Consider the following 115,343-nt stretch of genomic DNA (forward strand, 5'->3'; position numbering starts at 1 on the left):
CTATCGCTACGACCTCGCGCCGTACACCTGGCAGCTCGTGCAGCAGATGAAGGGCGGCACCGCCCTCTTCAGCCAGCCCGGCATGCCGATCAAGTGCGCAGGCGCGCCGCAAAAAGCCATGTATCTCGCCTGCGACCACTGGCGCCGCCAGGGCGTGCTTGGCAAGGTCAACGTCGAATTCAATCTCGCGGGCGCCGTGCTGTTCGGTGTGGCGACCTTCGTGCCGCCGCTCATGGAGTACGTGAAGCGCTACAACGCGAATCTCGCGTTCTCGTCGAACCTTGTCGCCGTGGACGGCCCGGCGCGTCTCGCCACGTTCGAAGTGAAGGATGCGAACGGCAACGTCACGCGTGTGGAGAAGCGCTTCGACATGCTGCACGCCGTGCCGCCGCAGGTCGCGCCCGACTTTATCCGCGACAGCCAGCTCGCGGACGAGGCCGGCTGGTGCGAAGTGGATCACGCCACGCTCCAGCATCCGCGCTATCCGAACGTGTTCTCGCTCGGCGACGTGTGCTCCGCACCGAACGCCAAGACCGGCGCGGCCGCACGCAAGCAGGCCGTGATCGTGGCCGAGAATCTGCTCGCCGCGCGCGCAGGCGCGCCGCTCGCCTACCGCTACGATGGCTACGGCTCGTGCCCGCTCACCGTGGAAAAGGGCAAGGTCGTGCTGGCCGAGTTCGGTTATGGCGGGCGCCTCTTGCCCACCTTCCCGCTCGACCCCACGCGGCCGCGCCGCCTCATGTGGCTGCTCAAGGCGAGCGTGCTGCCGAGCTTCTACTGGTGGGGCATGCTCAAAGGCCGCGAATGGCTCACGCGGGCGGCGCGCGGTTGACGAGAACGATGGGCACAGAGGGCTGCTGAATCAGCCCTCGAAATCGAGCCCGCCAAGCAGCACTTCCGGCTCGCCCTGCGTGCGCGATGCGAAATCGACAGGGCGAGCCGACTCCCATGACGCCAGCTTGCGCCCGGTCGCCTCGAGGTAGTGCTCGAAGCGCGCCTCGCCGCCAGGCTCCATGAGGCGCTCGATCTCCTCGATGTCCCAGGTGAGCGAGACATTCAACGGATACCCATAAGGATGCCAGTGCTCGTTCGCGACGCCGCGCAGGCGCACGCGTGTGGGATGGCCGTGCCCTGCGTTGGGCACGACGTCGACATGCACCGAAGGTCCGAACTGTTTCGCCAGCTTCGCCGCAATGCGCGGTGCGAACTCTTCCTCGAACCGGCGAACGGCTTCGATACTCATGCGCGGGGCACTCCACGGAGGATTGACTGCGGGTTAGGACACAGCGGGTCGCCGCCGAAATCGCGCAACTGAATCATACAAATCGTCACGCGATTAACCGCGACCGTGCGGCGCTTATATTGGCATCCTACCGCGCCTTGAAATCCACCTCCCCGCGAACGGGAAGGATTCCTACCGTGGCGTTGATGGTATCAGCCATCGCACGTCACCTCAGTGGGTTCCTGCTTCATCGAGCGGCCTGACTGCACCCTCTCTCCACAGGCTATCCGGGCTAGTTCCAGCCCTTCACTGCTCAGTCTTGCCTCGCCACGGCGAAGCACGTTGATTGCGCCGACCAGGTCGGCATTCGCCGCGTATCCGCACGCCACGCACAGAAATCGCGCCTGCGTCGTGCGATTGGAGCCAGCGACGTGGCCACAGCACGGACAGGTTCGGCTCGTGTTGTGGGGCGGCACGGCAACAACCCAGCCACCGGCCCACTCGACCTTGTACTCCAGCTGACGCCGGAACTCTCCCCAGCCCTGATCGAGAATCGCCTTGTTCAGGCCTGTCTTGGCCCGTACATTCGTGCCGGGACTGTCGGTCGTACCCGCCGCTGAGCGCGACATGTTGCGCACCTTCAGGTCTTCTATACACACGAGCGCGTGGTTTTTGCTGATCGTGGTCGAGGCCTTGTGAAGGAAATCGCGGCGCACATTGGCGATGCGGGCATGAATGCGCTGGACGCGGGCTTTCGCCTTCTTCCAGTTATTGCTGAACTTCACCTTGCGGCTCATTGCCCGCTGGGCCTGACGCAGCCGTGCTTCATGCAGCCTGAAGCTGTTGAGCGGCGCCAGACAGGTGCCATCGCTCATCGTGGCGAAGCGGGCCACGCCTACGTCGATGCCAACAGCCGAAGTTGCGGCCGTAACCGGTATCTCAACCTCACGGGCAGTCTGGATCGACACGAACCACTTGCCGCCTGAGCACGAGATCGTGGCATTACGCACTTCACCTGACAGATCACGGCTGTTGCGATAGCGCAGCCAGCCAAGCTTGGGCAGAAGGATACGGCTGTTTCCCTGATCGAGCTTGATCTGCTTCGGATCGGGGTAGCGGAAACTGTCGAACTGATCGCGCTTTGCGAAGCGCGGGAACCCTGCCCGCCGGGCGAAGAAGTTCGCATAGGCGCGCTCCAGATCCTTCAACGCCTGCTGCAGGGGATGGACCGGAGCATCGGACAGCCACGGTGTATCCGTGCCATTGCGCCACGCGGTGAGTTCCTTGCACAGCCCGGCGTAACCGAGCTTTTTGTCGCCGCGCTCGTAGCGTTCCTTCTGCAACGCCAGCGCCTTGTTGAAGACGAACCGGCACGAGCCGGCGAAGCGGCGCATATTGCGCTGCTGTTCGCCAGTCGGCATGAGTTCGTATTTGAAGCCCTGGAGTCGTTGCATACGCGAAAGCTTACCAGCACTCACGTGTTGTCAAGGACGCCTTCGGCGTCCGCGCTATCCTTCCGCGCCCTGAAGGACGGAGCTTGCCTCGCATCTCGGTCAGCAAGTCAGCCAATGCCCGACAGCGCATCGCCGCTCAACCCCCTCACGCCGCCCGGCGCCCACGTGCAGCCACAAGGCTGCGCACGCCTTCGAGCGAATACACGCCGAGCGCGACCCAGATCGCGCCGTACCCCACGGCGCGCACCGCGCCGAACGGCTCCCCGTAGATGAGCACGCCAGTGAGCAACTGCAGCGTGGGCGTGACGTACTGGATAAGACCGAGCATCGACAGCGGAATGCGCCGCGCGGCCGCACCGAAGAGGAGCAGCGGGATCGCCGTGATCGGGCCGGAGGCCGCGAGCAGCAGTTGCAGACCGCGCGAGGCATGCGTGAAGTGGCTCTCGCCCGCGAGGCCCACGATCGTCAGATAAACGATCGCAACCGGAAAGAGCAAGACCGTTTCGAGCGCGAGGCCTTCGAGCGCGCCGAGCTTCGCGGTCTTGCGCAGGAGGCCATAGCCGCCGAAGGTCACGGCGAGCGCGAGACTGATCCAGGGCGGCGCGCCGTTCTGCCAGGTGAGCCATACGACGCCCGCGGTGGCCAGCGCCACGGCGGCCCATTGCAGCGCGCGCAAACGCTCGCGCAGGAACGCATAGCCGAACAGCACGTTGATGAGCGGATTGATGAAGTAGCCGAGGCTCGCCTCGACGATGTGCCCGGCATTGACGGCCCAGATATAGATGCCCCAGTTGGCCGAAAGCAGCACGGCGCTCGCGACGAAGCGCGCGAGCAGGCGGCGGTCGCGCAGCGTGGGCCCGAGCCAGCGCCAGTGGTGGCGCACGACGAGCACGGCGATCACGAACAGCAGCGACCACGCCATGCGGTGCGCGAGCATTTCGAGTGCGGGGATCTGGTGCAGCGTCTTGAAGTAGATGGGGAAGAGCCCCCAGAGAACGAATGCAGCGAACGCGTAGAGGATGCCGGGATTCATGTTCGATTCTGGTTATGGAGACGCCAGTCCTACGCGGCGCTGTTCGGCGCGTGCTTGCAAAAGGTCAGGGCCCGTGCGAAGGCAATTGAAAGCCAGGCGGTGCGCGCCCAATTTCGCTTAACCCTGCGCCAAGCCGCCGGTTTTGCGACAATAGCGGATTTTCGCCGCCAGCCTTGGCCGTTGTCCAGCCTGACGCGCCGCTTACGGCGCGCGCTGTTCTCAACGCGGCAGGCGGCGCCGCCCCCTGAACCGGCTTCCTCGCGCGCGATGTCCTTCCCCCATATCGATCTGCTGTATTCGCTGTCCGGCCTGTTCGTCGGATTTCTGGTCGGCCTGACCGGCGTGGGTGGCGGCTCGCTCATGACGCCGCTCCTCGTCCTCGTGTTCCACGTGCACCCCGCCACGGCAGTGGGCACCGACCTGCTCTATGCGGCGGCGACCAAGTCGACGGGCACGCTCGTGCACGGGCTCAAGGGTTCGGTGGACTGGCGTGTGACGCTGCGGCTCGCAACCGGCAGCGTGCCTGCCGCGACGATCACGCTGATTCTGCTGCACCGCTATGGCATGGACACGCCGCGCGCAGGGCATCTGATCCAGGCCGTGCTGGGCGTGGCGCTCCTTATCACGGCCGTGGCGCTCATTTTCCGCCCGCAGCTCGCTGCATTCGCTTCGCGCCACCGCCACGAGCCCGGCGAAGCGCGCACGCTGTTTTTCACGATCTTCACGGGCGCGGTGCTCGGCGTGCTCGTCTCGCTGACCTCGGTGGGCGCGGGCGCCATCGGCGTGACGGTGCTGCTGCTGCTCTACCCGGCACTGCCCACGGTGCGCATCGTCGGCTCCGATGTCGCGCACGCCGTGCCGCTCACGCTCCTCGCGGGCGCGGGCCACTGGCTGCTCGGCTCGATCGACTGGCACATGCTGCTTTCGCTCTTGTGCGGCTCGTTGCCCGGCATCGCGATCGGCAGCCTGCTTTCTTCGAAAGCGCCTGAAAAGCTGCTGCGCGTGCTGCTCGCCGCGACGCTCACGCTCGTGGGCGTGCGGCTCGTGCTCTCCTGAGCGCCGCGCACGTCATACACATCCCGCGCGGCACGGGCGCGCTCAGGCGTGAGGCGCCTGGCGGAAGAACCTGCCATTGAGATCGACCTCGAACTGGCGCAGCCACTGGCCGCGCGCGTCGAGGCGGTAAGCCTGCGCCCAGGCGCCGCGCCGCACGATCAGCATGTCGCCGTGGTCCGGATCGTTGGGATCGGCTTCGCCGCGAATATCGAACTGCATGGGCGCAAAGCCGTGCCGCGCACAGGCGAGTTCGAAGGCCGCCCGGTCGACGAGCGGCAAGTCGGTGTAGGTATGAATGGTCATGGCGATTTCCTGCTTTCCAGCGATGAGGCCGCGCTCGACCTCGGGGAAGACGCGCGATATCCACGGTATACCCCCAACCGCGGGAAAACTGTGTGTCAAACTACACTTTGGCGGCTGCAGTGCAGCATGACGAAATTGCATGCCAGACACACGCGCATAAAAAAAGCCCGGCCTGCAGAGGCCGGGCTTTTTCTTCGGACTTTTTCCTGCTACGTGCCGCAAGCACCCTGTTTCCAGGGCGCGTGACAGCGTTTATTGCTGCATGACCGTCAGCTTGTTCGACACCGACTTCACGCCTGCCACGCCTTGCGCAACCTCGCCAGCCTTGTCGATCTGGCCCTGATCCGGCACCGTGCCCTCCAGGGTGACCGCGCCGCCGTGCGAGCGCACGCTGATGTTCGAAACGTCGACGCCCTGGGTCTTCGAGAGCGCCTTGCGCACCGTGTAGCCCAGCTTGCGGTCGGCCTTCTTGGCCGACGTCGCCGGAGCGGCCGAGGTCGTAGCCGCGGGTGCGTTCGCCGAGTTGTCTTGCGCATAGGACGCGCTGCATGCCACCGACAGGCACAGTGCCGCGCCCAGCGTCTTCAGAATAGCGACCGATTTCATGTTTTCTCCTTGTGTCTTCGCGTTGTTGCGCGTTGTTGCGGTGTGTTGCCTGGAATAGGACCGCCTCCCTTGCCTGCGGACGGCCCGAAGGCCGCTCGTCAGCCACGGTCTGACGGCTTGGTTACCACTACCGATGACCGCGTACAGCACGCAATGCGCGCGTGCACGGCCAGGGTCTGGACGCGATGCGAGAGGCAAGGATGAAAGGACGTCGAATGACTTTGGTTATTACGCCCGCCCGGACAGGTCTGCGCCCGTTTCCTGTTTGTTATGCATGGATGATGCGTCGATGCCCGCGCGAGCCAGATGCTTCGGCCAGACTTCCGGTCCCCGGCGCGCCATGCCAGGCGCGGCAGGCGAATCACAATTTAGCCTGGCTGTGCCGCAAGCGCAAAGAGTTTAGCGCAGGCGCCTGTGGCATGCGCTCAAGGTGTTCGGCAAGGCACGCGGCATGCCGCCGCAACGCCGATTCTCATGTACCATCGGCTCCACAGAGCCCGCGCGGCGCGCGTGCCTGAGCCCACCCGGCGCCAGCGCCGGACCCAACGCGGACCCGACCCGCACGCTCCCGAACCACCCGAGGCCCGCTCCACCCCGATGAAGTCCCGTACCGGCCGCAAACCTCCTCCCCGTCTCGTCGCGCGTTTCGTGGCGATCTCGTGGCGCGACCTGGCAGTCACGTTCGGCCCCATCCTGCTCGTGAGCGCGGCAGCCATCTGGCTCGCGGTGCGCCTCATCCAGCCCGCGCCGCCCAACACGCTCACCATGAGCGCCGGGCCCAAGGGCAGCACCTACTGGAACGCCGCGCAAAAGTACAAGGACATCCTCGCGCGCAACAAGATCACGCTGAACGTGCTCGAATCGGAAGGCTCGGTGCAGAACCTGCAGCGTCTCGCCGATCCGAAGTCGAACGTCGACGTGGCGTTCGTGCAGGACGGCATCGCGAGCAAGGTGCCGGACGGCCTCGTCTCGCTCGGCAGCGTGGCTTATGTGCCGCTCGTGGTGTTCTATCACGGCCCAGTGGCCACCCGGCTTTCGCAGTTCGAAGGCCAGCGCATCGCCATTGGCGCCGAGGGCAGCGGCACGCGCGAACTCGCGCTCACGCTGCTCAAGGCGAACGGCATCCAGCCCGGCGGCGCGACGAAACTGCTGCCGCTCTCGGGCGACGACGCCGCGCGCGAACTTGTGGCAGGCAAGATCGACGTCGCGTTTCTCGCAGGCGATTCCGCGCAGCCGGCCGTCATGGGCCACCTCATGCGCACGCCGGGTGTGCGCTTTTTCGACTTCGTGCAGGCCGACGCCTTCGCGCGCCGCTACCCGTATCTCACGGCCATCACGATTCCGATGGGCGCGTTCGATCTCGGCAAAAATCTGCCCGCCACGCCGCTGCAGATCATCGCGCCCACGGCCGTACTGGTCGCGCGCGACTCGCTCCACCCGGCACTCTCAGACCTGCTGATCGAAGCGGCCAAGGAGGTGCACGGCCGCTCCTCGCTCCTGCAGCACGCAGGCGAGTTCCCCGCGCCGCGCGCCCAGGATTTCCCGATCAGCGGCGACGCCGCGCGCTACTACAAGTCGGGCAAGAGCTTCCTCTACCGCGTGCTGCCCTTCTGGGTGGCGAGCCTCGCCGACCGGCTCGTGGTGCTGCTCGTGCCGATCATCGTCGTGCTGATTCCGGGCCTGCGGATCGTCCCTTCGCTCTACGCCTGGCGGGTAAAATCGCGGATCTACCGCTGGTATGGCTCGCTCATCGCACTCGAGCGCGCCGCGATGGCCGACAACTCGCCCACCGAGCGCAGCGCGCTGATCCGCCAGCTCGACAAGATCGAGGAGTCGGTCAACGGCATGAAAATGCCGCTCGCGTATGCCGAGCAGTTCTACGTGCTGCGCGAACATATCGGCTTCGTGCGCGCGCGGCTCTCCGGCACGCGCGAAGCGCCGGACGCAAGCGTTGTTGCGCAAGAGGAGCAGGCAGCGCAAAGCGCCGAAGAGGCAGAGACGCCGGAAGGCGCCAGCAAAGAAGCAGGCACAGCGGGTACAGAGGCGAGCCATGCAGACGAAAGCGGCGGCAACGAAACAGGCGAGCGCACGCATTAGCGCCGCTGCACGCATTTTGAACCGAACAATCGGCCATGCAATCAATGGCCCGGAAATCGCCCAAGAGCGGAGGAACAGCATGATCGACGGCATCGACGCCAGCCAGCCGGCCTGGTTCTACGACTTCGTGTCGCCGTTTTCGTATCTGTTGCTGGAACAGCACGAGAAGTGGCCCGGCTTCGACTTCGTGCCGACGCCCGTGCTGCTGTCCGAGCTATATCGCCACTGGGGCCAGCCGTTCGGCTCCGCGGTCCCGGCCAAGCGCATCTTCACCTACCGGCACGCGCTCTTTCGCGCCGAGCAACTCGGCATTCCGTTCAAGATGCCGCCCGCTCACCCGTTCGACTCGGTCAGGCCGATGCTGCTCGCCATCGCCGCGGGCGGCGATCTCGCGTGCGTGCGCGAGATTTTTCGTTTCATCTGGCGCGAGGGGCGGGACCCGTCGAGCGACGAGGGCTTTGAACAGCTTTGCGAGCGCGTGGGCATTGCGCACGGCGAGTCGCTGATCGAGGAAGAATCCGTGCGCGCGCAGTTGCGCCGCAACACCAACGACGCCATCGCCATGGGCGTGTTCGGCGTGCCGACGTTCTGGATGAACAAGCAGCTCTTCTGGGGCGAAGACGCCTTGCCGATGGTGCTCTACTGCGCGCGCAGCCCGAACTGGCTCGACTCGCGCGAGGTCAAGCGCATCACCACGCTGCCTTCGGGACTCACAAAGACCGTGGCCGAGTGAGCGGCAACGCCTCCGAAGCATCCTTCTGATCTCCGTCATGCCGCGCACCCTATGGCGGCGGCGCGCGAGGCGGCTTATGGTTATGGCTGAACGCGTGCGCGCGCAGGTTTCTCTGGCGCACGCGCCCTTGCCCGCCACGCCCCATGGACGACGATAACGCCCTCACCCTCGATATCTGGCTGGTGCGAGTCCTGCGCACGCTGCTGGTCGAGCGCAGCGTCACGCAGGCCGCGCTGCGCCTGAACCAGACCCAGCCCGCCATCAGCACGGCGCTGCGCCGTCTGCGCGAGATCCTGGGCGATCCCATCCTCGTGCGCGGCAAGGCCGGCATGGTGCCGACCGAGTACGGCGAGTCGCTGTTGCAGCACGCGCAGCGCGTGCTGCGCGACGTGGAATTCGTCGCCACGCCGCACGGCGACTTCGACCCGGAGCGCTCGAAGCGCACATTTCGCCTCGCCGCCCCCGACTACCTCAACGACTTCTTCATGCCGACGCTGATCGCCCGCTTTCGCGAGACGGCGCCGGCGGCGCGGCTGGAGATCCTCTCGCTCTCGCCCACGCTCGACCATCACGGCGCGCTGGACGCGGGCGAACTCGACATCGTGATCGGCAACTGGCCGAAGCCCGAGCCTCGTTTCGCGCGCAGCGACCTGTTCTCCGACAAGGTCGTCTGCATGATGCGTGCGGATCATCCGCTCGCGCGCCGCGAACTCACGCGCGAGGCGTATCTCGCGGCGCCCCATCTCGCGCCCACGCCCTATACGGGCGCGCATGCCAGTGCGATCGATCTGGGATTCGCGAAGGCGAAGGCCGAGCGGCGCATCGTCGCGACGCTGCCCTACTTCGGGCTCGTGCCGCAGGTTTTGCTGCAATCGGATCTGATCTTCACGACGACACGGCGCTTCGCACAGCATTACGCGAAGCTCATGCCGCTTGCCGTGGTCGACACGCCGATCGCGTTTCCGCGCATTCACTGCTATCAGATGTGGCATCCGCAGCCAGACCGGCCGAGCGACGTGGGATGGCTGCGCGGCTTGATCGACGAGGTATCGGGAACGCTCACCGCCGAGCGCGGCACGAAGCGCGCGAGCGCGAAGAAGGCTGCGAGCGTGGCTAGCGAGGCGCTTTGAAATGCAAACGGGCGCCTCATCGTCGAGGCGCCCGTTTTATTTGCACGATGCGTCGGATCAGACGAGCGCGGCCGCTCTCACCACAGCCGGGCGCTGCGCCACCCGCATCTGCATGAGCTGCGCGGCGACTGCCACCGCAATCGACGAAGGCGCCTTGTCGACGATGCCCGTCACGCCGATCGGGCAGGTGATCTCCTCCATACGCTCTTCTTCCACGCCGCGCTCCATGAGCCGCCGCTCGAACTTCACGCGCTTCGTTTTCGAGCCGATCAGGCCAAACCACGCGAAATCGCGCCGGCGCATGATGCGCTCGGAAAGCTCGAAGTCGAGCGCGTGATTGTGCGTCATCACGAGGAAGTACGCGCCCGCCGGCGCTTCGTCGACGATGGCCGCCGGCGTGTCCGTCGCTTCGATCTGCACGTTGGCGGGCACTTCGTCGGGGAACAGCTCGTCGCGCTCGTCCACCCATTGCACGACGCACGGCAGCATGCCGAGCAGCGTGACGAGCGCGTGCCCCACGTGGCCCGCGCCGAACAGCACGATGTGCATCGGCCCGTAATGCGGCACCGGCGTGCTGCGGCGGCCAATGATTACGCGCCCGGTTTCGTCGACGCGCACGCAATGTTCAGGATGGCGACTCATTTTGCGGACCCCTTGCGCGCCATCGCCCGCGCCGCGCGCACGCCCTTCAAGATTTCCTCGGCGGTGGCCGGCGCATTCATCGGCGGATTGAAGCGGTAGTCGGCCACGCTCGCCACGGCGTCGCGAATCGCGAAGAACACCGAGAACGGCAGCAACAGCGGCGGCTCGCCCACAGCCTTCGAGCGGTGGATGCTGTCCTCCGCGTTGCGGTTCTTGAAGAGCCGCACGTTGAATTCGGGAGGCGTGTCGTTCACGGTCGGGATCTTGTAGGTGGATGGCGCGTGCGTCATAAGCTTGCCGTCCGGCTTCCACCACAGTTCTTCCGTGGTGAGCCAGCCCATGCCCTGGATGAAGCCGCCTTCCACCTGCCCCACATCGAGCGCCGGGTTCAGCGACGCGCCCACGTCGTGCAGCGCATCGGCGCGCAGCACGCGCATTTCGCCCGTGAGCGTGTCGATCACGACTTCCGATACCGCCGCGCCATACGAGTAGTAGTAGAACGGCCGGCCGCGCAGCGTAGCCTGGTCCCAGTACAGCTTGGGCGTGGTGTAGAAACCATCGGACCAGAGCTGGACGCGCGCGAGATAGGCCTTCGAAACCAGCGTTTCGAACGGCACGATCGTCTCGCCCACGATCACGGATTCGTTGGCAAAGCGCACGTCGGCGGCGTTGACCTCGCCCTTGCCGTACGTCGTCGCGGCCAGCGCGGCGAGGCGCTCGCGCAACTGGCGCGCGGCGTCCTGTGCCGCCTTGCCGTTCAGGTCCGTGCCAGTCGATGCGGCCGTGGCGGACGTGTTCGCCACCTTGCTCGTATCCGTGGCGGTCACGCGCACGCGGCCGAACTCGATGCCAAGCTCCTGCGCCACGACCTGCGCGACCTTCGTGTTCAGGCCCTGGCCCATTTCGGTGCCGCCGTGGTTCACGAGCACCGAGCCGTCGGTATAAATGTGGACGAGCGCGCCCGCCTGGTTGAAGTGCGTGACGTTGAACGCAATGCCGAACTTGACCGGCGTGAGCGCGATGCCCTTCTTGAGCACTTCGTTGTTCGCGTTGAATTCGCGAATCGCGGCGCGGCGCGCGCGATAGCCGCTCGTTTCCACGAGTTCGTCGATCAACTCGTGAATGACGTTGTCCTCGATGACCTGGCCGTAAGGCGTTTCGTTGTTCTGCGTCTTGCCGTAGAGATTGCGGCGACGCACGTCGAGCGAATCGAGGCCGAGCGAGCGCGCCACGTCGTCCATGATGTACTCGATCGCGAATGCGCCCTGCGGGCCGCCGAAGCCGCGAAACGCCGTGTTCGACTGCGTGTTGGTCTTGCCGCAGAAACCGGCGATCGACACATCGGGCAGCCAGTAGGCGTTGTCGAAGTGGCAGACCGCGCGCGTCATCACCGGGCCGGAAAGGTCTGCGGAAAAGCCGCAGCGCGAGGTCATGTCGACCGACACGCCTTCGATCGCGCCCTGGTCGTCGTAGCCCACTTCATACGTGTAGTGGAAATCGTGGCGCTTGCCCGTGACCATCATGTCGTCGTCGCGGTCGGGGCGCAGCTTCACGGGGCACAGCAGCTTCCATGCGGCGAGCGCCGCGCAGCACGCGAACAGGCCCGACTGCGATTCCTTGCCGCCGAAGCCGCCGCCCATGCGGCGGCATTCCACGAGCACGTTGTGCGAGGCCACGCCCAGCACGTGCGCAACGAGGTGCTGCATCTCGCTCGGGTGCTGGGTCGAGCACCACACGTGCATGCCGTCGTCGTCCTTCGGCACCGCGTAGGCGATCTGGCCTTCGAGGTAGAACTGCTCCTGGCCGCCCAGCAGCATCTCGCCTTCATGGCGATGCGCGGCGCGCGCGGCACGCGTGGACGCCTCGCCGCGCGCAAGCTTCATCGGCGGCAGCACCGACTGCTGCGCGGCGCGCGCCTGCTGCGCCGTGAGCACGGCGGGCAGCTCTTCGTACTGCACCTCAGCGCGGCGCGCGGCAAGGCGCGCCGTGTCGTGAGACGTCGCCACGACGATGAACATGGGCTGGCCCACGTACTGCACGACGCCGTCGGCGAGCACCGGATCGTCGTGGATGATCGGGCCGCAGTCGTTCACGCCGGGAATGTCCTCGGCCGTGAGCACGGCCACGACGCCGGGCGTTGCACGCACTTTGTCGAGGTTCATCGAGACGATGCGCGCGTGCGGCTTCTGCGAGAGGCCGAGCGCGGCGTGCAGCGTGCCGGCCACGACCGGAATGTCGTCGGTATAGGTGGCGCGGCCGCTCACATGCAGATGCGCGGATTCATGCGGGCGCGAGACATGCACTTGCGCGAAGGGCTCGCGTGCCTTGAGTTCGTCCAGGAACGGTTCGGCTTGCTGGTTCATTGTGTCGTTCTCCGTATCTCTTTTCCGATTCCTGAATGTCTCAAGCCGTTTCTGCTGCGACGTTGCGCACGTTGATCGCTTGCGGCGCAAGCGGGTTATGCGGACGCGTTTCGAGCCAGAAGCGGTACAGCGTGTTCTTCGCGGCTTCAAGGCGGTAGTCGCTCGTCGCGCGCATGTCGGAAAGCGGCGCGTAGTCGTTGCCAAGCGCGATCATCGCGGCCTGGGCCGTGGCTTCGTGCCATTGCGCGTCGGCGAGCACGCCTTCCGCGTGGGTCGCGCGCTTCGGCGTGGCGGCCATGCCGCCGAAGGCGATGCGCGGCTCGCGAATCACGTCGCCATCGGCGATATACGCGAAAGCGGCGCACACGGCCGAGATGTCCGAGTCGAAGCGCTTCGAGACCTTGTAGGTGCGAAAACGCAGGTTCGCACGCGCACCGGTGCGCGTGGGCACCTTGAGCGCAAGCACGAACTCGTGCTCGGCCATGTCCTTCTTTTGATAGGCGAGGTAAAGATCTTCGAGCGCCATCTCGCGCTCGACGTCGCCGCCGCGCAGCACCACACGCGCGCCGAGCGCGATGAGCCCCGGCATCGAGTCGCCGATGGGCGAGCCGTTCGCGACGTTGCCGCCTATCGTGCCCGCGTTGCGGATCGGCAGCGAGGCGAAGCGCTGCCACATCTCTTCGAGTTCCGGGTACGGCTTCGCGAGTTCGGCATACGCGCGCTCCACCGTCACGCCCGCGCCGATCTCGATCCACGCGTCACTCACGTCGATGCGGCGCATCGCGTCGACCTGGCCCACGTAGACGATGTCGCCAAGCTCGCGCATCTGCTTCGTGACCCACAGGCCGATGTCGGTGCTGCCCGCGAGGATGCGCGTGTTGGGACGCTCGGCCTTGATGGCGGCGAGCGCCTCGACGGTGCGCGGCGCGTCGTAGTGCTGGCCACGGCTCTCGTAGTGGAAAGTGTCCTTGCGCTCGAGCGTGGCGAGCGTTTGCGCGAGCGCCTTCACGTCGACAGGCTGCTTCGGCGCGCCGGCCTGGAACATCTGCTCGGCGGCGTCGAGGATCGGCCGGTAGCCCGTGCAGCGGCACAGGTTGCCCGTGAGCGCGTTGGCGATCTCGTCGCGCGAAGGCACGCTGCAGGCGCCCTTGCCCGCGCACGCGCCGAGGCCGGCGGGGTCCGCGTGCTCGTGGCCGTGCTTTTCATAGAGCGCCCACATCGACATCACGAAGCCGGGCGTGCAGAAGCCGCACTGCGAACCGTGGCAATCGACCATGGCCTGCTGCACGGGATGCAGCGAGCCGTCGGGCTGGCGCAGGTCTTCGACGGTGAAGAGCGCCTTTCCGTCGAGCGTGGGCAGGAACTGGATGCAGGCGTTGACGGCCTTGAAGCTCACGCCGCCCGCCTCGTTGCGCTCGCCCACCACGACCGTGCAGGCGCCGCAGTCGCCTTCGGCGCAACCTTCCTTGGTGCCGGTGCAGCGCGCGTCTTCGCGCAGGTACTGGAGAACGGTGCGGGTGACGCCCGCGTCGCTGACTTCGCGAATCGCGTTGCGGTGGTAAAAGCGGATCGGCTGGCTCATGGTTTCTGGCTCGTCGTTGGCTGCGGCTCGCAAAAGGCGTGTGCCGCTCGAGTGGACGGTTCGAAAACTATCACTGCCAATATTGGCAACCCATAGCTAGAGGAGCATGGGGGATATATCGTTGAATCGATAAATCGGTGTGCTGCGGGGTGGCTGTGCTTATGTTGACGTGTCTCGATTGCGCGATTTCGTTGTCTATTCGTGAATATCGGACATATTCGACTGAGCATTAACCCTTTCAAACACCGATATCTCCGCACGAACGGTCGGACAAAGCCACCGCGCTTGCGCGAATTGCGGGCAAAGTCGCGCAATATCGCGGGATCTCCGCGGCGGGGCGATCGGACGCAAACCGCTGTCATCGCCGCAGAAAACCCGTGTTCCGCCGGCCGGAACAGCTTTTCAATTTCTGCATAAAAACCGGTTCCATGGGACAATCACGCCTTTCCCGCCGTTTTCCATCCGCGTTTTCCCCATGTCTGCTGATTTGGCGCCCAGGCGCAACGCCGCATCGACGACCCTGCAGATCATTCCGGTCGTCTTTTTCACCTTCCTCTGCTATCTGACGATCGGCATTCCGCTCGCGGTGCTGCCGGGCTACGTGCATAACGACCTCGGTTTCAGCACCGTGGTGGCAGGCGCGGCGATCAGCGTGCAGTACATCGCCACGCTCTGCTCGCGCGCGCTCGCGGGCCGCTCGGCGGACACGCTCGGCCCCAAGAAGACCGTGACGATCGGCCTGACGATCTGCGGCGCGAGCGGCGTGCTGCTGCTCCTTGGCACGCTCGTCGATCACTGGCCCGGCCTCTCGCTCGCGCTGCTGGTGGTGAGCCGCCTGTTGCTCGGCTGCGGCGAAAGCTTGTGCGGCACCGGCGCGATCCTCTGGGGCATCGGCCGCGTGGGCACCGCTCACAACGCGAAGGTGATCTCGTGGAACGGCATCGCCACTTACGGCGCGCTCGCGATCGGTGCGCCGCTTGGCGTGGTGATGGCGCACGCCATCGGTTACTGGATGCTCGGCGTTTCGGTCATCGCGATGGCCGCGCTCGGTTTCTGGCTCGCGCGCCCGATCGCGCCGGTGCCGATCGTGCACGGCGAGCGCATGTCGTACCGCAGCGTATTCACGCGCGTGCTGCCACATGGCATCGGCCTCGCGCTCGGCTCGGCGGGCTTTGGCTCCATCGCGACCTTCATCACGCTGTTCTACGCCGCGCGCCACTGGCCCAACGCCGCCTTTACGCTCACGGTGTTCGGTCTGATGTTCATCGGCGCGCGCCTGTTGTTTGCAAACACGATCAAGCGTTTCGGCGGCTTCCGCGTGGCCATCGTCTCGTTCTCGTGCGAGTGCGCAGGCCTCTTGCTGCTGTGGCTCGCGCCCACGCCGCAAGTCGCGCTCGCGGGCGCCGCGCTCACCGGCTTCGGCTTCGCGCTCGTGTTCCCGGCGCTCGGCGTCGAGGCGGTCGGGCTCGTGCCGCCCGCAAGCCGCGGTGCGGCGCTCTCGGCGTACTCGGTGTTCCTCGACCTCTCGCTGGGCATTACCGGCCCGCTCGCCGGCTATGTGGCGAACCTGTTCGGGTATGGGTCGGTGTTTCTGTTCGCCGCCATCGCGGCGGCGGCGGCCGTGGCGCTTTCGGTTTCGCTTCATCGCAAGAGCGTGCGTTCGCATGCCGCGCAGAGCGCGCCGAGTGCGCAAAACGCAGGTGCCGCCAGCGCACCCGCCGGGCAACAAGCCGAATAAAAAAACCGCACCCGGCAAACTGCGCCGGATGCGGCCCGGACTTCAGACGACATCACCGCAGGCGGCTCTACGCCGCCTGCCATCACTTCTTCACCGCAGCCGTATCGAGCTTCTTGCCGGTCGCCTCGTTATAGCGCTTCACGTATTCCTCGGTGAGCTTGGCCACCGCACGGCCGATCTTGCGGTAGTCCGACTCGTTCAGGTTCGCGAGCGACACGCGGCCCGACGGATGCGCCGTGCCAAAACCCTTGCCCGGCAGCAGCACGACGCGCGCCTCGGCCGCCAGCTGGAACAGCAGTTCGTTGGGCTTCACCTGCTTGAGCAGCCAGTCGACGAAATCCCGTCCGAAGCGCTTCTCGCCCAGGTACTCCATGTCGAGAATCGTGTAGTAGTCGACCTGGTTCGGATCGTCCTCGTCGTAGGTCGTGCCCATTGCCTCGAACAGCGCGCGCTTGCGGCTGCGAATCAGGCGCTTGAGCGCGTTCTTGTACGCGTCAGGGGTATCCATCAACGAGAACAGCGAGAACAGCACCATCTGCACCTGTTGCGGCGTGGAGAGGCCCGCCGTGTGATTGAGCGCGACGGTGCGGCTGTCGGCCACAAGACGGTCGATGAACTTGAGCTTGTCCGGCTCCGTCGTGATCGACTCGTAGCGCTTGTGCAGTATCTTCTTCTCCTCCTTGGGCAGCTTCGCGAGCAGATGATCGAGGACGTTGTCGCGATGCGTTGCGATAGCGCCCAGACGCCAGCCCGTCGCCCCGAAGTACTTCGAGTAGGAGTACACGAGAATCGTGTTCTTCGGCGCGAGCGCGAAGAGCGAGACGAAGTTGTCGGCGAAGGTGCCGTACACGTCGTCGGTGAGGAAGATGAGGTCCGGGCGCTCCTTCACGATCTCGGCAATGTATTCGAGGCTTTCGTCGTCGAGCTTCACCGAAGGCGGGTTGCTCGGGTTCACGAGGAAGAACGCCTTCACCTTCGGGTCGCGCAGCTTGTCGAGTTCCTTCTTCGAGTACTGCCAGTTGTTCTCGACGGTGGCGTTCAGATGCACGACATCGAGCTCATAGTCGTTGAGCTCGGGAATCTCGATGTAGGGCGTGAAGATCGGCATGCCGAGCGCAATGGTGTCTCCCTTCTTGATCAGAAAGTTCTCGCGCATCGTGTTGAAGATGTACGTCATGGCCGCCGTGCCGCCTTCCACGGCGAACACGTCGAACTCGCCGACGAACGGATGCTTGCCGATCATCTCGCGGCGCAGATACTGGCCGACGATGATTTCCGAGAGCTTGAGCATGCGGTCCGGCACGGGATAGTTGCAGGCCAGAATGCCTTCGCACATCTCGTAGAGGAAGTCGCCCGCCGAGAGGCCCAGCTGGTCGCGCACGTACGAAACCGCCCCGCCGATGAAATCGATACCGGGCTGGCCCTTGTTTTCGCGCAGGAACTGATCGAAGCGTTCGACAATGCCCGCGCGCTGCGGGAAGCCGCCTACCCCTTCGGGCATGTACGAGAATGAGCGCTCCGACTCGCGCATCGCGAAGAGGCCTAGCTGCCAGAAGCCGTGGCGGGGAATGGTGGCGAGAAAGTTGGGGTTGCCGCGGCCGGCGTTGAGCATCGAGAAGTTGGCCGGGCGTTCGGTCGCGCCGCCGCCGGCCGCCTTGATCAGTTCGTCCTTCAGCTCGAACGGGCTCAGTGCCTCGAGGGCCGACTTTTCCTTCGCGCCGTTACTCTTCGCTTTCGTTGCCATGGTGTTCTCCATTGGAAGACGTTGCGCGCGCCGCGCGTCCATGCGCGGCACGCGTTGAGTTCATGTCACGCAAGACCGACCACGAGCGGCCCGAGCAGCGTGAGCAGCACGTTCGCGATCGCATAGGTAATGGCGAACGGCACGGTGGGCACCGCGCTTTCCGCCTTGTCGAGAATGCCGCCGAAGGCGGGGTTCGCACTACGGGCGCCGGACAGCGCACCCGCGAGAATCGCCGCGTTGTTGTACTTGAGCACGTAGCGGCCAAACAGCATCGTGAGGAAGAGCGGCACGAGCGTCACGACGACGCCCAGGAGGAAGATCGTGATGCCGCTTTGCTTGATCGTCACGACCGCCTGCAGGCCCGAGTTCAGCCCCACCACCGCCACGAACGCCGCAAGACCGAAGTCCTTGAGCAGTTGCGAAGCGGCAGGCGGCATCACGCCGTACATGGGGTGCTTGCCGCGCATCCAGCCGAACAGGAGACCCGCGAGCAGACAGCCGCCGCCCGAGCCGAGCGTGAGCGGAATGCCCGCCACATTCACGACGACGAGACCGATCAGCAAGCCGAGCACGAGGCCCACGCCCATGTAGATGAAGTCCGTCTTGTTGCTATAGGCAAGCTCGTAGCCAGCGGCCTGCACCGCGCGTTTGGTATCCGTGGCGGTGCCGTACACGGTCACGACGTCGCCGTGCTCCAGCTTCGTTTCCGGCAGGAGCGGCACGGGCTGGCCCACGCGCTCGATCTTCTCGATGTACACGCCGTGGCGCATATCGCGGTCCACGTTCTTGCGCACTTCGGCAATCGTCGTGTGATTCATGCCCTTCGCCGTGAACACGATCTGACGCGTCTGCATCACGAGGCTCATGCCGCCCGAGTCCGGCACTTCCGGCCCGATCAGCGCCCCCACTTCGACCATCTGCTCGCGGCGGCCCACGACGAGCACGAGGTCGTCGCGGCTCAGCACGAAGTCGGGGGTGGCGTCGATCACCTTGCCCGCGCGGCGGATCTTTTCGATCGCGACGAAATCGTGTTCGGCCAACTCGATTTGCTTGACGGTCTTGCCCGCACCCGCCTCGACGCGGAACACGCGGCCGAAGAGCTCGGGCAGCGCCGTGATCTGGCCCGGCCCCGCCACGGCTTCGCCGCCCGACATCTCGCGCTCGGCGTCCATGGAGGCGTCCTTGAGACTGCGGCCCATGAACTTTGGCAGGATGTTCACGCAGACGATGATCGCGCCCAGCGAGCCAAACACATAGGTCACGGCATAGCCGACGGCGACATCGGCCTGCATGGCTTTGACCTGGTCGGCCGGCAGACCGAGGCGTGCAATGGCGTCACCTGCCGTGCCGATGATGGCCGACTGCGTCATGCCGCCCGCGGCGAGACCGGCGGCGAGGCCCTTGTTGAGGTGAAAGAGCTTCGCGCACACGAGCACCGTGACGAGCCCCGCCAGCGCCATGAACACGGACATGGCGATCTCGCGCAGCGTCTTGCGGTTGAGCGAGTTGAAGAAGCCCGGCCCGGAGTCGTAGCCCACCGCGTAGATGAACACGGCGAACATCACCGCCTTCACGCCGTTGTCGACCGTCACGCCAACCTGGCTGATCACGACCGCAGCGATCAGCGACCCGCCCACGCCGCCTAACTGGAACTTGCCGAAGTTGATCTGGCCGATCCAGTAGCCGACGGCCAGGGAAAGAAATAGCGCGATTTCCGGCGATTTGTGAAAGATGTCATGTAGCCATTCCATCGTGTCCTCGCTTTGGGAAAGAACCACCCGTTGCTGCCGGAGATGGCCGTGAGGCGTGCATCAGCGCCGGCCAGATCCAGCAAAAAACGCCAGCCAAACTTGTCAGCCAAACTTCGCCGCGAGCCCCACCACCACGGGGCCCATGAGCGGCAAGAGGATGTTCGACAGCGCATAAGTGATCGTGTAGCCGATCACGGGAGTCGAGTTACCGGCTACGCCGACGAGCGCACTGATCGCCGGTGTGCTGCACTGCTGGCCTGCAATCGCGCCGAGCAGCATCGGCGCTTCGAGCTTGAGGAACATGCGACCGATCCAGAGTGAGAGAAGCCCCGGAATCAGCACCATCAGAATGCCCGCGAGCGGCAGCGCAAGACCGTACTCACGCACGAGCTTGATCGCGTCGGGACCGGCGGAGAGGCCCACAGCCGCGATGAAGGTGGCAAGGCCGAAGTCCTTGAGCACCTGCGCGGCAGCCGAGGGCAATGAGCCGACCACGGGAAAGTGCGAACGCAGCCAGCCGAAGAAGAGGCCCGAGAGCAGGCAGCCGCCGCCCGTGCCGAGCACGAGCGAGACACCGCCCACGTTCACGCCGAAACGCCCGATCATCATGCCGACCAGCACGCCGAGGCCGAGATAGACAAAGTCGGTTTTCTGGGTCTGCTGGATCACGTAGCCAAGCCGCTTCGCGCCGCGCGCCACGTCGTTGGGCGTACCGAGCAGCGTGAGCACGTCGCCGCGATGCACGACCGTGCCGGGCAATGCCGGCACCGTGGTGTCTTGCCGCGTAATCGCGCTCACATAGATGCCGCGACCCGCTTCCGGGGCGGCGCGCTCGCGCATCTGCGCAAGCGTGAGGCCGTTGACGTCGCGGCGCGTGACCATCACGTCCACCCGCTTCGCGAGCAGCTTGAACAAGCCCTCGCCCGGCAACTCTTCGCCGAGGCTGCCAGCGGCCTCGATCACCGCTTCGCGGCGCCCGGCGACGAGCACGACGTCGCCCGGTTGCAGCACGGTCTGCGCAGTGGCGTCGAGCTGCCTTCCTTCGCGCAGCACGTGCTCGATCGTGATGTTGTTGCCAAAGCGCGCCTCGAAGGCGGCGACCTCCGTGCCGGCGGCGGGGCCCACCTTGAACGCGCGCCCAACGAGCGGCGGCAGCGCTAAGCGTTGCCCGTCGTCGAGCACGCCGTCGCCGCCGAGCTTGCGATACAGTCGCGCAGCCTCTTCGCGCAGATTGATGCGCAGGATGAGCGGCGCGATCTGGCTCGTGAACAGCACGATGGTGATAAGGCCAAAGAGGTAGCTCACGCTGTACGCGGTCACGATATGCGCCTGCAGCGTGCTCGCCTGGGCGTCGGTCAAGCCGAGCCTCGTGATCGCTTCGGAAGCCGTGCCGATCACCGCCGATTCGGTCGCAGCGCCCGCGAGCAGGCCCGCCGCGGTGCCCGCATCGAGCTTCATCACCACGACGGCGATCATGATGAGCGCCATGACAGAGACGATCTCGATGATCGATAGGAGACCGTAGCGCCAGCCACGCCCGACGTTCGCGAAAAACTGCGGACCGCCCGTGAAGCCGAGCGCGAAGATGAAAAGTGCAAAGGCGATGTTCTTGAGGTCCGGCGCAATGCGCGCGCCGGTTTGCCCCAGCACGAGCGCGACGATCAGCGTGCCGCACACGCCCCCGAGGGAGATCGGCCCGAAGCGGATGGAACCAATCAGATAACCGAGCGCGAGGCTCACGAACAGGGCAATCTCGGGTTGCGACTTCAGCAATTCGACGATCATGTCTGGTCTGCCGATTTACGTTTTAGTTAGCCCGAAAGCATGCTCGAAATTGAGCGGCAATGCACATTAAATAACATGCAATGCCAATGCAGGTCGCTATTTTTCCCCATGTGCAACAATTCTTTCACACAGCAAAAGAATCAATGCGCGCTAATTTCCAGGTTGTGAATTACGATGTATTCACAGAGCGCAATGGCTCGCAATTTACCGCAGGCAAGGCGAGTCCGTCGTAAATCTGACAGATCTAATGGATAGCCGCTGCCTGCTCGAACGGCGCAAACACGTTATCCGCAATGCACAAATCGTTGATAGCGACAAAAACGTGCAACGCATTCCTCATTCAATACATGCCATTTGAGTACTGAATCTTTTACAGCTTCGAAATGCTGCCGTGTGTTGAGATAGATATTGTAATTCTCAGCGACTGTCAATATTATTTTTGTTAGATTGCCGCCCTCGTCCATTCGCGGCATATCGTTCAGAACAACGCAGCACATCGCTTTGTTCCCCAACTTCGCCAGCAGTCGCAGCGCCCCTCAACCGGTCCATGCATCGAGCATACGAGGCTACACATGAACCAGATACACGCCATGCGCGTCTTCGTCAGGGTTGCGGAAACCGAGAGCTTTCGTCGCGCCGCGCAGCAGCTCGACGTCTCCAACGCGCTCGTCACGCGCTCCGTCGCGATGCTCGAGGCGCACCTGAACACACGACTCATCAACCGCACCACGCGCAATCTCGCGCTTACCGAGGCAGGGCTGCGTTATCTCGAGGGCTGTCGTTGCGTGCTCGAGGAACTCGATCATCTGGAGCGCTCGCTGGCGCATACGGAAAGCGAGCCGAGCGGCACGCTGCGCGTGGTGGCCGCGGGCGCGCTCTCGCTCGCCACGCTCACACCGCTCATCGACGGTTACCGGCGTCTGTATCCGCGCGTGAACGTGCGCCTCACGCTCGCCGAGCGGCCCGTGGATCTCGTGGAAGATGGCTTCGACGTAGGCATTGTCGGCGCCACGCCCGCACGTAACGGCGAGTGTGTGGCGCGCGCGCTCGGCACCACGACGTTCGTGCCCTGCGCGGCTCCGGCATGGCTTGCCGAGCACGGCGAGCCGCATACGCCCGAGCAGCTCGCCCAGTGTGCGGCCGTCGCGCTGCCGCCCGAGGAGCGCAGCGCGACGTGGCAGTTCGCGAAGCCTGGCGAGCAGGCCCAGCAGGTCACGCTGCAGCCGGGCTACGCCGTCAACAACATGCTGATGGTGCGCCTCGCGGCGCTTGCCGGCATGGGCGTGGCGATCGTGCCCGCGCCGCTCGTTGCCGACGACTTCACCGCGGGCACCTTGCGGCGCCTGTTGCCCGACTACGATATCGACGACCCGGACGCGCGCATGTCCATCGTCTATCCGAGCCGCCAGTATCTGCCCGCGAAGACGCGCCGCTTCGTCGACTACACGGTCGAGCATTTCGAACACGCGCACAACGCAGCGCCCGCGACGACGGCAACGTCATCACCGGCGAATTCTCCTGGCGCGCCTGCCCGGCCGCTGAGCGTAGCGTGAACACACAACGGGCACGCGCCATGCGCGCGCCCGTGGTTTGGGAACATGTGTTCGAGAACAACCTTACGCGAAGAGCGGCGCCTCAGGGCCTGGGCGCATTGCCGTCGACCGGAACCAGCAGGCCCGGGTCGCCCGCGCCGCACAGTTCGTGCAGCAATGCCGCTTCGCGCTCGTGCACTTCCACCGGTAGCCACGACGCCCCCGCCCACGCGAGGTAGCGCGCACGATGCTGGCCGTTGCGAAACGCCACCACGCCCTCGTGCGCGAGTCCGAACCAACCCGCCAGCCCTGCCACGCGGCGTTTGCTGATCGTTACGTACGGCATCTGCGGCACGCGCTCGTTGTCGGGATCGAGAAACTCGCGAATGCCCCGCACCTTGCCGCTGTGCCAGTCGTCGACGGGCTTGAGCACGTAGTCGGTGTCGTCGCGGTCGGCGCAGAGAAGCAGCTTGTGCAAGTCGACGATCACGACGACATGGCGCGTGCCGTCGGTCGTGAAGACGCGCTTGAAGCGCACATGGTCATACGCGTCGTGGTTGGGCAACGGGACGGTCCAGAAGGGTCCACAAGCAGGATACGGGGAATCCGGAACGGAGGTGATGCTGGACATGGACGTCGATTGCATGCGTGCGCGGGAGAACGTGGTTCGGGCAATTAAAACCGGCCTAAGCTACGGATGGACCGTGAAATTTTTATGACGAATGCGGGGCGCATCGAGGAGCGGCACATGACCATCGAAACCTTCGGCGAACACGTGCGCATCGAAGCGCAAGAGCGTGTAGCAATTCTCGTGCTCGATCGGCCCGCGCAGCGCAACGCCATCGACAGACCTGTAGCGAATGCACTCGCCGCCGCGTTTACCCGCTTCGAGGAAAATCCCGCATGGCTCGCGGGCGTGCTGTATGGCGCGGGCGGCACGTTCTGCGCGGGCGCCGACCTCACCGCGCTCGCCGACCCCGAACGCCGCAATGAAATCCATGCGGACGGCAGTGGCAATGGCCCTCTCGGCCCCACGCGCATGTGGCTCACCAAGCCAGTGATCGCCGCGGTTTCAGGCTACGCCGTGGCCGGCGGGCTCGAACTCGCGCTGCTGTGCGACCTGCGCGTGGTCGAAGAAGATGCCGTGCTTGGGGTGTTCTGCCGCCGCGTGGGCGTGCCGCTCATCGACGGCGGCACGGTGCGTCTGCCGCGCCTGATCGGCCTTTCGCGCGCACTCGATCTGATCCTCACGGGGCGCGCCATCGATGCGCAGGAAGCCCTCGCGTTCGGACTCGCCAATCGCGTAGTCGCAAAAGGCCGCGCGCGCGAGGCCGCCGCGCAACTCGCCGCGCAACTGGCAGCGTTTCCGCAGGCCGCGTTGCTTGCGGACCGCCGCTCCGCGCTCGAACACAGCATGCTGCCCGATATTGCCGAAGCGTTGCTCCGCGAAGGTGCACACGGCTATCGCGCGGTGCTCGACGAAGGGCTCGCACTTGCCGCTCGCTTCGCGGCTGGCGAGGGCCGTCATGGCGAACCACTCGATCCGTAGACCGCTGATTGAAAACACGCACGCGTCCTTCCAGGCGGACGATTCACGCGTCAGTGACCAGCACACGCTGCGCTTGACGCTTGAAGGCGCGCGCGCGACCCGCTACATTGAAATTGATCCGCGCCGCTGCCCCCGCCCCTGCCGCCATGTCTCATGACGCTGAGCACGTCTGCGTCTAACGGCAATCTTCAGACGAACCGCCCCGGCGCCCCCTTCCCTGATCCCGCATCACGGGAGAGATCTCATGCCGACGGATCGAATCATCCGCTTTGCGGACTTCGAACTCGACGTCGAGCGGTACCAGCTACGCCGGGCAGGTGCGGAGGTCCGGCTGGAGCGGTTGCCGATGGATCTGCTGATCCTGCTGGCCTCCCGGCGCGGCGAGTTGCTCTCGCGCGCGGACATCGTGGACCGGCTGTGGGCCGGCAGTCCCTTTCGCGACACGGACAACGGGCTGAATACGGCGATCCGCAAGATCCGCATCGCGCTCACCGACGACCCGGCCAGCCCGCGCCACCTCATTACGGTGAAGGGCAAGGGCTACCGCTTCGACGGCATCCTGCCCGAGCGCTCCGAGCTTCACGATGCCTCGCCCCCCGCGCACGACGCGCACACGCCGCGCGAGAGCGAGTACGCGCCACCCGCCGTACGCATGCTGGTGCTGCCGTTCGACAACCACACGGGCGACGCGAGCCAGGAGAGCCTGTGCTACCAGCTCGCCGACGAAATCTCGGTCACGCTCGGCGCGCTCAACCCGGAGCGCCTGCTCACGATCGCACGCACCACGGCAGCGCGTTACCGCGCGACGCAAAAGAGCATTGGCGAGATCGCGCGCGAACTGAAGCTCGACTACGTGCTCGAAGGCTCGCTCACGCGCGCGGGGCAGCAAACGCGCATCCTCACGCGTCTTATCCGCTGTTCCGACGAAGCACAGATCTGGAGCCGCGCGCACGAGAGCGCCACGCAAGGCGCGCTCGACATCCTCAAGGAAGCGGTCGCGGCGCTCGCCGAGAATCTCGCGTCCACGCTTTCCGAGCAGCAGCGCACGCGCCTCGAGCGTCGCCTGCCCGTCGATCCCGCCGCACACGACGCGTATGTGCGCGGGCGTTTCTTCTGGTATCGCCGCGTGCATTTCGAAGCGGGCTTTTGCGCGCATCACGGCATCGACGGCGAAGACTTCGTGCGCAGCCGAACGTACTTCGAGTCCGCGCTCGAGCACGACCCGAGCTACGCGCTCGGCTATACGGGCCTTTCGAACTACTACGGATCGACGGTGGTGCACGGCTTCGTCGCCCCCGACGATGGCTGGCCGGTCGCGCGCTCGCTTGCCGAGAGCGCGCTCGAACTCGATCCGGATCTGCCCGAGGCACATCACGCACTCGCGGCCGTGCGCTACTTCTACGACTGGGACTGGGATCTCGCCGAGGCCGGCTTCAAGGACGCGCTGCGGCGCAATCCGAGTTACCCGGAGGCGCACAGGCTCTATGCGCGCATGCTCGTGGCGGCGGGCCGCCGCGCCGAGGGCGACGTAGCGATGGAGCGCGCCGAACGCATCGATCCGCTTGCGTTCCAGGGCTCGCGCGCGTTCGGCATGGTGATGTCGGGCAGGCATGCGGAAGTCGTGAGCGAATATCTCGCGCCGGGCCACATGGACCATCCGCCGCTCGTGTATCAGCTGCTCGCAACCGCGTTCGAAGTGAAGAAGCTGTATGCGCAGGCCGTGGACGCGACCGTGGAAGCACTCGAGCGCTGTAACCAGCAAGCGCGCGCTGGCATCATTCGCGCCCGCTGGGAAGCGGGCGGCTATGACGCGGTGCTGCGCTGGTATCTGGAAGATCTGCTCGCGCGGCGACGGGCCCGCTACACCTCGCCGCTTCTCATCGCCGAGGCCTATGCGCGCCTCGCGCAGCCCGACGAAATGTTCCGCTGGCTCGAAACGGCGCTCGCCGAGCGCAGTTCGCGGCTATGCGAGTTGCGCACGAATCCGTGGTTCGCGCCCTGGCGTCCAACGGGGCGCATGCGGCTCATCGAAAAACATATTGGCGGCGGCCCGACACGCTGAGCGGTTGGCGCAAGGCGCGAGAGCGCGTCGCGTCGCCGTCCTGCTACCCTGGTCTGCGTAGTCCCTTCAGTTCCCGTGATAGAGCCCTTCGCTCAGCGCCTTCTGCTGGCCCGACTTCTCGGAGCGTATGAGATCCTGATAGACCTGCGCGTGCGTGAGCGCCATCGGCGCGCCCGAGGCGCCTGTCGACATCGGCGAGCCGCCCACGTCCTGTGCCGCCGGCGGCGTCGCGGCCTGTTGGGTCTGGTCGTCGCTCTGCGACTGCGCCAACGCACTCGCTGCGAAGAAGGCGGCCGCTGCGGTCACTGCGATGCGTACTGTGTTCATCGTGTTCATGTCATCGCTCCAGCAAGGTTGCGCATGTTCGGTTCCGTCATGCGCGGGACGGACGAGGCGAGGACGCGCTCACCGGCAGGCGGGCCGGATGGGGAACGGTTTCGCTCGTGGGTTCGTGTTAGGTATCGTGCGGCCCGGGAGCGCGTTGCGCCATGCACGTAACCTGTAGAAATCGTCAAGAAATATGAAGGAACGGTGAACGAGGTCCGGCGCGCGCACCTGTTGTTTTCCCAACAGTGTCGAAAAGCGTGCCGTATGCGTTGTGTCAGGTTTCAGTACAATTCCGTGTTGACTTAAATAAAACGGCTTCGTGCTCAGCCCGTTGCCGAACCGCGCCGACCCCACGCCATGCCCCTGCCTCTGCTCGCCCTTGCCGTTGCCGCCTTTGGTATCGGTACCACCGAATTTGTGATCATGGGCCTGCTGCCCGACGTCGCGCGCGACCTGAGCGTCTCGATCCCGGCGGCGGGCATGCTCGTCTCGGCCTACGCGCTCGGCGTGACGATCGGCGCGCCCATCGTCGCCATCGCCATTGCCAACGTGCCGCGCAAGCAGGCGCTCATGCGCCTGATCGGCATCTTCATCGTCGGCAACCTGTTGTGTGCGCTCGCCCCGAACTACTCGATCCTGATGGCCGCGCGCATCGTCACCGCGTTCTGCCATGGTGCGTTCTTCGGTATCGGCTCGGTGGTCGCGGCAGGACTCGTCGCGCCGAACCGCCGCGCCCAGGCCATCGCGCTGATGTTCACGGGCTTGACGCTCGCCAATGTGCTGGGCGTGCCGCTCGGCACGGCGCTCGGACAGATCGCCGGCTGGCGCACGACGTTCTGGGCCGTGACGGCCATCGGCATTGTCGCGGCGGCGGCGCTGCAAGTGTGCCTGCCCGCGAAGATCGAAATGCAGAAGGCGAGCCTCGTGCATGAGTTCGGCGTGCTGAAGAACCCACAGGTGCTCATGGTGCTCGGCATGAGCGTGCTGGCCTCGGCCAGCCTCTTTGCGGTGTTCACCTACATCACGCCGATTCTCGAAGACGTGACGGGTTTCTCGCCGCATGAAGTCACGTTCGTTCTGCTGCTGTTCGGCCTCGGGCTCACGGTAGGCAGCACGCTCGGCGGCAAGCTCGCCGACTGGAAGCTCATGCGCTCGCTGCTCACGTTCCTCGCCATGATCGCCGTGGTGCTCGCCGTGTTCTCGTTGACGATGCACGACCCGATCGCGGCCATGGCGACGATCTTCGTGTGGGGCATTCTCGCGTTCGCGATCGTGCCGCCGCTGCAGATGCTGATCGTCAACCGCGCGAGCGACGCGCCCAACCTCGCCTCCACGCTCAACCAGGGCGCGTTCAATCTTGGCAACGCGGGTGGCGCCTGGATTGGGGGCGTCGCGATCAGCGCGGGCGCGCCGCTCACGGCGCTGCCGTGGGTGGGCGTGGTCACCGCGTTCGCGGCGCTTGCGCTCACGCTGGTCTCGGCGCAGATCGAGCGGCGCACGCGCCGCCGCGTGGCCGTTTCGGGGCCGACTTCCTGCGCGTGAGGTTTTTTTGCGATGCGGGCGTGCACGAACGTGCGTCGCGTTGCGTTCCGTTGAGGCGCGCATGCTCAACGTGAGGCACGACTGCGCCGCCTGGTACGAGCGCCCGTAATGGGGCCTGCTCGCGCGCCAATAACAGGCCCTTCTGGCGCCCAGCCCGTAGAATGCACATTTTCTTTTTTGGGGAACGTGCCTTTCCGGCCGCATTGCGGCGTCGCGCGTCGCTTGTTTGGCTCAGCCAAACGGCGCTCCTAACTCCTTGCACTGCGGCCGCAAAGGCACGTTCGCAAGCCGGTTATTAGCGCGAGCAGGCCCCAATCTCGCCCGATGAAAACCGTCCTCACCCGCGACTTTCTCGCGCTGATCCTGAGCGTAGCCGTGGTTGGCTTAGGCTCCGGCGCGACCCTCCCGCTCACCGCCCTCGCCCTCACCGACGCCGGCTACGGCACCGCCATCGTCGGCCTGCTCACGGCCGCCCAGGCGCTGGGCGGCCTCGCCGTCGTGCCGGTCACGGCATGGATCTCCACGCGCTTCGGCTCACGCCAGGTGATCGTCGGCTCGGTGCTGACCGTGGCCGTTGCGACTGCGCTCATGCAGACAAGCGCCAACCTGTGGCTCTGGGCCGTGCTGCGCATGCTGTGCGGCGCGGCGCTCATGCTGCTCTTCACGATCGGCGAGGCCTGGGTCAACGAACTCGCCGACGACTCGAACCGCGGCCGCGTGGTGGGCATCTACGCGACTACGTTCACACTGTTCCAGATGTCGGGCCCCGTGCTCGTGAGCCAGATCGCGGCGTACACGGCGTGGCGCTTCGCGATCTGCGGCGCGCTCTTTCTCATCGCGCTGCCGATGCTTGCGGCGATCCGCTCGAATCCGCAGCAAACCGACATGCACGAGCCGCACGGCAGCTGGCGCAACGTGATGCCGAAAATGCCCGCGCTCATCATCGCCACGGGCTTTTTCGCGCTGTTCGACACACTCGCGCTGTCGCTCTTGCCGCTCTTCGCGATGGGTCACGGCATCAACAGCGAAATGGCCGTGCTGTTCGCCTCGGTCGTGCTGCTCGGCGACACGATCATGCAGTTCCCGATCGGCTGGCTCGCCGACCGGCTAGGCCGCGAGCGCGTGCATGCGCTTATGGGCCTGATCGTCGCGGCGCTGCTGCCGCTCCTGCCCTTCGTGGTCGACACGCCCTGGCTGCGCTGGCCGCTCCTCTTCGTGCTGGGCGCGGCGGCGGGCTCCATTTACACGCTGGCTATCGTTGCGTGCGGCGAGCGCTTCGAGGGCGTCGCGCTCGTTTCCGCGAGTGCGCTCGTGAGTGCCGCGTGGAGCGCGGCGAGCTTCGGCGGCCCGATCATCACCGGCGCGCTGATGGAGCATGCGGGCCGCGACGCGATGCTGTGGGTACTGTTCGCGGGCGCGCTGGTGTTTCTCGGCGCGCTGCGTTGGGAACGCTCGCGGGGGCTCGCGCAAGCGCGGGCATAGCGCGAGCACAAGCGAAAAAAACGGCCGATGCGCTTTCGGAGCGCACCGGCCGTTTTGCTTGTCAGATTTTCAGACGAATGCGCCGTTACTTCAACGCCGGCAGGATCTTGCCAACGCAGGCGCCAAAGCCCACGCGATAGCCATCGCCCTGGCACCAGCCCGCGAGCGTGAGTTCGTCGCCGTCTTCGATGAAGCCGCGCGTGCCGCCGCTCTTCAGTTCGAGCGGGTTCTTCGCGTTCCACGTGAGTTCGAGCAGGCTGCCGAACGAGTCGGGCGTGGGGCCCGAGATCGTGCCGGAACCCATCAGGTCGCCCACACGCGTGTTGCAGCCGGCCACGGTGTGATGCGCGAGCTGCTGCGCCATCGACCAGTACATGTGGCGGAAATTCGTGCGCGCGATGGTCGTGACCTCCCGAGCGCCCTCGGGACGCATCAGCACTTCGAGCGAAATATCGAACGCATGGTCGCCTGCGTGACGCAGGTATTCGAGCGGTTGCGGCTCCTGCACCGGCTGCGCGACGCGAAACGGCTCGAGCGCATCAAGCGTGACGACCCACGGCGAAATCGTCGAAGCGAAGGTCTTCGCGTTGAACGGTCCGAGCGGCACGTATTCCCATTGCTGGATGTCGCGCGCGCTCCAGTCGTTGAGCAGCACCATGCCGAAGATGTGGTCCTCGGCATCTTCACAGGCGATCGGCTCGCCGAGCGCATTGCCGCGCCCAACGATGAAGCCCGTTTCCAGCTCGATATCGAGCTTGCGGCACGCGCCGAACACCGGACGCTCCTGATCGGGCAGCTTCAACTGGCCGTTCGGGCGGCGCACCGGCGTGCCGCTCACCACCACCGACGACGCGCGGCCGTTATAGCCGATCGGCATCTCGGACCAGTTCGGCAACAGCGCATTCTTCGGATCGCGAAACATCGAGCCGACGTTCGTCGCGTGTTCCTTCGACGAATAGAAGTCGGTGTAGCCGGGAATCTGCACGGGCAGATGCAGCTTCGCGTCGGCGAGCTTCACGAAGGCGCGCTCGCGCAACGCGGCGTCGTCGCGCAGCGTGGCCGTGTCAAGCGCGAGCAGCGACGAAAGCTGCACGCGCACGCTGCGCCACACGTCGCGGCCAAGCGCGATGAAGTCGTTCAGCGCGGGACGGGCGAACACGTCCTGCGGCGCGCTCGCGGGCAAGCGCAGCAGCCCGGTTTCGTGCAGCACCGCAAGGTCGGCCACGAGGTCGCCGATCGCCACGCCCACGCGCGTATTGGCATTGCCCGTCGTGCTAAACACGCCGAATGGCAGGTTCTGAATCGGGAAATCGCACTGCGCGTCGTTCGCGCTCTCGACCCAGCTCTTGCGCTTCGCGTCGAGCGTCGCCTTGAGGTCGTCCGTCATGGTGCTGTTCATTGCTGCTCCGGATTGAAGTGTTTCGTGAGGCCTTGCCAGCACTCGTAGTAATGCGCCTGCAGCTGGCTCGTTTCGAGCGCATAGCGCGTCGGGCGAATCAGCGTGCGGGTTTCGAACATGAAGGCCATCGTGTCGCCGACCTTGTGCGGCTTGGTCGTATCGGCGTTCGAGGCTTTTTCGAAGGTCTCGGCATCCGGGCCATGACCCGACATGCAGTTGTGCAGGCTCGCGCCGCCCGGCACGAAGCCTTCGGCCTTGGCGTCGTACACGCCGTGCACGAGGCCCATGAACTCGCTCGCCACGTTGCGGTGATACCAGGGCGGACGGAACGTGTTCTCGGCCGCGAGCCAGCGCGGCGGGAAGATCACGAAGTCGATCGAGTCGACGCCCGGCGTGTCCGTGGGTGCGTGCAGCACGAGGAAGATCGACGGGTCGGGATGGTCGTAGCTGATCGAACCGATGGTGTTGAAGTGGCGCAGGTCGTACTTGTAGGGCGCGTAGTTGCCGTGCCACGCCACCACGTCGAGCGGCGAATGGCCAATGTCGGCACGCCAGAGCTGGCCGTTGAGTTTCGTGACGAGTTCGAACTCGCCTTCGCGGTCTTCATACGCGGCGACGGGCGTGAGGAAGTCGCGCGGATTCGCGAGCCCATTCGAGCCGATCACGCCGAGGTCCGGCAGACGCAGGAGCGCGCCAAAGTTCTCACAGATATAGCCGCGCGCTTCGCCATCGGGCAAATCCACCGTGAAGCGCACGCCGCGCGGAATCACGACGATCTCGAACGGCTCGACGTCGAGGCGGCCCATTTCCGTGCGAATCGCAAGGCGCCCTTGCTGCGGGACGATCAGCAGCTCGCCGTCGGTGTTGTAGAAAAAGCGGTCCACCATCGGCCGGTTCGCCGCGTACAGGTGGATGGCGCAGCCGCTCATCGAGGCCGCCGAGCCGTTGCCCGACATCGTCACCCAGCCGTCGATGAAATCGGTGGGCTCCGTGGGCATGGGCAGCGCGTCCCAGCGCAGCTGGTTGGGCGGCGTGGGCGGCACCTCGCCGAAATCGGCGACGAGGCGCGGCGCGCCGTTCACGTTCAGGCGCGCGGTGACCAGCGCAAACGGCTGGTGCACGGCGCCCGGACGGATCCGGTAGAACCACGTGCGGCGGTTGTGCGAGCGCGGCGCGGTGAACGCGGTGCCCGATAGCTGCTCGGCGTACAGACCATAGGCACAGCGCTGCGGCGAGTTCTGGCCTTCCGGCAGCGCGCCCGCCAGCGCCTCGGTCGCGAACTCGTTGGCAAAGCCGCTCATGTAGCCGTGCTGGACTTCGGTTGGGTGCCGCAGGGGTGCGTTCATTGCTGTCTCTCCACGTTCTCGGGCCGTGACATCAGGTCACGCGATTTACGGATGGTAAAACGAATTACGTTTAGTGAAATTAAGCGTTAACCCCTGGAAGTCGTTCGTGGCCTGCAGAACGTGGATGAACGGCCGATAACGTTATGACCAAACAGTCCATCCGGCGCGGCTGCGGGCTGCTACCATCGGGTCATGCGACCCCGTGCCGGGCTCGCGCTTTTCACCCGCTCCCCGCTACATCACCATGATCGCTCCCACTATTCCCGAGCTCGTTGCCCGCGCCGCCGACCATCCGTTTCTCGGCGAGCATCTGGCGATGGGCACTGGCGCGCACGCCACCGAGGCCGTGGCGCGGCGGCGCGGCGTGGAGCTATTGAGCGCCTATGAGCCGATTTACGACATCAGCGTGCACAGCGGGGCGCAGTCGCTGACCGCGGATCTCGCGATGGCCTCGCGCTTTGGCGACGAACTCGGCTATCAGGCGGTCACGCTGCGCGAGCAGAACGGCCTGCTCGCGCCCTGCGACGCATTCAGCGACACGCTCGACGATCCCGACCTCGTCGCGGTCGACCGCATGGTGCGCGCGCTGCACGCCATCAATTTTCTGGGTGGCCAGCAGCACGGGCTGCTCTTTCTGCGCGTGCACGAGCGGCTCCTGAAGAGCGTGAAGTACGACCATGGGCGGCACTTCTCGAACGTGCTGGTGTCGTTCGGGCTCAATCCCGGGCGTATCGTGATCGAACTGCCGGCGGCGGCGGTGGCGCACCGCACGTTCCTCGGCTATCTCACGAAGAGCTATCAGCGGTACGGGTTCAAGGTGGCTGGCAATCTGCCCAATGCGGGGCAGATTCTTTCTGTGTCGGACGTGCCGCGGCCCGATTTCGTGAAGATGGATGCATCGTCCGCGCTGCGCGATTCGATGGTCAAGCCGCTCGTGAGCTATGCGGCGAGGCTGCGCATCCCGCTCATTTTCAACCGCGTGACCGATGCGGCGCAGTTCGAACAGTTGCAGCAGTACGACGTGCGCTTCGTGCAAGGGCCGGTGTTCGCGGCCCAGGACAAGGTCGTTTGAGGGGGAGGCAGGCGCGGCGAAGCGGCGCCTGAGGCCTTACAGGCTGATGGGTTCCTGCTCCAGCTCCACGCCGAAGCGCGCGAGCACGTCGCGCTGGATCGCCTCTGCGAGTTCGAGAATGTCCGCGCCGGTCGCGCCGCCCCGATTGACGAGGACGAGCGCCTGGCGCTCGTGCACGGCCGCGGAGCGCAGCGCACGGCCCTTCCAGCCGCACCGGTCGATCATCCAGCCCGCCGCGAGCTTCACGCGCCCGTCGGCCTGCTGATACGAAACGATCTGCGGTTCGCGCACGACGAGCATATCGAACTGCTGCGCTTCGATCACCGGGTTCTTGAAGAAACTACCTGCATTGCCGAGTTCGAGCGGGTCAGGCAGCTTCGCGCGCCGCACCGCGACCACGGCGTCGAACACGGCGCGCGCATGCGGCGTCTCGCCGGCGTGGTGCTGTGCCAGTTCGCGCGCGAGATCGGCATAGCCCGCGTTGGGCTGCCACATCTTCGGCAAGCGGAACGTGACCGAGGTAATGACGAAGCGCTCGCGCCCTTCTCGCTTGAAAAAGCTGTCGCGATAGCCGAAACGGCAGGCAGCCGCATCGAACTCCACGGCTTGTCCCGTCGCCATCTCGATGGCCCGCACCGAGACGCAGCGCTCGGCCATCTCGAGCCCGTAAGCGCCGATGTTCTGGATGGGCGCCGCGCCCACGGTGCCTGGAATCAGTGCCAGGTTCTCGAGGCCCGGCATGCCCGCCTCGAGCGTCCACGACACAAAATCGTGCCAGTTCTCGCCCGCGGCCGCTTCCACATACCAGGCTTGGCTGTCTTCGTGGGCTACGCGCTTGCCGGCCAGCGCCATGAGCAGCACGAGGCCGTCGAAGTCGCGCGTGAGTACGACGTTGCTGCCGCCGCCCAGCACGAGCGTGCGCAAGCCCTGCGCGCGCGGATCGCGCACGGCGGCGGCGAGATCGGCCTCGCTTTCGATCCGGCACGCGTAGCGCGCGCGCACGTCAAAGCCGAACGTGTTGTGCGCGCGCAGCGCAAAGCCGGCGGCGAACCACACTGGAGACGTAGCGACGGGCGTTTGGACGACAGGCATGGGGGAGAGCGGATTACGGACAGCAGACGGAAAAAGGCCGGAAAGGCCGCCGGCGGACACCCTTGCACCGCGCATGACCGCGGATCTCGCCAACTGGCGGCGGCAAGCCGCCTTGGGCAAACGCAATGGCGCCGGTAGAATGGCGTCGGTCCGTGATTATAGCGAGTGCGCGAACCGCTGCCTGAAAATGCGGCTGCGGGTCGCGGGCGCGTAGTTTGCATCGCGTTTGCCTAGCCGTTTGCGCACCTCGTACTTTTTGGAGAAAGCAATGCCATCGTTTGACGTCGTCAGCGAAGCCAACATGATCGAAGTAAAGAACGCCGTGGAGCAATCCAACAAGGAGATCTCCACGCGCTTCGACTTCAAGGGCTCGGATTCGCGCGTCGAGCAAAAAGAGCGCGAGCTGACCGCGTTCGCCGACGACGACTTCAAGCTCGGCCAGGTGAAGGACGTGCTGGTCTCGAAAATGGCCAAGCGCAATGTGGACGTCCGCTTCCTCGACTACGGCAAGATCGAGAAGATCGGCGGCGACAAGGTCAAGCAGGTCATCACCGTGAAGAAGGGTGTGTCGGGCGACCTCGCGAAGAAGATCGTGAGGCTCGTGAAGGACAGCAAGATCAAGGTCCAGGCCAGCATTCAGGGCGACGCCGTGCGCGTGACGGGCGCCAAGCGCGACGACCTGCAAAGCGTGATCGCCATGCTGCGCAAGGACGTGACCGACACGCCGCTCGACTTCAACAACTTCCGCGATTAAGGCGTATTCGCGCGGCTTAACCCGGATTAAAGCGGCAAGTCCATTGCATTGCGGGGCGGCTTCGGCCGCCCCGTTTTCGTTTCGCCCCTCCGTCTTTTCCCGCGCTCAGTCCGCCGTCACCACGAGCGGCATGAGCACCTCGCCGGTTTCTAGCAGCGTCTTGAGATTCGAGAGAATGCGCGGCCAGCCACCCGACACCTTCTCGATGAAGATCGATCCTGGCCGCGCCATGCTGTGCGTAATCGTGAGCTTGACCGCGTGCTCGACGGGCTCGATGTCGATCGTGCAGTGCGAATCGCCCTCGGCATGCAGTTCGGAGAGGAACATGTTGCGCCAGCGCAGCACGAGCCGGCGCGGCGGATCGGCCTCGACCACCGTGCCCGAGTCGGCGATACGGCCGTCGGCAAAGCGCAACGACCACGGCGAGCCCGTTTGCCAGTCGCATTCGTGATGCATGCCGAACCAGTAGCGCTCGGTGAACTCGCGGCTCGTGAGCGCCGCCCACAACGCTTGCGGCGTGGTGCGGATGAACGTGACGTAGACGAACGTCGAGTCGCCAGCGGCGCCAGCTTGCGCGTGCTTTTCGCTACTCATGACTGTCTCCTTCGAGTGAGCGTTTGAGGCCGACGAGCGCGCCTACGCGCTCGCGCTCGAACTTGCCGATCCACCGCGCCGCAATCTCGCCGATGGGCACCGGATTGATGAAATGCCGCTTCTCGCGTCCATGGCGCTGCGTCGCGACGAGATTCGCCTCCTCCAGCACCGCGAGATGCTTCGTGACCGCCTGGCGCGACATGGCCAGTCCCTGGCATAAATCGGTCAGCGTCTGCCCGTTTTTCGCGTGGAGGCGATCGAGCAGTTGACGGCGGCTCGCGTCCGCCAGCGCGCGGAATACGGCGTCGTCGTTCATGCATTGATTATGCAACCCCATGGTTGCATGTCAAGGTAAGAAAACGGCACCGCAGCGATGAAGGCGCGTCACGTCGCCGTAGCGCTTGCCTGAGCCTCTACCGGATCAGCCGTTTCATCGTCCGGTTCATCGTTCGCCTGATCGCCTGGCTGCTTGCGCGGGCGGCCACCCTTGCGCCCGTTCGCGCGCGCTGCGGCGGCCTTGGCCGGCGACGTGGACGAACCCATTGCGCGCGCGAGTTCGCGCATCCATTCCTGCGTGCCAAACACGCCTTGCAGCAGGCCGGGCGCCCACAGCAAAAGATCGAGCCGCGGAAAGTAAAGCGACTGACCGCCGCCCCAAATTTCGACCTCGGCAAGTTGCGCGGCCGTTGGCGCACGCTCGAGGCTTTGCAACTCCTGGATCAGCGCAACGGGCACGCCAATGGCCACGCCGTTGGCGAACTCGATTTCGAGCCGGGCGCGCACACGGCTATAGCGCGCGGATACAGCAACCGGACTCTGCGCGCCAGCCTCGCGCGCCGCGGCAATCTGCTTCTTGCTAATGGAAACCATGGATCCTCCACCACGCCATGCACAACATGTTGATTTCCGGCTCGAGCGCGCGTGTGAGGCGCGCAACCTGCTGCTCCGCGAGCTCGTAAAGCTCGCGCAATTCGAGCGGACCTTCAGGGCAATTCAGCTTGAACACACACGATCCTTGCGGACTGGCGACATGAACATGGGCGGGCCGATGGTCATGCGAAAAGATCGCCACGCGATATCCCGCTACGCGATGAACAGTGGGCATGGGTCGGATAATAACCTAACGTTGGGTTTCCAAAACCTCGATTTGAGGCGCACGCGCACGGCCTTTGTCTCACGACAAACTTTGGCGTTTGCGTGAACCCAGCTTATCAACGTGGCGTTTGGGGAAAAGTCATCCGTTAGGGATAGGCCGTTTCTGAACGGCCGAAGACAGGCGACTGGCGGGCTGAACATGCGAAAACGGCGCCGCAGCGCCGTTCTCTCACCCCATTGCGCTCGCGCGCCTCAGTCGAGCCGGAACTGGCCGACCGCATCCGCGAGACTGGCCGCCTGGCTGCGCAGCGCGGCCGCGGCAGCCGTCGACTGTTCGACGAGCGCCGCGTTCTGCTGAACCATCTCGTCGAGCTGGCTCACCGCGCGGTTCACTTCCTGGATGCCGCGCGTCTGCTCGCCGGTTGCGTTGGTGACTTCGGAGATGATCGTCGTCACGTTCGAGACATTCGCCACGATCTCATCCATCGTCGAGCCGGCGCGGCGCACGAGCTGCGAGCCCGAAGTCACGCTGGTTACGGTCGATTCGATCAGCCCCTTGATCTCGCGCGCCGCCTGCGCGCTGCGCTGCGCGAGGCTGCGCACCTCGCCCGCCACCACGGCGAAACCGCGGCCCTCCTCACCCGCCCGCGCCGCTTCGACCGCCGCATTCAGCGCGAGAATGTTGGTCTGAAACGCAATGCCGTCGATCACGCCGATGATGTCAGCGATCTTCACGGACGCCTTCTCGATGTCGCCCATCGTGTGCACCACGTCGCCGATCACCGAGCCGCCGCGCGAAGCTGCCTGCGAAGCGGTGGCCGCCGTCACGTCGGCCTGTTGCGCCGCGTTCGCCGACTGCGCGACCGTCGCCGTGATTTCCTCCATCGACGCCGCCGTCTCTTCGAGGCTCGCCGCCGCCGACTCGGTGCGGCCCGAAAGGTCGACGTTGCCCGCCGCGATCTCGTCGCTCGCCGTGCGCACCGATTCGCTCGCGTCGCGGATGTGGCGCATCACGTCGCGCAGCTTGTCCATGAACGCGTTGAACGAACGCGCGATCTGCGCCACTTCGTCGTCGCCCACGGCGGGCAGGCGCTTCGTGAGATCGCCTTCGCCAGCGCTGATCGCGTCCATCGCGTCGCGCACGCGCGAGAGGCGCTGGAACGACACGGCTGTCGCCGCCGCCACGATCGCCGCAGCGGCCAGCGCAACGACCACGAGCGCGATGAGCGAGGCCGTGAGAAGCGAGCGCATGGCCGCCGTCGCATCGGCGCGGTCGAAGGCGACGATCACGCGCCAGTCGGTGCCCGGAATCGTTTGCGCACGCATCAGCTTGATGTCGCCGTTCACGTCCACCTTCAACGGCGCGGTGGCCGTGAACAACGCGTTCAGGCGATCGCCTGCCAGATCAGGCGCGAGTTCCGAGACGGGCTTGAGCGTGAGCTTCGGGTCGGGGTGCGCAACGATCGCGCCGCTCGCGTCGACCAGCATGCCGAAGCTCGCCGGCGTGGGGTGAATCGAGCGGACGTTGTCGATCACGCTGTCCATCGCCACGTCGCCGGAAATCACGCCCTTCACCGCGCCGTCGCGAATCACGGGCTCGGCGAACGCCACCACGAGTTTGCCCGTGCCCACATCCACGTAAGGCGGCGTGACCACGGCCTTGCCCGCCGCGACGGCCTGCTTGTACCAGGGGCGCCCGGTCGGGTCATAGTCGGGCGGGATGCCGGTCGCGTCGGAAAATTTCGCCGTGCGGTCGGCATAACCGACGTAGACATTGGTGAAGCCGCCCGCCGCCGCGATCTGCTTGAGCGCCGGCACGGGGTCCGGCGCGAGCACGGCGTCCTGCAGCGAGTCGATCATCCGCACGTGCGTCGCGACCCAGTCGGCAACGCCTTGCGCGTGGCTCTCCTCGAGCGCCGTGAGCGTGCTGTCGATCGAATCCCGGTTGTGTGAGTTAGCGACGAAATAGTTGAGCGCCGTATTCGCGGCCAGCGCGGTCACGACGATAACAACGCATAGCGCGACGATGCGCGCGCGGATAGTGGAAAACATCGGGAGGGAATGCCGTGTGGGGAAGAAAGAGGAAAGCCGTCATACCTGATCTGGACCTATCGGGGATTACGGCAAACCACACGGCATTCTTGAGGGCGCAACGGTAGAAGATGCGCCTTGAATCGCCTATTTGTCAGAAGTTGGCGGAGGATAAGCGAAATTATCAGACAAATAGATAGCAACCGACTACTTGCCGGCGCCGGCAGCCTTTTTCTCGCCGATGCGGCTCTCCTTGCCCGCGATGAGCTTGGAGATGTTCGCGCGATGCCGCCAGAACAGCAGCACGCTCATGGCGAGGATGGCGAGCGCGACAATGCGCGGGCCGAACATGAACACGTAGTAAAGCGGCGCGAACACGGCGGCCGCCAACGCCGCGAGCGACGAATAGCGCGTGAAGAACGCGACGATGAGCCAGGTGGCGAGCGTGGCGACGCCGAGGATCGGATTCACGGCGAGCAACACGCCGGCCGCGGTGGCGACGCCCTTGCCGCCCTTGAAGCGGAAGAACACCGGGTACAGGTGGCCGAGGAACACGGCGATCGCGGCGAGCGCGACGGCTGTGTCGCCGAGACCGTAGCCCGGGCCGAAGCGCACGACGAGCCAGACGGCCAGCCAGCCCTTGAACGCGTCGCCGATCAGCGTGAGGATCGCGGCCTGCTTGTTGCCGCTGCGCAGCACGTTGGTCGCGCCGGGATTGCCGGAGCCGTAGGAGCGGGGATCGTCGAGGCCCATGAAGGCGCTCACGATCACGGCAAACGAAACCGAGCCGATCAGATAGGCAAGAACGGCGACGAACAGGTTGTACATGCACGAAACCCGGAGGAAGTGGAACGATGCGCGCCGGGCCGAAGTGATGATCGTCACCGCCCGGCAACGCGCGACGGCGCTCATTCTACCGAAGCGCGGGCACGCCCTGCCCGCGCCGACGGCACAACCGCGCACAAACCAGGGTAAATCAGGGAAGCAACGGGAACAGGCGGGAGGACGGTGAGCGAACGCCGCGCGTTAGTCGACGCTTGCGCACTGCACCGGCTTCGCGTTCAGGAGCGTCGTGAGCACCGTGGGAGCGAGGCTCACGAGATAACCGCGCCGGCCGCCGTTGAGCCAGATCTCGTCGAGTTCGAGTATGGTCGATTCGACATACACGGGCATGACTTTCTTCGTGCCGAAGGGCGAGGTGCCGCCCACCAGATAGCCCGAATGACGGTTCGCGACTTCGGGCTTGCACGGCTCGATGCGCTTCGCGCCGATCTGCCGCGCGAGATTCTTGGTCGACACCTTGCGGTCGCCGTGCATGAGGACGATGAGCGGCTTCGCGTGCTCGTCCTCCATCACGAGCGTCTTGACGACGCGATGCTCGTCCACGCCGAGCTGGCGCGCGGACTCTTCCGTGCCGCCATGCTCGACATACTCATAGGGATGCTCGCCGAACGCGACGCCCGCGCGGCGCAGCATCTGCGTGGCGGGCGTTTCGGACACATGTTTCGTTTTGCTCATCGGCGCATTGTAATCGGTGGACTCGCAAGGGCCGCACCGCCAGGTTTGCGAGGATCACCCGCGCGGATGATGCTTCGCGTGCAAGAGACGCAGCCGCTCGCGCGCCACGTGCGTATAGATCTGCGTCGTGGAGATGTCGCTGTGGCCGAGCAAAAGCTGCACGACCCGCAGGTCCGCGCCGTGATTGAGCAGGTGCGTGGCGAACGCGTGGCGCATCGTGTGCGGCGAGAGCGGCGCGTGCACGCCCGCCGCCGCCGCGTGGCGCTTGATGATGTGCCAGAACTGCTGGCGCGTCATGCCTTCGGCGCGCGCGGTCACGAAGAGCGCGTCGGTCGTGCGCGCGCCGAGCAACGCCGGCCGCGCCTCGCGCAGGTAGCGCTCGATCCACGCGTGCGCCTCTTCGCCGAACGGAATGAGCCGCTCCTTGGAGCCCTTGCCGAGCACGCGCACCACGCCTTCGTTCATGCCCACCTCGACGGTCTTGAGCGTGACGAGTTCGGTCACGCGCAGGCCGCTCGCGTACATCAGCTCGAGCATCGTGCGATCGCGCAGGCCAAGCGGCGTCTCGACATCGGGGGCGCCGAGCAGCGCCTCGACCTGCGCCTCGCTCAGCGTGGACGGAAAACGCGGCGCCTGCTTCGCCGAGCGGATGCGCACGGTCGGGTCCGAGTGCACGCGCTGCTCGCGCAGCGCCCAGCCGTAGTAGCGGCGAAACACCGAAAGGCGCCGGTTCGCCGAAGTCGATTTGTCGTCCTTGCGGCGCGCGCTGTAGGCGAGCAAATCGTCTTCGTGGGTCGTGTCGAGCGCGTTGGAGCGCTCGCGCGCGAGCCACTGCGCAAAGAGGCGCAAATCGCGCCGGTAGGCGTCGAGCGTGTTGCGCGAGAGGCCGTGTTCGAGCCACATGGCGTCGCAAAACGTGTCGATGGCGGTGAGGCTCGTGGCAAGCGCTTCGGCCGCGGCGGGGTCGAGCGCGTGTTCCGCTTCGTCGGCGGCATCGCTTACGGCAAGCGGCGGCGGATTCGTCGTCATCGTCATCGTGTCAGCGCAGTTGAAATCGGTTCGACGTGCATTCGTGAGCGAGCAGCCAGCGCTTCACGTCGCGAAAGAACCCTTCGCCGCCGTGATGCGCGAAACCGCCGAGACCGCTCGCCGACACCACGCGATGACACGGAATCACGAGCGGAAACGGATTGTCGCCGCACGCCTGGCCCACGGCGCGCGGGCTGAGGCCGCCAATACGCTTCGCGAGTTCGCCGTAGGTGAGGACTTCGCCTGCCTCGATTGCGCAGATGCCATCCCACACACGCCGCTGGAATTCGGTGCCAAGCGGGGCGAGCGGCAGGTCGAAGCCGGCGTCGGCGTTTTCGAAATACTGCGCGATCTGTTCGGCCGCGCGCGCGGCGAGTTCGCAATCGGGCTCGACGCTCGCCGTGTGACCCGGCAGATAGACGATCTCGCGCAGCGCCGGCCCGACGGTTCGGATGCCGACCTTGCCGAATGGCGCGTCGATCACTGCGTTGAACATCGTCGTCTCCTGTCGATTCGGAGTTAGCGCTTCAGCGCTTGCGCCGATCCCATGCAAAGCCGTGCGCGAACGTTGCACGCCATGGTGCCGCGATGGGCGCGCGATTTCCAGTGCGCCGTCGTTCAGTGTCATGTCCATGTCAGCCTCTGCCTTTTCCGCTCCCATCACGCTGCCTCCAGCGCCCAAAGCACATGCTCGCGCACGATTGCCGACTCGTCATGCTCGCGCTCGCGCAGCGCCTTCACGATCGCGGCGCGCGCGGCGTCGCGCTCGCTATCCGCGCCTTCATGCTGCGGCGCGCGCAGCGCATTGCCCATCGCCACCGCGAGATTGCGCGACCAGCTTTCATAGCCGATGCGCCGTATCGCGCTGCCCTGCATGCGTTCGTCGAACTGCGCCGCGCTCCATGCGAACAGATCGACGAGACTCGCTCGATCGAGCCCATGACGCACGTCGAAATCGGCGACGGGCGCCGCCTGCGCGAACTTGTTCCACGGGCACACGAGCTGGCAGTCGTCGCAGCCATACACACGATTGCCGATCAGCTCGCGCAGTTCCAGGGGAATGCTGCCCTTCAATTCGATCGTCAGATAGGAGATGCAACGGCGCGCGTCCACGCGATACGGCCCGGTGATCGCACCCGTGGGGCACGCGTCGATGCAGCGCGTGCAACTGCCGCAATGCGCGCCCGGCGTTTCCGGTGCGGCGCTGGCCGGGTCGTCTGCGTCGGTGGGCAGCGGCACGTCCACGTAGATCTCGCCGAGAAAGAAGAGCGAGCCCGCGTCGCGCTGCAGGAGCAGCGTGTGCTTGCCGCGCCAGCCCACGCCGGCCTTCTGCGCGAGTTCGACTTCGAGCACGGGCGCGGAGTCGGTAAACACGCGAAAACCGAACGGGCCAATCTCGGCCTCGATGCGTTCGGCAAGCTGCTGCAGCCGCGCGCGCAACACCTTGTGATAGTCGCGCCCGCGTGCGTAGATCGACACGACGGCGGCATACGGGTCGGCGAGCCGCGCGTGCTCGCGCAGTCGCCAGTCGGCGTGAATGCTCTCGTGGGCAACGTTCGTGCCAACTTGGGCGCCAGCGTCCTCGCTGCGATGCGAGCTGCCTTGCGAAGCACTTTCGCGCGTCTTTCCCGCCGCATTCGGCGCGAGCGTATCGAGGGGCAAATAGGCCATGCGTGCGGTGATCACGCGTCGCGTGCCGGCCACAAGGTCGGCTGGCCGCGCGCGTTTCATCCCATGTTTGGCCATATAATCCATCTCGCCGTGGCAGCCTGCTTCGAGCCACGCGGCGAGGCCCGCCTCGGCATGGGAAAGGTCGGTGTCACTGATACCGATCGCACCGAACCCCAGCTCGCGCCCCCACGTCCGGATGCGCGCCGCGAGCGCGGCGAGCGCCGCCTCATCGAGCAGCGTGGCCGGCTCGCCGGCCGGCGCAGACAAATCTCGCGCCGCCTGTGCCTGAGCACATGCCTGAGCGGACGTTGGGTCGAGCGCCTCCGAAGACGCGCGCGCATCCTGCGCGGAGTTCGAAGGGGAATGCGTGGGGTTCATTACGTCATTTTACGAGAATGCCCGACACGCCCGGTCACGACCACTCGCCGTTTTCGCTTGATCCCTCCGCCGACGTTCTCCTCGAGCGCCGTTTCGATCTCGCCGATGCCGACGCCACCGACGCCTTCGGCGCACGCTTTGCGCATGCGCTCGATTCGTTGCGCGCAAATACTGCACAAAGCGCCGCACAAAACGGCGCGCAAGATCCCAACGCACCGCCCTTTCATGGCCTGCACGTGCAGCTGCACGGCGACCTCGGCGCGGGCAAGACCTCGCTCGTGCGCGCCACGCTGCGCGCGCTCGGCCACACGGGCCGTGTGCGCAGCCCCACCTACACGCTCGTCGAACCGTACGCGGTCGCCACGCCGAATGGGGAACTCCAGCTCTATCACTTCGATCTGTACCGTTTCAGCGATCCGGCCGAATGGGCCGACTCGGGCTTTCGCGAATATTTTGCGCAAGGTGCGGTGTGTCTCGTCGAATGGCCGCAACGCGCGGGCGGCCTGCTTGGCGTACCCGATCTCGTGTTTTCGCTCGAGCCCGATGCAAGCGGCGAAGGCCGCGTGCTCACCGCGTACGCATACAGCGCATCAGGAAAGGCATGTCTAGAAAGATGTTAATCAAACCGTTCCGCTCGATCGAATCGGCCGCCACCGCCACGCACAACTGGCGTCGCCGGCAGATTCTGAAGGCGGGCGCCTCCACGCTCGTGCTCGGCCTTGCCGTGCCGCGTCTTGCGTGGGCGACTTCGGTCGTTGGCGTGCGTGTGTGGCCCGCGCGCGACTACACGCGCGTCACGATCGAATCGGACCAGCCGCTGCAGAACACACAGCAACTGCTGCAAGGCCCCGATCGTCTCGTCGTCGACCTCACCGGGCTCGATCTCGACGACGCGCTCAAGAACCTCGTCTCCAAGATCACGCCGAACGATCCGCAGATCCAGGCCGTGCGCGTGGGCCAGTACCAGCCGCACGTCGTGCGCATGGTGTTCGACCTCAAGGGGTCGGTCAAGCCGCAGGTGTTCGCGCTGCAGCCGGTGGGCTCGTACAAGTACCGGCTCGTGTTCGACCTCTATCCGGCGGTCGCGCCCGACCCGCTGATGGACCTGCTGGCCCAGACCGAGCGCAAGCAGCAACAGCTCGACGCGCACCAGGCGATGAAGGACAGCGCGCCGCCCTCCACGCTCGCGGGTCCCAATGCAGGAATCAGCGCACCGCCCGCGCACGACAACAGCGACGCGTTTTTCGAGCGCTACGCGCAGAGCGACTCGGGCGCCTCGCCGGGCGCGCCGCGTCCCGCGCCGCCGATCCCGCCTGCCACCGTTGTACCGCGTGCGGGCAAGCCTGCCGTGCCGAAGCCGCCCGTCGTCGCCCAGCGCAACAACAACGACGACAGCGCCAGCGCCGACGACAACTACGGCTTCACCGCGCCGAAGTCGACCAAGGGCGGCACCACGCGCCTGTTGACCGTCGCGATCGATCCGGGCCACGGCGGCGAGGACCCGGGCGCGATCGGCAGCGCGGGCACCTACGAAAAGCACGTGGCGCTCGACATCGCGAAGAAGCTGCGCGCGAAGATCGATGCCCAGCCCAACATGCGCGCGATGATGACGCGCGACGCCGACTTCTTCGTGCCGCTGAACGTGCGCGTGCAGAAGGCGCGCCGCGTGGGCGCGGACCTTTTCGTCTCGATTCATGCCGACGCGTTCACGACGCCCGCGGCGCGCGGCTCATCGGTGTTCGCGCTCTCGGAGCACGGCGCGACGAGCGCCGCGGCGCGCTGGATGGCGAACAAGGAGAACTCGTCGGACCAGATCGGCGGCATCAGCGTGCAAACAGCCGACGCCGCCGTGAACCGCGCGCTCTTCGACATGTCGACCACGGCGCAGATCCGCGACTCGCTGCGTTACGGCGGCTTCGTGCTCGACGAGGTCGGCGAGATCAACAAGCTGCACAAGGGCTCGGTCGAGCAGGCGGGCTTCGCGGTGCTCAAGGCGCCCGACATTCCGTCGATCCTCGTGGAGACGGCCTTCATCAGCAATCCCGAAGAAGAGTCGAGGCTCAACGACGACGCCTATCGCGACAAGATGGCGAACGCGATTCTCAAGGGCATCAAGCGCTATTTCGCGGCCAATCCGCCCCTTGCGAAAGGCCGTATGACCTGAGGCTCAGGCCCGCAAGCCGGGCCTCCTGTGCATCCAGGCAAGCGCCGCGCACGCCTTCGGGCTCGCGCGGCGCTTTCATTTGTAGCGGGAAATTTGCAGCGGGAAGACTACGAGCGCGCGGCCCCAATGCGCTGCTTGACCCAGCCTCCGAACACGTTCACAGCGAGCCCCCCCATCACGAGCACGGCGCCGCCGATCTCGGCCGCGCTCAACTGCTCGCCGAGCAGCAGCGACGCCGAGGCGAGCCCGACGATCGGCACGAGCAGCGAAAACGGCGCCACCTGGCTTGCGGGATACTTCGAGAGCAAGCGGCTCCAGAGGCTATAGCCGATGAGCGTCGCGACAAACGCGAGATAGACGATCGCGCCCACCGAAGTCATGCCGATGCCCGAGAGCGCGGCCACGATGCGCTGCGGACCTTCCATCCAGTACGAGAGCGCGAGAAACGGCAGCGGCGGCACGAGGCTCGCCCACACCACGAGGCCGACGAGATCCACCTTGCCCACCTTCTTCGTGACGATATTGCCGAGCGCCCACATGCATGCCGCGCACAGCGTGAGCACGAAACCGGCGATCGTCATGCCTTGTGCCCCGCCCGCCATCGACTGCACGCCGATCAGCGCGAGGCCGCCCGCGGCGATCAACAAGCCGACCACGTTCTGCGCGTGAAAGCGCTCATGCAGAAACACCGCCGCAAAGCCGAGCGTGAAGAACGCCTGCGCCTGCAGCACGACCGAAGCGAGGCCCGCGGGCATGCCCACGTACATGGCGGTGAAAAGGAACGCGAACTGACCGAGCGAGATGGTCGCGCCGTAGGCCAGCAGCCAGCGCAGCGGCATTTGCGGGCGCTTCACGAACAGCACGGCGGGAAAAGCCGCCAGCATGAAGCGCAGCGCGCCGAGCAGGAGCGGCGGCACGCCGTGCAGCCCCACCTTGATCACGACGAAATTCACGCCCCACGCGAGCACCACCACCAGCGCGAGCAACAAGTCCTTCGGCGACATCCCCTTTCTCCTGTTTTGCGTCATACCTTTTCTTCGAAGCGGCGATCTTACCCCCTCGCGCCCCCTCGCGCCGTGCCGCCAGCGCCACGCCCATGCGTTAGCCGCACGCCGGGAACACCGGCGTTAGAATGAGCGCCAGCCTCGCGCGCGGCCTGTCCCGCGCGCCGATTTCGCCCACCAGCTGGCCCAACACGGGCACCGTACGACTCATCCAGGAAGCATCATGTCCTCATCGATCAAAGCGGTTCTCAAGCCTCATCAACGCGACATCGGCAATCTCTATGTGCGGCGCGTGCTGCCCGCGCTCGCCGCACGCCTCGTCGGCCCGTTCATCTTCTTCGACCACATGGGCCCCGCCACGCTCGCTCCGGGCTCGGGCGTCGATGTGCGCCCGCATCCGCATATCGGGCTCGCCACGGTCACCTACCTGTTCGACGGCGCGCTCATGCATCGCGACAGCATCGGTTCGAGCCAGAAGATCGTGCCCGGCGACGTGAACTGGATGACGGCCGGACGCGGCATCGTCCACTCCGAGCGCACGCCCGACGAGGACCGCGCCACCGGCCTCACCATGCACGGCATCCAGACCTGGGTGGCGCTGCCGCTCGATCACGAAGACACCGAGCCGTCGTTCTTCCATCACGCCGCCGCCACACTGCCCGAAATCGAGCGCAACGGCGTGACGATGCGCGTGATCGCCGGCACGGCGTTCGGCGCGACCGCGCCGGTCGAGACTTTCTCCGGCACGCTTTACGTCGCCGCAGATTTCGCGCCGGGCAGCGCAATCGCGCTCGACGCGGAGCACGAAGAGCGCGGCGTCTATCTCGTGGAAGGCGATCTCGCGATCGACGGCACGCCGCTCGAACAGCACAGCATGGCCGTGCTGGTGCCAGGCGAAACCGTCACGCTCTCGAGCACGAATGGCGCCCGCGTGATGCTGCTCGGCGGGGAAAAGCTCGAAGGCGAGCGCTTTATCGAATGGAACTTCGTCGCAAGCTCGCGTGAGAAGATCGAAGCCGCGAAAGAAGCATGGACGCGCCAGGAAATGGGGCATGTTCCCGGCGAAACGGAATGGATTCCGCTGCCGGAAAAGAAGCCGCGCTGAGGCTCCGCTAAGGCTCCCGCTGGGGCCCAACACGGCTCGCCGCGTACAGAGGACGATTGAAACCTGCACGTTTCGTCCCCAACTAGCGGCATAACGGATTTCTCAACGAGGATGCAATGGACACCACTCTCGCCACTTTCGAAAAAGACGTGATCGAAGCGTCGGCGCTCGCGCCGGTGCTGGTCGACTTCTGGGCGCCCTGGTGCGGCCCTTGCAAGAGCCTCGGCCCGATGCTCGAAAAGCTCGAGGCCGACTATGCGGGCAAATGGAAGCTCGTGAAGGTGAACGTCGACGAAAACCAGGAGCTTGCCGCGCATTTCGGCGTGCGCAGCATTCCGCACGTCGTGGCATTCGCCGACCGCCAGGCGGTGGATCAGTTCGTTGGCGTGCTGCCCGAAGGCCAGCTGCGCCAGTTCCTCGACGGCCTGATCCCCGACGGCGCCGACGCCGCGCGCCGCGCCGCGCAGGAAGCACTGGCCGAAGGCCGCCGCGACGAAGCCTATGAAGCGCTGCAGGCCGCGCTCGCGTTCGATCCGGGCAACGACGAAGTGCGCATGGACCTGATCGAGATGCTGCTCGCCGACAACCGCGCCGACGAAGCGCAAAAGGAAGTCGAGCTGCTTTCGCCCAAGACCACGCAGGGTATCGACGCGCGCTTCAACGCGCTCAAGACGCGCCTCGATGCGCTCGACGCCGCCGCCGACCTGCCGCCCACCGACGCGCTCGAAGCCCAGGTCGCCGCCAACCCCGCCGACCTCGAAGCGCGCTTCGATCTGGCGAATGCGCTGATTGCCCGGCGCAAGTATGCGGGCGCGCTCGAGCATCTGCTGGAGATCGTGAAGCGCGACCGCGCGTTCCGCGACGACGCGGGCCGCAAGACCATGCTTTCCGTGTTCGATCTCGCGGCGCATCAGCCGCAGCTCGTAAGCGAGTGGCGGCGCAAGTTGAGCGCAACGCTGAACTGATCTCGCGCAGGGCGAGGACGCCCCGTGCGTCCTCGCACGACGTTCAGTCAGCTATGCCTGAACACGACCGTACTGGTCATCGAAGCGCACGATGTCGTCCTCTCCGAGATAGCAGCCCGACTGCACCTCGATGATCTCGAGCGCCGTCTTGCCGGGGTTCTCGAGCCGGTGGGTCATGCCGAGCGGAATATAGGTCGATTCGTTCTCTGAGAGCAGGAGCACCTCGTCGCCGCGTGTGACGCGGGCCGTACCGCGCACCACGGTCCAGTGCTCGGCGCGGTGGTGATGCATCTGCAGCGAGAGCCGACCACCCGGCTTCACGACAATGCGCTTGACCTGGAAGCGCTCGCCCTGATCGACCGAGTCGTACCAGCCCCACGGGCGCTCCACGCGCCGGTGCTGGCGCGCCACCTCGCTATGCTGCGCCTTGAGCTTCGCGACCACCGACTTGACGTCCTGAACGCGCTCTTTCGCGACAACGAGCACGGCGTCCGCCGTTTCGACCACCACCATGCCTCGCACGCCCACGCAGGCAACGAGCCGGCCGTCCGAATGCACGAAGGTATCCGTCGCATCCTCGAATAGCACGCGCCCGCGCGCGACGTTACCATTCTCATCCTTCTCCGAGACCTGCCACAGGGCATCCCACGCCCCGACGTCCGACCAGCCGGAGCGAAGCGGCACGACCACGCCCGCGAGCCGCGCATTCACGCCGACCGACTCCATCACCGCGTAATCGATCGAATCGGATGGACAGGCGGCGAGCGCGTCGCGGTTCAAGTGGACGGTGCCGTCGGCGTCGACGGCGGCGCTTTCAAATGCCGCCGAGCACTGCGCCGCAATGAGCGGCCGGCTATGCGCGATCGCCGCGAGCCAGACCGATGCGCGCACAACGAAAATCCCACTGTTCCATAGATAGTTGCCCGAGGCCACATAGCTCGCCGCGCGCTGCGCATCGGGCTTCTCGACAAAATGCTCGATGCTGCGCGCCCCGCTGCTGCCAAGCGGCAATCCCGCGCCGATGTAGCCATAGCCCGTTTCGGCACGTTGCGGCGGCACGCCGAGCGTGACGATGGCGCCACGCGCCGCATGCGTCACGGCTTCTTCGAGCGCGGCAGCGAACGCGGCGCCATCGGCGATCAGATGGTCTGCGGGCATTGCAACGAGCACGGGATCGCCGTCGCGGCTCGCGGCAAGGGCCACCGCCGTCAGTGCGGGCGCCGTGTTGCGTGCGAGCGGCTCCAGCACGAAGCGTGCTGCCATGCCACTGCGTCCGAGACGATCAGCGGTCAGATGGCGCAGGTCCTCGCTGCTCACGACGAACGGCGCAGCCTTGCGAACCGCAGTGTGCGATTCAGGCAGTGAGACGGCGCTGCGCAGAAACACGCCGTCGAGGCGCCGCACGGTCGCCTCTAGCAGCGACTCGCCATCGAGCAGATCGATCAGCTGCTTGGGACAGTATTCGCGCGAAAGCGGCCATAGCCGCGTGCCGGAACCGCCCGCCAGCACCACGGGCTGAACGACTAGCTCGGCTTCGCCTTCGTTGGCGGCGGCCATCAGGCCCGCAGATGTCACGTCATTGTTCATCTGGATCACTCCCCCGTAGCAATGCGCCTGGTCTCGTATGTATTCGCGTACGGGTGACATTTGAACAAGACACGCCGCGCGAATCTGTACGCGCAGCCACATTGATCGCCGGGGCCATCACGAAATTTTTCGGCGAGACGCAGGCGCAGCCGTCGTTATGTGCGGCAGCGCACGAAGCACAAAGATGGCTGCGCGACGTGATGTTTCACATCCGAACGTTTTTGCGAGAGTGTCAGTGCAGCACCAACAGAGTTGAATCAAAACCGCTTCGCTTCAGAGGCCGGTGCACAACGCCCTCCAGGCCTTGGCTCAACGATGTTTCAAGGAGGACTCATTTCCGTCCAGCCGCATACAGAACGACAATATCAAAATAAATCAATGAGTTAGCGACAATAAACTTCTGTTGATTGGCAAGTGGCGCCGCACGGATGCTGTACAGAACTGAAACAATAATGCGGCAATTGGTCGTCCCGGAAATTGCTCGCACCGCGCGAACCCGCAAGCGTTCTCACTTTTGCCGCTGCTGGCACAACCCCTGCTAAGTAGAGTTCGCCACCGAGGCGTAGATGCCGACAATCGAGATCGGAAAGCGCTATGGGGCTCATGGGGCCGGCGCAACGAACGTATAGCCGTACGGGTAACGGCGATAACAACAAGTTCGGAGACCGGAGTCAGAAAAAACAGGGGGCGGCACGCCGCTTCACGCGAGGACCAATCATGTTGACCCTTCAATCTGATCTGCACGGCAATCATCTGCTGGGCGCACTTCCGTCGCACGAGTGGCAGGCGCTCGCGCCCCACCTCGAACTTGTTCAGCTGCGCACTGAACAACTGCTCTGCGATTGTGGCCAGCGTATTCATCACGTGTACTTTCCGACGACGGCAGTCATCTCGATGCTCTCGACAATGGAGGATGGCAGCTCCGTCGAAATTGCAGCCGTGGGCCGCGAAGGCATGACCGGTGTGCCGGTGCTGACGGGGGGCGAAACCATGCCGAACCGCGTGCAGGTGCAAAGCTCTGGCTTCGCTTACCGTATTAGCGCACAGGCGCTCAAGCAGCAGTTCGCGCGCTCAGACCTCCTGCGCCGCGTCACGCTGCTTTACATGCATGCACTCCTCACGCAAGTCGCGCAGACGGCCGCGTGCAACCGTCACCACTCGCTCAGCAAGCAGCTGTGCCGGTGGCTGCTGATCGAAGTGGATCGCGTCGACTCGTACGATCTGAGCGTCACGCAACAACTGATCGCCGACATGCTCGGCGTGCGCCGCGAAGGCATCACCGAAGCGGCCGGCAAGCTGCACGACGAAGGCCTGATCCATCACAGCCGCGGCAAGATCCGCGTGCTGGACCGTGAGCGCCTCGAAGCGCGCGCCTGCGAGTGCTATGGTCTCGTACGCCGCGAGTTCGATCGTCTGCTGCCGCGCCTGCACGAGGCGGAAGCCGTCGAATAAGGCGGCCTACTCGCGGCTCGTTCGCTTTCCAGGGCTACAAAAAAAGCGTGCCTCACGAGGCACGCTTTCTTGCATTCGGGCGGCCCGGATTCAACGCCCGTTGGCCTGATGCGCCAACGTTCGCAGCACGTACGAAGCCGCTGCAAAGCCAAAGCTCGCCGTCACGCACACGCTCGAACCGAAACCCGCGCAGTTCAGCCCCACCGGACCGTGATGCCCCGGCGACGTGGTCACGTGCTCGGCCTCGGCGTCGATATCGCACACGGCGGCTTCGGGATAGATGAGCGGTTCGTCCGAATACACGGCGCTCACCTTGAACTTCGCCTTCGGACCGCGCGGAAAGCCGTGCTGCTTGCGCAACTGGCCGCGCACCTTGGACAGCAGCGGGTCCTGGATCGTGAGCGCGAGATCGTCGATGCGAATCCGCGTGGGGTCGAGCTGCCCGCCCGCGCCGCCCACCGTGATGAGCGGCACGCGGTGTTCGACGCACCAGGCGATCAGTGCGGTCTTGGTGCGCACGCTGTCGATGGCGTCGATCACGTAGTCGAAGCCGCCGCCCAGCAGCTCGGCGAAGTTCGACGGCTCGACGAAATCCTCGACGAGACGCACGTCGCAGGCCGGGTCGATGAGCTTGATGCGCTCGGCCATGGCCTCGACCTTCGGCTTGCCGTAGTTGCCGTCGAGCGCGTGGATCTGGCGGTTGGTGTTGCTCTCGGCCACGTTGTCGAGGTCGATCAGCGTGAGCTTGCCGATCGCGCTGCGCGCGAGCGCTTCGGCGGCCCATGAGCCCACGCCGCCAATGCCGATCACGGCAACGTGGGCGCGCTCGAACGCGTCGAGCGCGGGTGCGCCATAAAGCCGCGCGATTCCGCCGAATCGGCGGGCGCGGTCGGCAACATCGTCGGCAGGGCTCGCGGTAAGATCGACGGAGCCGGCGGCAGGGGAAATCGGGGTACTGGACATGACGGTAGGCAAACGTAAGCGGACCTCGGACCGGTCACACGCTGCTGTCGCGGTCCTCGCAAGACCCGTATTTTGCCTGATCGCGCCAAACGAGGCCGCGTGCCCCTTGCTTGCCCACCTGTTCGATAGACTTCTCCGCTTTGAAGCGTTTGCATAAAAAATGACATCCCTCGCCGATCTCCGCAAGACTTACTCGCTCGGCTCGCTCGACGCCGCCGACGTCGAGCCCGATCCGATCCGCCAGTTCCAGACCTGGTTCGCCCAGGCGCTCGACGCGAAGCTGCCCGAGCCCAACGCCATGACGGTCGCCACGGTCGACGCGCAAGGCCGCCCGGCCGCCCGCATCCTGCTCATCAAGGGCGTGGACGAGCGCGGCTTCGTGTTCTTCACGAACTACGAGAGCCGCAAGGGCCGCGAACTGAGCGCGAATCCGCATGCGGCGCTGCTCTTTCACTGGATCGAGCTGGAGCGCCAGGTGCGCATCGAGGGCACGGTCGAACTCACGAGCGCCGAGGAAAGCGACGCCTACTTCAACTCGCGCCCGCTCGGCTCGCGCATTGGCGCGTGGGCCTCGGAGCAGAGCACGGTGATCGCGAACCGCGAGACGCTCGAAGCACGCGAGCGCGAAATCGTCGCGCAGTACGGCGACGCGCCGCCGCGCCCGCCGCATTGGGGCGGCTACCGGCTCGTGCCGGAAGCGATCGAGTTCTGGCAGGGCCGGCCGTCGCGGCTGCACGACCGTATCCGCTACACGCGTGAGCGCGCGAGTGCTCCGTGGACGATCGAGCGCCTCGCCCCCTGATCTCATGTGCGCGGCGTGCTGCACTCGCGCCGCGCCCACCTTGTTTTCGTCTCACCGCTTTAGCTTCGCGTCATTCAGTTCCTCGCTGCCGACATACATCAAGCATCGCAATTCGCTTTTGTCATTGGGCTTCAATCGTTCATCTGACAGGGAGAGAAACGCATGTTCTGGGAGAAAAAACTCGCACAGTGGGCAGAAGAAGTGCGCAGCAAGGCCAACCTGCCCGCCCGCCTCGTGCTCTGGAGCGGGCAGCAATACGACTTCGGCCACTTCACCGCGCCTCGGGTCACGCTCAAGGTCAATAGCGCTTCTGCTCTGCCGCTCCTGCTCACGCCGAGCCTCGACAATCTCGGCGAGGCCTACGTGAAGGGCAAGATCGACATCGAAGGCAAGCTCGCCGACATCATCAACATTAGCTACTCGCTCGCACGCAACACCGTCACGAGCGCCGGCAAGCTCGCGCGCGTGCGCCGCTATTTCACGCATTCGAAGTCCACGGACAAACAGGCGATCCAGTACCACTACGACGTCTCGAACGAGTTCTACAAGCTCTGGCTCGACGAGAACATGGTCTATTCGTGCGCCTACTTCGAGAACGGCGATGAAGACCTCGCGACCGCCCAGCTCAAGAAAATCGACCACATCCTCACCAAGATCCAGGTGCAGGAAGGCCAGACGCTGCTCGATATCGGCTGCGGATGGGGCGCGCTCGTGCTGCGCGCGGCGCAGAAGTTCGGCGCGCGCTGCGTGGGCGTGACGCTCTCGCAGAACCAGTTCGATCTCGCCACCGCGCGCGTGAAGGCCGCGGGTCTGGAAAAGCGCATCGAGATCCGGCTGCAGGACTATCGCGATGTGCAGGGCCAGTTCGACCGCATCACGAGCGTGGGGATGTTCGAGCACGTCGGGCGCAAGAATCTGCCGGGCTATTTCCGCAAGGTCCACGACCTGCTCGCCGACGACGGCGTCGCCATGAATCACGGCATTACTTCGTCGGACGCCGACTCGGGCGAAACGGCGCTCGGCGCCGGCGAGTTCATCGACCGCTACGTGTTCCCCGACGGCGAGCTGCCGCACATCGGCCTCGCGCTCGAAGCGGCGCAGCGCGGCGGCCTCGAAGCGGTTGACGTGGAGAGCTTGCGCCGTCACTATGCGCACACGCTCGATTTGTGGGCGGAGAATTTCGAGGCGCGCGCCGAGGAAGCGAAACAGCTCGTCGACGACGAGAAGTTCCGCATCTGGCGCGTTTATCTGGCGGGTTGCGCGTACGCGTTCGAGCACGACGACGTGTCGATCTTCCAGATCGTCTGCCGCAAGGCCGGCCGCAGCGCGACAACGCTGCCGTGGTCGCGCCGGTATATGTACGAGAAGCCGCTCTGACGCGGGCGGCGGCGCGGTTCGCCGCGCCGCCGGCGCATCGACTGTCCCCGCAGTTGCGCCCGACTCAGGCGGCTTCGCCCCACGACCGCCATCAAGACGCCACTGCATGAACGATCGCGACGACGGCCACGACCTGTTTGGCGACATGAAGATTGGGTCGGCCAACGAACCCGGACTCGACGCCGCACGCCCGGCTGCGCGCCCGGTCGCACGCCACAACACGCCGAAAGCCGAAGCCCGCGCCGAGCCGCAACCCGACTTGTTCGGCTTTTCGGCGCCGGTGCCTGCGCCAAAGCCCGCCGCGAAATCCGCGAGCCAGCGCCCCGCCCGCGCCACGCGCGACGACGACGCCGCAGTCGAAGCGCGCGATGAAGGCGAGCCGCGCCCTAAACCTCTGAAGAAGCCTGCGCCCAGCAGCGACGCCCCCAAGCGCCGCGGCCACGGCGTGCTGCCCGCCGTGGCCACGCAAGACACGCTCGACGTCGCCGCCGCGCTGCCCGCGAGCGTGCGGCTCGGCACCTCGTCGTGGTCGTTTCCCGGCTGGCGCGGCATTGTCTACGGCGAGGACTACAGCCAGTCCAAGCTCGCCCGCGACGGCCTCTCGGCATACGGCGCGCATCCGCTGCTGCGCTCGGTCAGCATCGACCGCTCGTTTTACGCGCCGCTCACCGTCACCGATTACCTGCGCTACGCGCAGCAGGTGCCGGACCACTTCCGCTTCATCGTCAAGGCGCCGGCGCTCGTCACCGACGCCAGTGTGCGCGGCGAACGTGGCGAGCCCGTCTCGGCGAACCCGTGCTTTCTCAATGCGGAGCTGGCTGCGCGCGAATTCGTCGAGCCGTGCCTCGCAGGGCTTGGCAGCAAGGCAGGCGCGCTCGTGTTCCAGTTCCCGCCGCTGCCCGATCAGCTGCTGGCCGACCCGGCGGTGTTCGTCGAACGGCTGACCGCCTTCCTCGCCGCGCTGCCGCCCCTGCCCAAACCACCCGAGCCCTGCGCAGCCGGCGACGGTCCCTGCTACGCCGTCGAGATTCGCGACGCGATCCTGCTCACGCCGCGCTTCGTGCGCACGCTGCGCGCCGCGGGCGTGCGCTACTGCGTGGGCCTGCACGCCCGCATGCCGGACCCGCTGCGCCAGGCCGCCGCGCTCGCGCTGATGGACGGTGAAGCGCCGGCCGGCCCGCTGATCGTGCGCTGGAGCCTGCATAGCGGCTTCAAGTACGAACAGGCGAAGGCGCGCTACGAGCCGTTCGACAAGCTGGTGGACGAAGACCCGCACACGCGCGTTACGCTCGCGGAACTCGCCGCACGCTACGCGATGGCGGGCCAGCCCGTGCTGATCACGACGAACAATAAGGCGGAAGGATCGGCACCGCTCACGTGCGCGAAGCTCGCGCGGGCGATTGCGGAAGAGATGGAACGCTTACGCGGGGAAATGGCGCCGGAAGCCGCGCACGACGCGACGCCGGACGACGCATCGCCCGGCGCGCAGGAAGAAGAACAAAACGAAAACTGACGCGCGCGGCATCGAAACCTCGGTATCGAAACCTCGCGCGCCAGCTCGCGCTTATTCCGGCTTGAGCCGGTGCGCGAACTTCTGGCGGAATTTCGCGACCTTCGGCGCGACCACGAACGAGCAATAGCCCTGGTTCGGGTGTTGCGCGAAGTAGTTCTGGTGGTACGCCTCGGCGGGGAAATAGTTGCCGTCGAGCGGCAGCACCTGGGTGACGATCTTGCCGTCGTACACGCCCTCGGCGGCCAGTTCGCGAATCGCCTGCTCGGCCGTTTCGCGCTGCGCCTCGGAGTGCGTGAAGATCACCGAGCGGTATTGCGTGCCCACGTCGTTGCCTTGGCGGTTCAGCTGCGTGGGATCGTGAATCGCGAAAAAGATGTCGAGAATCTCACGATAGCTGATCTTCGCGGGATCGAAGTCCACCTTCACGACCTCGGCGTGACCGGTCTCGCCGTCGCAGACCTGCTCGTAGCTCGGGTTCGCCGCGTGGCCGCCCGCGTAGCCCGACTCCACGGCATTGACGCCCTCCACGCGCAGATACACCGCCTCCAGGCACCAGAAGCATCCGCCGCCCAGGGTGGCCGTTTCGACTGTCTGACTCATGCTGTTCGCTCCTTTGATCGTGATTGCGGACGCGGTTACGGGCCTCGCCTCGGACACCACAGCGCGGTGCCCCGCGCGACCCGCCATCCGCCGCTTCCGCTAAAATTGTGACAATTCGCCGAATTTCCACATGACGTTGATCCCGATTTCTGCTCCCGCCGCCGCGCGCGCGGCCCGTGAAGGCCTGCCCCGATGACCCGCCGCGCCAGCCCGCCCAACTTCGACGACGGCGCATTTCGCCGCGCGCTTGGCCAGTTCGCCACCGGCGTGACCGTGATCACGACGCGCGCGCCCGACGGCACGCTCATCGGCATTACGGCCAGCTCGTTCAACTCGGTCTCGCTCAATCCGCCGCTCGTGCTGTGGAGTCTCGCCACGCGCTCGGCTTCCATGCCCGTGTTCCGCTCGAACAGCCATTATGTGATCAATGTGCTCGCCGCGTCGCAGCTCGACCTGTGCAAGCGTTTTGCGACCGTGAAGGGCGACCGCTTCGAGGGTGTCTCGCACGCGGCCAGCGACACCGGCATGCCCGTGCTGGACGGCGCGATCGCGTGGTTCGAGTGCCACAACCGCAGCCGCTACGACGAAGGCGACCACGTGATTTTCGTCGGAGAAGTGGAGCGCTGCGGCGTGCGCGAGGACGGCACCGACGCTTCGCCGCTCGTGTTCCACGGCGGCGCGTTCCACCGGCTCCAGTCGCTCTGAAATATCCGATAAGGCGCTGAGCGCGCCTTGTCGCGCCTTGTCGCGCCTTGTTGTTTTACGCCGGCGCGCTCTTGGGCTCGCGCTGCGCGATCAGGTCCACCGGCACGCCCACTTCCACCTTGAGCGTCGTGAGCACGATGTTCGAGCGTATGTCCATCACCCCCGGCGCCTTGTACAGCTTGTTGAGCACGAAGTCCGAGTAGTGCTTGAGGTTGTGCGCGAGCACGCGCAGCAGGTAGTGCGTCTCGCCCGTCACCACATACGCCCCCACCACCTCCGGCCAGTCGCGCAGCGCCGTGACGAAACGCTCGTGCCAGCTCTCCTGGTCGTTGCGCATCGACACCTGCACGAAAGCCTCCATCTCGAAGCCGAGAATCTCCCGGTTCAGACTCGCGCGGTAACGCTCCACCACGCCCTGCTCCTCGAGCAGCCGCAAACGGCGCAGGCATGCCGATGGCGAGAGCGAAATGCGCTCCGCAAGGTCGAGATTGCTGATCCGCCCCTCGTTCTGTAGCACGGCGAGAATACGGCAATCGGTAGCATCAAGCGAGATTGCGTTCATATTTGGTCTCCATTCCCGTCTTAAGACAAATTATGTGCCAACAACGGGAGTTTGCGGCGTTTTTTTCGCAAGCACATTTCGCGCAGGGTTGCCTATCATTCGAAGCATCAGGAGAGACATCGTCACCGACATGACGCAGATCAAAGACATTTCCCCTCAGATTCGCCCCGAAACGCCCGTCTGGCCCGGCGATACGCCTGTGAGCGTCGAGCGCGTCTGGCGCATGGAGGCGGGCTCGCCGGTCAACGTCGCGCGCGTGACGCTGTCGCCGCACACCGGCGCGCACACCGACGCCCCGCTGCACTACGACGCCGAAGGCGCGCCGATCGGCGAAGTACCGCTCGACACGTATATCGGTGCGTGCCGCGTGATTCATTGCGTGGGCGCAGCGCCCCTCGTGCTGCCTGAACACGTGGAAGCCGCGCTGCCCGGCATCCCGCCGCGCGTGCTGCTGCGCACCTATGCGCACGCGCCGCAGGACCACTGGGACAGCAAGTTTTGCGCCGTCGCGCCGGAAACGATCGATCTGCTGGCCGCGCACGGCGTGCGTCTCATCGGCATCGACACGCCTTCGCTCGACCCGCAGGAATCGAAGACGATGGACGCGCATCACCGCATCCGCGCGCATGGCATGGCGATCCTCGAAGGCATCGTGCTCGACGACGTCACGCCCGGCGACTACGAACTGATCGCACTGCCGCTGAAGTTTGCGACGCTCGACGCAAGCCCCGTGCGCGCCGTGCTGCGCGCGTTGCCTTGAGCCGCCGCCGACCCAACCCCCGCTAAACCCGCCACATCACGAAACGCAGACATGAACGACCGCAACGAAGCCCTGGCAGCCGATCGCGCCGATCCGCTCGCCGCCCTGCGCGAGCAATTCACGCTCGCGGCCGGCACCATCTATCTCGACGGCAACTCGCTCGGCGTGCCGCCCTCGGCCTCGGCCGCGCGCGCGCAGGCCGTGATCGGCGGCGAATGGGGCGAAGGCCTCATCCGCAGCTGGAACACGGCGGGCTGGTTCGCCATGCCCAAGCGCCTTGGCAACAAGCTCGCGAAGCTGATCGGCGCGGCCGATGACGAAGTCGTCGTCACCGACACCATCTCGATCAATCTCTTCAAGGCGCTTTCCGCCGCGCTGCGCGTGCAGAACGCGCGCGACCCGAAGCGCCGTGTGATCGTGTCGGAGCGCTCGAACTTCCCGAGCGACCTGTACATCGCGCAAGGGCTCATCGAGCAGCTTGACCGCGGCTATGAACTGCGCCTCGTCGACGATCCTTCCGAGCTGCGCGCCGCCATCCGCGAAGACGTGGCGGTGGCAATGATCACGCACGTGAACTACCGCACGGGCGAGATGCACGACATGCGCGCGCTCACCGAGCATATTCACGCACAAGGCGCGCTCGCACTGTGGGATCTCGCGCATTCGGCGGGCGCGGTGCCCGTCGACCTGAACGGCGCGAACGCCGACTACGCCGTGGGCTGCACCTACAAGTACCTGAACGGCGGCCCCGGCTCGCCCGGCTTCGTGTGGGTGCCCAGGCGCCACCAGAGCGCGTTCTCGCAGCCGCTTTCGGGCTGGTGGGGGCATAAGTCGCCGTTCGAGATGAACCCCGTGTACCGCCCCGACGACGGCATCGCCCGCTACCTCTGCGGCACGCAGCCGATCATTTCGATGGCGCTCGTCGAATGCGGTCTCGACGTGTTCCTGCAAACCGACATGCAGGCCATTCGACGCAAGTCGCTCGCGCTCACGGACCGCTTCATCGAACTGGTCGAGACGCGCTGCAAGGAATACGGCCTCACGCTCGTCACGCCGCGCGCTCATACGCAGCGCGGCTCGCACGTGAGCTTCGAGCATCCGCACGGCTATGAGGTGATGCAGGCGTTGATCGCGCGCGGCGTGATCGGCGATTATCGCGAGCCGCGCGTGCTGCGCTTCGGCTTCACGCCGCTGTATCTGCGTTACGTCGATGTGTGGGACGCCGTGGAAACGCTGCGCGATGTGCTCGCCACCGAAGCCTGGCGCAAGCCCGAATTCGCCGAGCGCGGCGCGGTGACCTGAGGAGCGGCAGATGAACGATCACATGCAAGTCCCAGGCATGCCCGACGCCGGTGAAACCGCGGGTGCAACCACAGCCGCCGCACGCGGCGGCTGCCCGTTCGGACACGGCGCGGTCGCGCCGACGGCGCAAGCGCCCGAACAAGCGGCGCAAGGCGAAGGCTGGCACGACGCGCAACTCGACTTCTCGAAGTCGATGAGCTACGGCGACTACCTCGCGCTCGACGCCGTGCTCAATGCGCAGCACCCGCTTTCGCCCGACCACAACGAGATGCTGTTCATCGTGCAGCATCAAACGAGCGAGCTGTGGATGAAGCTCGCGCTCTACGAGCTGCGCGCGGCACTCGCCAACGTGCATCGCGACGCGCTGCCGCCCGCGTTCAAGCAGCTTGCGCGCGTCTCGCGCATCATGGAGCAGCTCGTGCAGGCGTGGAACGTCCTCTCGACGCTCACGCCCTCCGAGTACACGGCCATGCGGCCGTACCTGGGCGCGTCGTCGGGCTTCCAGTCGTACCAGTACCGGCAGATCGAATTCCTGCTCGGCAACAAGAACGCGCAGATGCTCAAGCCGCACGAGCATCGGGGCGAGATTTTCGAGCAGGTCAAAGCGACGCTCGAAGCGCCCTCGTTCTACGACGAAGTGATTCGCCTGCTCGCGCGGCGCGGCTTTGCCATCGCACCCGAGCGCCTGAACCGTGACTGGTCGCGGCCGACCGAACACGACCCCACGGTCGAGGCGGCGTGGCTCGAGGTGTATCGCAATCCTTCGGAGTACTGGGATTTGTACGAAATGGCCGAAGAACTCGTCGATCTCGAAGACGCGTTCCGTCAATGGCGCTTTCGCCACGTGACGACGGTCGAGCGCATCATCGGCTTCAAGCAAGGCACGGGCGGCACGAACGGCGCGCCGTATCTGCGCAAGATGCTCGACGTCGTGCTGTTCCCCGAGCTTTGGCACGTGCGCACGGTGCTGTAACGCATTTCGCTACGCCCAAACGAAAAATGCCCGCCATCGATGGCGGGCATTTTTTTGCGCGGCAACGCGTGAGGCTTAGACCACCACGGTCTGCGCTTCGCCTTCCTTGCTTTCGCGCACCACGCCGATCTTCCACACTTGCTCGCCCGCAGCGGCCAGCAGCGCAAGAGCCGCATCGGCTTGATCCGCCGCCACGATCACGGCCATGCCAATACCGCAGTTGAATACGCGGTGCATTTCCGCATCGGCCACGCCGCCGTGCTGTTGCAGCCACGTGAAGAGCGGCGGCAGCGGCCATGCCGCGTGATCCAGCTCAGCCGTGAGGCCTTCGCGCAGCACGCGCGGAATGTTCTCGACGAGGCCGCCGCCCGTGATGTGCGCCATGCCCTTCACGGTGATGGTTTCCATCAGCTTGAGCAGCGGCTTCACGTAGATGCGCGTGGGGGCCATCAGCGCGTCGGCGAGCGAGCGGCCGTCGAAGTCGGCGGCGAGGTCAGGCTGTGCGCGCTCAATGATCTTGCGCACGAGCGAGAAGCCGTTCGAGTGGATGCCGCTCGAAGCGAGACCGAGCACCACGTCGCCCGGGACGATCGTGCTGCCGTCGATGATCTTGCTCTTTTCGACCGCGCCCACCGCGAAACCGGCCAGATCGTATTCGCCGTCGGGGTACATGCCCGGCATTTCGGCCGTTTCGCCGCCGATCAGCGCGCAGCCCGACAGCTCGCAGCCTTGCGCGATGCCCTTCACGACGGTGGCCGCCGTATCGACGTCCAGCTTGCCGCAGGCAAAGTAGTCGAGGAAGAACAGCGGCTCGGCGCCCTGCACGAGGATGTCGTTCACGCTCATCGCGACGAGATCCTGGCCGACCGTGTCGTGTTTGTTCAGATGAAATGCGAGGCGCAGCTTGGTGCCCACGCCGTCGGTGCCCGAGACGAGCACGGGCTCCTTGTACTTCTTCGGCACTTCGAAGAGCGCGCCGAAACCGCCGATGCCGCCCATCACGCCTTCGCGCAGGGTCTTCTTCGCAAAGGGCTTGATGCGGTCGACGAGCGCGTCACCCGCGACCATGTCCACGCCCGCGTCGGCGTAAGAGAGGCCTTGGGGCTGATTAGCGGGGCCGGATTTCGGTTGATTCATGGGGAAGCGCCAGAAGGTCGGTAAAATGCGATTTTAACCGATTGACGGCGCCCCGCCGCCGCGGGTGGAGCGAGATTTGGAACGCGCCTCGCTTGACGCCCCACCACCGGAAACCGAGTTTTGCCGCAGAACACACTGTATTTCGCGCAGTACCCGCGTCGGGCCGCAATCTGGACCGGGATCGCGCTCGCCCTCGGCCACGTGCTGCGGCGCTCGCGGCTCAGTGATCTCCGCAGATCTCAGCGCAGTTCTCGCGAGAGCACGCTTTACTAGAACCGATTCCGTCCAGACACACCGTGCAGCGACAGTTAACGCTCGATCTCGGCACCCCGCCGCCATCGACCTTCGACAACTTCCATATCGGCGCCAACGCCGAGCTGGTCGCGCGCCTGCGCGGTCTGGACGCGGCGCTCACCGCGTGCCCGGTCGCCGATCGCACGTTCTACGTCTGGGGCGAACCGGGCAACGGGCGCAGCCATCTGCTGCACGCGCTCGCCGACGAGGCGCCGCCGGGCCACGTGCGCTATCTGGGCCCGCAAAGCGCGCTGGCCGCGTTCACGTTCGATCCGCGCGTGACGATCTACGCGGTGGACGACTGCGATTCGCTCTCGGGCGCGCAGCAGATCGCGCTCTTCAACCTGTTCAACGAGGTGCGCTCCTACCCGAGCTGCGCGCTCGTCGCGACGGGCAACGCGCCGCCCATGGGTCTCGCCGTGCGCGAGGACCTGCGCACGCGCCTCGGCTGGGGCCTCGTGTTCCACCTCGCGCCGCTCTCCGACGAAGGCAAGGCGGCGATCCTCAAGCTCGCCGCACGCGAGCGCGGCATTGCGCTCGCCGACGACGTGCCCGCCTACCTGCTCACGCACTTCCGGCGCGACATGCCGAGCCTCATGGGCCTGCTCGACGCGCTCGACCGCTTCTCGCTCGAACAGAAGCGCGCGGTGACGCTGCCCCTCTTGCGCACGATGCTCGCCAACGGCGTGGGCGATCTGGTGAGCGTAGCGAGCACGCCGGCGACAGACGATGCGCTTCCCGGTGAAGAACCGACGCCAACGAACGAAGCGGCACAAGCGGACGAAGCAGACGAAGCAGACGAACGCGACGCGGCTCCGGATGAAGAAATCGTGGCGCAGGCGCAACTCGCCGGTCTCGATGCGCCGACCGCGCCGCCTTCGCCCGCGGCAGAGCCCGACGACGACGCCCAGCCCTACGAAGCGCCGAAAGCACCGGCCCTGCAGGCACGCGCACAGGCGCCCGTGCCCTTCGACAAACCGACCGACAACGTCGAAGGCGAATTAGGGGCCAAATACCGTCACGTCGTCCACAAGGAACTGGGCACGGACCTCAAGGGCGAAGTCGAAGCCGACGTGAGCAACGAAATGACCGGCGAGCTGCGCGGCGATCTCGATCCGCCGGGCGGGAGCGCCGCCAGCGGGGCAAGCGTCGCCGTGAGCACCGGTGAAGCGCCGCAAGAAACATCGGCGCAAGCGCCGGCAACGCCCGATCCGTCCCACGTGCAAGACAGCGAATCGTCCGCCGCAAGCGAGACGCCTCCCGCACCCGAATCCCCCGCGGACCCCGCCGCGCCGACGCCGCCCGCCGGCGGCGGCAACGGCGTCCCCCGCTTCAAGTAAAATGAGCGCCCATGGCTAACCTTGCACTTTTTGACCTCGATCACACCCTGATCCCCACCGACAGCGACCACGAATGGGGCCGCTTCATGGTGAAGCTCGGCATTGTCGACGGCGAGCGCTTTGCGGAGCAAAACGACCGCTTCTATGCCGACTACAAGGCCGGCAAGCTCGACATCCACGCGTACCTCGTCGCCATGCTCACGCCGCTCGCGAAATATTCTCGCGCGCAGTTGAAGGAATGGCACGACCAGTACATGCACGAGGTGATCAAGCCGACCATCCTGCCGAGCGCGGTCGAACTCGTGAAGAAGCACAAGGAAGCGGGCGATCTTTGCTGCGTGGTCACGGCCACCAACGAGTTCATCACGGCGCCCATCGCCGAGGTGTTCGGCGTGGACAAGCTGATCGCGTGCGAAGTCGAAACCGTGGACGGCCATCCGGCATCGGCCTTCACCGGCCGCCCGACGGGCACGCCGAGCTACCGCGAAGGCAAGATCGTGCGTGTCGAAGCCTGGCTCGCGTCGCTTGGCAAAAGCTGGTCGGACTTCGAGCACAGCTACTTCTATAGCGACTCGCACAACGACATCCCGCTGCTCGAAAAAGTCACCGACCCGATCGCCACCAACCCCGACGACACCCTGCGCGCTCACGCGCAACAAGCGGGCTGGCGCATCCTCGATTTGTTCCAAGCCCAGTGATCAAGAAACTCATCCGCAAGCTGTTCGGCCAGGACGACGCCGAAGCGGCGCAAGACACCGAAGCCCCCGCCGCCGATCCGCACACGGCCTCGCATGAAGGCGCGGCCGCCGCTGCCGGCGCGACCCGCGCGCGCCGCAAACCGGCCAGCGCGCAGAAAACGTCGAAGCCGCGCGGCAGCAAAGGCGCGCCCGATCCGGCCACGCCCGTCATCCTTTCCGCCGACGTCCACGGCATCAACCCCGCGCTCATCTCGCGCAACGCCGTGCGCGTGACCGAAGGCCTGCAGCAAGCGGGCTTCCGTGCGTTCATCGTGGGCGGCGCGGTGCGCGACCTGCTGCTCGGCGTCGCGCCGAAGGACTTCGACGTGGCCACCGACGCCACGCCCGACCAGGTGCAGAAGCTGTTCCGTCGCGCGCGCATCATCGGCCGGCGCTTCCAGATCGTGCACGTGCAGTTCGGCCAGGAAATCATCGAGGTCTCGACGTTCCGCGCGCTGGTGGACGCCCCGCCCGCCGATGCCGCGCCCGCTCCGGCGCCCGCGAAGCGCATGCGCCGCGACGAGCTCGACCGCAAGACCCACGCCGTCGATGCGAGCGGCCGGGTGCTGCGCGACAACGTCTGGGGCGAGCAGCACGAAGACGCCACGCGCCGCGACTTCACGATCAACGCGATGTACTACGATCCGGCCACGCAGACGGTGCTCGACTATCACAACGGGATGGCCGACATGCGCGCGCGCCTGTTGCGCATGATCGGCGACCCGGCCACGCGCTACCGCGAAGACCCGGTGCGCATGATGCGCGTCGTGCGTTTCGCGGCGAAGCTCGGCTTCGAGATCGAGGAGAATACGCGCGAGCCGATCACGAAGCTCGCGGACCTCATCAACAACGTGCCTGCGGCGCGTCTGTTCGACGAGATGCTCAAGCTGCTGCTCTCGGGCCACGCGCTCGAGTGCCTGCGGTGGCTGCGCAAGGAAGGCCTGCATCATGGCCTCCTGCCGCTCCTCGACGTAATTCTCGAGCAGCCGCAGGGCGAGCGTTTCATCACGCTCGCGCTCTCAAACACCGACGCGCGCGTGCGCGCGGGCAAGCCGGTGTCGCCGGGCTTCCTGTTCGCCACGCTGCTTTGGCACGACGTGCAGCAGCGCTGGCAACAGTACACGGCTGCGGGCGAAATCCCGGTGCCGGCGCTGCATCGCGCGATGGACGACGTAATCGACGCGCAAACAGAGAAGCTCGCGATCCATCGCCGCTTCTCGTCGGACATGCGCGAGATCTGGGGCCTGCAGCTGCGCCTTGAAAAGCGAGGCCGCGGCGCGCTCAAGCTGCTGGAACACCAAAGATTTAGAGCAGGGTATGATTTCCTCCTGCTGCGCTGCGAATCGGGCGAACTGGACGCCGAAATCGGCCAATGGTGGACGGACTTCATTTCCGGCGATATCGCCGCGCGCGAGGCGCTGCTCTCGCAGGGCGGCAAGGAACGCTCGCCGCGCAAGCGCCGCCGCCGCGGCGGCGCGAAAAGCCGCAGAACGGGTGAAGGTGCTGCGTCGGAAGCCGACGCAGGCGGTGACGAGCAGGAAGCCAGCAGTGCAGACTATGACGGCCACACCGGTCCGCATGAGGACTGACGCCGTGCGGCGTCGCGGCAAGCCGCGATGCACATGTGTCGAACAGCAACAAAAGTCGCAGGAAGTGAAGCCATGACGGTTGCCTGGCTGGGAATTGGCGCGAATCTGGGGGATGCGCGCCAAACCCTCAAAGACGCGGTGGTGTGCCTCGCACAACAGCACACCCTCACCGTCGTCGCCAAATCGAGTCTGTACCGCACCGCGCCCATCGACGCGGGCGGCGACGACTATTACAACTGCGTCGTGAAGATCGAGACGAGTCTCGACGTTCACGCGCTGCTCGCGCTTTGCCAGCGCGTGGAGCATCACTTCGGCCGGGAGCGTCCCTTTCGCAACGCGCCCCGCACGCTCGACATCGACATCCTGATTTACGGCAGCGCCTCCATCGACGAAACCGACCTTGTCGTGCCGCATCCGCGCATGACGGGCCGCGCATTCGCACTCGTGCCGCTCGTCGAGATCGATCCCGAACTCGTGATTCCGGGCCTGGGGCCTGCCAGCGCGTTTCTCGCCGCCGTGGCCGACCAGCGCATCGAGAAGGTCAAGCCGCTGTGCCAGTGCATGGGCACAGCGCCCGCGCCGGATACGCCGCCCGCCGGCAACTGCCGATGAGCACGGCCCCCCTGCCCGTCGTCAGCGCGCGCGCCACGCGGCCCGCGGCGCTCCAGTACATCGTCATCGAAGGGCCGATCGGCGCGGGCAAGACCACGCTCGCCACGCGCCTCGCCGAACGCTGGTCGATGCAGACCCTCTTCGAATCGAACGCAGACAATCCGTTTCTGGAACGCGTCTATCGCGACAGCGCGCCTTCGTCGCATGCGCTCGCCGCGCAGTTGCATATCGCCTTGCAGCGCGAGCAGCTGTCGCGCGAAGTGGCCATGCGCCGGGCAACGAACGCGCCGCTCGTCACGAACTTCCTCGCTGAACGCAACGACCTCTTCGCACGCCTCACGCTCGCTGAAGACGAACTGCCGCTGTACCGCGCGCTCGCCTCGCGTTTGACTTCGTCCGCGCCTGCACCCGACCTCGTGGTCTACCTGCAGGCGAGCCCCGAGGCGCTCTACGCGCGCATCCAGAAGCGGGCGACACCGCGCGAGCTGCCTATCTCGAGCGCCTTCCTGCGTGCGCTCTGCGACAGCTACAACGATTTTTTCTATCATTACGATCATGCGCCGGTGCTCACCGTCGGCGCGGAACATCTGGATCTGCTCGATTCCGATGCGGACCTCGCGCTCGTTGCCGAACGTATCGAGACGATGCGCGGCCGCAAGGAATCCTTCGTCAAGGGCACGTCGCTATAGCCGTTTCAACGGCTCGATCGACTCGATCGATCGAACGAGCGGCGCAGCCCCTCCCCGTTTTTCCCTTTCCCAACGGATTTCCCCATGACTTACCTGCAGGAAACGAGCCGCAGCGCGGTCACCGTGCCCAAACTCCAGGCCATGCGCGACGCCGGCGAGCGCATCGCCATGCTGACCTGCTACGACGCGAGCTTCTCGGCGCTGTGCGACCGCGCGGGCGTCGATACGGTGCTGATCGGCGACTCGCTCGGCAACGTGCTCCAGGGCCACAGCACGACGCTGCCCGTCACTATCGACGACATCGCGTATCACACGGCGTGCGTGGCGCGTGTGCAAACCAAGGCACTGATCGTTGCAGACCTGCCGTTCGGCACCTTCGGCACGCCCGAAGACGCGTTCGCGAACTCGGTGAAACTCATGCGCGCCGGTGCGCAGATGGTGAAGATCGAGGGCGGCGAATGGCTCGCGCCCACGGTGAAGATGCTCGTGGAGCGCGCCGTGCCCGTGTGCGCGCACATCGGCCTTACGCCCCAGTCGGTGCATGCCTTCGGCGGCTTCAAGGTGCAGGGCAAGAGCGATGCGGCCGCCACCCAGCTGATTCGCGACGCACTCGCGCTGCAGGACGCGGGCGCTCAACTCGTGGTGATCGAGGCCGTGCCCGCGGGGCTCGGCGCGGAAGTCACGAAGCAGTTGCGCATTCCGACGATCGGCATTGGCGCGGGCGTGGACTGCTCGGGCCAGGTGCTCGTGCTGCACGACATGCTCGGCATTTTCCCCGGCAAGCGGCCGCGCTTCGTGAAGGATTTCATGGCAGGTCAGCCCGATATCGAATCGGCTGTACGCGCGTATGTGCAGGCGGTGAAGGAAGGCACGTTCCCTGGCCCGGAACACGTGTTCTGATCCGGCGATTTTGCTTCGCAGAAAAAAAAGCGCGCTCCAGATTGAGCGCGCTTTTTATATGGTGCGTTCTATGGCTGCTTCATCGCTGCAAGCGCGCCGGCACCGCGCCACGCAGCGCGTTCGTCAGCATCAAGGCTTCGGCGTTGAGCACATCGTCGCACGTAAGCACGCGCTCTTGTGCGCCGAACGTCTCGTCGTCGAGCAGCACGCTGCGCATCACGCCCGGCAGCACGCCCGAGGCGAGCGGCGGCGTGAACCACTTGCCGTTCAGCTTCACGAAGACGTTCGAACGGCCGCCTTCGGTCAGCTCGCCGCGCTCGTTGAAGAACAGCATGTCGAAGCCGCCCAGCGCTTCGGCCTCGCGCCATGCGCGATCGAATTCGGCGCGGCGTGTGGTCTTGCGCAGCAACAGCGCGTCGGCGGATTCGATCGGCGCAAAACCGTGGTCGGGCGCGAGCAGCACGCCCACGATATCGTGCGCGAGCGCGGCGAGCGGCGCGCTCGTCAGCGTGGCCGCCCCGCTCTTGCCGAGCGCGAGGCGCATACGGTGCGGCGCGTGATCGTCTGCAAACGTGGCGCAAGTTTCGTCGATGCGCGCGCGCATGGCTTGCACGTCGCATGGGAAACCGAACCACGCAGCACTCGCCGCGAGCCGCGCGAGATGACGCTCCACGTGGCGCACGCCGCCAGCACGTGTCGCATACATTGTTTCGAAGCATTCGATACCCGGATCGGCATCGGTCAGAAAACGGGCCTTCAAGCGGCACTCCTCGTATTCGTCGGCGGCCACGCTGTCGAGCACAATGCCCGCACCTACACCCATTTCGCCGCGCCGCGCGCCTCCCGCGCCCCTGGAAGGCGCATCGAGTGTCAACGTGCGGATCACGACCGAGAGGCAAAAGTCGCCGCAAGTCTCGTCTGCCGCCGGCGCTTCGAGCCAGCCTATCGTGCCCGTGTACAGCCCGCGCGGCGCATGCTCGAGTGCTTCGATCAGCTCCATCGTCCGGTGCTTGGGCGCACCCGTGATCGACCCGCACGGAAAGAGCGCGCGCATGGCGTCGGCGAATGTCGTGCCTTCGCGCAGCGTCGCTTCCACTGTCGAGGTCATCTGCCAGACCGAAGCATAGGGCTCCACGCTGAAGAGCGCCGGCACGCGCACCGAGCCGGTTTGCGCGACGCGCGAGAGGTCGTTGCGCAGCAGGTCGACGATCATCACGTTTTCAGCGCGGTTCTTCGGATCGCTCGCGAGAAAACGCGCGGCGGCGGCGTCTTGCTGCGCGTCGGCGCAACGCGCCGCCGTGCCCTTCATTGGTTTCGCGCGCAACGTTTCGCCGCGCTTCTCCACGAATAGCTCCGGCGAACACGAGAGCACCCAACGATCGCCCGGCAACGCGATCAGCGCGCCGTAACGCACACGCTGACGCTCACGCAAGCGGCGGTAAAGCGCGAGCTGCGAACCATACGCCTCGAAGCCGAGCCGATATGTATAGTTGATCTGATACGAGTCGCCCGCGCGCAAGGCGTCCTGCACGGCGGCGATGTCCTGCTCGAAGCGCGCGCGATCGACACCGATCGTCACGCCCGCCACGCCTGCCGGCGCGGGTGCCTCGTTGCCCTCTTGCGCCGCGAGCCACGCATCGGCCTCGTCGCGCGAGCGCTTTTCGCAGCGTTCGAACAATAAAAAACGCAGCGCGGCGTGGCCGTGCTGCGTTTCGATGGATGAAGCTGTGTCGCGTTTCGTGAATTCGAGCGCGCGCCCGAACTCGTAGTCGCCAATCACGAGCGCGTGAAGTCCCGCGTTCAGTTCAGCGTTGACTTGCGAACACACCGCGTCGAGATCCGCGGCGCGCTCGCAGGCAAGCTCGCGCACGAACCCCGTGTAGAGGCGGCTCGAGCGGTTGTCCGCAGTCGAGTCGCCGTCGTCGAGCAGCGCGAAAATTGCGGCACCCGCCGCGCCGCCAGGATTGACTGCCATTGCGCTAACTACCTGCCATTGACCTGCTTACTGCATGGTGACGCCGGAAAAGCGCATCAGTCGAAGAAGCTCTTCACGCGGTCGAACCAGCTCTTGCTCTGCGGGCTGTGGCGCGAACCGCCTTCCACGAGCGACTTTTCGAACTGCTGAAGCATTTCGCGCTGGTGATCGGTGAGCTTGACCGGCGTTTCCACCTGGACGTGCACATACAGATCGCCGGCGATGCTCGAACGCAGACCCTTGATGCCCTTGCCGCGCAAACGGAACGTCTTGCCCGACTGCGTGCCTTCGGGCACCGTGAAGGTCGCGCGGCCCGCGAGCGTCGGCACTTCGATCTCGCCGCCGAGCGCCGCCGTGGTGAACGGAATCGGCATCTGGCAGTGGAGGTCGTCGCCGTCGCGCTCGAACACCGCGTGCTGCTTGATGTGAATCTCGACGTACAGATCGCCCGACGGTCCGCCATTGATGCCTGGCTCGCCGTTGCCGGCCGAGCGAATGCGCATGCCGTCGTCGATGCCCGCCGGAATCTTCACTTCCAGCGTCTTGGTTTCCTTCACCTTGCCCGCGCCGTGACAGTTCGTGCACGGCTCAGGAATGTAGGAACCCGTGCCGTGGCACTTCGGGCAGGTCTGCTGAATGCTGAAGAAGCCCTGCGACATGCGCACCGAACCCGAACCATGGCAGGTCGGGCAGGTTTCGGGCTTCGTGCCGGGCTTCGCGCCGGAGCCGTGACAGACTTCACAGCCGCTCCAGCCCGGTACGCGAATTTGCGTCTCGTAGCCGTGCGCCGCCTGCTCCAGCGAGATTTCCATGCTGTAGCGCAGGTCCGCGCCGCGATACACCTGCGGGCCGGCGCGCTGGCCGCCGCGTGCGCCGCCTGCGGCCTGGCCGAAGATATCGCCGAAGATGTCGCCGAAAGCGTCCGCGAAACCGCCGAAACCCTGCGCGCCGGCTCCGCCCATATTGGGATCGACGCCGGCGTGGCCGTACTGGTCGTAAGCCGCGCGCTTTTGCGAGTCCGACAGCATTTCATAGGCCTCTTTGGCCTCCTTGAAATGCTCTTCCGCATCCTTGTTGTCCGGATTGCGGTCGGGGTGGTACTTCATCGCGAGCTTGCGATACGCCTTCTTGATTTCGTCGTCGCTCGCGTTCTTCGCGACGCCCAGAACCTCGTAGTAATCCCGTTTCGCCATATCGGTTCAACGCCGGCCTCGCGCTTCACGGCGCGCGCCGGCTCCTCTTGAATGCTGGATCTCGTGACCCGTTTGCCGTTCCTTTGAACATCCGCACGGACGCTTCTTGCGCCGCGGCGGCCCCTGAAAGAGAACGGCCTCCATAAAACAAATGTGCCCGGAGAGCCGGATGGCTCGCCAGGCGCTGCAATGCTGACACGCATCGTAACCGATGCGGCCGCTTTCGTAGCACCACGACCGTTCGCTGATCAGGCAGAACGGTCATGGCCGCCACGAACCGGCTTAGTCCTTCTTGACTTCCTTGAACTCGGCGTCGACCACGTCGTCGGCGTTGTTCTGCGCGCCTTGTTCGGCTGCACCGGCCCCTGCTGCACCCGCACCCGCTGCACCGGCCGCGCCGGCTTGCTGAGCCTGCATGTCGGCGTACATCTTTTCACCGAGCTTTTGCGAAGCGGTGGACAGCGCCTCGACCTTCGCCTCGATCGTCGCCTTGTCGGCCGACGAGCTCTTCAGCGTTTCTTCGAGGTCCTTCAGTGCGGCTTCGATCTTTTCCTTTTCGGAGGCGTCGATCTTGTCGCCGTACTCGGCCACGGCCTTCTTCGTGCTGTGCACCAGTGCGTCGCCCTGGTTGCGCGCGTCGGCCAGCTCACGCAGACGGTGATCCTCTTCCGCGTTCGCTTCGGCGTCCTTCACCATCTTTTCGATTTCGGCTTCCGACAGACCCGAGTTCGCCTTGATGGTGATACGGTTTTCCTTGCCGGTCGCCTTGTCCTTCGCGCCCACGTGCAGAATGCCGTTCGCGTCGATGTCAAAGCTCACTTCGATCTGCGGCACGCCGCGCGGTGCGGGCGGAATGCCTTCGAGGTTGAACTCGCCCAGCAGCTTGTTGCCCGCCGCCATTTCGCGTTCGCCCTGGAACACCTTGATCGTCACGGCCGACTGGCTGTCGTCCGCCGTCGAGTACACCTGAGCGTGCTTGGTCGGGATCGTGGTGTTCTTGTTGATCATCTTCGTCATCACGCCGCCGAGCGTCTCGATACCGAGCGAAAGCGGGGTGACGTCGAGAAGCAGCACGTCCTTGCGGTCGCCCGACAGAACCTGGCCTTGAATCGCGGCGCCAACGGCCACGGCTTCGTCCGGGTTCACGTCACGGCGCGGGTCCTTGCCGAAGAACTCCTTCACCTTTTCCTGCACCTTCGGCATACGCGTCTGGCCGCCGACGAGAATCACGTCGTCGATGTCGCCGACCTTCACGCCTGCGTCCTTGATCGCGACGCGGCACGGCTCGATGGTGCGCTCGATCAGGTCTTCGACCAGCGCTTCCAGCTTGGCGCGCGTGATCTTCAGGTTCAAGTGCTTCGGACCCGAGGCGTCCGCCGTGATGTACGGCAGGTTGATTTCGGTCTGCTGGCCCGACGACAGTTCGATCTTGGCCTTTTCCGCAGCTTCCTTCAGGCGTTGCAGCGCGAGCACGTCCTTCGAGAGGTCGACGCCCTGCTCTTTCTTGAACTCGCCGATGATGTAATCGATGATGCGCTGGTCGAAGTCTTCGCCGCCGAGGAACGTGTCGCCGTTGGTCGAGAGCACTTCGAACTGCATTTCGCCGTCAACGTCCGCGATTTCGATGATCGAGATGTCGAACGTGCCGCCGCCGAGGTCGAACACGGCGATCTTGCGGTCGCCCTTTTCGGCCTTGTCCAGACCGAACGCGAGCGCGGCTGCCGTCGGTTCGTTGATGATGCGCTTGACTTCCAGACCGGCGATACGGCCGGCGTCCTTGGTTGCCTGACGCTGGCTGTCGTTGAAGTACGCGGGAACCGTGATCACGGCTTCGGTGACCGGCTCGCCGAGGTAGTCTTCAGCGGTCTTCTTCATCTTGCGCAGCACTTCAGCCGAAACCTGCGACGGCGCGAGCTTCGAGCCATGCGCTTCGACCCATGCGTCGCCGTTGTCGTGCTTGACGATCTTGTAGGGCATCAGGCCGATGTCCTTCTGCACTTCCTTCTCTTCGAAGCGGCGGCCGATCAGGCGCTTGACTGCATACAGCGTGTTGCGCGGGTTGGTGACCGACTGGCGCTTGGCCGGCGCGCCGACCAGCACTTCGTTGTCGTCCATGTAGGCGATGATCGACGGCGTCGTACGAGCGCCTTCCGAGTTCTCGATCACCTTGACCTGATTGCCTTCCATCAGCGCCACGCACGAGTTGGTGGTGCCGAGGTCGATACCGATGATTTTGCCCATTTTTCTCAAATCTCCAGATTTTGATCGCTGTGCGGACGCCGCTTTCGCGCTGCGCAGGTAACTGCATGCTCGAGCCGCGTTTTCCCTTGTGCGCGGCTGGCGTCCACTTCAATACGGAACTGCTGCCCAAATAAGTGCCGTTACGGCGATTTCAAGAGGTTTGGGCTATGCGTTCCATCATTTTTTTCAATTGCGGGGCCCTTTTGCTGCCTTCAGGCCGTCGCATTTATTACGTTTCCCTTACTTCGGTGCCGAAACGGTCACGAGCGCCGGACGCAGCACGCGGTCGGCGATCACATAGCCCTTTTGCAGCACGCTGACCACCGTGTTCGCTTCTTGCTCGGACGGCACCATCGAGATGGCCTGGTGACGGTGCGGGTCGAACTTCTCGCCAACGGGGTTGATGGCGAGGACACGGCCCTTCTCGAGCGCGCCGGTCAGCTGCTTGAGCGTGAGCTCGACGCCTTCGTTGACCTTGGCGAGGTCGTCCGAGTTATGAGCGAGCGCGGCTTCGAGGCTGTCCATGACCGGCAGCAGATGTTCGGCGAAGTTTTCGATGGCGAACTTGTGCGCCTTGGCGACGTCTTCCTGCGCGCGGCGGCGGACGTTCTCCGTCTCGGCCTTGGCCCGCACGAACGCGTCCTGCAATTCGGCGACCTTAGCCTGCGCTTCGGCCAGCGCGGCCTCGGCAAGGGCCGCGGCGTTCTGGTCCACGCCGCCTTGGGCTGCCTGCTCGGCCGCCTCAGCCGCTTGCGGCTGGGCTGCTGCTTGCGACGCCTCGTCCGCGGGCGTGGGGTTCTGGCTCGTCGGGTTCTCTTGCGTGTTTTCCATGTCGCTGAACGTCGTTGAATAGTGAAAAAGGGAACAAAGCGTCGGGCGCCGTTTCGCGGCCCTCCCTGCTACACCGGCGACCGTTGCGCCGGCGCGACATTGGCTTTGTACATTGCGACAGCACATGGGTGCCGGATCGCTTGTTTCAAGAGGCTCCCGCGGCTTTTTTATACAGAGATCAAAGCCGCGAAACTGCCTGTAACAATCATTACTGCACCGCCGCAAAAATGAAATTGAGTACGGGACATCCCTGACCTACACTCAGGAACAGGTGCTGCTCACGGCGCGTTTACCCTGAGCCTGGCACCGCACCGAATGGGCCTGCGGTCAGCAAATTTGTTTAGCGGCTTCGCTGCACATAAAAACGCTAACCGGGCCCCGAAACTGGCCGTTTTGCCGCGATCCCAAGGGGAGTACCGTGAAACTGACCTTTGCCATATCGGTGGTCGCGCTGGTACTCATCGCCGGAACTACGACCATCTGCATGTCGGGCGCCGTGAACGAAAACACGACGGAATACGGGGGCGTGCACGCTACGATGGAAGCGCTGTTCAACCCTCACGCGAAAATTTGTCGATAGTACGGCGGTCGCGCTTGGTCGGCCTGCCTTGCAACACGGCAGCCGGTTCGCGAAAGAGCCGGCGCCGCTCCTGCTCCGCCGCGCGCCTCTCGCGCCCGGCCTCGGTTTCCGCGTAAAGCGTTTGCGCGATGCTGGCCGGGCCGCGCACCTCGCAAATTCCCAGCACCTGCACTTCCCACACCACGTGATCGATCTCGATTTCGACGAGGTCGCCCACGCGCACGTCCTTCGATGCCTTCACGGCGTCGCCGCCAATGCGCACGTGCCCCTTGCCTACGGCGTCCGAGGCGAGCGAGCGCGTCTTGAAGAAGCGCGCCGCCCATAGCCATTTGTCGATGCGCAGCCGCGCGCCAGGTTCAGTCGAAATCTTGTAGTTCATCAGAGGCTTTCCGCAATGCGCCGCTCAATCTGCAGGGTCACGCCACCGCACCGGCCGGCGCCGCGGCCTGCACCGGCCAGCCCTGCAGGTGTTGCGCAACAATTTCGCCCAGCGCCGCGATCCACGCGTGCGAAGCGTTCAGGCACGGGATGCGATGGAATTCCTTGCCGCCGCCGTGCAGGAATTCGTCGCGCACTTCCATGCCGATTTCCTCGATGGTTTCAAGGCAATCCGCCGTGAAACCGGGGCAGAACACGTCGGCGCGGCGCACGCCGCCGGCGCCCAGTTCCCGCAGCGTGGGCGCCGTGTACGGCTGCAGCCACTGCGCACGCCCGAAGCGCGACTGGAAGGTCACCCGGCATTCGATCGGCGTCAGCTCCAGCGCGTGCATGAGTAGCGCGGCCGTTTGCTGGCACTGGTCGTGGTACGGGTCGCCCAGATCGAGCGTGCGGCTCGGCACGCCGTGAAAGCTCAGCACGAGGCGGTCGCCCGCCGCGAAATTGGGCTTGCCGTGCGCATGCCAGTACTGATGCACCTGGGCCGCGAGCGCCGCGATATACGCCGGATGGTCGTGGTAGCCACGCACCGTGCGAACTTCCGGCTGGTTGCGCATGCGGCGCAGCGCGACGAAGGCCGCGTCGAACGCCGTGGCCGTGGTCGACGCCGAATACTGCGGATACATCGGCACGAGCAGGATGCGTTCCGCGCCCGCCAGCTTGAGCTGGTTCAGCATCGCCGGGATGTCGGGCGTGCCGTAGCGCATCGCGTAATCGACGAGGACCGTGTAGTCGTTGATCTGCAGCAGATGGCGCAGGCCCTCGGTCTGCTTTTGCGTGTGCACGCGCAGCGGCGAGCCCTCGGGCGTCCAGACCGCCGCGTACTTCTTCGCCGACGAACGGCCGCGAAACGGCAGGATCAACGCGCGCAGGATGACCTGCCAGATCGGGGCCGGAATCTCGACCACGCGCGGATCGGACAGAAACTGCGCGAGATAGCGGCGCACGGCGCGCGGCGTGGGCGCGTCCGGCGTACCCAGGTTGATGAGCAGCACGGCGACGCGATGCGCCGCGGCGGACTGCGAAGGCCGCTCCAGGTCGAAACGCATAGGCGATCAGTGGCGCCGCGCGAGTGCGCAGCAACGGTTACACGAAACAATCATTATAGCGGGCGGTCCTGGCGGCCCAAACCGGCCCGCGCCGGTCGCCGTGCGTTGTCAGGGGTTGCCTGAGTTTGCCTGGCATTGGCCATTCGGCCGATGGCGCGCGGCAAGCGTTTCGGGGATGATCTTCGGAAAGACAGGTGTGCCTGATAGCCGATGCAGCGGGCCGGTGGCGGCGCTCAGTTCTGGCTGAGCGTGAGCGAGAGCAGGCGCGCGGTGATATCGACGATCGGAATCACCCGGTTGTACGCCATGCGCGTCGGCCCGATCACGCCGAGCGTACCGACGATCTTGCCGTTCACCTCGTAGGGCGCCGTCACCACGCTCATTTCCTCGATCGGCACGAGTTGGGACTCGCCGCCAATGAAAATCTGCACGCCCTGCGCGTGGCTCGAGACGTCGAGCAGCTGCAGGAGGCTGGTTTTCTGGTCGAACACGTCGAAGAGCTTGCGCAGGCGCGCCATGTCCGACGAAAGATCGGCCACTTCGAGCAGGTTGCGTTCGCCGGAAATGAGCAAGGTGTCACCGCTTTCGGGCTCTTCGGTGCTCGCGGTCACGGCCGCGTGCATGAGCGAGGTCATGTCGCCGCGCAGCGCGTCGATTTCCTCGCGCAGGCGGCGGCGCACCTCGTCGAACGACAGGCCAGCGAAGTGCGCGTTGATGTAATTCGAAGCTTCGACGAGCTCGGAAGGCGAGAAGTCGCGCTGCGTCGCCATGATGCGGTTCTGCACATCGCCTTCGGGCGTCACGATGATCAGCAGGATGCGCTTGTCGGACAGGCGCATGAACTCGATCTGCTTGAACACGTGGCTGCGCCGGGGCGTCAGCACCACGCCCGCGAACTGCGAGAGGTTCGAGAGCACGCTGGCGGCGGCCGCCACCACCTTCTGCGGCTCGCCGGGGCGTAGCGTGGTCTTCACCGCGCGCGTCACCGCGTCGTCGTCGGAGCCGGGCTCGACGGTGAGCATGGTGTCGACGAACAGGCGATACCCGCGCGGCGTGGGCACACGCCCCGCCGACGTATGCGGGCTGGACACGAGACCCAGCTCCTCGAGGTCAGACATGACGTTGCGGATCGTCGCCGGGCTCAATTCCAGGCCGGAATAGCGCGACAGCGTGCGCGAGCCGACCGGCTGACCTTCGGCGATGTAGCGCTCGATCAGCGTTTTGAGGAGGGTTTGTGCGCGAGGATCTAGCATGACTCAAAATTTTAGCCTAACGGCGGGTTGGCCGCGAGTGCGCCGCCAGACCGGGCCTGGCGGGCGTACCTTCGGCTCGGGGTGCGGCGCCCCGGTACTTCGCGCGATAGCTCGCGCCTTGTCATCGCCGTGTCACCGGCGGCGGGCTGGAAGGCGCGGCGCGCAAGGCCCGGCGGGCCTGTCCCGGTCTGCGCCAGGTTCTTTTCGCGACGTGACTATGGTGTAATGCCGGCATGCAGATCCAGAAGATCCAGAGCCAGTTCAAGACTGTTGCGCTCGTTGGGCGCAGCAATACGCCAGGCATCGCCGAGCCGCTGATGGCGCTCGCCCAGACCATTTCGAAGCGCGGCTTCGAGGTCGTGTTCGAAGCGCAGACCGCAGAGGAAATCGGCACGCAAGGCTATCCCGCGCTGCAACCCGCCGAGATCGGGGCGCGCGCGGACGTGGCTGTCGTGCTCGGCGGCGACGGCACGATGCTCGGCATCGGCCGCCAGCTCGCGCCGTACCGCACGCCGCTCATCGGCATCAACCATGGGCGGCTGGGCTTCATTACCGACATCGCGTTCTCCGAGATGCAGGAAGTCGTGCCGCAACTGCTCGCGGGCTCGTTCGAGCGCGAGGAGCGTTCGCTGCTGGAGTCGCGCATCACGCGCGACGGCGACCCGATCTACCACGCGCTAGCCTTCAACGACGTGGTCGTGAACCGCAGCGGCTTTTCCGGCATGGCCGAGCTGCGCGTGAACGTGGATGGCCGCTTCATGTACAACCAGCGCTCGGACGGTTTGATCGTCGCGACGCCCACCGGCTCGACCGCTTACGCGCTCTCGTCGCAGGGGCCGATCCTGCATCCGCAGCTGCAAGGCATCGTGCTCGTGCCGATCGCGCCGCACGCGCTCTCGAACCGCCCGATCGTGCTGCCCGACGACTCCAAGGTGAGCATCCAGATCGTGGCGGGGCGCGACGTCAACGTGAACTTCGACATGCAATCGTTCACGGCACTCGAACTGAACGACGTGATCGAGGTGCGCCGCTCGCGCCACACGGTGCCCTTCCTGCACCCGGTCGGCTATAGCTACTTCCGCACGCTGCGCAAGAAACTGCACTGGAACGAGCACCCCTCGCTGCAGGGCGATCCGGAGGACTAAACCCGCGTCTTCGCGTGAAGCGCGCGTGGTCGTTGCCACGCAGTTGCCATGCAGTTGCCACGCCGCCAGCAGTCCCACGGTAACCCAAGCCAACCAAAACAAGCAGAACCAGACGCCATGCTTCGCCATCTTTCGATTCGCGACTTCGTGATCGTCGCGGCGCTCGACCTCGAATTCGACAGCGGCTTCACCGTGTTTTCCGGCGAGACGGGCGCGGGCAAGTCGATCCTGATCGACGCCCTCGCGCTCACGCTCGGCACGCGCGCCGACGCGAGCGTCGTGCGCACGGGCGAGAGCCGCGCCGACATCACCGCCGAGTTCGATGTGCCGCCGCACGCAGCGCTTTGGCTCGACGAGCAAGCACTCGCGAACGGGGACGGCGAGCAGACCGTCATGATGCGCCGCGTGGTGGATAGCGGCGGGCGCTCGCGCGCCTTCATCAACGGGACGCCCGCGACGCTCGCGCAGTTGCGCGAACTGGGCGAAATGCTCGTGGACATCCACGGCCAGCATGCGCACCAGCTGCTCATGCGCCCCGACGCACAGCGCGAACTGTTCGACACGCACGCAGGCCTCACGGATCTCGCCGCAACCGTCACGAGTGCGTGGCGCGACGCACGCGATGCACGTCTCGCGCTGCAAAGCGCCATGTCGCGCGACCGCGAATTGCAGCTCGAGCGCGAGCGCCTTGCGTGGCAGCTCGCCGAACTCGACAAGCTCGCGCCGCAGCCGGGCGAATGGGAAGAAGTGAACGCGGAACACGTGCGGCTTTCGAACTCGGCCAACCTGATCGAAGGCGTGCAAGGCGCGCTCGTGGCGCTGTCCGAATCCGACGAGGCGATGCTCTCGCAGCTGAACTCGATCGTCTCGAAGCTGCGAAGTCTCGCCGAGGTCGACGCCGAACTCAACGACGCGCTCGCAGCGCTCGAACCGGCCGCGATCCAGATCCAGGAAGCGGCGTACTCGCTCTCGCACTACGCGCAGCGTCTCGATCTCGATCCGCAACATCTCGCGCAGGTTGAACGGCGCCTCGACGCGCTGCATTCGACGGCGCGCAAGTTCCGCCTCCCGGCAGAAACGCTGCCCGAGGAACACGCGGCACGCCGCCAGCAGCTAGCGGCGCTCGACGCCGCGGCCGATCTCGACGGCCTGCGCGCCGCCGAGCAGAAGGCGCAGGAAGCGTATCTCGTACAGGCACGCCAGCTTTCGAAGGCGCGCGCCAAGGCGGCGAAGGCGCTCGGCGCGGCGGTCACGCAGGGCATGCAGGAACTGTCGATGGCGGGCGGCAGCTTCGAAGTCGCGCTCGTGGCGCTTGGCAACAGTTCGACTGGCGAGCCGATCGGCGGCGCGCACGGTCTGGAGCAGATCGAATTCCGCGTGGCGGGCCATGCCGGCGTGCCGCTGCGCCCGCTCGCGAAGATCGCCTCAGGCGGCGAACTCGCGCGCATCAGCCTCGCGCTCGCCGTGATCGCGAGCGCGGCGAGCCCCACGCCCACACTGATCTTCGACGAAGTCGATACGGGCATTGGCGGCGGCGTGGCCGAAGTGGTCGGGCGTTTGCTGCACCAGCTCGGGCGCGCGCGCCAGGTGCTGTGCGTCACGCACTTGCCGCAGGTCGCGGCGCGCGGCGATCACCACTTCCAGGTGGCGAAGTCCGGCGACGGCAACGGCGGCACAGTCTCAGCCGTCACGCCGCTCGACAAGGGCGGCCGCGTGGAAGAAGTCGCGCGCATGCTGGGCGGGCTGGAGATTACCGCGACCACCAGGCGGCATGCGAAAGAGATGTTGGCAGCTTGAAGAAGGCTGTGCCTCACGCGCCAGCCGCACCGGCCATTGGCGCGTAGCGCACTCGCCCTAAGCCTCCCCGCGCTCCCCGAACACCCGCTTCCACAACGCCAGCACCGCCTCGCGCTCGCGCTCCACACGCGCCGGATTCACACGCGCCTTCTCCATGCCGTCGAGGCGCAACTGGTGCTGCAGCTTGCGATAAAGCCGGTACGCCGAGCCTATCGTCTCGGCTTCCTCCTCGCTCATCAGCCCGAAGCGCGACACCTCGCGCAGCAGCGCGATATTGCCCGTGTTGCGGATCAGCTCCGGGTCCTGCGCCGCGTGCAGCAGCACCCAGTACTGCACGAGAAACTCGATGTCCACCATGCCGCCGCGGTCGTGCTTCAGGTCGAAGAGTTCGGTGCGGTTCGGGTGGCCGTCTTCCACGCGCTGGCGCATTTCGACGATTTCCTTCGCGAGCGGCGCGGCATCGCGCGGCGTGGTCAGCACCTGCACGCGGATCGCCTCGAACGCGTTGCCGATCGCGGCGTCCCCGGCCGAGAAGCGTGCACGCGTGAGCGCCTGGTGCTCCCAGACCCAAGCCGTGTTCGCGGCGTCGCCTTCGCGCAACTGGTAGCGGCGGAACGCGTCGAGATCGGTCACGAGCAGCCCCGACTCGCCGTTCGGCCGCAAGCGCAAGTCGACATCGAACAGCGTGCCCGCACCGGTGGCCGTAGTGAGCCACGTGATGAGGCGGCGCGCGAAGGTCGCGTAGATTTCCGAGGCGTGCTCGTCGTCGTCTTCGTACAGGAAGATGATGTCGAGGTCCGACGCGTAGCCTAGCTCCTTGCCGCCAAGCTTGCCGTAGGCGATCGCCGCGAAGCGCGGCACCTCGCGGTGGCGCTTCGCGAACTGCTTCCACACGGTCTCGATGGTCACGTCGAGCACGGCGTCGGCAAGCTCGGAGAGCCGGTCACTCACGTGCTCAACCGACAGCCGTCCCGCCAGGTCGTTGAGCAGGATGCGGAACACTTCGGCCTGGTGCGCGTGGCGCAGCAGATCCATCTGTTGCTCGACGTCGGCGGCGGCGGCCAGACGCGCGCGCAACAGGCGCGAGAACTCGGGCCAGTCGAAGGGCGTGGCCATCGCCTCGTCGTCGAGCAGTTCGTCGAGCAGTTGCGGGTGGCGGATCAGGTAGCCCGCCGCCCAGCGCGAGCCGCCCAGCACCTTGAGCACGCGGTCGAGCGCGTCCGGATATTCGCAGAGCAGCGCGAGATACGCGCCGCGCCGGATCACGGCTTCGAGCAGGTCGAACATGCGCGCGAGCGTGTCGGCGCGCCGCTCGCGCGGCTCCAGCGTAGGCGCGGATTCGAGCGCGCGCTGCGCGACGCTGTCGAAGCGCTCGCGGCTCTTTTCGGGGAGCCCGGCGTAACGCGACGACTGCCAAAGCCCTCGCAGACGCGCAAGCAATGGCGCCGGGTTGTCGACACCGAGCTCCATGAGGCGCTCGAGCAACGAGTCGTCGGCGCCCTCTTCCGCGAGCGCGCCGCTCCACACCCACGCCGCTGCGCCGTCTTCAGAGGCGCGGCAGCCGCCCTCGCCGCCGACCTTGTCGGAGAAGATCTGCACGAACTGGCGCTCGACCTTGTCGCGGTGGCCGTCGAGCGTCGTCATCAGCGCGGCGTAGTCGGCGAAGCCCATCGATTTCGCGAGCGCGGCGCGCTCCTCGGCGTCAACGGGCATGGCGTGCGTTTGCGCATCGTCGCGGTACTGCAGGCGATGCTCCAGTTCGCGCAGAAAGTTGTAGGCGCGCGTGAGCTCGCCGCACACCTCGGGCGCGATCAGTCCGCGCGCGGCGGCGTAGCCGAGCACGGCGAGCGTCGGACGCACGCGAAAGCCCGCATCCTGGCCGCCGCGAATGAGCTGGAACACCTGGGCGCTGAATTCGATCTCGCGAATCCCGCCGCGCCCGAGCTTGATGTCGTCGGCCTTGTCGGGGCGCATCATGGCGCGCCGCTGCGCTTCCTGGCGGATCTGCACGTGCAGCGAGCGGATAGCGCTGATCACGCCGAAGTCCAGATAGCGCCGGTAAACAAACGGCTTCACGAGCGAATCGAGCTGGCGCGCGAGACGCAGCGCGCTGTCGCTCTCGTCTTCGGAAACGAGCCGGCCTTTGATCCACGCATAGCGCTCCCACTCGCGGCCCTGCACATAGAAGTATTCTTCAAGCATGCCGAGGCTGCACACGAGCGGCCCGGAGTCGCCGTTCGGGCGCAGGCGCATGTCGACGCGAAACACGAAGCCGTCGGCCGTCACGTCGCTCAGCGCGGCGATCAGGCGCTTGCCCACGCGCGTGAAGAAGTCCTGCGTGGCGATGGGCGAGCGCTGGCCGCCCGTGGTTTCGCCGTCGTCCTCGTACACGAAGATCAGGTCGATGTCCGACGAGACGTTCAGCTCGCGACCGCCCAGCTTGCCCATGCCCACCACGCCGAGCGTGAGGCGCTCGCCGTTCGGGCCGCGCGGCTCGCCGAAGAGCGTCTCGAGATCGGCGCTCACGCAGGCGAGTGCGCGCTGGATCGTGACTTCGGCGAGATCGGTCATGCTGCCGGTCACTTCGGCGACGTCGGCCACGCCGCCGAGATCGCGCTCCATCACGGCGCAGATCACTTCCACGCGCAGCTGGCGCAGGACTTTCTTCAACTGCTCGTCGTTGAGCGGCGTGCCGGGCGCAGCGTTTGCTGCAGCAAGCAGTTGGCCGCTCAGCGCGTCGAGCCGCGCGACGATGCGCTCGCGCGAGATCGGCGCGGCGGCCAGCGCCTCGACCTGTGCCGCCAGTTCGGGACGCGCGGCGCAAGCTCGCGCTGCATAACGGGAATAGCTGGAACTCAGAAGAGGGATGTCAGTCATGAAGTGCTGCTTGCCGGGAAGGCCCGCTGTCCGCTGTTGTTTCGCCGCGCGCGCCTGGGTTGATGACGGTGCCGATGCGACGATGCCGATATCGATGGTTCGACCGCGAGGGTTCGCCCCGCCACATGACGCACGCACTACACGCACGGCACGCACCGACCGCCGGCTGTTGCGCCTCGACTCGCCAATGCGTCCGGCATAGTCGCCGCTGCAGTGCAAAAAAATCATGCGTATCACGCGCCGCACGGCCATCCCGGGTTCCCCGGATGGGCGTTTTGACGGCCCTCTGTGATACATTTCGTCGTTAGAACGCAACGCTACCATACCCCACCCGCCGCAGCATGTCCGAGCGAAACGATCACGCCGGCCTACCCCAATCTGGACATGCCAGCCAGGCTACGGAGCCCGGGGGCCCGCACCATCATCACCCGGTCCTGCGCCACACGCTGCGCGTGCTGGCGATCATCGCGCTCGTCCTGTATTTCATCGTCTCGGTCCTGCTGCTCGGGCTGCGCTACGTCGTGCTGCCGTACGTGGACAACTTCCGTCCGCGTATCGAGCAGCTCGTCTCCTCGAAGATTCACGCCGAATTCCGCATCGGCAAGCTCGCGCCGCATTGGTCGGGCTTCCAGCCCGGCATCGACATCAGCGATCTGACGATTCGCGACCGCCACGGCAACGTCGCGCTCGACGTGCCGCATGCCACGGCCTCGGTGTCATGGCGCTCGGTCGTGCTGTTCGAACCGCTGCTCTCGAGCATCGTGGTCGAGCAGCCCGATGTGCACATCGCGCGCGAAGACGACGGCACCCTCACCGTGGCGGGCGTGCCGGTGCCCACCGCACACACGGGCAACGCCACCTTCACGACCTGGCTCATGCGCCAGGAGGCCATCGTGCTGCGCGGCGGCACACTGCGCTGGCACGACGCCACGCGCGACGTGCCCGACCTCGCGCTCTCGCACATTCGCCTTGCGATTCTCAACGACGGCTACGATCACCGCGTCGCGCTCCAGGCGCCGGCCGAGGGCACCGTGCTGCACGGCCCGCTCGACTTCCGCGCGCACTTCAGGCACGCGCGCAACGCGCAGGCCGGCAAGCCGATCAGCTGGACCGGCGACACCTATCTCTCGACCGGCCCCGTCGATTTGCCCACGCTCTCGCGCTACATCAACATCCCGATCGCCACCTACGGCGGGCGCATCGACAACGCGATCTGGGCGCACTTCTCGAACGGGCGCATTCTCGAAGCGAGCGGCGCGCTCGAAGGCACGAATGTTTCGCTGCGCACGCGGCCCACGCAGCCGCTGCTCGACCTGCCGGTCGCGAGTTTTCAGTGGAGCATCGGGATTGAGCCCGGCGACTACGCGCTCAAGCTGCGCGACTTCCACGCCGAACTCGGCCAGCCGCCCCTCGACGACGGCACGCCGCTCACGCGCTCGCTCGCGCTCACCACGCTCGACGCGCGCTTTCGCCAGCAAACGCTCCAGCACGGCCAGCTGATGAGCGTGCACGGCGACCGCATCGATCTCGGCATCCTCGCCGAGTTCATGCGCGCGCTGCCGCTGCCCGGGCGCGTGCAGGGCGCGCTCGTGCGCTTTGACCCGCGCGGGCTGGTGGCGAACTACGACCTCTCCCTCGAGCGCGCGAAACCCGAGTCGGGCGAAGCGGCCGCCGAGCAACGCTCCACGAGCGTCGAGCCGGTCACGCACTATCGCTTCAAGGGCGACCTGCAAGGCATCAGCGTGAACGCGCAGGAGCCGGGGCCGGGCCTCACGCCGCGCGGCCACCCGCGCGCGGGCCTGCCGGGGGTCGAGAACCTCTGGGGGCACATCGACGCCGACGAGTCGCACGGCACCATCGACCTCGACACGAACCAGGTGGCCATCACGCTGCCCGGCGTGTTCGACAATCCGCGCCTCACGTTCGACCGGCTCTACGGCGCGGCTAAATGGACTGTGGCCGCCGAGCGCGAGCCCGGCAACCGGCTGAAGTCGTTCACCGTCGACGTTGCGAACCTCGGCGTGGAGAACGCCGACGCACGCGCGAAAATGACCGCGCACTACACGAATCCCGGCAAGGGGCGCGGTTCGCTCGACCTCGTCGCGCACTTCGACGAGGCCAAGGTCAAGGCGATCCCGCGTTACCTGCCGACCGCCATCAGCGAGAAGACGCGCATCTATCTCGGCCACGGGCTGCAGGCGGGCATGTCGAAGGGCGGCACGATCGAGATCCACGGCGACCTCACCAAATTCCCCTATTCGCGCGACCCCGACGCGGGCCAGTTCCGCATCGTCGCGCCGTTCACGGGCGGGCGCTTCGACCCGTCGCCGTTCCCGCCGCGCAAGATGCGCAACGGCGCGCCGAACGTCTGGCCGGCATTCGACGGCATCAACGGCGTGTTCAACCTGCATGAGAACAAGCTGCGCTTCGACGTCGATCGCGGCCACTATCGCAATTTCGTGCTGCGCAACGTGAGCGGGCGCATCGAGGAGCTGGGCATCAAGGGCTCGGATATCGTGATCGAGGGCAGCGGGCGCGGCCCGCTCGCGGACCTGCTCGACTACGCGGACAACAGCTCGATCGGCTACATGGCGAAGCACGCCACCGCGAAGGTGCAAGCGCAAGGGCAGTCCACGCTCGCGCTCAAGCTCACGATCCCGCGCCATCCAATGCCGAAGGTGCTGGTCGCGGGCGCCATCGGCTTCGAGAACAACACGCTCACGGCGAAGAACGTGCCGCCGGTCTCGAACCTCACCGGCCGGGTGCGCTTCACGACTCACACCGCCAATGTCGACCGGCTCACGGCGCGCTTTCTCGGCGGCGACCTGCGCGCGAGCGGCGCAATGCGCGACGACGGGCACTATGCAGTGAACGTGGCGGGCGACGTGGCGGTCGATGCCGCGCGTGGCCTGAACCTGCACGGCATGGCGGCGGCGGCAGTCGGACGCCTTTCGGGCGCGGCGCCCTACTCGCTTTCTGTGGCCGGGCAGCGCGGACGCCTGCCCGACGTGAAGGCCAACGCCGATCTCACCGGCCTCGCGCTCGACCTCCCCGCGCCGTTCGGCAAGGCGGCCGGCACGCCGATGCCGCTGGACTTCGAACTGCAGCCGGGCACGGGCACGAGCGCGGAGTCCGCCAGCAGCGCCGACGCCAAGGCCGACGACGCCGCGTTCGAACATGCAGAGCTCACGCTCGGGCCGCTTGCCGCGCGTTACGTGATGCGCCGCCATCCGGGCCGCATGCCCGAAGTGGTGCGCGGTGCGATCGGTATGAACCGGCCGGCCGATCTGCCCTCGGAAGGCGTGACCGCCGCCGTCGATCTGCCCACCTTCGACGCCGACGCCTGGCGCGCCGTGGTGCAGCAGATGCGCGGCACGGCGGCAGCACAAGCCCAGGGCTCGACGCCTGCGCGCGCAGCGGCCACGCCGGTGCCTCCGCCGCGAACCGCGGCTGAGCGGGCGGCAGAACGGCAAGCTCAAAACGCGGCCGCTGAGGCTGCCTCCGCAGCCTCAGCCGCTTCCGCAGGCGCCGAAGCGGCGGCGGTCAACCCCGCTGCCGCGCCGCAAAACCCGGCATCGGCCACCGCGGCAGCGGCGGCCGCACCCACCGCCGCCTCGTCCCCGCTCGCCCCCAGCAGCGCGGTCGGCCAGTTCCTGCCGTCGCGCTTCGCCGTCCACGTCGGCACGCTCACGCTGCTCAAGCGCCACTGGGAGAACGTCGTGCTCGGCGCGTCGCGCACCGGCGAGCGCGGCAACGAATGGCAGGCGAACGTCGCCTCCAACCAGGTCTCCGGCCACGTCTCGTGGAAGCCGGGCGCCGTGCCGGGCGCGCCCGGCACGCTCGAAGCGCGGCTCGCGCGGCTCACCGTGCCCGCCGCCACCGAAAACGACCTGCTCGGCCAGGCGATGTCGCAGCCGGCGCAGAACATGCCGTCGATCGACCTCGTCGTGAACCAGCTCATCGTGCGCGAGCGCGATCTCGGCCGCCTGCAGGTGAACGCGCACAACTTCGACGACAACGGCGTGCCTGTCTGGCAGCTCGACCAGCTCGACATCAGCAACCCGGATGCGCACCTCACCGCCACGGAAAACTGGCGCGCGGTGGGCGACACGGCCGCCGGCGACGACTCGGCCGCCGCCGGCATGCAAACGCCGCGCCGCACCGCGCTCGACTTCCATCTCGACATCAAGGACGCCGGCGCGCTGCTCGTACGCGCCGGCAGGCCGCACGTGCTCAAGAGCGGCTCGGGCACGCTCTCGGGCAACCTGGAGTGGCAAGGCGGCCCCACGAAAATCGACTTCCCGTCGCTCAACGGCAACCTCACGCTCGACCTGCACCACGGCCAGATCCTCAAGGTCGATCCGGGCGTGGCGAGACTGCTCGGCGTGCTGAGCCTGCAAAGCCTCGCGCGCTTCGCGACAATGGACTTCCGCGACATCATCGGCGAAGGCTTGCCGTTCACGAGCGCGACGGCCACCGCGCAAATCCATAACGGCATTGGCAGCACCAACGACTTCAAGCTCGTGACCGCCCCCGGGCGCGCGACGATGATGGGCAGCGTGGACCTGGCGCACGAAACCCAGGACCTGCGCGTACACGTGGTGCCGACGGTCAGCGCGGGCGCGGGCGTGGTCGCGGCGACCATCATCAATCCGCTCTTCGGCCTCGGCGCGCTGATCGGCGACGTCGTGCTCTCGCATACGCTCGAGCACGCGTTCGCGATGGACTTCGCGATCACGGGCCCGTGGGCCAAACCGCACGTCGAGCGGCTGCATGGCGATCAGGGTAAGATGGACGCGCAGACGCCGGCCACCGTGCACTGAATTGCGCACCGAATCGCGCACCGAGTTGCGCACGGCTGGGCCGCGCCGCGGGCGCGCAGCATGCGCCCCATGCACCCCGAACCCATTCAAGACTTGCCGATGAGCGCTCCCCCTCTCGACCCGTTTCGCGTCGCCGCGCTGCAGATGGTCAGCACGCCCGATCGTGAGCGCAATCTCGCCGAAGCCGACAAGCTGATCGCCGAGGCCGCCGCCGCAGGCGCGCGCCTCGTGTTGCTGCCCGAATATTTTTGCTTCATGGGTCACAAGGACAGCGACAAGCTCGCCATCCGCGAGCCGCACGGCGACGGGCCCATTCAGCGCTTTCTCGCCGATGCGGCGAAGCGCCATGGCGTGTGGGTGATCGGCGGCACCTTGCCGCTGAAAGCGCCCGAAGACACGCGTGTGCTCAACACCACGCTCGTGTTCGACCCGAGCGGCGAGGAACGTGCGCGCTACGACAAGATCCACCTCTTCAACTTCGAAAAAGGCGCCGAATCATTCGACGAAGCGCGCACGATCCGGCCCGGCGCCGAGGTGCGCACGTTCGAGGCGCCGTTCGGCCGTGTCGGCCTTTCGGTCTGCTACGATCTGCGCTTTCCCGAGCTGTACCGGCGCATGGGCGACTGCGCACTGATGGTCGTGCCTTCTGCGTTCACTTACACCACCGGCCGCGCGCACTGGGAAATCCTGCTGCGCGCCCGTGCGATCGAGAACCAGTGCTACGTGCTCGCCGCGGCGCAAGGCGGCAAGCACGAGAACGGCCGGCGCACCTGGGGCCACAGCGTGCTGATCGACCCGTGGGGCGAGATCGTCGCGGTGCGCGACGAAGGCGCGGGGGTGGTGGCCGGCGACATCGACCTCGAACGCATCGCCAGCGTGCGGGCGAGCCTGCCCGCATGGCGGCACCGCGTGCTCGACTGCGCGTGACGCGCACCACGCGAATGAACCCCACGCGCATTGCACACGAATTCCCCATTCAGGCGCTTGATTTCGCAGCACCGCGCCCGAATCTCCTTTGACAGACTCATCGATTGATCCCAAAGAGCGCATGAACATCATCGAACCCGGCATCCGCAATCTGGCGACCGCGAAGGACCTGCTCCTCACGCCCTACGGCCTCGACGAGGCAGTGCTCACGCGCACGCTCGGCGAGATCTTCACGCACCGCATCGACTACGCCGACCTCTACTTCCAGACCACGCGCAGCGAGGCATGGAGCCTCGAGGAAGGCATCGTCAAGTCGGGCAGCTTCAGCATCGACCAGGGCGTCGGCGTGCGCGCCGTGTCCGGCGAGCGCACCGCTTTCGCCTACTCCGACGACCTCTCGCCCGAAGCGATCCGCCAGGCGGCCATTGCCACGCGCTCGATCGCCAAGGCAGGCGGCGGCAAACAGAAGATCCAGGTGGCGAAGTCGCTCACCGGCATCGCGGGCCGCGATCTGTATCTGCCGTCCGACCCGCTCTCCTCGCTCGGCGCCACCGAAAAGGTGAAGCTGCTCGAGCGCATCGAAGAGATGGCGCGTGGGCGCGACCCGCGCATCACCCAGGTCATGGCCGCGCTCGCGGGCGAGTACGACGTGGTGCTCGTTGCGCGCAGCGACGGCGCGCTCGCCGCCGACATCCGCCCGCTCGTGCGCGTTTCGGTCACGGTGATCGCCGAGCAGAACGGCCGCCGCGAGATCGGCAACGGCGGCGGCGGCGGCCGCTACGACTACGCCTATTTCACCGACGACATTCTGTCGAAGTACGTGGACGACGCCGTGCACGCGGCGCTCGTGAACCTCGAAGCGCGCCCGGCGCCGGCTGGCGCGATGACCGTCGTGCTCGGCCCGGGCTGGCCCGGCGTGCTGCTGCACGAGGCGATCGGCCACGGTCTCGAAGGCGACTTCAACCGCAAGGGCTCGTCGGCGTTCGCGGGGCGGATTGGCGAGCGCGTGGCCGCCAAGGGCGTGACCGTGGTGGACGACGGCACGCTGCCCAACCGCCGCGGCTCGCTGAACATCGACGACGAAGGCAACCCCACGCAGTGCACGACGCTGATCGAAGACGGCATTCTCAAGGGCTACATTCAGGACTCGCTGAATGCGCGCCTCATGAAGATGCCCGTCACGGGCAATGCGCGCCGCGAGTCGTACGCGGCGCTGCCGATGCCGCGCATGACCAACACGTACATGCTCAACGGCGACAAGGACCCGCAGGAAATCATCGGCTCGGTGAAGAACGGCCTTTATGCCGTGAACTTCGGCGGCGGCCAGGTCGACATCACGAACGGCAAGTTCGTGTTCTCGGCCTCCGAGGCCTACATGATCGAGAACGGCAAGATCACCTACCCCGTGAAGGGCGCAACGCTCATTGGCAGCGGCCCGGAATCGCTCAAGTACGTGAGCATGATCGGCAACGACATGCGTCTGGACTCGGGCGTGGGCGTGTGCGGCAAGGAGGGTCAGAGCGTGCCGGTGGGCGTGGGCCAGCCGACGCTGCGTATCGACCGCATGACGGTCGGCGGCACGGTTTAAGGCCGTCGTCCACGCGCACTCCATGCACGGCGATGCGGAATTTCCGCATCGCCGTGCGGATTTCCTGCGCATGAGCCATTTTTTTCGCAGATAGTCCGCTTTTTTACCGCACCCCGCTTGCCAGCCACGAGAAGCGCGGGTTATAAAGGCAATCAACCTTTTCGACGTAACGAACCGAAGTCACGAACGTTCAGACACCCACCGCCATGTTCGCCACGAAGTTTTACTTTTACTTCTTTTGGTATCTCAGACCGCTGGCGGATCGAGAGGGTTGATAGTACGCGCAGGACCCCGAACACACGAGAAACCGCCAGCCAAGCCTGGCGGTTTTTTTTCGCCCTTAGCCCAGAGCCTTAACTTCATCTAACCGATTTTTTGAAGCACCGTCCACGCGACGCACGCTACGCACAGGATCAGGAGAAAACGACATGCCCCCGCACAACACCGACGATGTCCGCATTCGCGAACTCAAGGAACTCACGCCGCCCGCTCACCTGATCCGCGAATTCCCGTGCTCGGAAGCCGCCTCCACGCTGATCTTCGAATCGCGCCGCGCCATGCACCGCATCCTGCACGGCATGGACGACCGCCTGATCGTCATCATCGGGCCGTGCTCGATTCACGACACCAAGGCCGCGGTCGACTACGCGAAGAAGCTCGTCGAGCAACGCAAGCGCTTTTCCAACGAGCTCGAAATCGTGATGCGCGTGTACTTCGAGAAGCCGCGCACGACGGTGGGCTGGAAGGGCCTCATCAACGACCCGTTCCTCGACAACAGCTTCAAGATCAACGACGGTCTGCGCACCGCGCGCGAGCTGCTCGTCTCGATCAACGAACTGGGCCTGCCCGCCGGCACCGAATACCTCGACATGATCAGCCCGCAGTACATCGCCGACCTGATCTCGTGGGGCGCGATCGGTGCGCGCACAACGGAATCGCAGGTGCACCGCGAGCTGGCTTCGGGGCTGTCGTGCCCGGTGGGCTTCAAGAACGGCACGGACGGCAACGTGAAGATCGCCGTGGACGCGATCAAGGCCGCTTCGCAGCCGCACCATTTCCTCTCGGTCACGAAGGGCGGCCACTCGGCGATCGTCTCGACCGCAGGCAATGAGGACTGCCATGTGATTCTGCGCGGCGGCAAGACGCCGAACTACGACGCGGAGAGCGTGAACGCCGCCTGCAGCGACATCGGCAAGGCCGGTCTCGCGGCGCGCCTCATGATCGATGCGAGCCACGCCAACAGCTCGAAGAAGCATGAGAACCAGATTCCCGTGTGCGCCGATATTGGCCGCCAGGTGGCGTCGGGCGACGAGCGCATCGTCGGTGTGATGGTGGAGTCGCACCTCGTGGCAGGCCGCCAGGACCTCAAGGAAGGTTGCGAGCTGACCTATGGCCAGAGCATCACCGATGCGTGCATTGGCTGGGACGAAAGCGTGGGCGTGCTCGAAGGGCTCGCGCAAGCGGTCAAGCAGCGCCGCATCGCGCGCGGCTCGGGCAACTGAGCGCGATAGCGTGTGAAGCGCGCGGTGCGGACGCTCAAAGCCGCGCTGCGCGTGAGTTCACAACCGCGCTGCGCGCTCGGGCCGCACTGCGCCGATGCACAGATCGGCAATCCCGATCACGTTGCCGATGAGCCTGCCGCGCCGGTCGAGATGCGCCTCCGGGCGCACCGACTTCACGCAGTTCATGCTCAGCGCGCGCAGGATGTTGCTGGTCGCCTCCTTGCGCGACATCACGCCCTTGTTGCACAGGTACATGGCGTTGACCACCTGCGAATAGCCGAAGCGCCGGCCCGACACGCGGCCGCCTCGCAGCCCGAGGTGGACGCCCAGCAGATAGTCGCAGTACACGATCCCGCCACGGCGCGCGAGGCGCCGCGAGAAGTCTTTATCTTCCAGCCAGCCGTACAGCACGAGACGCTCGTCGAAGCGCAAATCGGCGATAGCCTGCGCGCGGCACGCCATGTTGCAACCATACAGTTCCACGCAGGGCCGCAGCGGCGGACGCCGCATCGTCTCGGCTTGCGCACCGTCCACGAGCTCGACGGCTTCTTCCCACGCGATGGGCTGCGTGTTCGCGCCGTCGCGCAGGGTGCGCCCCGAAAAACCCACGAGATTCGCGTCGCTTTCGAACAGCGCGATACACAGCTCGATCCAGTGCCGCTCGGGCGCGAAGTCGTCGTCGAGGAAGATCACGACGTCGATGTCCGGTGCGAGTGCATCGAGCGCGCGATTGCGCTGCACGCTCGAACCCGCTGTGCCGACGATTTCGTTCACGCGCAAACCGTTAGCATCGTAAGGTCCGATGTCGTCTGCGCTGCTCGCCGAGAGGATGATCTGATCCGGGCGCACCGTTTGCCGCGCGAGCAGACGCACGGCCCATGCGGTAGCGGTTGGCCGCCCCTTGGTCGCGATCACCACCGCGACGCGCATGCGCGCCTTCGCGGCCTTCGCGTCCTTCGTGACGTTCTGGGCCGGGGAAGACGCGAGATCATCGGCTGCGAGCGCTGGCATCGGTTTCTCCGCATTCCGGTGGTCGTTTCGACTCGAATCGAGGTTAGCACGAGGCCCCCGCGCTGCCAGTCGGGCCGGATTCAAGTTGTCCGAAACGATCTATTCAACGACTGATTCCACCTGTTTGTGAACGAGCATGCATGCGCTCGCTGTGTGAGCGTTGTCCGCCGCTCGTGCATTTGCATCGCTTTTACCGCTTTTCCTTTCGTTAATTAATTTCGCATTGATTGCACTTTCCTTGTGCTTTTATCGATTACGCATCGCCCATAGCGCAGCCTCGCAGGTGAAATTCGTTCAATAGCAATTTTCGGATTCCTCTTTTGATAAGACTCGCCTACAACTGCTAAAAGAGATTTGCGCAAATATGACCGACTGACCCATCCCCCGGAAAGATCCTCTCAACATGACTGCGTCGACACGTCGGAGCCAGCCAGTGGAACACGAGATCCTCGCTCCGGACACAACGGCTTGCGAAACCGAATCCGGCGCGCGGCGCAAACGCCCAGTGGTCTTCTACGTGCAGCCGTTGATCGCGCGCTATCGCATTGAAGTCATCGAGTCGCTCAATCGTCTTTTCTCCGTCAAGGTATTCGCGTGCTCCGAGGGCGTGGAAGCCAATGGCTTTTCGCGCGAGAAACCCGCCTGCGACGAATTCGTCGAAACGCATATCGCGAGTATTGCGGGCCTGCCTTCGCGGCGTATCCGCATGCAAAGCCGCGTGCTGAGCCGTATCGTTTTCGAACGTCCCGACGCCGTGCTGATCTTCGCAGACGTTCGGTATCTCTCGCTGTGGCTCGCGCTGATCGCCGGGCGCCTGATGCGCGTGCCCGTGTTGATTCACGGCCAGGGGCTCTATCGGCACGAGTCCGCGGGAATCATGCGCACGGTCTGCTACCGCCTCGCGGTCGCGCTCGCCGTACGTTACGTTTGCTATACCGAGGCTTCGCGGCGCTCGCTCATTGGCATCGGCTGCCCGCCCGCGAAACTCGTCGTCGCGAACAACGCGCTCACGGTCTCGTGCGGCGTGGAGCCCGCCACCAAAACGGGCGCAGAGAGCGGCGTCCTCTTCATTGGCAGGCTGCGCGAAGGTTCGGAGATCGAACCGCTCATCGAGGTGGTCGGCCAGCTCCACGGCGAAGGCAGCGACATCACGCTGCACGTGATCGGCGACGGCGAACACGGCGAGCGCCTGAAGCGCAAGTACAGCGATCGCCGCTATGTGGTCTGGTATGGCGCGGTGTTCGACGACGACGCGATCGCGACCATCAGCCGGCGCTGCCGCGTGGGCTGCTATCCGGGCTCGGCGGGCTTGAGCGTCGTGCACATGTTCGCGTTGAGCCTGCCGCCCATCGTGCACGACCGGCTGCCGCTGCATATGGGCCCGGAGCCGGGCTATGTCGAGGACGGCCGTACGGGATTTTTCTTCGGGCGCGAAGGCGGCACAGAAGCGCTTGCCGCCACGCTGCGGCGCATCTGGTCCATGCCGCCCGACGACATGCGCGCGGCGGCCGCCGCCGCGCATGCGGTGTACTGCCAGCTCAACTCGCCAACGCTTGGCCATCAGCTTGCCGAGATCGTCGAAGCGGCACTGCGCGCCTGAGACGTTGCCTGAATCCTCGCCTGAATTCCCGCTTATTTCTGCCGCGAAACGCGCAACAGCATCCATGCTGCGCACGAGGCCAGCCCGAAGGTCATCGACCATGCCACGCCCGTCACGCCCCACATATGCAGCGAAGGCGGCACGGACACGATGAGCGCCACGACCTGCAGCAGCGACGCAACCGTAACGGCGCGCGCGTCGCCCACGGCGCGCAGATAGGAAGCGAGCACCGAGTTCAGCGCACTGATCGCCATGTTGATGACGAAGATGCGAAAGAGCGGCACGGCCGACAGCCACGCGGCGCCGAGCACGAGCGAGAAGAGCGGCTCGGCCGCGAAGCGCAGCACGATCACCACGCACGCGAGCCCCGCCACGGCCGCGACGAGATACAACCGGAACAGGCGCGCGGCCGATTGCGGCCCGCCGCGATGATGCGCGGCGAACGTGGGAAACAGATACTGCGAGAGGGCAAGCGCGGCGTCGGCGAGCAGCATCTGCGCGAGCTTCGAGGACATCTGCCAGGCGCCCAGTTGTGTCGGTCCGAGCAGCTTGCCCACCACGACCTTGTCGAACTGGTTGGTGATGAGGATGATCACGCTGCTCGCCCAGATCCAGCGGCTAAATCCCACGTAGTGGCCGATGCCCGACCAGCGCAGCCGGATCGGCGGACGCGGCGAGAGCGCGATCCATGTCACGACGCTCTTGAAGGCCTCGCCGATCATCATGCCGAGCAGCAGCGAATACGGCCCCGTACCCGCGAGTGCGAGCGCAATACCGAAGCCGCAGTCGAGCACCGCCGACGAGATTTCGATCGCCGCGATGTGCTGGAAGTGACGCTCGCGCTGCGTGATGAAATACGCGGGCGAGGCGAGTCCGCGCAAGAGCGGCAGCAGCGCGGCAAGCTGCACGAGCCCGATGGCGCCGCCCAGGTGAAACTGCGCGTCCATAAGCGGCGCGCTCGCGACGAGCAGCACACCGATCAGCAGGCCGCGCGTGGCGAGCGTGGTCCAGACGGCGCCGGCCTCCTGGCGCGTGGGCGGCGACTGGCCCTGGATCACGGCTTGCGCGAGCCCGGTGTCGGACAGCGCTTCGGCAATCGCGACCGCGAGCAGCGCGACGCTCGCGAGACCGATTGCGGACGGCCCGAGAATGCGCCCAATCACGAGGAACTTGACGGCCACGAGGCCGCGCACGACGACCTGCTGCAACAGCACCCAGGTCGCCGCGCCGGGTCCGAAGCCGGCCTTGATCGGTATTGCTGGCAGCCGCATGACGCGCAAAATACCTCTCCTGTTTTCGATCCCTGAGTCGGGGCTTTTGCCCTTTTTCCGAGTTCCCTTCAGGCATGTTTGAGAACGCGTTTTCGTGACCCGTTCTGGACCTTACCGCGCCGCAGTTGCCACGACGCGCCATCAACCAGGCGGATTCGGACGGGGCACGCCCACTCAATCAATCGGCATATGCCCAGGCATTTTCAGCCACCCTGCCCTGCAATCTGGCGCATACCGCTTGCGCACCACTGCTATTTTGTTCGTAATAATGCTCATCGGGCCTGCCGCATGGAAAACGTGTCGATCGCCAGATACCGCAATGCCGACCCCAACACCCCGGACGCCGAAGTGACCGAGCCAGCCGGCGTGCGCGCAACGGCGAGCGGCGACTGGATCGCCATCATCGAGCCGAACTTCACGGGCCACCGCTGGCGCTACGTCGAGTGGATCGCGCAGGCGTGCGTGGAAGCCGGACACCGCTGCCTCGTCGTCACCGACACGGAGTACGCGGACCATCCGCTCGCGCAGCGCATCGCGCGCGAAGCGCGGCCCGATCTGCGCCTCGTGCTGCTCGACCTGCACACCGTTCCGCCCGGCCCGCATTTCGCCGTGAGCGTGTATATGCGCTTTCGCAACTTCTATGCGCGCGCCTTCCGCCAGATCAGCAAAACGACGCACGTGCGGCTCGTCGTGGCGCCCTATGCCGACTACTTCTTCTACACGCTCGCGGGGTTCGACTCGCCATTCGGCAACACCCCGTGGATCGCCATCGTCATGGGCATGACGTTTCATCACGCGGGCATCGGCTTGCGCACGCCGCGCCGGCGCTTCGTCGACATGGCCAAGTCGGTGCTGTTTCGCCGCGCCATGTGCTCGCGCGGGCTGCGCGAACTCTTCACGATCGACCCGACGCTGCCCGACTGGTTCGCGGCCACGAAGCCCCAGGGCGCCGCGCCGCTCAGCTATCTGGCCGACCCGTTTCCCGAAATCGAGCGCATGGACCCGCTGCTTGCGCGCACACAACTGAAGCTCGATGCGCATACGCGCTATCTGCTCGTGTACGGCGCGATTGGCGAACGCAAAGGCATTCGCGAACTGATGCTCGCGCTCGAGCTCAAACCCGACGCGCCGCGCCTCGTGATCGCCGGCCAGCAGGATGACGAAACGCGCGCGTTCATCGACGCACACGCACCGCGGCTCGCGAACGCGCCGGTGATCTTCAACCAGTTCATCTCCGATGAGATGGAACGCGAACTCTTCTGCGCCTGCGACGCCGTGTGGTTGGGCTACAAGCAGCACTACGGCATGAGCGGCGTGCTCGTGCAGGCATACCGCTTCGGCAAGCCCGTGGTGGCCAGCGCGGATGGCCTGATTGGCTGGTATTGCCGCGACGGCGCGCTCGGCCCGCTCCTCGACGACCTCGAGCCCGCCACGATCGCCCACGCGCTCGATGCGCTCGCGCAGCGCTGGCGCGCAGGCCCGGGCGCCGCGCAACCGGCGGGCGAACACCTCCTGTCGAGCAACACGCTCGCGCAGTTCAAGCACACGCTGCAGGCCGCGATGGCATGAACCTGGGCAAATGCCCGCAGCTAGTCAGCATCCCGAATCAGTTCGACCCGCTCACGCAACGCCTTCGATCTTGCGATCCGCCGCGCTCGTGTTGGGGCGCTCGGCGGGAACGGCCCCGCGCGAGTCGGGGAACATCGCCTCGCGCAGACGCAGGAACGGGAACTCGACAGCGCGCGTGGTGAGATAACCGAGCGCCGCAGCGATGAAGAACTGCGCGAAGATCACGGCCGGCCAGGCGGCGAGCGGCGGCACGCCGAGCGCGCTCGCCTTGTGGATCAGATAGTCGCCGGGCGCGAGCGCGAGCGAATGCCAGAGGTAGATGCCGTACGAGTACACGCCGAGCCAAGCAAGCCCGCGATACAGCCACGTCGTGCGCAATCGGCCCGAATGTTCGAGCACGAGCATGATGAGCGCGCAAAAGCCGATGGCCTGAATCGTGTAGCCAATGCTCTCGTCCAGCGCGACATCGGGCGTCGCGAAGATGAGCCAGGCGAGGAGCAGCCCCACCGCCGCGAACAGCCAGCGCTTCTTCGCAACGAGCATGCGCCAGACGTCGGGCTTCATCCAGTAAATCGTCGCCAGTATCACGCCGATAAGCAGGCTGTCCATGCGGTACTGCGTGTAGTTGAACGCCCCGACGAGATCGCCGTGCGATACCGCAATGCAACGCGCGGTCAAAACGATCGCGCAAAGGCCGGCCATTACGGCGATCAGGGCGTTCGCGCGCAACCGGAAGTGTGCGAGCAGGATCAGCAGTGCGGGCAGGAACAGATAGAAGTGCTCTTCGACTGCGAGGCTCCACGTTTGCGCAATGGAGGTGCCGAAGTAGTTCTGCATGTGCGTGAGGTTCTGCCAGAGGAACGTATCGGGCCGGTGGCGGCCCGCCAGCAGGTGAAAGAGAATGAGCACGTAGTAGGCAGGCCAGATCTTGAAGATCCGCCGCACGATGAAGCGGCGCGCGCCGATATGGCCCGTTTGCGCGTATTGGCGCAGCAGCAGGCCGCCCACGAGAAAGCCGCTTAGTGTGAAGAAAAGATTCACGCCTTCGTGGCCGAAGCTTTTCAGCGGGTACTCGATCACGCTCACCCACGCATGGCCCGTGCGCACCGTGTGGAAGTGAAAGCCCATCACCACGAAGATCGCGATGCCACGCACGAAGTCGAGTTCGACGGAGCGCCCTTTCGTCGATTGACTCACTCCGTGTAGCAGCTTCATGACCTTTCCCTCGCTTTCGTCCATGCCGGATTCTTGCGCAAGGCAGACGATGGAAAACTTACTCCTGCCGACCCCATCATGAACACTGGCGCCGTGCAGCGTGCGCCAAGTTCCCGCCGTTCTCGGCCAGGTGTGTGGAGCAAACCACACGCCAAATCAGAATTTTTTTCCTGCCGCCACAACCCTGCCGCTTCCCGCCACGCGCATGCGCAAGGCGCTTGCGGCGTTTTATATTGAGTCGAACCAACGCGTTTGGTGCGCATATTTCTTGCGCAGCGTTTGCAACCCTATGCACCGCACCGGGAGAAACGCGGATGCGAAACAAACATGCTGTTCTGTGGCTCTGGGTGTGCCTCGTGCCTCTCGCTTTCGACTACAAGGCCCCTGACTCCCAGTTCGGCCATGGCGCGCAATGGCTGGCCGTCATTCCGGCCCTGGCAGGCGCGCTGATTCTCGCGATGATCGGCCCGCGCTTCGCGCGTCCGATCCGGCTGCGCTCGTTCGTGACGGGCGCGCTCGTCGCAAGCCTCATCGGCAGCCTCATTGCTCAAGTGCTGCAGCACAATCCGGTCGGCCAGTACCTGCGCGTGATCCTGCCGTTCCTGCTCTTTGTGCTCGGCTACTGGGCCATGTGCCGCCCGTGGCACCCCATTCGCGTCATGCAGTTGCAGCGCGCGCTTTACTACGCGAACGTGCTGTGTCTCGTGTTTACGTTCTTCTTCGGCTTGCTGGCTGTAGGCGGGCCGCTCGCCGACATCCGCTTTCGCATCGTCTCGCCGACCATGCTCGCGCTGCAAGGCATGCTGTTGCACCAGTTCATCGTCGCCCGGCGCTTCAACATGACAATGGTGATCGTGTTCCTTGCCACGCTGATCGTCGAGTTGCTGAGCGTCACGCGCAGCCTGCTGATCGCGACCGTCCTGCTCGCCATGTTCGCGGCGTGGCTCGCCTCGCCTTCAGTGAGCCATCTGATCAAATCGTTCTTCCGCACCGGCATCGCACTTTTATTCATCGTGGCGCTGGGCGTGGGAACCGCGTGGCTCTTCCCGTCCATCACCGAACACTGGACGCAGCGCGTGACGGCCGCGCAAAACTCGGACTCCGACCGCGACCCGACCACGGTCACACGTATTGCGGAGATGCGCGACCAGTACGACCAGGTCACCGAATCGGTGGAGTCGGTACTGTTCGGCAAGGGGTATGGCCACCTCTACCGCTACTCGCCCATTTACTACCAGTACGTGAACCAGACATTCAGCAAGGACGATTACTTCAACACCAGCGACTGGGTGGCGGGCCACAACTTCTGGGTGTATCAGCTCTACGCCGAAGGTATCGTGTTCGGCGGCTGCATGCCGCTCGCGGTGATCGTCGCGCTCATCGTTGCCGGACGCGCATTCAGGCGCTGGCGCCGCATTGCGCCGCGTCACCCGATGCTCATGCCGCTCAGCATGGCGCTGCTCGTGCTCGCCGCGCTGCCCGGCGCTTCGATTGGCGGCAATCCGCTCGGCACGCGTTTTTCGGGCCTCGTGTATGGCCTCGCGCTCGGGCTCATCGTCTCGCTGTATTCGCAGCTTCATTACCGCATCGACCTGCAACGCAAGCGCCAGCGCCTGCACCCGTCCTACGGGCGCGAGCCTGCCTTCCGACCCACGGCGCCCGCGGCGGCGCCGGTGCCGCTCAACACGTACGCGACTCCGGAGCCCCGATGAAAATCCTGCACCTCGTGTCCACGGTCGACCCCCGTTCGGGCGGCCCGATTGAAGGCGTGCGCCAGAGCGGCCTCGCGATGGCGGCGCTCGATCACCAGATCGAAGTGGCCTCGCTCGACCCGATCGACGCGCCTTACGTGCGCGAATTCCCGCTGCCGCTGCACGCCCTGGGCCCCGGGCGCGGCCACTACGGATACAGCCCCGGCTACGTGCCGTGGCTGCGCGCGAACGCAAGGCGCTTCGACGCGGCGATCGTGCACGGCCTCTGGCAATACCACGGCTTCGGCGCGTGGCGCGCGCTGCGCCACGCCCAGCTGCCGTACTACGTGTACACACACGGCATGCTCGACCCGTGGTTCAAGGCGACTTATCCGCTCAAGCATCTGAAGAAATGGGCTTACTGGCCGTGGGCCGATTTTCGCGTGCTGCGCGATGCCGCCGCCGTGATCTTCACAACCGAAGAAGAACGCCTGCTCGCGCGCGATTCGTTCTGGCTGTACCGCGCCAACGAGCGCGTCGTGCCGTTCGGCACCAATGCACCGCGCGAGGACCCGGACACGTTGCGTGAAGCCTTCCTGCAAGAGTCGCCGCATCTGCGCAACAAGCGCATCGTGCTGTTCCTCGGGCGCCTGCACCCGAAGAAGGGCTGCGACGTGCTGGTTCAGGCATTTGCCGATCATGCGCGCGAAACGCCGGATGCGCATCTGCTGATGGCCGGCCCCGACAAGGGCAACTGGCAGCCCGCGCTGCAGGCGATGGCGCAGACGCACGGCATCACGCACCGCATCAGCTGGCCGGGCATGCTGCAGGGCAACCTCAAGTGGGGTGCGTTCTTTGCCAGCGACGTGTTCGTGCTGCCGTCGCACCAGGAGAATTTCGGCGTGTCCGTAGCGGAGGCGCTGGCGTGCGGGCTGCCCGCGCTGGTCTCGGACAAGGTGGGCGTATGGCGCGAGATCGATGAGGATGGCGCCGGTTTCGTCGCGCCCGACACGGTCGCCGGCACGCAGCGCAACTTCGCGTCATGGCGCGCGCTCGACGAACCCTCGCGCGATGCGATGCGCGCGCAGGCCCGGCGCACGTTCGATGCACGCTTCGCGATGGATGGCATGGTGCGCTCGCTGCTCGGCTTGCTGCAGGAACATCCTTCGTATGCGGGCGCTCGATTTCACCGAGGGCGTGCGATGAGCGCCATGGCGCAGGGCGAGCCCGCGGAGCAAACCGAATAAACGGAAAGTAGAAAAAACAGCATCAGATAGCGGTCATGGTAGGGATTGGCAGGGGTGACGAAGCAACGCAGCTCAAGCGTCATAACCAATCGAACGATGTGAGCGCGTTGCACCTTCGTGGCGATGTGCGAATCCTGTGAGTAAGGGGGCAACACTATGTTAAACAGCACACCTGATTGTTCTGGCGGCGAAGCCGTGCATGCAACTGCAGCCACTGCCGCAACCGCGACGCAGCCCGCGCGCAGTTTGCGCAAGTTATCGGCGGGCCGCGCACGGGCGGCCCTGTCGGCGGTGGCGGCCATCGTGGCGGCCGCAGCCATGATTTCGGGCTGCGCGCTCTCGCCTGGCATGACGGCGCCGTCGAGCGTCACGCAGGCGAAAGCCGCCACCGACTCCGCGCGCTCGGGCGGCAACGGGGATCAACCGCCGCCGGGGGCGCTCGTCGAGATCAACAACGCGTTGGTCGCGAAACAGGCGGCAGAGAGACCGACGGCGGTCCCGACCAACGTCTCGTCGCTGTTCGGCACGCCCAAGCCCTACACGCTCGGGCCCGGCGACGTGCTGAGCATTGTCGTGTGGGATCACCCCGAGATGAACTTGCCGACGGGCGGCGGTGGCGGCGGTAACGGGTCGCAGGACCAGAGCGCGAGCCAGGTGCAGTCGGGCTATACCGTGGACTCGACTGGCGCGATCCAGGTGGCCTACGTGGGGCCGATCCACGTAGCGGGGCTCACCGAGATGGAGGCGCGCAATCTCGTGGCGAGCAAGCTGGCCTACTACCTGAACAAGCCACAGGTGACGCTGCGCATCGAGTCGTACCGCAGCCGGCGTGTGTATGTGGACGGCGAAGTGCGCACGCCCGGCCTCATGGTGCTCAACGACATGACGATGTCGCTGCCCGAGGCGATCAACCGCGCGGGCGGCTTCACGGCGGCGGGCGACCGCTCGCGGGTTAGCGTGACGCGCGGCGACAAGACGATCATGGTGAACATTCCCGACATGATCAAGGAAGGCGTGAACCCGGACAAAATCCTGCTGCAAAACGGCGACCTCGTGCGCGTGTATTCGGCGAACGAAAGTCGCGTGTTCGTGCTCGGCGAAGTCGGGCACCCAGGGCCGCTTCCGTTCGATAACGGCCATCTCTCGCTGAACGACGCGCTAGGCAACGCGGGCGGCATCAGCCAGGGATCGGGCGACGCCTCGCAGGTGTACGTGGTGCGCGGGCAGAAGGAAGGACACCGCACGGTCTACCACCTCGACGCGTCGACGCCGGAAGCCATGGCCACGGCCGACGAGTTCGACCTGAAGCCGAACGACGTGGTGTTCGTCGATGCCTCGGCGCTCGTGAAGTGGAGCCGCGTCATCAACCTGATCCTGCCGAGTACGCAGGCAGCCGCTGCGGGCCGGGCGGTGGGTTACGGCGGTTACTAGCGGGTGGAGTTCGTGTGCGTATGAGCAGGCCTGCTGGCCTGCTCATACCGCGGCTTGAGCGCCGCCTCATGCCTTGGGCGGCTGGCTCTCCTCAAAGCGCCAGCGGATAAAGCGGCACGGATTGCCGCCATACACGCCGCCGGCTTCCAGCGAGCGATGGACGACCGAAAGCGGCGTGACGACCGCCGAGCGCCCGATCGTCACGCCCATTTGCACCACGCATTTCGACGAGACCCACGCGCCGTCCTCGATCACGATAGGCGCGACGTGCAGGTCCATGTTCGTGCGCATGTCGTGCGAGCCGGCGCTGAGAAACGCGCCCTGCGAAATGCAGACGTTCGAGCCGATGCGGATGGGCGCCTGGTTGTAGATCCACACGTCCACGCCGATCCAGCAGTTCTCGCCCATCTCCAGATTCCACGGCGCCTTCACGCGCATGGGGTGCACGAGGCGGCATCCCGCGCCGACCTTCGCGCCGAACAGGCGCAGCAAGCTCACGCGCAGCGCGGAGAGCGGCAGCAGACGGTTGTCGAGCACGCAGGTCTCGACCAGATACCAGGCGGCCTGCACGAGCTTGCCGCGGCGCGCAACGAAGTTGCCCTTGCCCGCGCGGCTCAAATCGATCACGCGGATTTCCGCGCTTGCAGACTGCGCGGCGGCTTGCGGCGGCGCGACGCCTGCAGACGGTGCCTCGCCAGCGCCATCCCTGCGGCCGGCCGCGCCGACGTTCCCTTTGAGGGTTCCTAAACCTTCGACCGCTTCCGTCATGAACGCTCCTTGCCCACCCGGGTCGGTTCTATGTGGCTTGCGTGCTTCCCGGCTCGTCGCGAGCCCGTGCCGAAAACCGGCAACGGGACAACGGGCGGCGTCGAGCCGCGATTTCATTATCCGGCGGCCTGCGCATCGCCTCCCGCGCGTGGCCGACACGGCAGGGGTTTTGGCGCAGCGGGGCGACGCTGCGTGGGCAACATGAAGGCTTGACGCCGCATGATTCGCGGCGCGCGGGATCCATGCCATGTCCAGCCTGAATCGACATCAGTTTGCGCCCTACGTGCTCGCCGCTGCGCTGCAAGCCGCGTGCGCCGCATGGCCGTGCGCGGTGTTCGCGCAAAACGCCCCATCCGGCGGCTCGTCCGCCAATGCGAAATACCAGAGCAGCCAGGGCGACACCCTCACCAACGCCGTGCAGCGCCAGAAACTCGACGAGCAACGCCTGCTCGGCGGCCCGGGCACTTCGGACAACCCGTACAGCGCGACCCCATACAGCAGCAACGGCGCTTCGCCAGACGACGCGCAAGACGCGCTCACGAACGAAAAGCACATGCACGTCGTCACGCCTGGGGATTACGCGGCAAGCGAAGCGAGCGCCTCGGGCGGCAGAAACGGCCGAGGTGGCGCGAGCAGCAGGATCGGATCGAACGGCCGGTCTCGCGCCGGCAACGCGGTGGTGAGAAGCTCGGCAGGCAACCCTGCCGGTAGCCATCGGTCGAGCGCCGGATACGACTACGGCGCCCGCGAAACCTCGCCGACCGCCCAGGTCTATGGCAATCCATACAGCAACCCGTACGGGTCGCCGGACCAGGCCAACTCCGAGCTCTACAAGTCGCCCTGGTAAGCTCTGCTAGCGGCCCAAGGCCGCCGTCGATCAGACATCGGACTGCTCGACCTCGGGCAACGTCGATCCGCCTTTGCCTGCTTGATGAGCGGGTTCGTCGCCAGATTGATCCGCGCCTCGATGCGTCGAAGCAGCGCCACTTGCCGCCGGCTGCGGCTCCACTCGCGCCTGACTCGCCGGCTCGGCAACCCCGCTCGCGAGCCCGGCAAGCCTCGCTTCGAGCACGTCGAAGATCGCTTGCGGCGACAGCATGCGCTTCGCGTAGCGCCGTGCGGCGTGGCCGAGCGCGGTGCGCCGCGCCGGATCGCCGGCCAGTTCGACGATCGCGGCCGCCAGCGCCTCGCCGTCTTCGGGCGGCACGACAATCCCGTGATCCGAGACCACGTCGAAGAGACTCGTGCCGGGCCGCGCCATGGCGACCACCGCACGCCCGCTCGCGAACATGCCGGTGAGCTTCGAGGGCATGACAAGGTCGGCGGCGTCGTTGCGCTGCGGCAGCACGTGGATATCGGCCACGTTCAGCAGTTCATTGAGCATCGACGCAGGCTGCAGCGGCAGCACATGACAGTTCGAAAGCGGCTCGCAACGCGCGATCAGGTCTCGCCTGGCCGCGCCGTCGCCGCAGAACACGAAGCTGATATCCGTGCGCGCGGCGAGCGCCGTTGCGACGTCCGCGAGAATTTCGATGCCCTGCTTCGCCCCCATGTTCCCCGAGTACAGCACGACGGTGTTGTCCTGCGGGATGCCAAGGCGCTGCCGGAACGCGCTCGGATACGGCAGCGGGAAGATCGCCTGGGTATCGACCCAGTTCGGCAGGCACACGGCGCGCGAGGCGTCCACGCCCTTGTCGATGACGCGCTCGACCATGCGCGGCGAAATCGACGAGACGGCGTCGAAGCGCCGCAACAGCCAGCGCTCGCAGGCGAGCGCCGCGCGCCCGAGACGTGAGCCCTGGCCGCCCTTGAGCAGCCCCAGATCGAATGCCGCATCGACTTCGAAGTCCTGAATATGCAGCCAGCTGCCCGCCCCAACGGCGCGCGCGAGCATCAGCGCGCCGGGCGCACAAAAGAATGTCGGCACGATCAGCATGACAGCCTCCGGCCGCCACGCCGCGAGCCGCGCGAGGAGCGGCAGCGAGGAAAGCGCGAAGCTCGCCAGATGCACGATGCGTTTGAGGCCGCCCTGCTGCGAAGGCACCCACAGCGGCGCGCGCCACACGCTCACGCCGCGCAAGGTTTCGCGTGCGTAGCGCCCCGCGCGATAGCCGTCGTGCACGCGCCATTGCGGGTAATAGGGCGGCGCGCAGATCACGCGCACTTCATGGCCGTGCGCCGCGAGCAGCTCTGCCATTTCGGCGCTGTATTTGCCGACGCCTGTCACTTCGGGCGCGTAATTCAGTCCGTAGATCAGGATTCTCATTGCGTTGTTTCCGTCCCTGAACTGCTTTTTGAGCTGCTGGTCTACCGCTTTCCTTCGACTCGCGCGCCGAGCGAAAAAAAGCGGGCGCCGTGCATCCGGTCCGCGCACGACGCCCACCACCAAACAAACGCCTTTCCCCCTCGTCCATCGAGCCGATTGTTTGCAACCCGTCGGCCCTGTGAGGCCGCATCAAGCCCGCATGCCTGCCTCGTGCGCCGGTGCGGCATAGGCTTGAAGAAAGTCGTCGTAGGTGCGGGCGAGCCCCTCCTCGAGGCCAATGTGCGCGTGCCAGCCCAGATCGCCCAGGCGCGACACATCGAGCAGCTTGCGCGGCGTGCCGTCGGGCTTGGTCGAATCGAATACCAGTTCGCCGTCGAAGCCCACCACGTCGCACACGCGCTGCGCGAGATCGTGGATCGACAGGTCCTCGCCCACGCCGACGTTGTACACGCCGTCGCCGGTCTCGTGCTCCAGCACGAAGATCGTCGCATCGGCGAGATCATCGACGTGCAGGAATTCGCGGCGTGGCTTGCCCGACCCCCAGACAGTCAGCGTGCGCTGGCCGTTCGTGCGCGCCTCATGCGCCTTGCGCAGCAGCGCGGGCAGCACATGACTGCTGCCGAGGTCGTAGTTGTCGTTGGGGCCGTACAGGTTGGTCGGCATGAGCGAGACGAAATGCGTACCGTACTGGCGGTTGTACGCTTCGCAAAGCTTCAGGCCGGCGATCTTCGCGATCGCGTAGGCCTCGTTGGTCGGCTCGAGCGGCGCGGTGAGCAGATAGGTTTCGCGGATCGGCTGCGGGCATTCGCGCGGATAAATGCACGACGAGCCGAAGAACACGAGGCGCTCCACGCCCGCGTTGTGCGACGCGCGGATCACGTTGGTCTCGATTGCCAGGTTGTCCCACGCGAACTGCGCGGGCCGCGTCGAATTGGCGAGGATGCCGCCCACGCGTGCGGCCGCGAGCAGCACCGCATCGATGCTCTCGCCTTCGAAAAATCGATCTACCGCAGCCTGATCCGTGAGGTCCAGTTCCGCATGGGTGCGCATGACGAGGTTCCAGTATCCATTCGCCTGCAACGCACGCACGAGCGCCGAGCCCACCATGCCCCGGTGGCCGGCCACGAAGATTCGGGAGTTCTTGTCCATGCGTTCACTCGTGATGTTCGAGAGCCCTGAATCCGGCCAGCTTGACGAGTGCGTCGCGCCGGGCAGCCTGGTAGTCGGCGCGCACCATTTCCTTGACGAGCGCATGGAACGTCGTCACCGGTTTCCAGCCCAGTTTCTCCTGGGCCTTCGAGGCGTCGCCGAGCAACGTCTCGACCTCGGTCGGGCGGAAGTAGCGCGGGTCCACGCGCACGATCACGTCGCCCGGTTCTATGCGCATGTCGCGCGCTTGCACCTGGTCGACAATGCCGACCTCGTCCACGCCGCTGCCTTCGAAACGCACGGTGATGCCCAGTTCCTCGGCGGCCACGCGCACGAAGTCACGCACACTGTACTGCACGCCGGTTGCGATCACGAAATCTTCTGGCTTCTCTTGCTGGAGCATGCGCCACTGCATGTCGACGTAATCGCGCGCATGGCCCCAGTCGCGCATGGCGGAGAGGTTGCCGAGATACAGCATTTTCTGCAGGCCGACCGCGATGCGCGCTAGCGCACGCGTAATCTTGCGCGTGACGAACGTCTCGCCGCGCTGCGGCGACTCGTGATTGAAGAGGATGCCGTTGCACGCGTAGATGCCATGCGCCTCGCGGTAATTGACCGTGGTCCAGTAGGCGAACAGCTTCGCCACCGCGTAGGGACTGCGCGGATAGAACGGCGTGGTTTCGCGCTGGGGCACTTCCTGCACGAGCCCGTACAGCTCGGACGTCGACGCCTGATAAAAGCGCGTTTTCTGCGTAAGGCCGAGAATGCGAATCGCCTCCAGAATGCGCAGCGTGCCGAGGCCGTCCGCGTTCGCCGTGTACTCGGGTTCCTCGAACGACACCGCCACGTGGCTTTGCGCGGCGAGGTTGTAGATTTCGTCGGGCGCCACGCGCTGGATCACGCGCAGCAGCGCCGTGGAATCGGTCAGCTCGCCGTGATGCAGCTGAATGCCGGGTTCCGGGTCGTGCACGTCCCGATACAGGTGATCGATGCGGTCCGTGTTGAAGAGTGACGAGCGCCGCTTGATACCGTGCACTTCGTAGCCCTTGTTCAACAGCAGTTCTGCCAGATACGAACCGTCCTGACCGGTGATACCGGTGATCAACGCAACCTTGCGAGCCATCGCCATCGTTCTCTCCTCGCGTGAGCGAAATGGGATTCGGTGGTTCCACTAGCCGCGGCGGCCCCCCGGCCGGCCGCGGTCCTGCTGCCTGCCTGCTGCCCTACCCTGCAATGCTTTCGTACCCGTAGTAGCCGCCGCGATACCCGCCGCCGATGAATGCGCCGGTCTTCGGCACGTCGGTGAGCAGCACGCCGCGCAGATTCACGCCGCCTATGCGCAGGCGCTTGACCGTTTCCTCGAGCTCCGAAATCGGGTGGCGGCCATGGCGGATCGCGAGAAGCGTCGTACCCGCGTAGCGTCCGATCACCGTCGAGTCGGTCACCGCGAGCACCGGCGGCGTATCGACGATGACGAGGTCGTACTTCGCGCCCAGCTCCTGCAGCAGCGACTCGAAACGCGGACTCATCAGGAGCTCGGACGGATGCGAGTGCAGCGAGCCCTTGGCGAGCACGTCGAGGCCCGGCAGCACCTCGCGCTGGATCGCCCGCTCCAGCTCCGCGCCGAGCAGCACGTCGGAGAGGCCCGGCTGGTGAACAATGCCGAAGTGCGAGTGCACGTCGCCGCGCCGCATGTCGCCATCGACGATCAGCACGCGCTTGTTCACCGAGGCGACCAGCGCGGCGAGATTGACCGAGAGGAACGATTTGCCGATGTCGGGGCGCGAGCCCGTGAGCATCACGATGTTGTTGCGCGCGTCGTTGAGCGTGAGCTGCAGCGAGGTGCGCAGGCTGCGCACGCCTTCCACCGCCACGTCCTGCGGGTTCTGTTGCGCGAGCACGTGCAGACCGCGCCGGCGCGATGAGACGTGATGCTGCAGCCGCAGTTGCTGCGGGCTGCGCGGCACCACGGCGAAAACCGGCACGCCGAGCGCGGCTTCGAGTTCGTCCGGGCGCTCCACGCCGCCGTACAGCGACTTGCGCACGAACGCGACGAGCACGCCCAGCACGAGACCCGCGCCGATCGCGAGCGCGATCACGAGCAGCTTCTTCGGACGCACGGGATCGTCCGGCGCTTCGGCGAAATCGACCACGCGCACGTCGCCCACCTGGCCCGCGCGCGCCACACGCAGTTGCTGCGCGCTGTTCAAGAGGCTCGTGTACAGCTCCGTGCTCACATGCACGTCGCGCAACAGGCGCACTGCGGACTGCTCCGTATCGGGCAGTTGCGCCACATTGCGCGTGAGTTGCGACTGCGCGGCCTGCAGCGTGCCGATCTGTGCGTCGAGCGACTGAACGGCCGGGTGATGCTCGGTGAAACGCTGCGCGAGTTCCGCGCGTTGCTGGCGCAGGTCTTCGAGACGAATCTTGTTGTCGCTCACCTGCTGGAGCAGCAGCCGGCTTTCTTCGCCGAGATCGACGGTGCCGTGCTCGTTGCGGAATTTGTTGTACTTCTGCTCGGCCGTATCGACCTGCGCGCGCAGTTGCGGCAACTGGTCGTCGAGGAACGCGAGCATGTGCTCCGCTTCGGCCGAACGGCTCGCGATGTCCTGCTTGATGAACTCGTGCGCCACGTTGTTGAGGATCGCGGCCGTCATCTTGCTGTTGTGGCCTTCGAGACTCGCGCGGATCACGCCGGACTGCAGCCCGACTTCCTGGATTTCGAGTGCGCGCTCGAGCCGGTCGACAGTGGTGAGCGTCGAGGCGCGCATGAGCAGGAAAGGCGTTCCGGGCGCCCCGCTCAAGCTGTCCACATGCAGCGCGATCGGCCCGACTGATGTATTGGCGCTCACGTCCTCGCCCACGCGGCCCTCCAGGAGCGGAATGCCGTCGGGGTCGCGCAGCGTGAACGTGCCGGGCTCGTCGCCCGCGACGAGCGTGAAATCGCGCTCATACATCGCTTCGGGTGTATCGAAGCGCGACACCTTGATCTCGCCGCCACCCCATGCATAGCCGGCCGGGCGCATGAAGCCGGGCAGCTTCTGCGCCCAGGGCGAGCCCATGATGCTGGAGAGCATGCCGCCAATCACGGGCATTTCGCGCGGCCGCGCAGAAATGTCGAGGTGCAGCTTGCGCACCGTTTCCTCGGTCACGTTGCGCGACTTCAGCATTTCGATCACGCCGTTCGCGGTCGACTTCTCGTCGAACATGCCCGTGAGCGGCGGCAGGCTGCTGTCCTTCTTGCTGGCGTCGCCCTTGTCGACGAGGTGGAACAGCACGTCGGCACGATAGGTCGGCGTGGCCAGGAAGGCATAGGCCGTGCCCAGCAGCGTGACGGCGAGCGTCACGATCGCGATAGCGCGCCAGTTCGCCACCATCGTTTGCAGATAGTCGCCTAGGTATCGCTCGTCGGCGGCTGCTGCGCCGTAGTAAGCGCCGTCATAATTCATCGCCATCTTGCTTCTCCCGAAACCTGGTATTGCTTGCTCGTGATGCTTGACTGGTGATGCTTGCCCGGATGCGCCGCCGCGCTCAGTACGCGTTGCGGCCCACCAGCCCGTGAACGACCGTGGCCGCGATGATGCGCATGTCGAGCCAGAACGACCAATGCCCGAGGTAATACAGATCGTGCGCTACACGCATTTCCATCTTTTCGAGGCGATCGGTTTCGCCGCGAAATCCGTTGACCTGCGCCCAGCCGGTAATGCCGGGCTTGATGCGATAGCGGTGGATATAGCCCTTCACCACGCTCTGATACAGATCGTCGTGCTCGAGCGCATGCGGGCGGGGACCGACCACCGACATATCGCCGCGCAGCACGTTGTAGAACTGCGGCAACTCATCGAGACTCGTGCGGCGCAGGAACGCGCCGAGACGTGTGACACGCGGGTCGTCACGCGTGGCCTGGCTCACCGTGCCGGGCGCTTCCTTGTGCTCGCGCATCGTGCGGTACTTGTAGATCGTGAACACGCGGCCGTCGGCGCCCTTGCGGCGCTGCCTGAACAGCACCGGCCCCGGCGAGGAAAACTTCACCGCAATGGCGATGCCGATGAGTAGCGGCATGAGGCTCACGAGCGCAAGCGCCGCGAACACGCGATCGAACACCGCCTTCTTGAACTGCGCGCTCGCGGGCAGCGGCGAAGCGACGAGGTTGATCGCGGGCACGCCGAGCAGCTCGATCACCGTACTGGTGTCGAATAGCGCTAGCGAGCGCACGTCCGGAATGAAGCGGATATTCACGAGGTCGTTGCGAAATTCGCTCACGAGCCGCACCACTGTGCGCTCCTCGGCAAGCGAAAGGGCGAGCCACAACTCATGCACGTCATGCTCGCGGATGTACTGCGCGAACGCCTCGATCGTGTCGCACACCGGCGTGTCTTTCTCGCTGGCGGGCCGCGCCGATTGCGGCGTCGTGTTGTAGAGGGCGCTCGCGCGAAAGCCCGAGCCCGGCTCCGCGCCGATGCGCCGCACGATCTCGTCGCACTGCGTCGCGGACCCCGCAATGGCGACCTGATGGAGATTCATGCCCGCGCGCCGCATGTGCGCAAGCACGCCGTGCGCGAGGAAGCGCCACGTAATGAGCAAGCCGCCTGCAAGCGCGGTCCAGTAAGCGAACCACAGGCGCGAAACGACGTCGACATGATGCATCGTGGAGTACATCGAGATCAGCGCGCAGCCCTGCACGACGAGCCACGCAAGCGACACCTGGCCCGCGAGCAGCGCCTTGGAGCGGCCGCGCCACGACTGGTAAAGCTCGAACGCCGGAAAGATCACGAGCGCGAACGCGGCGGCGAGCAGCACGAAGGCTTCGTTCACGCCGCGCGGCACCACATCGTCGAAGCGGATCTCCGAAGCTACGCTCGCGCCGATCATCACGGCAGATACGTCGAGCACTCTCGCCATCAGATTTTGCAGCTCGCGCATGCTTTCTCCTTTTTTCTCCCTGCAGGCCGTGCTGCTGCCCTCAACCGCAGCGGCCATACGTATCGTCGAAACGGACGATGTCGTCCTCTCCCAGATACGCGCCCGACTGCACCTCGATAATTTCGAGTGGCACCTTGCCCGGATTTTCCAGCCGGTGACGCACGCCGAGCGGAATGTACGTGGACTCGTTCTCCGTCATAAGAAAGGATTCCTCACCACGCGTGACGAGCGCGGTGCCGCGCACGACCGTCCAGTGCTCGGCGCGATGGTGATGCAGTTGCAGCGAGAGCCGCGCGCCAGGCGTGACGACGATGCGCTTGACCTGAAAGCGCTCGCCGGAATCGATCGAATCGTAGAAGCCCCACGGACGTTGCACCTTGCGATGCGAATCCGCTTCGGGCGCATGCTCGGCCTTGATGCGCGCAACGAGCCCCTTCACGTCCTGCACCTTCGAGCGGTCCGCGACGAGAACCGCATCGGCGGTCTCGACCACCACGAGGTTCGAGGTCCCCACGCAAGCCACGAGCCTGCCTTCGGAATGCGCGTACGTCGCAACCGCCCCCTCGAACACCACACGCCCGCGCCCGACGTTGCCGTCCTCGTCTTTTTCCATTGCGGCCCACACGGCGTCCCACGAGCCGAGGTCGGACCAGCCCGCATCGAGCGCGACCACCACGCCCTCGGGCGTCCAGCCATTGCTGCCCGATAGCCGCTCCATGACCGCGTAGTCGATCGAGTCGGCGGGCGCGCCCTTGAAGGCCTCCGTGCCCGGACGGAACACGGCGCCGTCTTCCTTTCCATCGACGAATGCAGCAAGGCACGCTGCATGCATGTCGGGCTGCAGTGCGCGCAGCGAGTCGAGCCAGACGCTCGCGCGCATCACGAAGATGCCGCTGTTCCACCAGTAGCCGCCCTGTGCGATGTATTGCGTGGCGAGTTCCGGCGCGGGCTTTTCGACGAAGCCGTCGATACGGTGCGCGCCGTCGGCAATCGCCTCGCCCACACGGATGTAACCAAACCCCGTTTCGGGCGAGCGCGGCGGCACGCCGAGCGTCACGATAGCGCCGCGCTGCGCGTGGCGCGCGGCGCATTCGAGCGCGCTCTGCAGCGCATCCGTATCGGCAATCGCATGGTCCGAAGGCATGACGATGAGAATCGCGTCGTCACCGTTCGCGCACGCAAGCGCTGCACCGAGCGTGAGCGCCGGCGCCGTGTCGCGCCGCGCGGGCTCGACCACGAGCCGCGCGTCGATACCGCACGCATGCAACTGCTCGGCGATCACGAAGCGGTGTTCTTCACCACATACGACGATTGGCGCGCTCGCGACCTGCCACTCCGATGAAAAGCCGTCTAACCGATGCACGGTTGCCTGCAGCAGCGTATCGCTGCCCACCACACCAATTAGCTGCTTAGGGAAATGTTCGCGCGACATCGGCCACAAACGCGTTCCGGAACCTCCCGCCAGCACGACAGGCACGATACGCGTGCACGCCGCGGCTTCGACGCGAGCCTGACTCTGGCCCTCCTGAATCGATGACCTCTCATTCATCTTCGGACTCCTTCATATCGGGCAGGATCACCTCGGCTCGCGAAAAGCGACCCCGTTTGTAACGAAGTGCGACCGTTGTTACCGCGGCGTTACGAGACGGCTACGCCGGCCTCGCGGCGGCTTTGCTCGCGGTATTCGGTGGGCGAAATCATCATGCGCTTGCGAAAGATCTTGGCGAGGCGGTCGCCATTGCCCATGCCCGTGCGGCGCGCGATCTTGTCGACCGGCAACTCCGAATCGGTGAGCAGGCTGCAGGTGATGGCAAGGCGCGCATGCAAGAGGTAATCGGATGGCGTGATGCCCATCTCCAGCTTGAAGCGGCGCAGGAAGTTTCGCTCGCTCATCGCTGCGACCTGTGCCGCGTCGGCTATCGAAATGGCGCGCTGACAGTTTTCCTGCAGCCAACGCGCGGCTGCACGGACTTTGTCAGCCGGTGCGCTGCCGAGCGCATCGCCGAGAAACGGCAACAGGTTGCCGCCCGAATCGGGCATGAGCCGCTCAGTCACGGCACGCGCCACATCCACACCGAGATCGCGCTTGACGAGCGTGAGTGCGCTCTTCATCGACTCGAGCCGGTCGCCGGCGTCGCCGCT

Annotated in this window: 93 protein-coding genes and 1 pseudogene (2 of these 94 cut by a window edge); 43 read left to right on the forward strand and 51 right to left on the reverse strand. The window is 65.8% G+C overall.

Features of this window, described 5'->3' with window-relative positions; translation table 11 throughout:
• Positions 1-832, forward strand: the 3' portion of a protein-coding gene (locus U5A52_RS05560) for a TIGR01244 family sulfur transferase (protein WP_321934210.1). It extends 788 nt beyond the left edge of the window; only the last 832 of its 1,620 coding nucleotides appear in the window; the start codon falls outside the window, past its left edge; it ends in the stop codon at positions 830-832.
• Between the two features lie 30 nt (positions 833-862).
• Here U5A52_RS05560 and U5A52_RS05565 read toward each other — a convergent pair whose 3' ends face one another.
• The 3 genes from U5A52_RS05565 to rarD form a co-directional block, all read right to left on the reverse strand.
• Positions 863-1,243 carry a DUF5594 family protein gene (locus U5A52_RS05565; protein WP_321934211.1) on the reverse strand — a complete coding sequence of 127 codons (381 nt, stop codon included), beginning with the start codon at positions 1,241-1,243 and terminating at the stop codon, positions 863-865.
• Between the two features lie 191 nt (positions 1,244-1,434).
• On the reverse strand, positions 1,435-2,676 hold the full coding sequence (locus tag U5A52_RS05570; protein ID WP_321934212.1) for a transposase: 1,242 nt from the start codon (positions 2,674-2,676) through the stop codon (positions 1,435-1,437).
• 145 nt (positions 2,677-2,821) lie between these two features.
• Positions 2,822-3,709, reverse strand: a complete 888-nt coding sequence (gene rarD / locus U5A52_RS05575; protein ID WP_321934213.1) for an EamA family transporter RarD — start codon at positions 3,707-3,709, stop codon at positions 2,822-2,824.
• Between the two features lie 267 nt (positions 3,710-3,976).
• Between rarD and U5A52_RS05580 the strand changes: the two genes are divergently transcribed.
• The gene (locus U5A52_RS05580; RefSeq protein ID WP_321913053.1) at positions 3,977-4,765 is read left to right on the forward strand and encodes a sulfite exporter TauE/SafE family protein; all 789 of its coding nucleotides are present in this window, start codon (positions 3,977-3,979) and stop codon (positions 4,763-4,765) included.
• Between the two features lie 42 nt (positions 4,766-4,807).
• On the opposite strand, the gene U5A52_RS05585 is transcribed toward U5A52_RS05580, so the two are convergent.
• Together U5A52_RS05585 and U5A52_RS05590 are read right to left on the reverse strand one after the other, a co-directional pair.
• On the reverse strand, positions 4,808-5,068 hold the full coding sequence (locus U5A52_RS05585) for a hypothetical protein (RefSeq protein WP_321913054.1): 261 nt from the start codon (positions 5,066-5,068) through the stop codon (positions 4,808-4,810).
• A gap of 252 nt (positions 5,069-5,320) precedes the next feature.
• Positions 5,321-5,674 (reverse strand): BON domain-containing protein, encoded by a 354-nt coding sequence (locus U5A52_RS05590; protein WP_321913055.1) that lies wholly within the window; start codon positions 5,672-5,674, stop codon positions 5,321-5,323.
• A gap of 597 nt (positions 5,675-6,271) precedes the next feature.
• On the opposite strand from U5A52_RS05590, the gene U5A52_RS05595 reads away from it, so the two are divergent.
• From U5A52_RS05595 to U5A52_RS05605, 3 genes are all read left to right on the forward strand, one after another.
• Positions 6,272-7,771 carry a TAXI family TRAP transporter solute-binding subunit gene (locus U5A52_RS05595; RefSeq protein WP_321934214.1) on the forward strand — a complete coding sequence of 500 codons (1,500 nt, stop codon included), beginning with the start codon at positions 6,272-6,274 and terminating at the stop codon, positions 7,769-7,771.
• A 79-nt stretch (positions 7,772-7,850) separates the two neighbouring features.
• Entirely contained in the window at positions 7,851-8,504 is a 654-nt protein-coding gene (locus tag U5A52_RS05600) for a 2-hydroxychromene-2-carboxylate isomerase (RefSeq protein ID WP_321934215.1), read from the forward strand.
• Positions 8,505-8,647: 143 nt separating this feature from the next.
• Complete coding sequence (locus U5A52_RS05605; RefSeq protein ID WP_321934216.1) at positions 8,648-9,634, forward strand: LysR family transcriptional regulator; 987 nt, start codon at positions 8,648-8,650, stop codon at positions 9,632-9,634.
• 57 nt (positions 9,635-9,691) lie between these two features.
• Here U5A52_RS05605 and xdhC read toward each other — a convergent pair whose 3' ends face one another.
• From xdhC to xdhA, 3 genes are read right to left on the reverse strand one after another with little or no spacing between them, the layout of a single operon-like run.
• On the reverse strand, positions 9,692-10,276 hold the full coding sequence (gene xdhC, locus U5A52_RS05610) for a xanthine dehydrogenase accessory protein XdhC (protein WP_321934217.1): 585 nt from the start codon (positions 10,274-10,276) through the stop codon (positions 9,692-9,694).
• On the reverse strand, positions 10,273-12,639 hold the full coding sequence (xdhB, locus tag U5A52_RS05615; protein WP_321934218.1) for a xanthine dehydrogenase molybdopterin binding subunit: 2,367 nt from the start codon (positions 12,637-12,639) through the stop codon (positions 10,273-10,275). The genes xdhC and xdhB overlap by 4 nt, the downstream gene beginning before the upstream one ends.
• A 40-nt stretch (positions 12,640-12,679) precedes the next feature.
• Positions 12,680-14,221: a xanthine dehydrogenase small subunit gene (gene xdhA / locus U5A52_RS05620; protein ID WP_321913061.1), complete on the reverse strand. Its 1,542-nt coding sequence runs from the start codon at positions 14,219-14,221 to the stop codon at positions 12,680-12,682.
• Between the two features lie 475 nt (positions 14,222-14,696).
• Between xdhA and U5A52_RS05625 the strand changes: the two genes are divergently transcribed.
• Entirely contained in the window at positions 14,697-15,959 is a 1,263-nt protein-coding gene (locus tag U5A52_RS05625; RefSeq protein WP_321934219.1) for an MFS transporter, read from the forward strand.
• An 82-nt stretch (positions 15,960-16,041) separates the two neighbouring features.
• On the opposite strand, the gene U5A52_RS05630 is transcribed toward U5A52_RS05625, so the two are convergent.
• The 3 genes from U5A52_RS05630 to aspT (U5A52_RS05640) form a co-directional block, all read right to left on the reverse strand.
• A complete protein-coding gene (locus U5A52_RS05630; RefSeq protein ID WP_321913063.1) occupies positions 16,042-17,703 on the reverse strand; it encodes a bifunctional aspartate transaminase/aspartate 4-decarboxylase in 1,662 nt (553 codons plus the stop codon).
• Positions 17,704-17,768: 65 nt separating this feature from the next.
• The gene (aspT, locus tag U5A52_RS05635; protein ID WP_321913064.1) at positions 17,769-19,454 is read right to left on the reverse strand and encodes an aspartate-alanine antiporter; all 1,686 of its coding nucleotides are present in this window, start codon (positions 19,452-19,454) and stop codon (positions 17,769-17,771) included.
• A 102-nt stretch (positions 19,455-19,556) separates the two neighbouring features.
• Positions 19,557-21,239 (reverse strand): aspartate-alanine antiporter, encoded by a 1,683-nt coding sequence (gene aspT / locus U5A52_RS05640; RefSeq protein WP_321934220.1) that lies wholly within the window; start codon positions 21,237-21,239, stop codon positions 19,557-19,559.
• A gap of 572 nt (positions 21,240-21,811) precedes the next feature.
• On the opposite strand from aspT (U5A52_RS05640), the gene U5A52_RS05645 reads away from it, so the two are divergent.
• Complete coding sequence (locus U5A52_RS05645) at positions 21,812-22,792, forward strand: LysR family transcriptional regulator (protein WP_321934221.1); 981 nt, start codon at positions 21,812-21,814, stop codon at positions 22,790-22,792.
• 82 nt (positions 22,793-22,874) lie between these two features.
• On the opposite strand, the gene U5A52_RS05650 is transcribed toward U5A52_RS05645, so the two are convergent.
• Positions 22,875-23,402 carry a plasmid fertility inhibition factor family protein gene (locus U5A52_RS05650; protein ID WP_321913067.1) on the reverse strand — a complete coding sequence of 176 codons (528 nt, stop codon included), beginning with the start codon at positions 23,400-23,402 and terminating at the stop codon, positions 22,875-22,877.
• Positions 23,403-23,519: 117 nt separating this feature from the next.
• On the opposite strand from U5A52_RS05650, the gene U5A52_RS05655 reads away from it, so the two are divergent.
• Together U5A52_RS05655 and U5A52_RS05660 are read left to right on the forward strand one after the other, a co-directional pair.
• Entirely contained in the window at positions 23,520-24,320 is an 801-nt protein-coding gene (locus U5A52_RS05655; protein WP_321934222.1) for a crotonase/enoyl-CoA hydratase family protein, read from the forward strand.
• 244 nt (positions 24,321-24,564) lie between these two features.
• The gene (locus U5A52_RS05660) at positions 24,565-26,382 is read left to right on the forward strand and encodes a winged helix-turn-helix domain-containing protein (RefSeq protein WP_321934223.1); all 1,818 of its coding nucleotides are present in this window, start codon (positions 24,565-24,567) and stop codon (positions 26,380-26,382) included.
• A 66-nt stretch (positions 26,383-26,448) separates the two neighbouring features.
• On the opposite strand, the gene U5A52_RS05665 is transcribed toward U5A52_RS05660, so the two are convergent.
• Entirely contained in the window at positions 26,449-26,718 is a 270-nt protein-coding gene (locus U5A52_RS05665; protein ID WP_321913070.1) for a hypothetical protein, read from the reverse strand.
• Between the two features lie 348 nt (positions 26,719-27,066).
• Here U5A52_RS05665 and U5A52_RS05670 point away from each other — a divergent pair, with 348 nt between their 5' ends.
• Positions 27,067-28,251: an MFS transporter gene (locus tag U5A52_RS05670; protein WP_321934224.1), complete on the forward strand. Its 1,185-nt coding sequence runs from the start codon at positions 27,067-27,069 to the stop codon at positions 28,249-28,251.
• 324 nt (positions 28,252-28,575) lie between these two features.
• Positions 28,576-29,733: an MFS transporter gene (locus U5A52_RS05675; protein WP_321934225.1), complete on the forward strand. Its 1,158-nt coding sequence runs from the start codon at positions 28,576-28,578 to the stop codon at positions 29,731-29,733.
• 85 nt (positions 29,734-29,818) lie between these two features.
• Here U5A52_RS05675 and fahA read toward each other — a convergent pair whose 3' ends face one another.
• Together fahA and hmgA are read right to left on the reverse strand one after the other, a co-directional pair.
• On the reverse strand, positions 29,819-31,132 hold the full coding sequence (gene fahA, locus U5A52_RS05680) for a fumarylacetoacetase (protein WP_321934226.1): 1,314 nt from the start codon (positions 31,130-31,132) through the stop codon (positions 29,819-29,821).
• Entirely contained in the window at positions 31,129-32,478 is a 1,350-nt protein-coding gene (hmgA, locus tag U5A52_RS05685; protein ID WP_321934227.1) for a homogentisate 1,2-dioxygenase, read from the reverse strand. Before hmgA ends, fahA begins: the two co-directional genes overlap by 4 nt.
• 244 nt (positions 32,479-32,722) lie before the next feature.
• On the opposite strand from hmgA, the gene U5A52_RS05690 reads away from it, so the two are divergent.
• Positions 32,723-33,550, forward strand: coding sequence for an EAL domain-containing protein (locus U5A52_RS05690; protein ID WP_321934228.1), 828 nt, complete (start codon positions 32,723-32,725; stop codon positions 33,548-33,550).
• 36 nt (positions 33,551-33,586) lie between these two features.
• Here the strand turns inward: U5A52_RS05690 and murB are convergent, their stop codons facing one another.
• On the reverse strand, positions 33,587-34,642 hold the full coding sequence (murB, locus tag U5A52_RS05695) for a UDP-N-acetylmuramate dehydrogenase (protein WP_321934229.1): 1,056 nt from the start codon (positions 34,640-34,642) through the stop codon (positions 33,587-33,589).
• Between the two features lie 268 nt (positions 34,643-34,910).
• Here murB and U5A52_RS05700 point away from each other — a divergent pair, with 268 nt between their 5' ends.
• A complete protein-coding gene (locus U5A52_RS05700; protein ID WP_028209548.1) occupies positions 34,911-35,396 on the forward strand; it encodes a YajQ family cyclic di-GMP-binding protein in 486 nt (161 codons plus the stop codon).
• Between the two features lie 105 nt (positions 35,397-35,501).
• Here the strand turns inward: U5A52_RS05700 and U5A52_RS05705 are convergent, their stop codons facing one another.
• From U5A52_RS05705 to queG, 10 genes are all read right to left on the reverse strand, one after another.
• Positions 35,502-35,990, reverse strand: coding sequence for an SRPBCC family protein (locus U5A52_RS05705; RefSeq protein ID WP_321913077.1), 489 nt, complete (start codon positions 35,988-35,990; stop codon positions 35,502-35,504).
• Positions 35,983-36,306, reverse strand: a complete 324-nt coding sequence (locus U5A52_RS05710; protein ID WP_321934230.1) for a metalloregulator ArsR/SmtB family transcription factor — start codon at positions 36,304-36,306, stop codon at positions 35,983-35,985. The genes U5A52_RS05705 and U5A52_RS05710 overlap by 8 nt, the downstream gene beginning before the upstream one ends.
• A 68-nt stretch (positions 36,307-36,374) precedes the next feature.
• Positions 36,375-36,860 (reverse strand): DUF2442 domain-containing protein, encoded by a 486-nt coding sequence (locus U5A52_RS05715; protein WP_321934231.1) that lies wholly within the window; start codon positions 36,858-36,860, stop codon positions 36,375-36,377.
• Positions 36,847-37,095 (reverse strand): DUF4160 domain-containing protein, encoded by a 249-nt coding sequence (locus U5A52_RS05720; protein ID WP_321913080.1) that lies wholly within the window; start codon positions 37,093-37,095, stop codon positions 36,847-36,849. Before U5A52_RS05720 ends, U5A52_RS05715 begins: the two co-directional genes overlap by 14 nt.
• A 242-nt stretch (positions 37,096-37,337) precedes the next feature.
• On the reverse strand, positions 37,338-39,137 hold the full coding sequence (locus U5A52_RS05725; RefSeq protein WP_321934232.1) for a methyl-accepting chemotaxis protein: 1,800 nt from the start codon (positions 39,135-39,137) through the stop codon (positions 37,338-37,340).
• Positions 39,138-39,323: 186 nt separating this feature from the next.
• Positions 39,324-39,944, reverse strand: a complete 621-nt coding sequence (gene plsY / locus U5A52_RS05730; RefSeq protein WP_321934506.1) for a glycerol-3-phosphate 1-O-acyltransferase PlsY — start codon at positions 39,942-39,944, stop codon at positions 39,324-39,326.
• A 198-nt stretch (positions 39,945-40,142) separates the two neighbouring features.
• Positions 40,143-40,634, reverse strand: a complete 492-nt coding sequence (gene ybaK, locus U5A52_RS05735; protein WP_321934233.1) for a Cys-tRNA(Pro) deacylase — start codon at positions 40,632-40,634, stop codon at positions 40,143-40,145.
• 54 nt (positions 40,635-40,688) lie between these two features.
• Positions 40,689-41,663, reverse strand: a complete 975-nt coding sequence (gene xerD, locus U5A52_RS05740) for a site-specific tyrosine recombinase XerD (RefSeq protein WP_321913083.1) — start codon at positions 41,661-41,663, stop codon at positions 40,689-40,691.
• Positions 41,664-41,673: 10 nt separating this feature from the next.
• Positions 41,674-42,159 carry a methylated-DNA--[protein]-cysteine S-methyltransferase gene (locus U5A52_RS05745; RefSeq protein ID WP_321913084.1) on the reverse strand — a complete coding sequence of 162 codons (486 nt, stop codon included), beginning with the start codon at positions 42,157-42,159 and terminating at the stop codon, positions 41,674-41,676.
• Between the two features lie 164 nt (positions 42,160-42,323).
• Positions 42,324-43,601, reverse strand: coding sequence for a tRNA epoxyqueuosine(34) reductase QueG (gene queG / locus U5A52_RS05750; RefSeq protein ID WP_321934234.1), 1,278 nt, complete (start codon positions 43,599-43,601; stop codon positions 42,324-42,326).
• Positions 43,602-43,729: 128 nt separating this feature from the next.
• On the opposite strand from queG, the gene tsaE reads away from it, so the two are divergent.
• Positions 43,730-44,332, forward strand: a complete 603-nt coding sequence (gene tsaE, locus U5A52_RS05755) for a tRNA (adenosine(37)-N6)-threonylcarbamoyltransferase complex ATPase subunit type 1 TsaE (protein ID WP_321934235.1) — start codon at positions 43,730-43,732, stop codon at positions 44,330-44,332.
• Positions 44,314-45,876: an N-acetylmuramoyl-L-alanine amidase gene (locus U5A52_RS05760; RefSeq protein WP_321934236.1), complete on the forward strand. Its 1,563-nt coding sequence runs from the start codon at positions 44,314-44,316 to the stop codon at positions 45,874-45,876. The genes tsaE and U5A52_RS05760 overlap by 19 nt, the downstream gene beginning before the upstream one ends.
• A gap of 107 nt (positions 45,877-45,983) precedes the next feature.
• Here the strand turns inward: U5A52_RS05760 and U5A52_RS05765 are convergent, their stop codons facing one another.
• Entirely contained in the window at positions 45,984-46,880 is an 897-nt protein-coding gene (locus tag U5A52_RS05765; RefSeq protein ID WP_321913088.1) for an EamA family transporter, read from the reverse strand.
• Between the two features lie 223 nt (positions 46,881-47,103).
• Between U5A52_RS05765 and U5A52_RS05770 the strand changes: the two genes are divergently transcribed.
• Both U5A52_RS05770 and trxA read left to right on the forward strand, forming a co-directional pair.
• The gene (locus U5A52_RS05770; RefSeq protein WP_321934237.1) at positions 47,104-47,985 is read left to right on the forward strand and encodes a pirin family protein; all 882 of its coding nucleotides are present in this window, start codon (positions 47,104-47,106) and stop codon (positions 47,983-47,985) included.
• Positions 47,986-48,101: 116 nt separating this feature from the next.
• Complete coding sequence (gene trxA / locus U5A52_RS05775; protein ID WP_321934238.1) at positions 48,102-48,950, forward strand: thioredoxin; 849 nt, start codon at positions 48,102-48,104, stop codon at positions 48,948-48,950.
• A 51-nt stretch (positions 48,951-49,001) separates the two neighbouring features.
• On the opposite strand, the gene U5A52_RS05780 is transcribed toward trxA, so the two are convergent.
• A complete protein-coding gene (locus tag U5A52_RS05780; protein ID WP_415765725.1) occupies positions 49,002-50,537 on the reverse strand; it encodes a mannose-1-phosphate guanylyltransferase/mannose-6-phosphate isomerase in 1,536 nt (511 codons plus the stop codon).
• Between the two features lie 717 nt (positions 50,538-51,254).
• On the opposite strand from U5A52_RS05780, the gene U5A52_RS05785 reads away from it, so the two are divergent.
• Positions 51,255-51,989: a Crp/Fnr family transcriptional regulator gene (locus U5A52_RS05785; RefSeq protein ID WP_321913091.1), complete on the forward strand. Its 735-nt coding sequence runs from the start codon at positions 51,255-51,257 to the stop codon at positions 51,987-51,989.
• A gap of 90 nt (positions 51,990-52,079) precedes the next feature.
• Here the strand turns inward: U5A52_RS05785 and tcdA are convergent, their stop codons facing one another.
• A complete protein-coding gene (tcdA, locus tag U5A52_RS05790; RefSeq protein ID WP_321913092.1) occupies positions 52,080-52,952 on the reverse strand; it encodes a tRNA cyclic N6-threonylcarbamoyladenosine(37) synthase TcdA in 873 nt (290 codons plus the stop codon).
• A 160-nt stretch (positions 52,953-53,112) separates the two neighbouring features.
• Here tcdA and pdxH point away from each other — a divergent pair, with 160 nt between their 5' ends.
• The 3 genes from pdxH (at position 53,113) to U5A52_RS05805 (ending at position 56,644) form a co-directional block, all read left to right on the forward strand.
• Positions 53,113-53,754 (forward strand): pyridoxamine 5'-phosphate oxidase, encoded by a 642-nt coding sequence (gene pdxH / locus U5A52_RS05795; protein ID WP_321913093.1) that lies wholly within the window; start codon positions 53,113-53,115, stop codon positions 53,752-53,754.
• A gap of 162 nt (positions 53,755-53,916) precedes the next feature.
• Positions 53,917-55,131, forward strand: coding sequence for a cyclopropane-fatty-acyl-phospholipid synthase family protein (locus tag U5A52_RS05800; RefSeq protein ID WP_321934239.1), 1,215 nt, complete (start codon positions 53,917-53,919; stop codon positions 55,129-55,131).
• Between the two features lie 145 nt (positions 55,132-55,276).
• Positions 55,277-56,644, forward strand: a complete 1,368-nt coding sequence (locus U5A52_RS05805; protein WP_415773660.1) for a DUF72 domain-containing protein — start codon at positions 55,277-55,279, stop codon at positions 56,642-56,644.
• 51 nt (positions 56,645-56,695) lie between these two features.
• Here the strand turns inward: U5A52_RS05805 and msrA are convergent, their stop codons facing one another.
• Positions 56,696-57,244: a peptide-methionine (S)-S-oxide reductase MsrA gene (msrA, locus tag U5A52_RS05810; RefSeq protein WP_321913096.1), complete on the reverse strand. Its 549-nt coding sequence runs from the start codon at positions 57,242-57,244 to the stop codon at positions 56,696-56,698.
• A 192-nt stretch (positions 57,245-57,436) separates the two neighbouring features.
• Between msrA and U5A52_RS05815 the strand changes: the two genes are divergently transcribed.
• The gene (locus tag U5A52_RS05815) at positions 57,437-57,949 is read left to right on the forward strand and encodes a flavin reductase family protein (protein ID WP_321913097.1); all 513 of its coding nucleotides are present in this window, start codon (positions 57,437-57,439) and stop codon (positions 57,947-57,949) included.
• A 55-nt stretch (positions 57,950-58,004) separates the two neighbouring features.
• Here U5A52_RS05815 and U5A52_RS05820 read toward each other — a convergent pair whose 3' ends face one another.
• Positions 58,005-58,511 (reverse strand): Lrp/AsnC family transcriptional regulator, encoded by a 507-nt coding sequence (locus U5A52_RS05820; protein WP_028202039.1) that lies wholly within the window; start codon positions 58,509-58,511, stop codon positions 58,005-58,007.
• 130 nt (positions 58,512-58,641) lie between these two features.
• Between U5A52_RS05820 and kynB the strand changes: the two genes are divergently transcribed.
• From kynB to kynA, 3 genes are read left to right on the forward strand one after another with little or no spacing between them, the layout of a single operon-like run.
• Positions 58,642-59,271 carry an arylformamidase gene (kynB, locus tag U5A52_RS05825; protein ID WP_321934241.1) on the forward strand — a complete coding sequence of 210 codons (630 nt, stop codon included), beginning with the start codon at positions 58,642-58,644 and terminating at the stop codon, positions 59,269-59,271.
• Positions 59,272-59,322: 51 nt separating this feature from the next.
• On the forward strand, positions 59,323-60,573 hold the full coding sequence (gene kynU / locus U5A52_RS05830; RefSeq protein ID WP_321934242.1) for a kynureninase: 1,251 nt from the start codon (positions 59,323-59,325) through the stop codon (positions 60,571-60,573).
• Positions 60,574-60,583: 10 nt separating this feature from the next.
• Entirely contained in the window at positions 60,584-61,546 is a 963-nt protein-coding gene (gene kynA / locus U5A52_RS05835; RefSeq protein ID WP_321913100.1) for a tryptophan 2,3-dioxygenase, read from the forward strand.
• 75 nt (positions 61,547-61,621) lie between these two features.
• Here the strand turns inward: kynA and purM are convergent, their stop codons facing one another.
• A complete protein-coding gene (gene purM, locus U5A52_RS05840; protein ID WP_321934243.1) occupies positions 61,622-62,683 on the reverse strand; it encodes a phosphoribosylformylglycinamidine cyclo-ligase in 1,062 nt (353 codons plus the stop codon).
• Positions 62,684-62,979: 296 nt separating this feature from the next.
• On the opposite strand from purM, the pseudogene hda reads away from it, so the two are divergent.
• From hda to panB, 6 genes and pseudogenes are all read left to right on the forward strand, one after another.
• Positions 62,980-63,720: pseudogene (gene hda, locus U5A52_RS05845) on the forward strand (DnaA regulatory inactivator Hda); the annotation flags it as partial.
• 608 nt (positions 63,721-64,328) lie between these two features.
• On the forward strand, positions 64,329-65,015 hold the full coding sequence (locus U5A52_RS05850) for an HAD family hydrolase (RefSeq protein WP_321913102.1): 687 nt from the start codon (positions 64,329-64,331) through the stop codon (positions 65,013-65,015).
• On the forward strand, positions 65,012-66,643 hold the full coding sequence (gene pcnB, locus U5A52_RS05855) for a polynucleotide adenylyltransferase PcnB (RefSeq protein WP_321913103.1): 1,632 nt from the start codon (positions 65,012-65,014) through the stop codon (positions 66,641-66,643). The genes U5A52_RS05850 and pcnB overlap by 4 nt, the downstream gene beginning before the upstream one ends.
• Positions 66,644-66,715: 72 nt before the next feature.
• Positions 66,716-67,255 (forward strand): 2-amino-4-hydroxy-6-hydroxymethyldihydropteridine diphosphokinase, encoded by a 540-nt coding sequence (gene folK, locus U5A52_RS05860; protein WP_321913104.1) that lies wholly within the window; start codon positions 66,716-66,718, stop codon positions 67,253-67,255.
• Entirely contained in the window at positions 67,252-67,944 is a 693-nt protein-coding gene (locus U5A52_RS05865) for a deoxynucleoside kinase (RefSeq protein ID WP_321913105.1), read from the forward strand. The genes folK and U5A52_RS05865 overlap by 4 nt, the downstream gene beginning before the upstream one ends.
• An 84-nt stretch (positions 67,945-68,028) precedes the next feature.
• The gene (panB, locus tag U5A52_RS05870) at positions 68,029-68,844 is read left to right on the forward strand and encodes a 3-methyl-2-oxobutanoate hydroxymethyltransferase (protein ID WP_321913106.1); all 816 of its coding nucleotides are present in this window, start codon (positions 68,029-68,031) and stop codon (positions 68,842-68,844) included.
• 79 nt (positions 68,845-68,923) lie between these two features.
• Here the strand turns inward: panB and pabB are convergent, their stop codons facing one another.
• From pabB to hrcA, 7 genes are all read right to left on the reverse strand, one after another.
• Positions 68,924-70,819 (reverse strand): aminodeoxychorismate synthase component I, encoded by a 1,896-nt coding sequence (gene pabB, locus U5A52_RS05875; protein ID WP_321934244.1) that lies wholly within the window; start codon positions 70,817-70,819, stop codon positions 68,924-68,926.
• 56 nt (positions 70,820-70,875) lie between these two features.
• Positions 70,876-72,012: a molecular chaperone DnaJ gene (gene dnaJ, locus U5A52_RS05880; RefSeq protein WP_321913108.1), complete on the reverse strand. Its 1,137-nt coding sequence runs from the start codon at positions 72,010-72,012 to the stop codon at positions 70,876-70,878.
• A gap of 282 nt (positions 72,013-72,294) precedes the next feature.
• On the reverse strand, positions 72,295-74,253 hold the full coding sequence (dnaK, locus tag U5A52_RS05885) for a molecular chaperone DnaK (RefSeq protein WP_321913109.1): 1,959 nt from the start codon (positions 74,251-74,253) through the stop codon (positions 72,295-72,297).
• 240 nt (positions 74,254-74,493) lie between these two features.
• Positions 74,494-75,084 carry a nucleotide exchange factor GrpE gene (gene grpE / locus U5A52_RS05890; RefSeq protein ID WP_321934245.1) on the reverse strand — a complete coding sequence of 197 codons (591 nt, stop codon included), beginning with the start codon at positions 75,082-75,084 and terminating at the stop codon, positions 74,494-74,496.
• A gap of 551 nt (positions 75,085-75,635) precedes the next feature.
• Complete coding sequence (locus tag U5A52_RS05895; protein ID WP_321934246.1) at positions 75,636-76,043, reverse strand: RNA-binding S4 domain-containing protein; 408 nt, start codon at positions 76,041-76,043, stop codon at positions 75,636-75,638.
• A 37-nt stretch (positions 76,044-76,080) separates the two neighbouring features.
• Complete coding sequence (gene hemH, locus U5A52_RS05900; RefSeq protein ID WP_321913112.1) at positions 76,081-77,148, reverse strand: ferrochelatase; 1,068 nt, start codon at positions 77,146-77,148, stop codon at positions 76,081-76,083.
• A gap of 233 nt (positions 77,149-77,381) precedes the next feature.
• Positions 77,382-78,401, reverse strand: a complete 1,020-nt coding sequence (gene hrcA, locus U5A52_RS05905; protein WP_321913113.1) for a heat-inducible transcriptional repressor HrcA — start codon at positions 78,399-78,401, stop codon at positions 77,382-77,384.
• Positions 78,402-78,634: 233 nt separating this feature from the next.
• Between hrcA and U5A52_RS05910 the strand changes: the two genes are divergently transcribed.
• Positions 78,635-79,546 carry an NAD kinase gene (locus U5A52_RS05910; RefSeq protein WP_321913114.1) on the forward strand — a complete coding sequence of 304 codons (912 nt, stop codon included), beginning with the start codon at positions 78,635-78,637 and terminating at the stop codon, positions 79,544-79,546.
• A gap of 117 nt (positions 79,547-79,663) precedes the next feature.
• Positions 79,664-81,343: a DNA repair protein RecN gene (gene recN, locus U5A52_RS05915; RefSeq protein WP_321934247.1), complete on the forward strand. Its 1,680-nt coding sequence runs from the start codon at positions 79,664-79,666 to the stop codon at positions 81,341-81,343.
• Between the two features lie 57 nt (positions 81,344-81,400).
• Here the strand turns inward: recN and glnE are convergent, their stop codons facing one another.
• The gene (gene glnE, locus U5A52_RS05920; protein WP_321934248.1) at positions 81,401-84,220 is read right to left on the reverse strand and encodes a bifunctional [glutamate--ammonia ligase]-adenylyl-L-tyrosine phosphorylase/[glutamate--ammonia-ligase] adenylyltransferase; all 2,820 of its coding nucleotides are present in this window, start codon (positions 84,218-84,220) and stop codon (positions 81,401-81,403) included.
• A gap of 341 nt (positions 84,221-84,561) precedes the next feature.
• Here glnE and U5A52_RS05925 point away from each other — a divergent pair, with 341 nt between their 5' ends.
• From U5A52_RS05925 to aroG, 4 genes are all read left to right on the forward strand, one after another.
• Entirely contained in the window at positions 84,562-89,043 is a 4,482-nt protein-coding gene (locus U5A52_RS05925; protein WP_321934249.1) for a YhdP family protein, read from the forward strand.
• Positions 89,044-89,142: 99 nt separating this feature from the next.
• A complete protein-coding gene (locus U5A52_RS05930) occupies positions 89,143-89,970 on the forward strand; it encodes a carbon-nitrogen hydrolase family protein (protein WP_321934250.1) in 828 nt (275 codons plus the stop codon).
• 121 nt (positions 89,971-90,091) lie between these two features.
• Positions 90,092-91,558 (forward strand): metalloprotease TldD, encoded by a 1,467-nt coding sequence (tldD, locus tag U5A52_RS05935; RefSeq protein ID WP_321934251.1) that lies wholly within the window; start codon positions 90,092-90,094, stop codon positions 91,556-91,558.
• A gap of 428 nt (positions 91,559-91,986) precedes the next feature.
• Positions 91,987-93,060: a 3-deoxy-7-phosphoheptulonate synthase AroG gene (aroG, locus tag U5A52_RS05940; protein WP_321913120.1), complete on the forward strand. Its 1,074-nt coding sequence runs from the start codon at positions 91,987-91,989 to the stop codon at positions 93,058-93,060.
• A 57-nt stretch (positions 93,061-93,117) separates the two neighbouring features.
• Here the strand turns inward: aroG and U5A52_RS05945 are convergent, their stop codons facing one another.
• A complete protein-coding gene (locus U5A52_RS05945) occupies positions 93,118-94,071 on the reverse strand; it encodes a glycosyltransferase family 2 protein (protein WP_321934252.1) in 954 nt (317 codons plus the stop codon).
• Positions 94,072-94,504: 433 nt separating this feature from the next.
• Between U5A52_RS05945 and U5A52_RS05950 the strand changes: the two genes are divergently transcribed.
• The gene (locus tag U5A52_RS05950) at positions 94,505-95,671 is read left to right on the forward strand and encodes a glycosyltransferase (RefSeq protein ID WP_321934253.1); all 1,167 of its coding nucleotides are present in this window, start codon (positions 94,505-94,507) and stop codon (positions 95,669-95,671) included.
• A 32-nt stretch (positions 95,672-95,703) separates the two neighbouring features.
• On the opposite strand, the gene U5A52_RS05955 is transcribed toward U5A52_RS05950, so the two are convergent.
• Complete coding sequence (locus U5A52_RS05955; protein ID WP_321913123.1) at positions 95,704-96,951, reverse strand: oligosaccharide flippase family protein; 1,248 nt, start codon at positions 96,949-96,951, stop codon at positions 95,704-95,706.
• Positions 96,952-97,239: 288 nt separating this feature from the next.
• Between U5A52_RS05955 and U5A52_RS05960 the strand changes: the two genes are divergently transcribed.
• The gene (locus U5A52_RS05960; protein WP_321934254.1) at positions 97,240-98,511 is read left to right on the forward strand and encodes a glycosyltransferase; all 1,272 of its coding nucleotides are present in this window, start codon (positions 97,240-97,242) and stop codon (positions 98,509-98,511) included.
• 51 nt (positions 98,512-98,562) lie between these two features.
• Here the strand turns inward: U5A52_RS05960 and U5A52_RS05965 are convergent, their stop codons facing one another.
• Positions 98,563-99,726, reverse strand: coding sequence for an acyltransferase (locus tag U5A52_RS05965; protein WP_321934255.1), 1,164 nt, complete (start codon positions 99,724-99,726; stop codon positions 98,563-98,565).
• A gap of 314 nt (positions 99,727-100,040) precedes the next feature.
• On the opposite strand from U5A52_RS05965, the gene U5A52_RS05970 reads away from it, so the two are divergent.
• The 3 genes from U5A52_RS05970 to U5A52_RS05980 all read left to right on the forward strand — a co-directional run bounded on the left by U5A52_RS05970 (position 100,041) and on the right by U5A52_RS05980 (position 104,095).
• Positions 100,041-101,438, forward strand: a complete 1,398-nt coding sequence (locus U5A52_RS05970) for a sulfite exporter TauE/SafE family protein (RefSeq protein ID WP_321913126.1) — start codon at positions 100,041-100,043, stop codon at positions 101,436-101,438.
• Positions 101,435-102,664 carry a glycosyltransferase gene (locus U5A52_RS05975; RefSeq protein WP_321913127.1) on the forward strand — a complete coding sequence of 410 codons (1,230 nt, stop codon included), beginning with the start codon at positions 101,435-101,437 and terminating at the stop codon, positions 102,662-102,664. The genes U5A52_RS05970 and U5A52_RS05975 overlap by 4 nt, the downstream gene beginning before the upstream one ends.
• 195 nt (positions 102,665-102,859) lie before the next feature.
• Complete coding sequence (locus U5A52_RS05980; protein WP_321934256.1) at positions 102,860-104,095, forward strand: polysaccharide biosynthesis/export family protein; 1,236 nt, start codon at positions 102,860-102,862, stop codon at positions 104,093-104,095.
• A gap of 66 nt (positions 104,096-104,161) precedes the next feature.
• Here the strand turns inward: U5A52_RS05980 and U5A52_RS05985 are convergent, their stop codons facing one another.
• A complete protein-coding gene (locus tag U5A52_RS05985; RefSeq protein WP_321934257.1) occupies positions 104,162-104,863 on the reverse strand; it encodes a putative colanic acid biosynthesis acetyltransferase in 702 nt (233 codons plus the stop codon).
• Between the two features lie 247 nt (positions 104,864-105,110).
• Here U5A52_RS05985 and U5A52_RS05990 point away from each other — a divergent pair, with 247 nt between their 5' ends.
• Positions 105,111-105,710: a hypothetical protein gene (locus tag U5A52_RS05990; protein ID WP_321934258.1), complete on the forward strand. Its 600-nt coding sequence runs from the start codon at positions 105,111-105,113 to the stop codon at positions 105,708-105,710.
• Between the two features lie 30 nt (positions 105,711-105,740).
• Here the strand turns inward: U5A52_RS05990 and U5A52_RS05995 are convergent, their stop codons facing one another.
• From U5A52_RS05995 to U5A52_RS06025, 7 genes are all read right to left on the reverse strand, one after another.
• Positions 105,741-107,129 carry a glycosyltransferase WbuB gene (locus tag U5A52_RS05995; RefSeq protein WP_321934259.1) on the reverse strand — a complete coding sequence of 463 codons (1,389 nt, stop codon included), beginning with the start codon at positions 107,127-107,129 and terminating at the stop codon, positions 105,741-105,743.
• A gap of 189 nt (positions 107,130-107,318) precedes the next feature.
• Positions 107,319-108,278 carry a GDP-L-fucose synthase gene (locus tag U5A52_RS06000; protein ID WP_321934260.1) on the reverse strand — a complete coding sequence of 320 codons (960 nt, stop codon included), beginning with the start codon at positions 108,276-108,278 and terminating at the stop codon, positions 107,319-107,321.
• A gap of 4 nt (positions 108,279-108,282) precedes the next feature.
• Entirely contained in the window at positions 108,283-109,401 is a 1,119-nt protein-coding gene (gene gmd, locus U5A52_RS06005) for a GDP-mannose 4,6-dehydratase (protein ID WP_321913197.1), read from the reverse strand.
• A 100-nt stretch (positions 109,402-109,501) separates the two neighbouring features.
• A complete protein-coding gene (locus U5A52_RS06010) occupies positions 109,502-111,733 on the reverse strand; it encodes a polysaccharide biosynthesis tyrosine autokinase (protein ID WP_321934261.1) in 2,232 nt (743 codons plus the stop codon).
• A gap of 76 nt (positions 111,734-111,809) precedes the next feature.
• Complete coding sequence (locus U5A52_RS06015) at positions 111,810-113,201, reverse strand: undecaprenyl-phosphate glucose phosphotransferase (RefSeq protein WP_321913134.1); 1,392 nt, start codon at positions 113,199-113,201, stop codon at positions 111,810-111,812.
• Positions 113,202-113,241: 40 nt separating this feature from the next.
• Entirely contained in the window at positions 113,242-114,750 is a 1,509-nt protein-coding gene (locus tag U5A52_RS06020; protein ID WP_321934262.1) for a mannose-1-phosphate guanylyltransferase/mannose-6-phosphate isomerase, read from the reverse strand.
• A gap of 89 nt (positions 114,751-114,839) precedes the next feature.
• Positions 114,840-115,343, reverse strand: partial view of a GlxA family transcriptional regulator gene (locus U5A52_RS06025; protein WP_321913136.1) — the 3' portion only. 501 nt of this gene lie beyond the right edge of the window; only the last 504 of its 1,005 coding nucleotides appear in the window; its start codon lies beyond the right edge, outside the window; its stop codon occupies positions 114,840-114,842.

The sequence above is a fragment of the Paraburkholderia sp. J8-2 genome, from assembly GCF_905220195.1.
Lineage (GTDB): Bacteria > Pseudomonadota > Gammaproteobacteria > Burkholderiales > Burkholderiaceae > Paraburkholderia.

Excerpts from the sequence above, each read along its gene's own strand:
- U5A52_RS05565 (WP_321934211.1), bottom strand. The coding sequence starts at position 1,243 with ATGAGTATCGAAGCCGTTCGCCGGTTCGAGGAAGAGTTCGCACCGCGC.
- U5A52_RS05570 (WP_321934212.1), bottom strand. The coding sequence starts at position 2,676 with ATGCAACGACTCCAGGGCTTCAAATACGAACTCATGCCGACTGGCGAA.
- rarD (WP_321934213.1), bottom strand. The coding sequence starts at position 3,709 with ATGAATCCCGGCATCCTCTACGCGTTCGCTGCATTCGTTCTCTGGGGG.
- U5A52_RS05580 (WP_321913053.1), top strand. The coding sequence starts at position 3,977 with ATGTCCTTCCCCCATATCGATCTGCTGTATTCGCTGTCCGGCCTGTTC.
- U5A52_RS05585 (WP_321913054.1), bottom strand. The coding sequence starts at position 5,068 with ATGACCATTCATACCTACACCGACTTGCCGCTCGTCGACCGGGCGGCC.
- U5A52_RS05590 (WP_321913055.1), bottom strand. The coding sequence starts at position 5,674 with ATGAAATCGGTCGCTATTCTGAAGACGCTGGGCGCGGCACTGTGCCTG.
- U5A52_RS05595 (WP_321934214.1), top strand. The coding sequence starts at position 6,272 with ATGAAGTCCCGTACCGGCCGCAAACCTCCTCCCCGTCTCGTCGCGCGT.
- U5A52_RS05600 (WP_321934215.1), top strand. The coding sequence starts at position 7,851 with ATGATCGACGGCATCGACGCCAGCCAGCCGGCCTGGTTCTACGACTTC.
- U5A52_RS05605 (WP_321934216.1), top strand. The coding sequence starts at position 8,648 with ATGGACGACGATAACGCCCTCACCCTCGATATCTGGCTGGTGCGAGTC.
- xdhC (WP_321934217.1), bottom strand. The coding sequence starts at position 10,276 with ATGAGTCGCCATCCTGAACATTGCGTGCGCGTCGACGAAACCGGGCGC.
- xdhB (WP_321934218.1), bottom strand. The coding sequence starts at position 12,639 with ATGAACCAGCAAGCCGAACCGTTCCTGGACGAACTCAAGGCACGCGAG.
- xdhA (WP_321913061.1), bottom strand. The coding sequence starts at position 14,221 with ATGAGCCAGCCGATCCGCTTTTACCACCGCAACGCGATTCGCGAAGTC.
- U5A52_RS05625 (WP_321934219.1), top strand. The coding sequence starts at position 14,697 with ATGTCTGCTGATTTGGCGCCCAGGCGCAACGCCGCATCGACGACCCTG.
- U5A52_RS05630 (WP_321913063.1), bottom strand. The coding sequence starts at position 17,703 with ATGGCAACGAAAGCGAAGAGTAACGGCGCGAAGGAAAAGTCGGCCCTC.
- aspT (WP_321913064.1), bottom strand. The coding sequence starts at position 19,454 with ATGGAATGGCTACATGACATCTTTCACAAATCGCCGGAAATCGCGCTA.
- aspT (WP_321934220.1), bottom strand. The coding sequence starts at position 21,239 with ATGATCGTCGAATTGCTGAAGTCGCAACCCGAGATTGCCCTGTTCGTG.
- U5A52_RS05645 (WP_321934221.1), top strand. The coding sequence starts at position 21,812 with ATGAACCAGATACACGCCATGCGCGTCTTCGTCAGGGTTGCGGAAACC.
- U5A52_RS05650 (WP_321913067.1), bottom strand. The coding sequence starts at position 23,402 with ATGTCCAGCATCACCTCCGTTCCGGATTCCCCGTATCCTGCTTGTGGA.
- U5A52_RS05655 (WP_321934222.1), top strand. The coding sequence starts at position 23,520 with ATGACCATCGAAACCTTCGGCGAACACGTGCGCATCGAAGCGCAAGAG.
- U5A52_RS05660 (WP_321934223.1), top strand. The coding sequence starts at position 24,565 with ATGCCGACGGATCGAATCATCCGCTTTGCGGACTTCGAACTCGACGTC.
- U5A52_RS05665 (WP_321913070.1), bottom strand. The coding sequence starts at position 26,718 with ATGAACACGATGAACACAGTACGCATCGCAGTGACCGCAGCGGCCGCC.
- U5A52_RS05670 (WP_321934224.1), top strand. The coding sequence starts at position 27,067 with ATGCCCCTGCCTCTGCTCGCCCTTGCCGTTGCCGCCTTTGGTATCGGT.
- U5A52_RS05675 (WP_321934225.1), top strand. The coding sequence starts at position 28,576 with ATGAAAACCGTCCTCACCCGCGACTTTCTCGCGCTGATCCTGAGCGTA.
- fahA (WP_321934226.1), bottom strand. The coding sequence starts at position 31,132 with ATGAACAGCACCATGACGGACGACCTCAAGGCGACGCTCGACGCGAAG.
- hmgA (WP_321934227.1), bottom strand. The coding sequence starts at position 32,478 with ATGAACGCACCCCTGCGGCACCCAACCGAAGTCCAGCACGGCTACATG.
- U5A52_RS05690 (WP_321934228.1), top strand. The coding sequence starts at position 32,723 with ATGATCGCTCCCACTATTCCCGAGCTCGTTGCCCGCGCCGCCGACCAT.
- murB (WP_321934229.1), bottom strand. The coding sequence starts at position 34,642 with ATGCCTGTCGTCCAAACGCCCGTCGCTACGTCTCCAGTGTGGTTCGCC.
- U5A52_RS05700 (WP_028209548.1), top strand. The coding sequence starts at position 34,911 with ATGCCATCGTTTGACGTCGTCAGCGAAGCCAACATGATCGAAGTAAAG.
- U5A52_RS05705 (WP_321913077.1), bottom strand. The coding sequence starts at position 35,990 with ATGAGTAGCGAAAAGCACGCGCAAGCTGGCGCCGCTGGCGACTCGACG.
- U5A52_RS05710 (WP_321934230.1), bottom strand. The coding sequence starts at position 36,306 with ATGAACGACGACGCCGTATTCCGCGCGCTGGCGGACGCGAGCCGCCGT.
- U5A52_RS05715 (WP_321934231.1), bottom strand. The coding sequence starts at position 36,860 with ATGGTTTCCATTAGCAAGAAGCAGATTGCCGCGGCGCGCGAGGCTGGC.
- U5A52_RS05720 (WP_321913080.1), bottom strand. The coding sequence starts at position 37,095 with ATGCCCACTGTTCATCGCGTAGCGGGATATCGCGTGGCGATCTTTTCG.
- U5A52_RS05725 (WP_321934232.1), bottom strand. The coding sequence starts at position 39,137 with ATGTTTTCCACTATCCGCGCGCGCATCGTCGCGCTATGCGTTGTTATC.
- plsY (WP_321934506.1), bottom strand. The coding sequence starts at position 39,944 with ATGTACAACCTGTTCGTCGCCGTTCTTGCCTATCTGATCGGCTCGGTT.
- ybaK (WP_321934233.1), bottom strand. The coding sequence starts at position 40,634 with ATGAGCAAAACGAAACATGTGTCCGAAACGCCCGCCACGCAGATGCTG.
- xerD (WP_321913083.1), bottom strand. The coding sequence starts at position 41,663 with ATGACGACGAATCCGCCGCCGCTTGCCGTAAGCGATGCCGCCGACGAA.
- U5A52_RS05745 (WP_321913084.1), bottom strand. The coding sequence starts at position 42,159 with ATGTTCAACGCAGTGATCGACGCGCCATTCGGCAAGGTCGGCATCCGA.
- tsaE (WP_321934235.1), top strand. The coding sequence starts at position 43,730 with ATGCCCGACACGCCCGGTCACGACCACTCGCCGTTTTCGCTTGATCCC.
- U5A52_RS05760 (WP_321934236.1), top strand. The coding sequence starts at position 44,314 with ATGTCTAGAAAGATGTTAATCAAACCGTTCCGCTCGATCGAATCGGCC.
- U5A52_RS05765 (WP_321913088.1), bottom strand. The coding sequence starts at position 46,880 with ATGTCGCCGAAGGACTTGTTGCTCGCGCTGGTGGTGGTGCTCGCGTGG.
- U5A52_RS05770 (WP_321934237.1), top strand. The coding sequence starts at position 47,104 with ATGTCCTCATCGATCAAAGCGGTTCTCAAGCCTCATCAACGCGACATC.
- trxA (WP_321934238.1), top strand. The coding sequence starts at position 48,102 with ATGGACACCACTCTCGCCACTTTCGAAAAAGACGTGATCGAAGCGTCG.
- U5A52_RS05780 (WP_415765725.1), bottom strand. The coding sequence starts at position 50,537 with ATGAACAATGACGTGACATCTGCGGGCCTGATGGCCGCCGCCAACGAA.
- U5A52_RS05785 (WP_321913091.1), top strand. The coding sequence starts at position 51,255 with ATGTTGACCCTTCAATCTGATCTGCACGGCAATCATCTGCTGGGCGCA.
- tcdA (WP_321913092.1), bottom strand. The coding sequence starts at position 52,952 with ATGTCCAGTACCCCGATTTCCCCTGCCGCCGGCTCCGTCGATCTTACC.
- pdxH (WP_321913093.1), top strand. The coding sequence starts at position 53,113 with ATGACATCCCTCGCCGATCTCCGCAAGACTTACTCGCTCGGCTCGCTC.
- U5A52_RS05800 (WP_321934239.1), top strand. The coding sequence starts at position 53,917 with ATGTTCTGGGAGAAAAAACTCGCACAGTGGGCAGAAGAAGTGCGCAGC.
- U5A52_RS05805 (WP_415773660.1), top strand. The coding sequence starts at position 55,277 with ATGAAGATTGGGTCGGCCAACGAACCCGGACTCGACGCCGCACGCCCG.
- msrA (WP_321913096.1), bottom strand. The coding sequence starts at position 57,244 with ATGAGTCAGACAGTCGAAACGGCCACCCTGGGCGGCGGATGCTTCTGG.
- U5A52_RS05815 (WP_321913097.1), top strand. The coding sequence starts at position 57,437 with ATGACCCGCCGCGCCAGCCCGCCCAACTTCGACGACGGCGCATTTCGC.
- U5A52_RS05820 (WP_028202039.1), bottom strand. The coding sequence starts at position 58,511 with ATGAACGCAATCTCGCTTGATGCTACCGATTGCCGTATTCTCGCCGTG.
- kynB (WP_321934241.1), top strand. The coding sequence starts at position 58,642 with ATGACGCAGATCAAAGACATTTCCCCTCAGATTCGCCCCGAAACGCCC.
- kynU (WP_321934242.1), top strand. The coding sequence starts at position 59,323 with ATGAACGACCGCAACGAAGCCCTGGCAGCCGATCGCGCCGATCCGCTC.
- kynA (WP_321913100.1), top strand. The coding sequence starts at position 60,584 with ATGAACGATCACATGCAAGTCCCAGGCATGCCCGACGCCGGTGAAACC.
- purM (WP_321934243.1), bottom strand. The coding sequence starts at position 62,683 with ATGAATCAACCGAAATCCGGCCCCGCTAATCAGCCCCAAGGCCTCTCT.
- U5A52_RS05850 (WP_321913102.1), top strand. The coding sequence starts at position 64,329 with ATGGCTAACCTTGCACTTTTTGACCTCGATCACACCCTGATCCCCACC.
- folK (WP_321913104.1), top strand. The coding sequence starts at position 66,716 with ATGACGGTTGCCTGGCTGGGAATTGGCGCGAATCTGGGGGATGCGCGC.
- U5A52_RS05865 (WP_321913105.1), top strand. The coding sequence starts at position 67,252 with ATGAGCACGGCCCCCCTGCCCGTCGTCAGCGCGCGCGCCACGCGGCCC.
- panB (WP_321913106.1), top strand. The coding sequence starts at position 68,029 with ATGACTTACCTGCAGGAAACGAGCCGCAGCGCGGTCACCGTGCCCAAA.
- pabB (WP_321934244.1), bottom strand. The coding sequence starts at position 70,819 with ATGGCAGTCAATCCTGGCGGCGCGGCGGGTGCCGCAATTTTCGCGCTG.
- dnaJ (WP_321913108.1), bottom strand. The coding sequence starts at position 72,012 with ATGGCGAAACGGGATTACTACGAGGTTCTGGGCGTCGCGAAGAACGCG.
- dnaK (WP_321913109.1), bottom strand. The coding sequence starts at position 74,253 with ATGGGCAAAATCATCGGTATCGACCTCGGCACCACCAACTCGTGCGTG.
- grpE (WP_321934245.1), bottom strand. The coding sequence starts at position 75,084 with ATGGAAAACACGCAAGAGAACCCGACGAGCCAGAACCCCACGCCCGCG.
- U5A52_RS05895 (WP_321934246.1), bottom strand. The coding sequence starts at position 76,043 with ATGAACTACAAGATTTCGACTGAACCTGGCGCGCGGCTGCGCATCGAC.
- hemH (WP_321913112.1), bottom strand. The coding sequence starts at position 77,148 with ATGCGTTTCGACCTGGAGCGGCCTTCGCAGTCCGCCGCGGCGCATCGC.
- hrcA (WP_321913113.1), bottom strand. The coding sequence starts at position 78,401 with ATGCTAGATCCTCGCGCACAAACCCTCCTCAAAACGCTGATCGAGCGC.
- U5A52_RS05910 (WP_321913114.1), top strand. The coding sequence starts at position 78,635 with ATGCAGATCCAGAAGATCCAGAGCCAGTTCAAGACTGTTGCGCTCGTT.
- recN (WP_321934247.1), top strand. The coding sequence starts at position 79,664 with ATGCTTCGCCATCTTTCGATTCGCGACTTCGTGATCGTCGCGGCGCTC.
- glnE (WP_321934248.1), bottom strand. The coding sequence starts at position 84,220 with ATGACTGACATCCCTCTTCTGAGTTCCAGCTATTCCCGTTATGCAGCG.
- U5A52_RS05925 (WP_321934249.1), top strand. The coding sequence starts at position 84,562 with ATGTCCGAGCGAAACGATCACGCCGGCCTACCCCAATCTGGACATGCC.
- U5A52_RS05930 (WP_321934250.1), top strand. The coding sequence starts at position 89,143 with ATGAGCGCTCCCCCTCTCGACCCGTTTCGCGTCGCCGCGCTGCAGATG.
- tldD (WP_321934251.1), top strand. The coding sequence starts at position 90,092 with ATGAACATCATCGAACCCGGCATCCGCAATCTGGCGACCGCGAAGGAC.
- aroG (WP_321913120.1), top strand. The coding sequence starts at position 91,987 with ATGCCCCCGCACAACACCGACGATGTCCGCATTCGCGAACTCAAGGAA.
- U5A52_RS05945 (WP_321934252.1), bottom strand. The coding sequence starts at position 94,071 with ATGCCAGCGCTCGCAGCCGATGATCTCGCGTCTTCCCCGGCCCAGAAC.
- U5A52_RS05965 (WP_321934255.1), bottom strand. The coding sequence starts at position 99,726 with ATGAAGCTGCTACACGGAGTGAGTCAATCGACGAAAGGGCGCTCCGTC.
- U5A52_RS05970 (WP_321913126.1), top strand. The coding sequence starts at position 100,041 with ATGCGAAACAAACATGCTGTTCTGTGGCTCTGGGTGTGCCTCGTGCCT.
- U5A52_RS05975 (WP_321913127.1), top strand. The coding sequence starts at position 101,435 with ATGAAAATCCTGCACCTCGTGTCCACGGTCGACCCCCGTTCGGGCGGC.
- U5A52_RS05985 (WP_321934257.1), bottom strand. The coding sequence starts at position 104,863 with ATGACGGAAGCGGTCGAAGGTTTAGGAACCCTCAAAGGGAACGTCGGC.
- U5A52_RS05990 (WP_321934258.1), top strand. The coding sequence starts at position 105,111 with ATGTCCAGCCTGAATCGACATCAGTTTGCGCCCTACGTGCTCGCCGCT.
- U5A52_RS05995 (WP_321934259.1), bottom strand. The coding sequence starts at position 107,129 with ATGAGAATCCTGATCTACGGACTGAATTACGCGCCCGAAGTGACAGGC.
- U5A52_RS06000 (WP_321934260.1), bottom strand. The coding sequence starts at position 108,278 with ATGGACAAGAACTCCCGAATCTTCGTGGCCGGCCACCGGGGCATGGTG.
- gmd (WP_321913197.1), bottom strand. The coding sequence starts at position 109,401 with ATGGCTCGCAAGGTTGCGTTGATCACCGGTATCACCGGTCAGGACGGT.
- U5A52_RS06010 (WP_321934261.1), bottom strand. The coding sequence starts at position 111,733 with ATGGCGATGAATTATGACGGCGCTTACTACGGCGCAGCAGCCGCCGAC.
- U5A52_RS06015 (WP_321913134.1), bottom strand. The coding sequence starts at position 113,201 with ATGCGCGAGCTGCAAAATCTGATGGCGAGAGTGCTCGACGTATCTGCC.
- U5A52_RS06020 (WP_321934262.1), bottom strand. The coding sequence starts at position 114,750 with ATGAATGAGAGGTCATCGATTCAGGAGGGCCAGAGTCAGGCTCGCGTC.